Here is a 115,343-nt window from a genome sequence, read left to right on the forward strand (position 1 = left end):
GACCTGCTTTCGCTGAACAATGTCGTCAACTACACCCATCACGAGCTGTACAATCGCCTCCGCATGCAGGACCTCCGCATGATGGACGATTACCTGCAGTCCGTACGCCGCCAGGAAAAGGTAAAAGCCTCTAAAAAGGAAACCCCTGATACAGAAGGCTATACCCCTAACTACCGCATGGTTAGCAAAATTTTGGTAGAAGATATCGTATTTGATGAGCATGCCAATCCAAGCCTGATCGGCAAACTGAAAGCTGGCAGCCGGTTTACCAAGATCACCATTAGCATGGAAATGGCTGCCCTGCACATGGTACTGGTCAGTGCCGGCGAAAAAGGGGCTCAGATCAGCGGTCTGCTGAAAAAGAGTAAACAACACCCCCCTGTAATCGATCTTCGGACAGAACTGGGCGATGTACTCACACTGGACAATTGCTACCTGGAAGTCTATAAACCCCAGCACAAGCGTGGACAGCAATGGGTAGAACCAAGAGATAGTGTGTTCTACCTGCACAAAATCCTCTCAAAAAAGGAATTTGAAAAGAAGAGTAAAGAAGAAGAAGTAAAACAAAAGATCCAGGAATGCCTTGATCTGATTGGAGGCTCCTATGGCTATTACCAGCGGATGCGTAAACTCGGTATTACCGATGAAGAAGCAAAGCTGAGAGCCGGTCTGCAGGATGAGCTGCTGTTTAAACTCAGCACCTTCCTTCATAAATTAAAGGATTAATCTGCATTGAAAGGTAACCTGCATTGAAGGGTAACCTGCATTGAAAGGGAACCTACATTGAAGGGTCACCTGCATTGAAAGGTAATCTGCATTGAAAGGGAACCTACATTGAAAGGGAACCTGCATTGAAGGGCTAACTTAAATTAAAGAACTAACCTTCGCACCATACAGATCAAAAAGGGGCTACCAGCAGGCAGTCCCTTTTTTAGTTGGTTTTTGATTCCGGATAACATGAATCCCGATGTGTTCCCCCTATATAATAATACAATAAGTTAATTCACATGACAATCTTAACCCCTAACCCCCAAGTCCTGCTACCCTGCGCATGGTAGCAGGAACATGGAAGTAAAGGACAACGTGCTTTTGCTTTTATCGACACAAACATACCGCTTAAAAACATCGAACCTGGTTAATCCGAAGTTAAGTGCTTAGTTAATTCCGTGTTAAGCGGTTTGATTTGATTCTGTACGGTTTAATATGATCATTTCAGGTAGTCTGCTTCCAGCAAATAGCGGTACGGATCGTAAGCATGATGTACAAAAATGTTCTTGCCATCGAAGGGGAATTGCGTGTCGTAATCCGCTGTGGGAGCGAGTATGATCGGTACGCCGGCAGGGGCGTAATTATGGCTGCCTACAAAAGGCGGCATCTTATATTGAGGCAATGTTTTTTTCACCATACCATATAGCCGTTTGCCCAAAACTTTTTGCATGCGCCGGCTAGCCTTTTTACTGCTGTTATCCAGTCTGCCATACATATAACTCAGCACAATTCTTACAGGCAGCGATTGTTTTCGCAGCGACTTTTTTACATACTGGAAAGGATTCGGGCTATTGAAATCACGGGTGGTCTGTAGCGAAAATGGGGCTTCCGGCACCCAGTCACGGGCATTGATAATTCTGAATCCCCAGCCATTACGTGTCACGAAGTCATAGTCGTACGCGTAGTATAAATTCCCTGGTTTTGGAGCAGCACTGCTATAGGTTTTGATGGTAATATCTTTTGGGAAAGCCGGATCGTCTATGTATTCAAGATAGGAACGGAGCAGGAAGGTGATCGCACCACCCTGGCTATGTCCTGTGAGGATGAAATCATGTATTCCTTGCCGGTAGCAGTCTTTGATCTTTGCCACGATATCGTCTGCCATTGAGGCCAGGGCCAGTGTCCAACCCGCATGTACATATGCATTACTGTCTTTGGCAAAGCGGTATTTGAAGTGAGTGCTATCGTTCAGCTGAAAGGAACCAATGGCGGGGATCATGCCGGCATGGAAGTTTTCCATCCAGGATTCTTTGTTGCCCACCGTGCCCCGGATGCTGATCACGGCCACATTGCCATGGTAGGTCCAGAGGTCCCAGCGATTGTGTAAACCTGTTTCTTTGGAGCGGTAAATGAGTTTGGAGTCCTCCGGGGGTGGTATCTTTTTGGTCCACGGGGTATCTGCGTTAAGGAAGCAGATAGCGAGCATGTCTGCATATTCTTTGGGGTCAAATCCCGCTTTGAGGTGCTGTCCATAGCTTGTATTCCAATAGAGGCCCAGGATGGGCAGTAACAATAATAGTCCCTTTCTGATCATCAGATAATAATTAGCTGTTTATGTGATATCCTGTTACAGGAATGATGCCGGTCAGAGTAATTTCGAGGCCGCGTCTTCCCAGTTTAATATACGGTTATACCCTTCGATATGGATATTATGAGGTCCTGTAAAGAGCAGGGGGGTGCCTTTGAAGAACTGGAAGTTCCTGATCAGGTCATCGATCATGTAATCCGTTTGTACCAGGCTTTTGTCGCCACACAGGCAGTACTGCCGCCAGGTGAGGAAGGGGAAGTGGTCCTGCAGCCAGCTGATCTTGTCCATCAGGGAATTCGGAAATTCCATGGCGGCAGAGACGATGTATACTTTGTATTTTTTGTTCAGTTCTTCGATCACCCTTTGAGCATCCGGGTATACGGGGAGGTCACGGAAGAAACCAGGGGTATTGAGATATTGGTGGATGATGCCTTTGTGTTCAGGTGGTACGGCTTCAGAGATAGATTTACCCCTGAGCTGGTCTTCTGTAAAGATGGTGCCGTAGTCCCGGTAATACCAGGAGCGGGCTTTTGTAATGGGATCCGCGATGGTTTCGTCCATATCTATGGCGATAGATGGCATGTGTTGCATTCCGGGAAGATTGTATTTACGAAACGATACGCAATAAATATAACAAAATTCCCTGCAGGCAGCTACAAAAAAGGAGTTGTATCCTGGTTAAAACCTCTTGGAATCAACCAAATAGAAACGCGGACCCATTAGGTATCTGAATAAAACATTCATGAAAGAGAGAAAAGTGCTTAGGTATAGTTCAGTCATCAAATTATAATTTGTTTTTAGCCTTCCTTATCTGGATGAGAGGTGATTTTCCAGTGAATTCCAAATCTATCGGTAAGTACCCCATAATAAGGACTCCAGAAGGTTTGGGCGATAGGCACTTTTATTTCTCCACCGACTGATAGCTCATTAAATATCCGAATAGCCTCTTCGGAATTATCTGTATTGAGGTAAAGATAGAAATCTCTTGAAAACGAAGCCGCCGATTGCTCAGATATATCTGCACTATCATTCCCCATCAGAACTGTCCTTTCACCGATTTGCAGTGTGGCATGCATAACATTTTCATCATGTGCGTTTGGGAAAAATTTCCTGGCCTCCTCCGGCACATCCTTGTAACGGCCTATGTAGAGGCTTTCACTACCAAACACTGTTTTGTAGAAACTGAACGCTTCTTCACAATTCCCTCTATAAACTAAATATGGATTGACTGAAATCATGGCCTTTTATCTTAGTAGATCAAATTACATGAAATATTTGTACGCACAACCACAATAAATATTGCAAGTTAGCGAAAAGAAATTCAGCGATGAGGAAGCCCCACGATATGCATAACAGAATAATACGCAAAGTAAGAGCGTCTAAACTCTCTTAATCAGCCAAATTTTCCTATAATTTAATTCATATATTATTATGGCTTTTAGTTTTGCCTGGGCAATATTGCCCAGGCAAAACTAAAAGCCATAATAATGCCGTATACTATTTATTAATACAATTGTTCCACACGACCCAGTGTTCCATCTTCAGCCATACCTTCTACCACAACTCTGAACCTTCTTGTAAAGTCATTATTGTAGAAAGAAATACGTGCTGTATGTGTCAGGGTATCTGCTACCAGGTTTGGATTCCAGTACAGTGTCAGTCGCTTATCCTGCAAAATATGGATCTCTTTACGTACAGTATAATCAGGTGCATAGAATTCTTTTACGATATCATAACCAGCCTTGCGGTATTTTTCAAATCCATGTGTATCCACATCAGACTTGCTATCACCACCACGTCTCAGGTACACCGCAATCGCACCACTGCTACCACCAAAACCACCTACGAAAGTCGGACGCAATACCTTGATGAACGCCACATCCTGGATGTTGATGTTATTCAGCATGGCCACATTGGTCGGCATTTCATTCAGGAACAGTACCGGTGCACCACCACGCCATTGCATAGCCGGGGTAGTAGGATCTGTTGTATTGATCGTCAGACCTGGTACTTTGGACTGCAGGTACTGGAAGATGTTGATGGAACCGTTTTCAGACTTGGTCAGGTCAAATGAATAACCATCACCCGCGTTAAACATACCGGTAGCATAACGTTGTTCTACTACATCGGTTCTGCTCAGACGTTTATCCTTTACGTTATATTCCTGCAGGAAGATTGGTTTCTGCTGTATAGAACGTGTTACTGCATTGTTTTCATTTACTGTATTCAGGAAGCTGTTCAGCACAGTGTTTTCAATAGGCTGTGGCTCTCTGAAAGGATAAGGCATGTTAGCAGAAGACTGCGTCTCGAAGAAATGATTCTCAAACTTCACGTTCACGTCTTTCCAGGCTTTATTCGGATCGTTTGCACGATAGAATACGTTGATGGTATCTACGAACTGCAGACGGTCTATGGCAAATTCACCTTTATCATTCGTAGTAACAGAAGAGAATGCGGTAGAAGTATCAACAGGCTGTTTCAGGATGAAATCCACTTTACCATTTGACAGCGGAGCAGTACCCTTGTTGATGGTTGCGATACCTTTCAGCAGCAGCCCCTGTTCATAAGGATACTTGATCTCTGGCAGGTAGTTGTGCAGAATTTTTTCCCATGTAAACCTTCTCCATCCATTCGTCATCATCACCAGGTCCAGGCCCTGCATGGTAGCTGGATCCATATCCCTGAAGTACTGAGCCGGATTAGCGATATACCCTTTCAGGTCAGAAGTCATCAGCAGGTTAGAGAGGATGTTGTTCTGATCATCGCTGATCACCACATTGTCAGCATCAGTGATAGATACAGACAGGCTGGTCAGCATGGTATCAGGCACTTTTACTTCCAGTACATTCTTCTGTCTTGGCTGATTGTTGATCTTTAAATTCTGTAAAGTCAGTTGCAGCTGATCAGGTTTACGTACAAATGCCAGTCGCTCTGCGATTGGCATACCATCCGCAGTGAAGATGGTGAACTGTACGATACCTGAAGGCAGGTTGGCAGTAGGAATGAAACCGCTCAACTGTCCCTCAGCTGCATTCAGCTTGGCTTTATATATCACGTGTTGTTGCATCTGTGCTACAACCAACATATTGTTATATATAGGATTATCTTTCGTAGCCGGCAAAGTCTGATAGAAGATACGTGTACCTTTATTGAATATTTTAAGTCCCACACCCGCTGTCTTTAATTGTGGCAGCAGTACCGTTTTTTGTTGTCCTTTGCTGGTTTGAACGATTGCCTTGTAAGTTTCACCGGCTACAGGGGTCAGGTCAAACATGCCCATACCGTCGCGCGTTGTTTTCAGTAATGTAACTGTTTCCCCTTTCAGGTTCTGTACGATACCATTTACTTCGATAGGGTAACCCTGATCATTAATCGCCTTGAATGCAATACGACCGCCCACACCTACGATCGCATTACCGCCTTCAGGGAAAAATTGAACAGAAAAGTCATTGCCAACTGGTTTAGCCGGCAATTGGCCAGGGTGAGCCGGATCAAAGATTTCGATGTCCTTGTAAAACAAGAACTCCGCATCAAAGTTCAGCATCCAGGCAGTATAAGCACGGATCTGGTATTGACCCGGCGGCATTGTTTCCGGAACTACAAACGCACCTGAACCAGTAGCCCCCCCCACAGAAATAAGTTTCTTTTGAACAATCTTCCCACTCTTATCGATTAATTCTACGTACAGGTTCGTTGCAGAGAGAGAAGGTTGGCCTTGTAGCAGTACATATGCCTTAAACCAGATGGTTTCACCCGCACCGTAGTAATCTTTGTCTACCTGCAGATAAACTTTTTCCTGGGGAAAGCGTTTGCTGTACTGTTCAAGGGCTTGCGTAATTTTATCCTGCCATTCATCGGCGGGATAAAATGCAAGGGCTGCTGTAATACCCATCAGACATAATGGGAGCAACCACTTTAAGCGATTAGTTTTAGATTTCACAGATTGCATGTGGAAACTTATTTGCGACAATATAGTATACAAAAATATAATATGCAAAATAATATGAAAAAATAACATATACAAAAAATACGGCTAGTGTTTTATAAACTAAATTGTTATAAACTTTCTTAGGATATTGCAGGCCGAAAATGGTTAAGAAAATATCAGTTTAACGATCAGGTATAAATAAATGAAAGACAATAGATTAGTAGTTATTGGGGGTGGGGCAGCTGGTTTCTTCTGTGCGGTAAATGCCGCCAGAATGGCAAAATCACTGGAAGTCATCCTGTTAGAGAAGACTGGCAAGCTGCTTTCCAAAGTAAAAGTATCCGGCGGCGGCAGGTGCAATGTCACGCATAATGCCCCTGATATATTATATATGTCAAAGCGTTATCCAAGGGGACAGCATTTTGTGAAGAAGTCTTTTGGGCATTTTTTCGTGCCTGACACCATCCAGTGGTTCCAGGAAAGAGGGGTTTCGCTCAAGGCTGAACCCGATGGACGTATGTTTCCGGTTACGGATAGTTCCCAGACCATCATCGATTGTCTCCTGAAGGAAGCAGATAAACACAGGGTGCAGATCAGAACCAACACGGCCGTAAGCGGGCTGGAACAAACCTCCGATGGCTGGAAAGTGTTGTTGCAGGACGAAGCGCCTATCGAAACTAAGTTTGTATTTGTAGCGGCCGGAGGGTATCCGCAGGCTGATAAGTTCGGATGGTTGCAGAACACCGGTCATGAAATCGTACCTCCTTTGCCGTCGCTCTTTACTTTCAATATGCCGGGCAATCCCATTATCTCTCTCATGGGTGTCAGCGCTATCGCCGCTGTGAAGATTGCAGGCACCAAGCTACAGGAACAGGGCCCGGTGCTCATCACCCACTGGGGGTTGAGTGGCCCCGCTATTTTGCGGACCTCTGCCTGGGGGGCAAGAGAACTGGCAGATCTGAACTACCAGTTTACCGCTGTTATCAACTGGCTGCCGGATCACAATGAAAACAGCCTGCGGGAAGATCTCCAAAGCCTGCGATTCGAACTGGGTGGACAAAAGATCTACAACAAAAATCCTTTTGGCCTGCCACAGCGCTTATGGCTATTTATGCTGGAACAGTCAGGCATTGCCGAAGACGCCCGCTGGGCCGATGTGCCTTCAAAGGAACAGAATAAACTCATCAAACAACTGGTGGCTATGGAATGCCCCGTGAAAGGGAAGACCACCTTCAAAGAAGAATTTGTCACCTGTGGGGGCATCAAATTATCAGAGATCGATCCGAATACGATGGAAAGTAAATTATTGCCGCAATTGTTCTTTGGCGGTGAAGTCATGGATGTAGATGGTATCACAGGTGGGTTCAACTTCCAGCATGCATGGAGTAGTGGCTATATTGCTGCAAAGACTATTGCACAAAAAATGGGCTGACTAGACAGTCAGCCCGTAGTAAACAAAACTAAATTAATCATCAAATTAGCGTAAATATAACCGCCTTAGATATATAGAGCAAAGCAATATTATTTATTACGTAATAGAGAAGCTCTATATCTTTGGTTGCGGAGTAATTGATTATTATTATGGAGTAATTAATTATTATTGGAGTAATTAATTCTATATCTATTTTTTCAGGACCGCTGCAAGCGATCCTGAAAAAATACCCCCCCAAAAAATAAAAACGCTTTTGCCGTAGGCAAAAGCGTTTTTATTTGGCTTATAGCAAATTCTTTTAAAAGTAATTTATTCCCGGCGGATAATCTTGCTCCAATGCTTTTAACAATCTCTCAAACTCTTCAGGATTCCTGAGAAAATCAACCTTTGTCGTATCCACCATCAATGTCTTCACCGGGTGCTGCTTGATATACTGCATATACACATCCTGCAAATTCCCCAGATAACTATCAGGTATCGATTGCTCATAAGACCTGTTCCTGTTCTTTATATTCTGCTGCAACTTTGTAATCGGTGCATTCAGAAATATCAGCAAATCCGGTTGTAACAACTGCGGATTAATAATATCAAACAGCTTCTGGTACAGGTTATATTCCTCATCTTTCAATGTCACCTTTGCAAACAGCAAACTCTTTATAAACAGGTAATCCGATATAAAAAAGTTGTTAAACATATCCTGCGTCTGCAACATATCTTTCAGCTGCTTATACCGTTCTGCCATGAAAAACAGCTCCAACGGAAAAGCATACTGCTGTGGCTTCTCGTAAAACTTAGGCAAAAATGGATTATCCGCAAACTCTTCCAATATCAGTTGCGCACCAAAGTGCTTCGCCAGTCTTGTAGCCAGCGTCGTTTTACCAGCCCCTATATTTCCTTCAATTGTAATGTATTTATAATTCATCTGGCTTGCTCCTGTAACTGAAATTTTTGGGCAGGTAATGTATCCGTACACTCCGCCAGCAGAGCGCTGACATCTTTATGTAGTACCGGATGTATCCAATCGGGACGAATCTCCGCCAGCGGCACCAGTACAAACTGTCTGTTCGCCATCTGCGGATGTGGCACTTTCAGCGCCGGCAAATCGATCACCGCATCATTATAAAAGATGATATCTATATCTATGACCCGTGCCCCCCATTTTTGTTGGCGTACCCTTCCCAACTGCCGTTCTATATCCAGTACGGTATCCAACAGCTCTTCAGCACTCAGGGTCGTATCTATCTGCAAAGCCTGATTCAGGTAGTCTGGCTGCTGCACATGGCCCCACGCAGCGGTTTCGTACAATCCCGACTTTTTTTCAACGGTTCCCGCCCGCTTATCTATTTGCATCACAGCCTGTTGCAGGTTCTCTGTACGGTTGCCCAGATTACCACCTATAAGTAATATTGCTTTATTCATGTATCTTCAACGGCCCAAAAGTAGACATAATCTTTATTTTTGGGAAAAGCAGTTTTCCTTAATCTCAAAATATGCGTAGTTTCTTTAAAATCTTTTTTGCCACCCTACTAGCACTCATTGTCGTAGGTGTTTTGGGAATCGTTATCCTCCTGGGATTGATCGGAAGTGCTTTATCGCCCGATAAAGTTGTCATTTCCCCTAATGGCGTACTGGTACTGGAAACAAACCAGGAACTCAGTGAACAGAAAGTCGCCAACCCACTCAGCATGCTCACTAAAAAAGGAGATGGTGGCACTCCTGGATTGTTCGACGTCATCAGGCTGGTTGACAATGCCACCGGCGATGATAATATCAAAGGTATTTACCTGAAAGTAGAAGGCAATGCCAACGGCTTTGCCACCAATCAGGAATTCAGAAACGCACTTGAGCGCTTCAAAGCCAGTGGCAAGTGGATCTATGCCTATGGCGAGAATATGAGCCAGCAGAGCTACTTTGTCGCCTCTGTGGCCAACAAGGTATACCTCCATCCAAAAGGCGGTCTTGACTTCAATGGCTTCTATTCACAGGTCACCTTCCTGAAAGGGCTGCTGGAAAAGTTGGAGATCCAGCCGCAGATCTTCTACGATGGCCGTTTCAAAAGCGCCACCGAACCACTGCGCGAAACGGAAATGACCCCTGCAAACCGCATCCAGACCAATGCTTACCTGGGTGAACTGTATAGCAATTTCTTATATAATATAGGCCAGAGCCGTAAAATCGATACGGCTACCCTGCACAAATACGCCAATGACGGCGCTATCCAGCATGCAGAAGATGCCGCCCGCCTGAAACTGGTGGATGGCCTGCGCTACGACGATCAGGTGATGGACGAAATCAAATCCCGCCTGAGCCTGAGCGGAACTGACAAAGTGAACTTCGTGACCCTGAGCAACTACGAAAATGCCAACGAGCACCGTTTCAGGGACAACGACGCCAAGATCGCCCTCATCTATGCACAGGGTAGCATTGTAGGTGGCGATAGCGAAAAAGAAACTGTCATCAGCAGTGACCGATATATCAAACTGATCAGGGAAGCCCGTCAGGACAAGGATATCAAAGCTATCGTATTCAGGGTGAACTCCCCGGGAGGTAGCGCACTTGCTTCAGAAAGCATCTGGCGCGAACTGACCCTGGCTAAGAAAGATAAACCAGTGATCGTATCTATGGGTGATTATGCCGCTTCCGGTGGTTATTACATCTCCTGTATGGCCGATTCTATCTTTGCAGAACCCAATACCCTCACAGGTTCTATTGGTGTATTTGCCGTGATCCCGAACCTGGGTAATTTCTTTAAGAATAAACTGGGTGTCACTTTCGACGGTGTGAAAACCGCACAGTATGCTGATCTTGGTACTGCCAGCCGTGCTATGACAGACGATGAAAAACGTTTCATCCAGAATGGCGTTGATACGACTTACATGGTATTCAAAACCCGGGTAGTCAATGGCCGTAAACTGAGTGGTGCAGTGGTAGACAGCATTGCACAGGGACGTGTATGGAGTGGTGTACAGGCAAAAGAATTGGGTCTGGTAGACCGTATCGGTGGTATTCAGGACGCGATTGCATGTGCAGCGAAGATGGTGCATGCCGGTTCTTTCAATGTAAAAGAATATCCTGAACCACAGGGTGGCCTTGAAAAGGTAGTGAGAAGTCTGGGTGGCGATATGCAATCCCGGATGGTGAAGAAAGAACTGGGTGAAAACTACAACCTGTACGAGCAGGTGAAGAGGATCAAAGAAATGAGTGGTCAGGTACAGGCCAGAATTCCCTTTGATATTGAGATCAAATAGCATCGTCACTTAAAATTTACTTAAAACCTGCCCACAGTGGCAGGTTTTTTTATACAACTTAGGTAAAACAATAGTAGTTTTACGCGATTTTCTAGCAACTAAATAGGCGTATGGCGGTGAAATACAGTCAAGGGACAGCTCTGCTGGCCATGGCAAAAGCAAGTTTGAAAGCAATATTGAGAAGCCCTTCGGCTGTAGTATTCAGTTTAGGTTTTCCCTTGGTGATCTTACTTTGTTTTGGCTTTATCGGGGATAGCACTGTATCTGTAAAAGTAGGTGTGGACAGTGCGACGGATACCCATAGTTACCTGTACCAGCAGTTATTGAAGGAGAAGAGCCTGAAACTGGTGACAGACAAAACGAATGCAGAATTGCAGGCAGAGCTGAAAAAGGGGCATATCACCGCTATTCTGAAAGTAAAGGAACTCCCTGCTGTAGACAATGCTCCTTCCAACTCCATCCAGGTCTATACCTCTACCGCTGCTGTTGAAAAGATCGGCGTATTCAATGCCATCCTGAATGGTGTGATCCGGAATGCAGATGCCAAATATTACAGCCATGCTTCTGTGGCCAGGATCGAACCCATGATCACGCTGCCTGGCCGCCGGTATACTACCATCGATTTTATATTGCCTGGTTTGCTGAGCTTTTCCCTGCTCAGTGCAGCCGTATTCAGCACTGCTTTCCTGTTTTTCGGTTTAAGACAGACGCTGGTATTAAAACGTTTCTTCGCTACGCCAATCCGGCGCTTACATATCGTATTGGGTGAATCCCTGGCCCGCCTGGTATTCCAGATCTCCGGCGCGATCCTGATCATTGCGATCGGTTATTTCTTCTTTGGTTTCACGCTGGTAAACGGGTGGAGTACCTTTTTTGAAATGCTGATACTGACTGCGCTGGGTGTTGTGGTGTTCATGGGCTTTGGCTTTGTAGTGAGCGGTCTCGCCAATAGCGAGAGCACGATTCCGCTATTTGCCAATATCATTACCCTGCCTCAATTTCTCCTGGCAGGTACCTTTGTTTCTGTCGATGTATTTCCTACCTGGTTGCAGGTCATCTGCCGCATTATGCCACTAACTTACCTGAACGATGCTTTCCGGAAGGTAGCCTTTGAAGGACAGCACCTCTGGAACCTGGGCCTCGAGCTGGGTGTGATTACAATATGGGGTGTGGTCATTTACGCTGTGGCGGTGAGAGTTTTCCGGTGGGAATAGTCATTTTTTTTTGGTAACTTTTAGGGATGCAAACCTTTTTTATTCTCCTGGGCGCTCTGGCTGTGATCATCCCTGGGTGTTTCATAGTTAGCCTGTTTTTACCGGCTACTGTGAAGGTTGTGCGTGTCAGGGTCATTTCCGCCACTCCTGCTGCTGTATTTCAACAGATCAATACTGTTCGTAACTGGGAAAACTGGTCTCCCTGGCACCAGGCAGATCCTCATATGAAACTCCTGTACACCGATACTGAGAGTGGGATAGGAGCTGCCTACAGCTGGGAAAGCCAAAACCGGCAGATCGGCAAAGGGGCCATGATGATCACCAGCTCCCGGTTGAATGAGTTCATTGCCACAGATATGCACTTTATGGAGCAGGGACTGGCCAAAGCGACCTTTAAACTGGAACCGGTACCCGGTGGCACCAGTGTGACCTGGACCATGACAGCAGAACTGGGGCGTAACCCTTTCAAAAAGTTCATGGGCCTCCTGATGGACAAATGGGTAGGAAAGGATTTTGAAAAAGGACTGGCCAAACTCGAATCGGTATTAAGATAATTCTCCTCCTTTTGCCAAAATAGACCGAGATTTGCAACCTTAACAGTCTGGAATTGTTCATATGCGATTAATTAAACTAGCCGTGATTAGCGCAGTTTGCTTCGGCGTACTGCTTTTCCTTCTATCCTTATTATTACCTTCTAAAGCGATTGTAGAACGTTCTGGTGTCATAGATGCACCAATGCCTACTGTGTATGCGCAATTGAATGACCTGAGTAAATGGTCGGCCTGGAATCCATGGGCTGCCGATGAAATTGCACAGGATAAGCAATATTCAAACCCTCCTGCAGGAAAGGGGGCCTACTTTACTTTTAGTGGTATGCAACATGAAGATCGTATAACCGGAAAGGTAAGTATTGAAGAAAGTCGTCCTGACAGTGGTATCAAATACCTGATGACATTCAATGCCATGCGCCCGGTAAATGCATATTTCGAAATCAAGCCTGCAGCTGATGGAAAAGCGACTGCTATCATGTGGCGCTTAGAAACACACCTGGGTTACTGGCCATGGTGGAAACTGCGTGGTTTCCTGGCGGACAGGCTCACCGGGCCACAGCTGGAATCGGGGTTGACACAGTTGAAAACAATTTGCGAAAGCGGTAAATAATACACAGACGGTAACAACCGCTCCCGCATTATACATTAATTTTCCATAAATTTTTTACTATTTATGAAACAATTCCTCTTATTCTTTGCATTGCTGGCCGGTACTGGCAGCCTTGTATCTGCACAGGAAAAAAAGGCAGTTGCAAGCCCTCGGGTAACTGCAGAAGGGAAAAATGTAAAAGTTGCTTATGGCCAGCCTTCTAAAAAAGGTAGAGTGATCTTTGGAGACCTGGTTCCTTATGATAAAGTATGGCGCCTGGGTGCTAACGAAGCAACTGAAATCACTTTTGCTAAAGATGGTAGCTTCGGTGGCAAAGCCGTAAAAGCAGGTACTTACACCCTGTTCGCTATCCCAACTCAATCAGAGTGGACATTTGTACTGAACAGCGAACTGAAACAATGGGGTGCTTACAAGTATGATTCTATCAAAGTACACAACGTACTGGAAGCGAAAGCTAAGGTGACTAAAACAGCTGCACCGGTTGAAAAACTGACTATCACTTTGCCTGCTGGTAAGATGATCGTAGAGTGGGATGAAACCCATGTGGAAGTACCAGTAAAGTAATGAGCAATGTATTTTATTGTAAAAGGCCGTTTCACCAGTGAGACGGCCTTTTATTTTTTACAGGTTCCATTTAACAGATACATTTATTTGCCGGCCATCTACAGGTCCCCACAGCGGTACAAAAGTAGGATCATTGACTGTTCCGGTATATAATGGCGAATGTTTACCCTGTCTTACATCAAAGAGGTTTTCTCCGTTCAACACCATTGTGACATGATCACCTATTTGTCTTGATACCATGGCTGCCCAGAACCAGTAATTAGGCGCCTTCTCATTGTTGTATAAATACTGATGCCCGTTCCAGCTATTCTCTATCCCCACGCGCCATTTATCTTCGATCTCATAAGCGAGTGTAGCCGCAAATTTATCCTGTGGTGCAAATGGCACGTATGTCGTGCTTATTTTTGAAATGGTATGATTATACCCCAGGTATAATTCCACATGATCCATTTCCAATCTCACATAAGTATCTGTGCCTGCACTATGTAGCGGGTCGTTTTGGGTTTGCAGTTCATATAAATTATCACTTCTGAATACAGGTAGTATTGGATGTTTCACATGAGAATAATAAAAGGCCTGGTTCAATGTCAGGTCAAGTTCACCGAGGGTGGTATGATAGTTTGCATCGAAGTTCAGTCCTTTGCTTCTCTCTGCTTTCAACCCATCCGGCATAGCGGCGAGCGTCTTATACCCCAGCAATTGTGTTTGTGTTGTAAAGATGGCTGCGGTCTTATACCCTGTACCTGCACTCAGGCGAACAGAGAGATCGTGAATGGGTTTGTACACCATGGCGAGTCTGGGCAACAGGAACCAGCCATATATATTGTGATGATCTGCGCGTAGCCCACCTTCTATCATCAGCTGCTTTGTGAGTTGAATGCCATCCTGTGCAAAGAAGCCGACAGTATTGTAGGTATAACTACCAATACGGCTGCTGTCGTGATGATCCCTGGTATATGCTTCGCTGGTATTGTTCATGCCAAGCACGATACCATGCCATTTATAACTGGCTTCTGTATGGGTGTTCAATTGTTTGCCCAGCAGGAGGAAATTCCCTTCTGTATGCAGCAGATGATAGAGACTGGCGTTACTTTTAATGGTGAACGCCTTGTGGGTCAGTTGTAGGTCTAAGCTATTGCGATTACTATTATTCTTTTCTGTGTAATAGGTACCACCACCGGTACGTTGTTCAAATGTTCCCTGGTACCCGGCAGTAAATGTCGTATTTGGATGGATATACCAGAAGAATTTCGGATGCACCAGGTACTGTCTTAACTGCGGCACATCGCTGAATCCATCCTTGTTCACATCTGTTGCATTCTGGTGGGTAACACCGCCAAAAAATGTCAAACCGGTTTTACGCCATTTCTGTGAATAATATAAATTGGCATTGTTCTCTTTGAGCGTACTGCGATTCAATAAAATATCCAATGATGGTTTGTCGCCCGGTGTTTTGGAAATAAAATTGATCATCCCCGCAATCGCGCCACCACCATACAGCGTAGACACAGATCCTTTAATAATCTCAATCTGTTTCAGATCCAGCGGGGGGATGGCCAGTACGCCAAAATTGCCGCTTAACCCTTCGTACAGGGGAAGGCCATCCCGCAAAAGCTGGGTATATTTTCCATCCATCCCCTGCATACGGATGGCATTATTCCCACTGATAGCTGATGTGTTTTGTATATGGATCACTGATAGATCGCCCAGCAAACTGGCTACGTTTGCCGGCTTAATACCGCCTTCTTCCTGCATATCCTCAGGTCCTAATACTTCCACTTTCATAGGCAGGTCCTCAATACGGCTATTGGTACGGGTAGAGTGCACGACTATCTCGTGAATCTGTACAACTTTAGTCGTGTCCTGTGCGAATAGCGGACCCGTGGCCAGTAATAAAATGAACCCTGTAAACTTCATGAAACAAAGAAAAGGAGCGATCCTGTGGAAAATCTGGATTAATGATGATGCCTGTCCCGGCGCAGAATGAAATGGTGTTCCTGCTCTTTATGCTTGTAATATATCTTCAGGTTATTGGTATCCGCGATCTTTTTCACAATAGCCAATCCCAATCCGTTACTGTTTTCCAGGTTGGATGCATTCTTCTTAAATCGTTGAAATAATTGAGAGGCGGGAATAGGTGGGTATTCACTGGTATTGCAGATGCTGAACTGTTGTTCATTCAGCTGTATGGTGATCTGGCCTTTGGGGTAATTATATTTAATGGCATTGCCCAGTAAATTACTGATGAGGGTATCTGCCAGTATAGGATGTAGGGATAGTAAAAGATCGCTTGAAATATCTGTACTCACCAGCAATTTTTTATCCCGTATCAGTTCGTCAAATAAGCGCAGGTGTTTCTCCAACACTGTTCTGATGCTGATCTCGCCGGAGGCCACAAATTGTTGGTTCCCGATCTTGGCCATGAATAACATGCCATGATTCAGGTGCGACAACCGTTGCAAAGCCTCATGCGTTTGTGCGATAGATTTTAGCTGTGCTGGTTGTAAGTTTTCATCCTGTAATAGCAGTTCCAGCTTATTTTGCGCAATTGCCAGTGGTGTCTGCATTTCATGCGCAGCATCTTCAGTCAGTTCTTTCATGATCACAAAATCATGGTAGATGCGGGAGGTGGCATTTTGCAACACTTCATTTAACCTGTTGAATTCAGTCACAGAAGTATCCGGAAAAGAAAGGTGATGCATCTGTTCCAATTGCAGCTTTTCCATCTTATCCAATGACAGGTAAAATGGCCGCCAGATGCTGCGGCTGATCAACCTGTTCACCAATATGGTAAACAGTAGTAATCCAATAAAAGCCAGTGCCATCACCAGCGCGATGTTTTTTATCAGGTCGTCTTTTTCAATCAGTGATTTTCTGATCGTGAGCAGGTAAAATTTATCCCGTATACTGATCACCTGTTCCAACTGGCGGTACGGTACCTCTTTATGCTCGATCTCCTGGTACTGCATAATCGATTGGAGTACCGGTTGTGCATTTGCAGGGCCATTTGCAGGATGAATACTGAACTCCGGTGTTGTGATACCAAACACAGGACTGTTATCAGGAATCGACTCAAAATAGACTTCCCATTGAATCTTATCATTTACCAGTTCTTCATCCATCTCTTTCTCCAGTTCCTTATCAAACTGATGATAGAGATAAATGCCGCCAGCCGCCAGCAGGGGCAGCATGATCAGTAAAAACCAGATGGTATTTTTGGTAAGTAATTTCATATTATTCGAACCGGTACCCTGTGCCATACACCGTCTTGATATAATCCGGTGCACCGGCATCCATCAGTTTGCGGCGCAGGTTTTTGATATGTGAATATATGAAATCATAAGAACCTGCCATGTCATATTCATCGCCCCACAGGTGAGCTGCAAGGGCCGACTTGGTAATGACGCGTTTTTGGTTGGCAATAAAGTATACGAGTAGCTGGTATTCCTTTGCAGTCATGTCCACCGGTTTCTGGTGCACCAGCACCGTTTTGGAAGCAGGAATTACCTGTATATCATGGAAGATAATACTGGTATTGCCGCCAAAATGTTTGCGGCGCAGCAGGGCATTGACCCGTGCACTTAGTTCTGATAAATGAAAAGGTTTGGTGAGATAGTCGTCGGCGCCAAGGCCCAGACCATTGAGTTTATCTTCAAGTGAATCTTTGGCGGAGATAATGATGATACCCGCATCGGAGCGGATCTGTTTTAGTTCCTTTACGATATCTAATCCACTGCCATAGGGAAGACCGATATCGGCAATAATACATTCGTATTCGGCATCGTTGACCTTTTGAATGCCTTCTCTGAAGTTTGTAGCTACTTCACAAATGTAGCCCTGTTTGCCTAAGTATTGTGTGATTGATTCTTGTAGCGCCTGCTCGTCTTCGATGATAAGAATGTTCATAATTAAAAGGTACGAAAAAAAATGGGGCCCTGCTTATAGCGCAGGAAGCCCCGTTTTAATATTCGCTTTGAGATCGCTTAGAATAGAATACAAGCCGAAGTAGGTTCTGTTCACATACAGGCTATGCCTTGACCCTCGCGCAACTTTCGACTCTTTCACCTCTTTTAAATTAGCTACATAATCCATGTAAGCATATATCTCCCCGAAATAACGTTCATCGCCAAAATCAAATTCAGGTAAGGTAAATGGCAGTGTGAGCATGTCGATCATCTTCTGGAACAGGGTGGAGAAAAATGTAATCTCCTTTTCCGAATCCGAAGGATGAATCATTTCAAGGCTGGTATATATCTGGTTACGTCGCTCATCATCTTTCAACACTTCTTTATCTGTCAATAAGAAGTAGTTGACATAAAAATCTTCCGGTATTTCCTTAATACAACCAAAGTCGAAGATGCCGATCGTACCGTCTTCCCTCATGAGGAAATTGCCCGGATGTGGATCAGCATGCACCTTTTTCAGCTTATGTACCTGGAATTGGTAGAAGTCCCATAGTGCCTGACCGATGCTATTTCTGACTTCCTGAGATGGGTTCTTTAACAGGAACTCTTTCAGGTGGTAGCCGCCTAGCCAGTCCATAGTAATGATCTTATCGCTGGAGAGTTCCGGGTAATACTTCGGGAATACCAGGTTCGGAATATGCGCGCACAAGGTAGATACTTCTACAGAGCGGTGCAGTTCCAGTTTATAATCCGTTTCTTCCAGCAATTTTGTCTCGATCTCTTCAAAGTACTTGTCCATATCCACCTCGTTCATGCCTACGATGCGCATGGCAAAAGGCTTTACGATGCGGAGGTCAGACTTCACACTATTCGCTACCCCGGGGTACTGAATTTTGATGGCCAGTTCCCTGCCCCATTTGGTGGCTTTATGTACCTGCCCGATACTGGCGGCATTAGCTGCCTTGATATCGAAGGTATCGTACAACTGTGCGGGTGTTTTACCTAAGGTCTTGACGAAGGTATTGATCACCAGCGGACCAGAAAGGGGAGGAGCGCTGTACTGTGACATGGCGAACTTCTCGGTATAGGCTTTGGGCAGCATGCCCTTGTCCATACTTAACATCTGCGCTACTTTCAGTGCACTGCCTTTCAGGTTGCTGAGGGTATCGTAAATGTCTTCTGCATTGTCTGCATGCAGTTCTTCCCTGCTGATATTGGGATCAATGAGTTTTTTTGTATAGTGCTTCAGGTAATTGGTTCCAACTTTCAATCCTGTGGTCACAAAACGACTCGCTCTTTCCACTTTTCCCGTAGGAATATTAGTTTGCTCTTTCATTACCTATTATCTCCTCTACTTCCTGGTGAACATAAATTTGCCGAAATCCAGCAGGCTATCAATTGTGCCTGAGCTGATAATCTGGAAGCTGAGATTTACGGCTTTTTCAATCGCAGCATCTGTGAGCTCAAACTTTTCTGAATCATCCTTGATCCAGTAGTTGAGCACGAAGAGTGCCTGCACCCAGAAACCATGTACGTATTGACTGGAAATGAATTTTCTTTCTTTTACTTCGCCTGACTGATAGCCATCTTTGATCAGGTCTGTCGCGTATTCATAAAACGCGTCTTTGAACTTTTCCAGCCTGTTTTCATGATAGCCAGGGATATGGAATTGTTCTTTCTGCTGCAAAATGTAGCTTCTGTCTTCTTTCAGCTTCTGTACCCAGAGGAAGTAGAAGGTGAGCAGTTTTTCGCGGGCAGAATAACCGAGATAGGTATCGTCTGCTTTCAGTTTTTCGAGTGTATCTGTAAAGAAGGATAACCAGATATCTTTTTCAACGGCATCGAAGGATGCATAGCTGTCGTAAAAAATGCTTTCGGAAAGACCTAATTGCTGGCAGAACAGGTATACAGATACCGGTTTTTTCCCGTTTTCCAGCCAGTAGTTTTTATAGGCTTCGCGAATGAGTTTATTTTCCATGTTTCAGGGTTTAAATTGTCCAAAAATGCCTCCAAAGCAGGTATTTCAAATTTACGATAGAAAGCTAATATGAATTGTTAATATCTTATAGTTTGTTTACGTCCATGACACTCAGCACCTTATTTTTCCCCAACAGGATAAATTCACCTCTTACACTGCCCTCAATTACAGATTCCGGTTCTTCTTCCAGCGTTACTTCGTGCTCCAGTGTCAACAGGGCGTCCTCCACTTTGAACACACTCGCCAGCAGATCACCTACTGCCACCAGGTGTCCTCCCGGGATAAACGCCATCGCCACCACCCTGTGAGATACGGGTACCGGAGCACCTGCGATGGACATTTGCTGTTTATTGACCTGGATGGTCACAATCCCCATTTTAGTCAGTCCGAACAGTATGGTCGATACCATCGGCACCGCAGCCAGCAGGTTTACGGGTGGTGCTGAGTGTAGCCTGGTACAGTTACCAAGGTCATCCGAGCAGTACAATACCCCCTCCAGCAGGAAATAATAGAGATCATTCCGCTGATACACCGGGGTAGGGTAAGGTCTGTCATCGCACAGGATGGTTGCATCATCCAAGGTACAGGTATACTGCCTGTCCAGTTCCCCGTCTCCCGAAAAATGCCAGATGCTCAAGACCCGTTCATTCAGGCCAAACTGCGTCACCGCCCCTGCTATTTTGGCCACAAACCCCACTACATGTTGCTGCAGGAAGTTCGGGAAGCTCACACTCATACCATATTTGAAATGCAGGTTCGCTGGTAATATTTTCGGCTGATCTTCGAAGTCATTTTCTGTGCTCAGGTAGATCATCAGGCGGTTTGTTTCCGGAAATCCACTCACGATATAATCAAACATGGGGAGCATCTGCATGGTGGCCCATGAATATTGCTCTATTTCAAAGTCAGGACTGATCCTGAGCAGGTAAAACGAATGTGCATTGATGCCGACGATGAACAGTTGCAGGTTATGCCGTATCATCCCTGCCCAGGTCATCCCTGTGGGCAGGTTGATCCGTCTGCTGTTCACCTTTTTCTTTGGGTGTGCAGCCACCGTACTCTTGTATCGGAACAGGTCCGCAGGTAGCTGCTTATCCTCCGGTAAGAATTGTTTCAGCAAAAAAAGGTGCCGGGTATTACCTTGTTTCACCTGGTCACTGATGATGTGCATGCTCAGGTCGGTGGCAGTTTGTTTTACAGCAGGGTTGGTGTGTTTGTTATTTACAATGAGCATTACCTGCAGGAACAAGGTCAGTTGCTCCGGGTTACTCTTCTGATACACTTTTCTGATGTGCAAAGGCAATTGCTCCGGCGTATGCCTGCTCACCACCTCAAAGTATTGCTCCAGGTGGTCACCAGCACGGTTAAAGCCATTCCAGCCCCTGTACAATAAACGCAAGGCCTCATCAGGCGCATTCAGTTTATCTTCCAGTATCACAGCCGCTTTCAGCAATTCATTTTGTTGCTGGGCCACCTGTACACTCTTCCTGTAATAGGTCCTGGCCAGGTCCATTTGTTCGAGTTTTATATACAGATCTCCCACCATTTCAAACATCTCCAGTTCTTTGTAAATTTCGATAGCTTCCAGCAGCAATCCTCCCTGTACCAGGCATTCTGCTGCGGGCAAATGTCTGTTCAGGTAGTCTCTGAACAAGGCGGCGGCTTCTCTGAAAAATCCGCCCTGTACCAATGCCTTTGCAGCCAGATTGTAATCCTGCAGGAGGTGTGCATAGATGTAAGCTGCCTGTTTGTAGTCTTTATTTTCTAATGCCTGCAGTGCTGCCCGCATGTATTTTTTATGCAGCTGTTCATAGTACCTGTTTACATTCCATGCATCTACCGGTCCACCGCCACCAGCCAGGTTGCCCAGGCTGAAATGCGTATTCCTTTTAGAAAGGGAGGCTGATGGTGGCGCTACCCCTCTGCTGGCATGTTGTGAGCCTAATGGTATTGCGTATTGCAACGCTTCGCCCAGGTTCTCGTCGAACATATTGAGCAGGCGTTCCACTTCTTTGTCTCTCTTTTCCTGCAGGTGTTCCAGCTGGTTTTGCATCCACTGGTACATGCTGTTTTGCTTCTTATTACCCCGCTTACCTAACAGCGACATGAACGCTTTGAGCAGGAATGCTTTTATTTTTTTGAAACCTTTCAGCGGTGGTTCCGCCATGGGTATTTCATTCAGGGGCTTGCTATCTACACTGCTTTTCAGCATATCTATCAGGGGGGTATCATCTTCTTTTCTCCTTACATGGATCATGCGCAGAGACGCCATGGCAGGCATACCCGGATGTGCCATATCCCATGAATGGTCAATGACAGCCGGCATTTGCAGCAGATCGCTGAGTGATACGAGGTCTGCCGTCGTAAAGCCATAGAAACCAAGATTCGGGTGCATCACCTGCCATTCCCACACCAGTAGATCTGCCATCTCACTAAGGCTGAGGGCGGGCAATAACTTAGCATGAACAGGTATCAGCAGTTTCTTTCCGATAATCGTATAAGGATGTGCGATTTGACTAAGATGCGGAATATGTTTGGGATGAAATACGACCATCATACCCACAGGTTCCATGCTGGATTTGGTTTCCGGCAGTAGCATGCAGGTCAGTGAGCCGGGGGGTACATCCCATCGCTGAATTTCCCCAAACCACTCCGCAGGGGTATTCCCCCTGATGTAAGCTCCTAGTACAGGAAGACAAACGGATGGATCATATGTTAGCTGCAAAATCATTTCAGATGATCTATGTAAGGTTGTATGTATGATTCGTAAAAGGTATGTGCGGGCACCTGCCGGTCGTGGTTGTCACCAATAAAATACCGGTATCCGCAATAAGCGCCATCAGCCGCCCAGCAGGCGGTCGGTTTATTTTGTATGACTACCAGCGTGATCTCACGCACATTTGGATCCTGACTACGGAGGTGTAATAATCCCCTTGAATCCATCCATGCTTCTATACCCGTATTTAACACATACCTGGTAATGCGGATCTGCGTGCCGGGAATGGTACTCTCCTGACCGTTGAGGTTGGGAATAACATTGTTCACCGTCGTCCAGCTTTCCAGCGACAGTTTATTTGCATTGTGACGCAGCTCCATGTGGTTGATGGCCAGTCTGCCCGAAGGACTTACTTTGATACTCTTCACCTGTCTGTACATATTGTACCCGCAGTTGATGATCTTCTTCAAAGCACGTAAATGGTCTGCCCTGGCAGAGAGCACCATGTTGCCATCCCAACTGCCTATGGTTTTAATAGACAGCGTATCTACAGAGAGTGCATGCGTGTCATTTGCATCTGTGATGTAGAAGGTTTTATCTTTATAAGCGATCACGATAGTACCAGTGAGTCGCTGACTGATAATATGATGTGAGCCGGCCTGGATGTTTGTATTCAGGTAGTATAAATACAGCGCTTCGTTGTGATAGAGCAATACATAAATAGTACCCTGCTCACTATGCCCGAAAGCATAAGTGCTGGCTTTCGGAAGATCCCTGTATATTTCATTCGCCCCGAATGCAATAGATTTCCAGTAGAGTAACCGCTGGTCTTCTGTAACTACAACACCGCCAAACTGCATAGCATTGTAGTAATAATAATGCAGCTGCATGGTGCTGAATGGAAAATACAAAGGCGCTTCGTGCTGATGTAAAAATGCCGGCAGACTATGGCTGGCAGGCAACATATCTGTCGCCGTGAAGATCGATTCCAGGTCGTACACAGCATGGTTCAGCAAATGCCGGTGCCCTTTATTGTAATGAAAGAGTTGTACCCTGCCTTCACGGTTTACCAGTATCAGGTAACCATTGAATTTACGGATCGCAGCAAAGGCTTCCTGGAAAGGCGCTGCGTGAAACAGCGTTTCATCAGTAATCAGGAAAAACTCCTGTTGTTGTTTTTGCAATACATTTTTTGCAAAAGCCGTTAACCCTGTAGCGCTGTGCAGTTCAGGCGATAACAATTCCAGTGCACTGGCTACACCTGCTTTGGTACCCAGTTGTAAAGGGGTATAGTCATATCCTGTCAATGCATAAGCGGGCAGTTCTCCTTTTTTATTTTGAAACGAACACGCCAATGCTGCAGCCATGGCCAGCAGGCGGGGCGTACCCCACATGCGGATACAGGTATCTACCAGTAAGAAACGTTCCGGCTGATAGTCGGCAGGTAGTTGTTCCCTGCGTAAATACAAGGCTTCATTATTCGCGAGTCGCACCATCAGCGACAACTCATCATGGGCTAGTTCGCTGATCAATAACCTGTCAAAATTCCCTCTGTTACTGATGTCAGACACACCACCAAACAACTGGTCACTGCTACCCTGTACATGCATGGGAATATGTAGTGCGGCAATCATTTGCCTGGTGAGTTTTGTAAAACCTGCAGTAGCCGGATCATTGGCTAATTCAGACAGGAGGTCTGTCTGCGGTGGCTCAGGAATCACTACCGGCAATGGTTTGGGCAGTTCACTCACACTTGTCTGCAACTTCAGGAGCAATTCTTCCCTGTTGCCGATTGCTTTGTAGATAGCTGCCAGGTATTGCAGGTCTACTTCAACAATAAACTTGCTGAGTGGCACAGGGATCAGGATATTTTTATCCAGGTTGCCACTGTTGAAATTATCCAGGATATTCCCTGCTACGTCATTGCTTACAGTGGGTGGAACAGCAGCACATAATGTTTGTAATAAGTGGATTTTTTTGTTTCCAAGCCAGTTACGGTCGGGTAGGCTGCCCAGTATATCCAGCAGATTATAAGCATCATTTATCCAGGTATATTCATCCTTGACGTTGAGGTGTATTTTTTGATAAATGTTATGTAATGTTTGCCATAGACGGGCTTTATCTTCTTTGCCTGCATTCAGCAAGAGCAACAAAGCCCCAAGTGGAGGGAAACAATCTTTCAACTCCGCCAGTATTTCTGTCAGCGATGATCTGTAAATCAGTGTACGTCCATCCTGCCATTCAATCACTTCCCCCTCATCTGCCCAATGCCAGAAGTAATCGTCGGCCGATTTGAAGTAGGCGGTGGTTTCAAGGGTTTGTTTATAATACATGGGTCAGGGTTTCGGCAGTGAGCCTTACGGCGCTGCGGGTGACGTGAACAAAGGATGTATCCGGGATCATTTCATATTGTCCGTTCACATGAAAGAGCAAAAAGTGCGTCCTTGATCCTTCCAGTTTCTCCGCCACCAATGATCGGATAACAGGTGGATTGAAATCGTAACCTGCCGGCATCAGTATCCTGTCTTTCAGTGTATATGAAGTACCGGGAACAGAAGGCAACGGCACACCGGCTACCAGCACCTGTCCGCGTGCAGAAGCTGCAAAGCGCAGGTGTCGTAGTCTGATCTGGGGTGCTGTGGCTACATATGTTTCCAGGGTACGCATCTCTGTCAGTATAGCGAAGCTTTCATCTGTAGTGGTACAGGGAGCTAAATTTACAAGCTGTTTGGTAGTCGCAAAAGCCGGCAACCCGGAAGTAGGCAGACTCACGGGAATAAAATCGGTCAGGGGGTGCCATTCCAATACAGGCAAAGTCTCATCCGGCGTCAATGCCCCGGGGGCAAAGAGGCGGTTGACAGCATCCAGTTTCCAGGTGCGTAATGCGGGCAGCTGGCGAAAAGCATTGTCAGCCACGCCTTTTACCCAAATCTGGTCCTTGTGCCATGCTGCGACCAGATCAACTCTGGTGCGCAGTTGGGCCAATACCTTCACGTCTGCTGGTGCTAATGTAATTACACTTTCAGTCATCAGTTAGTCTGCATGATCTTTTCCCACAAATGATCTATCGGTGCTAAAACAAAGTTTTTCTGCGTATCGTTGTTGATCCATTCACAGCGATCATTCAGATAGCGGAGTCTGTCTTTGATCAGTGCTCTTTCGGCAGGAGATGTGTCGGCAGCTTCCCATTGCATGGTCATTTGCTGCACTTCCCTGTAAATGGCATCTGCATCGGGAGTACTGTTGATAGTGGCTCTTGGGTGAGCGGAGGTTTGTTGTTCATCCGCAACTACCAGAGCTGCATTGACGATGGCAGAAATGATTTCCTGTTGTTCTTCCGTATCCCAGATATAGCGCAGCACCCACATATCCGAAAGGATAGCGGTGTCTCTTTTGCAGAGCACAGCGCTGGCAGCAATGAGGCGTTGTAGTTTCACCGCTCTTCTGTCAGAGATCTGGATGCCTGCATTGCGCAATTGTTGTATCAATGTAATATAGTACCCTCTGATGGCAGACAGGTCTATTGCAATCGTCATATTTTGCAGTTCCCTTACTTCCTCCGCACTGATTTTTGCCGGGGTTGTAAAGTCTGCCTGTTCCAGCTGCCAGCCGGCCTGCAATACTTTTTCCAGGTCAGCAGGATCTACGTTGTCACAATGTACCCGCAGCAGGAAGCGGTCAAACAGGGCCTGTAGTGCTTCGTCTTCGGGCAGGTGGTTGCTGGCGCCGATAAAGAGCAGGGCAGGGAGGGCTCTGGTTTCCTTGCCTCTTCTAAAGATCTTTTCGTTGAGCGCCATGAGCAGGCTGTTGAGAATAGCGCTGTTGGCGTTCAGGAGTTCGTCCAGGAATATGAGGTTCGCTTCGGGGAGCATACCTTCAGTGTTAGTCACGAGATCCCCTTCTCTCAGTTTGCGGATGTCAAAAGGACCAAAGAGCTCATTGGGTTCGGTGAAACGGGTGAGCAGGTATTCAAAAGTTTTACCTTCCAGTAAGTTGGCGAGGGCGCGCACCATGGCACTTTTGGCAGTACCCGGAGGGCCTAATAAAAATAAATTCTCCCTGCCGGTGAGACAGATGCCCATCAGATCGATGATGTCGTCTTTTCCAACAAAAGTCTTCTTCAGGTGCTGTAGGACATCGTTGAGCTTATCTACCAGCGGGGTTGTGGGTAAGGTCATAATATAATTTCGTTAATAACTGTATCGAACTGAGGCCAGAGTAGGGCAGCATGTGATCCCAGGGCTGCTTGTACAAATGGCAGGTTTTCAGGAAGGCGGCATTGTGACAGGTTTCTTGCCTGGATGATCCTGTCAGTATATGCCTGCCTTAAGGATGGATGGTCATTAATGGCAGACAGGTCTACCTGTTCATTTAATGGAATGGCGGCTGCTGAAAATGGCCATTGATGAGCGGTTTGGTAAAACCGGGTGATCAATGGGTCAGTAGGCGAAAGACCTTTAGCCAGCAGAAACAGATCTGGCAGATAGCGAAGGGTCAGGTCTGCCGAATAAATAGCTGCGGGTGTTCTTTCACCCGTATATGCAGGTAAATGGGTTTCCAGGAGAGCGGCATCGAGGTTGCGCAATAGAATGAACTGTACGATTGTGTACAAGTAGCCTGCCGCCCAGAGTGCTGCATCCATATCCAGGTCGGGTGCGGTATGAGGCATCTCGCGGCAGTCGTCTTCATAATATTGTTGCAGGTGAATAGCAGCTGTGCGCAGGTCGGCTTCCTCGAAAGTCAGCAGATCAGCGGACACAGTTACATTACCTTCGTTGATTAGGCCCGATATGAATTCAGTTAATTCCATGTCGACATTGTACCCTATTCATATAATATTTAATGAAGATACTAAGGAGATAGCTACTTTACAAGAAATATGATAGCCGGATTGTAATTTGTCGATAGCTTTTTTAATTTAGAGAATTAAATTTTAGTGATCATGTATAAGAAAACGCTTGCAACAGTAGCGGCTGTTGCGCTTTCAGCCACGTTATTTGCGCAGACCAAACCCGAAGACACAGAAGTGTGGGAACCAGTCCCTGCTGTAGTAACCCCCGGTAAGATTAACACAGACGCACCTTCCGATGCAATTATTTTGTTTGATGGCAAAACCCTGGACCAGTGGGTTTCTGTCAAAGATCCTTCCCAGCCTGCAGCCTGGAAGGTATCCGGAGGTATCCTGACTGTGGAAAAGAATACTGGAAATATACAAACGAAAAGGTCTTTTACGAATTACCAACTGCATATTGAATGGCGGGTACCAAAGAATATAACCGGTACCGGACAGGGTAGGGGAAACAGCGGGTTGTTTTTAGCCTCCACCGGCCCTGGTGATGATGGATATGAGTTGCAGATCCTGGATAACTACAACAATAAGACCTATGTAAATGGTCAGGCAGGTAGTATCTACAAGCAAACACCTCCACTGGCAAATGCGAACAAAAAGCCCGGTGAATGGCAGACCTACGATGTGATCTGGACAGCGCCTAAGTTCAATGCTGACGGCTCTGTTCAAAGTCCTGCCCGTGTGACCGTGTTCTTCAACGGTATACTGGTACAAAATAATACAGTGTTGCAGGGCCCTACCAAATACATTGGCAAGGCTTCTTATGAAAAACCACATGGTGCTTGTCCGATCAAATTACAGGCACATGGGGATAAGAGCGAGCCTTTGAGCTTTAGAAACATCTGGATCAGAGAATTGTAATTTTATAAGCGCCTTTGCCACCAGGCAAAGGCGCTTTTTTTAGTCCACCCCTCAATTTTGCAGCTTCACCTTTATTTCTATAATTTTAGCAGGGCGATACTGCAATTTTGCCATCAATGAGAAGACAACTCTACATATATAGCTCGCTATTCATCACACTGGCACTCAACATACCTAAACTCTTCACACTAAGAGAAAACACACCTATATCCCGCTTTGTTCCATTCAACTTATCTGAAGTTATATTCCAAACTGGTTTTAACCTTATCTTTTGTCTCGTTATTTTTTACATCAGTGATACTTTTAAGATCAACAAAGTCATCACACACTTATTAAATCTATTAGCATTACTCTTCTTTTTTACCATCGGTCTCACCATTCAAAAGCACCTTTACGGCGCCGGTTTTTTCCTGCCCGGTCGTGGCTTAGGCATTAAATTGACACTTACACTTATTTTAGTGTTGATAGAGGTCCGTGTAGTCAACATCCTTCGTCAATCCCGTTTCAAAGAACTTGAAAACGACCGGCTCCGCAACGCTTACCTCAAAGCAGAACTGAGTTTACTCAAGGGGCAACTCCAACCGCATTTCTTTTTCAACGCCCTTAGCAGTCTTTCCGGAGTCGTTCGTGAAGACCCTGTCAAGGCACAATATTACATCAACCAGCTATCCCGTTTTTTTCGCTATTCATTGCAAAAAGAAGATACTGGTTTAGTGCCTTTAAAAGAAGAGATCAGCGCCGTCAACTCGTACGCTGCATTGCTGAAAATGCGTCATGAAGAAGGTTTTCAACTCAATATAAATATACCGGAAGAACAGCTGCACCGCCTACTTCCTCACATGTCACTCCAGCCATTGGTAGAAAATGCCCTCAAGCATAATAAGATACCGTTACTGCTGGAAATTACATTGAAAGAAAACGAACTGATAGTAAAAAATAACCTGCAGCCGGTTCATTTTCCAGAACCCGGTACAGGCATAGGTTTATCGAATTTAAACGAACGATATAAGATCCTTCTTCAGCAGGAAATCAATATCGAAAAAACAGCCACGGCATTCATCGTAACACTTCCTTTGCAATAAAAATATGGCATTACGCGTAGCGATCATAGAAGACGAACCAGCCACTGCCCGCAATCTGCGGCACATGCTTCAGGACATTGCACCGGAAATAGAAGTATTGACTATACTGCCGGGTGTAGCTGAATCCGTGGCCTGGTTGAATGACAACATGCAGCAATGCGAACTCCTGTTTATGGACGTTCGTCTCAGCGATGGCCTGTCCTTCGACATCTTTAGCCAGGTGAACGTAACGCTCCCAGTGATCTTTGTGACCGCTTACGATGACTATGCCTTACAGGCCTTCAAAGCAAATGGGATTGATTACATTCTCAAACCATTTGATGAAAGTGAGTTAAAGCAAAGCTTACAGAAATATAATCGCCTGCGTGATAATAGTAAGATGCAGCAACTGGTGGCGCAATTCAAATCCTATAAACAATCCTTTTTGGTACACAACAGGGATAAGCTCATTCCCCTGTCTGCGGGTAACATTGCCTGGTTTTACACGGCAAATGAACTGGTGTATGCCGGTACCGTCGATAATAAACAATACATCATCGACTTTACAATGGAACAGTTGCAACAACAGTTGGATCCTGCGGTATTTTTCCGGGCCAACAGGCAGTTCATTGTACAACGTGGTGCTATTCAGGAAGTTGATTTTTATTTCAATGGCAGATTGGCCCTAAAGGTCCATCCAGCGCCCAAAGAACAGATCTTAATCAGCAAGGCGCGGGTGCCTGAATTTAAAAATTGGATGAACGTGTGATTCTCAATCATTTGCAAAATAGAAGCTAACATATAATAAAATAAGCCCAATTTAAATTGCGGGAATGCTTTTATATTAAGAAAATAATGACTATCTAGCAGTACCTATTTATTATTCCCTATAAAATGTGATTCTATGAAAACACGACGCGTGCGTAAAACGGTCCTTTCCCTTTTAATGCTCTCGGGTTTGGCCATGATGGTTTTTTCCTGTAAGAAGGATGAAGATGATGGCGTCATCACTTCCGATGAAATGGCAGAAGCGATCAGCCAGTCTTTCAGCAGTTCAGGTGGCGGTCTGGTTGTGCAGACGAATGCAGCCATGAGTGTTGTATCCGCAGCAAACGGTGAGCGCAAGGCCGGCAAACTGTCAGACCAGTGTGGTATTCCGATTTCAAAAACGCTGACCAGCGCTAACTCAGATACGGCTACCTATTATACATGGAGTTATGGAATTACCTGGAACTGGGAATTGGCCTGTACCGAAAATGTACCTACACAATATGAATTCAACGCTTCTGGTAGAGCACTGTATGATTTCCCACGCATGTCTTCTGATGATAGTGTGACCAACAAAATTGTAGTAACCGGTCTGTCAGACGACAGTACCTTCTACAAGGCGAGTCAGACATATATCCGTACAGGTACACAGCAATCCAAAATTGGGAAGATGCACAAGTTCACCAGCACAGTGACAGTTACATCTACCAATATGTATATCAATAAATCAACACTGAGAATCGTATCTGGTACGGCTACCGTAAATATCAAAGGTGAAAGCTCTAGTGGTAAATCATTCGCCTTGTCAGGAACACTGACATTCTCAGGCAATGATGCGGCATCACTGGTACTGAACGATACAAAGTACACCGTGTCCTGGATCAAAGAATAAACATTTGTGACAAAAGTATACAATCAGCCTCCGCCTTCTGGTGGAGGCTTTTTTATGCTTACTACCTGGTAAGCAGTTCTTTATTTCTTCATATACACAATAAAGGATCAATACCAGTCGTTTATATTATTATTTTACTATATATTAGCATGCGAAAAGGGGGACATAAAAAATAGCCTACTCCTTTTTACTATATTCTAAACTAAACAAAATTCATCTATGAAAAGAATGAGCAACCCCTTGTTGCGCAGTAAAGCTGCCCTGTTATTCATGTGTGTAGCAGCCGGCATGTCTGTAGTAATGCCATCTTGTAAAAAGGACGACAAAGAAAGCAGTCAGCCAGCGGTAAGCCAGGCAGAAGTAGCAACTGTAGTAAATTCCGCAGTAACCAATGGTGGTGTAGCCGCTCAGACTTCAGCAGCAGCTACAACAGCATCTCTCTACCTGGGTGCACGTAAAAGTGCAAAGACAACTGGTGATGATTGCGGTTATACCGACGAAGATTCTTTCCAATTCTCTTCTGATGCAAATGCGTCTACCACTTTCAGCATTGATTACACTTACAAATTTGTGATCACCTGTGCTGCTGATCAGTACCAGTCATTCAACTTTACATTTGCAGCAAAGACATCACTGGGTACTTCCAAGATCTCTGTGGCTGATACTTCAGCTGCTACTTTTGCTATCACCGGTCTGGATGATGCAAGTAAAAACCTGGTATTCAATCAGGCGTTTGACAACAAGGCTTCCCTGATCTCAAAAGATGGTAGCGGTAACTCTTTCTATAGTACACTGAAATATACTGCTACTGATGTAACAGTTAGCAAAACCACCCTGCAGATCATTTCTGGTACTGCTGCGGTTAAGATCACTGGTACAACTACTACCGGTAAATCTTTCAGCTATGAAGGTACAATTGTGTACAAGGGTAGCAATAAAGCTGTATTTACTATCACAGGTGGTAGCAGCTTTGACCTGACATGGTAATACACATGATTGAATAAAAAAAGCTCACACCATCGGTGTGAGCTTTTTTGTTTTTGGACGCTCTTTTAATTCCTTATTTTAGCTTACCGGATGCAACCCCCGTTATTATATATGCACACAGTAAAGGCGAAGAATAACGTACATGTTAGTGGTAAAGCAGATGCCGCACAAACTATCATCTTTGGTCATGGTTTTGGTTCTGACCAGACCGCATTTGCGCCACTGGTCAAGGCATTTGAAGCTGATTATAAGATCGTGCTCTTCGACAATGTAGGTGGTGGTCAGGCAGATATCAATGCCTTCAGCCCTTCCCGCTACAGTTCTATTCAGGGGTATGTAACTGATATGGGAGACCTGCTCCGGGAGTTAAAACTGGAAAACGTGATCTATGTAGGCCACTCTGTCAACGGTATGATAGGCCTGCTCTCCGCTATAAAATATCCATCTTACTTTAATAAACTGGTGCTGCTGGGTAGCAGCTCCCGTTACCTGAATGAGCCTGAAACCGGCTATGTAGGCGGGTTCAACATGGAAGCACTGGAACAATTGTACCACGCTATGAGTACCAATTACTACGCCTGGGCCAGCGGTTTTGCTCAACTCGTGTTGCAAAACCATGACAGACCAGAGCTGGCGGCTAATTTTGCCAAAACTTTATCCTCCATTCGTGCAGATATTGCATTGTCTGTAGCAAAAGTTATCTTTGAGATGGATCACAGGAGTGACCTGGGTAAATCCAGCATACCTGCCCTGATCGTACAGACCTCAGACGATCCGGCTGTACCCAGTGAAGTAGGAGACTATATGTTAAAGCATATCCCTAACAGCCAGCTGGCTATTGTGCATACCAAAGGGCATTTTCCCCATGTGAGTGCACCGGAAGAGGTGATCAGTATTATTAAGTCCTTTATATAAACAGCTTTTTATAGTGACACGCTGGGAAAGAACTACGCTTACGTTTATTAGTCAGACGAGTGATTGGGACAGGAACCGGGATACGACTTCATTCATTCCTTTCAGCATATCATTGCTACGGGAGCTGTTTGGCGCCTATATCTCCCTGCAACTTGATTTCGAGGATACCTATACAGCCAAAGTAAAGGCAGCGAGCCCGTCTTATCTGAATGATCTGATACTGAACCCAGGTCCGCTCACAGCATTGCTGGAACAACATCATTATAAGACAATATACTGGTCACAGATCCCTGAAAAAAATGCCTTTGATGATTTATTACAGGCGCTCTCTTCTGCCGTTATATTGCCTGTAACAGAGCCGGGTGTGAATGCGATTATCCTCTTTGGGTGGAGTGAGCCGCAAACATTTGATGCCAGTGCACGGGAATGCCTGGAAATTATTCGGTGCCGGTTTAAGGAAATTCTTCAGCAATCGCATACCCAGCGCATAGTTAATATAACGGTGTCCCGCTTCACTGCTATTATGCATACCATCCCACAAGCCCTGGTATTTATTAGTAACGATGGGCATTCCGGTTGGGTGAATACAGCAGCTGCAAGTCTGCTCGATCTGGATCGTTCCGGTGAACAACCACCCCATGTATTATCGTTAGTGATGGGCAAGTTGATAAATAGTGCGGAGAATAAGGAGGTGATCAATAAAGAAGCTTTACTGCTATTTACATCTCCGGATAGTAAAATGAAGGATATGAGGTGGGAGATACCGGGAAATACATTGTCAGTATCCTGTATGCCGGTAGATGGGATAGGAAAATTATGGGAATTTAAGAGAATTATATAGCCGGCCGCAGGCCCTTGCGGTAAAAAAAGGATGAATCAAAAATAAATGAACCTCCTTAGAACTGCATAAATGTAAACCTGGATCCATCAGGTATCCGAATGAAAAGAGCGTGTATCTTACTTTTGATACACGCTCTTTTTTACTGAAAATAGTTTTCATTCCCCGTTGGAGAATTCCCTCTATCATGAATGTTTTATTTAGTTTATAATCTCATCTTTCACACTCAACTTCCACTCATTATCATAGAACCCAGCCGTCTTCACTTCTGTCTCTTTTCCCTTCAACAACTCCGCAGAGAAGATCATATAATCCGGAAACCCACTTCCTCCCGCAAAATACTGATTCGCTTCCGCCGCTCTCATGCCCTTCAGTCCAGTACCGCCAATCACCGCCACAGCAGCCACCTTACTATCCATTCTGGGATACATAAAATACCCTGCCAATGCATCGCCTGTATAACTCTTCTCACCCACAGTCACTTTACCTCTGCTCATCTGCACCGGAGAATTTTTCAACAGCAATCCATATGCTTTATTCGTAGTCGCATTCCCATATATGATAACCCCTCTATCAGCATAATCCGCAGCCTTGAAATCCTTATCCGCCACAATATCTATCGCACCATTTCCCCTGTAATACCACGTCTCTGCATCATACCTTGCTTTATTTAAAGACCATGCATTTTCCTCAGGCGTACCTGCCGTGCCATACACAAATACCATCCTGTGATTAAATGCTTCTTTCAGTGTACCATTTCTTACAATACCTTTATCTGTTTCTGCTGGTGCCTTTCCGATGGTCCACTGAGGTCCATGCTGCAAATACAATATCTCTCCATGAGCAGCATATTTTATTGTCTGTCCATCCAATACAATTTCACCATCAAATCCTTTCAGATCCAATGCCAGCACTTCCACATTACTTGTGGTTCCACTGATATTGTTTCCTGCACGACGCAATTGTACCCTGCTATACTCCAACGCATGTTGCTGCTGTAATACCTGCACCCAATGATACTTAGAAGAGATCGCGGTACTTGCCGTAGTAAAATCTACCACCTTCACACTGCTATCTGCCGGAATCGTATGCCATTTAAAATAAGAAAACAACGGCCCCCAGTCTACACAAGTATCGCCATACCAATGCTCACCACCCGGATATTCATAATAACTAAAATCAGGATGAAAATCTGCCAGTATCTTCTTCATTTGTCTGGCATAATCTACAGACACTACACGATCACTATCCCCATGCAAAATATACACACCACCTGCCTTATAGTTATTCGCTAACTTAAAAGTATTACTTGGATTGCTCGCTCTCAGCAAGATCTGCTCGGTGTTATTCTTAGGTGAATCAGGAATCAATCCATCAGCAGAACCATATCCCATCAAAGTCGGATACCCTGAACAGGGTGCAATTGCCGCCCACTTTCCAGGGAAAGTAGCCCCTAAAATCCATGTACCATGACCACCCATAGAGTGCCCTGTCAGATAGATCCTTTCAGGATCCGGCTTGAACGTTGCGGTTGCAATATTCAACACTTCCAGTGCATCCAGTCTGCCCCAGTCTTCCCAGTTAAAACCACGTGGACGTCTGTTTGTAGGCGCAGCCAACACACCCCAGTCTTTATATTTATATGCACTCGCCTGGTTGATCGCCTGCACTTCTGCACCATGTACAGAAAGGAACAAAGCCGGTGCTTTCCCCGTTGGATTCAGTTGAGGAGATACTGCATAATATTGTACGCTACCATCAATTCCACTTACGAATGTGCTGCTATAATGCTCGCTTGCACTCACCGTCTTCAATGCCATACTTTTACTGTCAATCACTTTATTCTGATGGCTCAGCGTCAGTGCCACACTGTTATTATCGTTACCCGCAGCAGAAGCATCCATCATAAATCCTACTTTACGTGTGGCCAGTGGTGCGATTTCAGGCAGGGTAGTGGTAAGGGGCTTGCCCTGTACCGTCGCCTTTATCTGTAGGCCTTTCAGTGGTTTGTCCGAAGTGTTGATCACAACAACAGCACCCCATAAACCACTGTTATCTTTACCCTTCACAACAAACGGCATCGTAGAATCGGCCACACTGATATACACAGGTTGTTTTGGGAAAGTGAGCTGCGCACGCATTCCCTGACGCCCCCATCCACGGCTGGTACGGATGTAAAACTCATTCACACCCTGCTTTAACTGCACGGGTGTAAACATCCATCCATAGCGGTACATATCACCAGCATGTGGCACACCATTCACATATACCATCTGGTGACCGGTGATGTTTAAAATCGCTGTCTGTGCTTTCGGAGAATTGTACGTTACATAGATATATCCATTCGTCAAGGCCTTTCCAGAAAAGGTGCCATCCTCACCAGCAGTTACTGTCTGCCATTTCTCTCCATCAAATGACTCACTGCCATTCGCCGGTGCCTGCAGGGGGCCATTGCTCATGGCGTATGCCAGTTGATCCGTAAACAAAGCCGTTCTGCCATACTGATGACAGGCGCCACTCCTTAATCCCTCCTTAAATACATAACCATCCTGTGCAAAGAGAGAGTTCCCCGCCAATATTGCCAGGGCAAATAATAATCGCCGCATAAAATTGATTTATGTGAACAAAATAGAAAGTGGAGGGAAGAAATGCACGTAGTATTTTGCCCGATATGGGTGTAATTTGAAGAGCGGTAATAATGGGGAGTTATGTGGGGGCTACAGAGGGTATAATGCGGCGTCATAAAGGTATTATGCAGGTGCTACAAAGGTATTCTGCGGTCCTGCAATGGTTTTATCCTGGCGCCACAAAGTATTATGCTGGTGTTACAAAGGTATTCTGTGGCACTACAATGGTATTATGCGGCACTATAAATGGTATTATTTTGGCACCACAAGGGTATTATGCTGGCACACAAAGTATTATGCAGGTGCAACAAAGGGTATGCTGCGGCACTGCAAATGTATTATGCTGGTACCAACACCTGCAATGCTTTCGCCATTATCTCCGCTTTCACTGAACTGATCTTCCCTAAATATTCCCCATCCACCTGAAAATGCGCTTTTCTACGCGTCATAATCGTCACCTGGTCTGCCTGTATCACCTCCGTCTTTCTCGGATCAAAAGGCTTAAATCTTCTGATCATCTTTAATAACTCCCACAAAGAAAGTCTCCTGATGATCACCACCTCAAACAACCCATCGCTGAGATTGCCATCCGGGTTAATATTCACCCCTGTACCATACCTTCGCGCATTCGCCAGCACAATCATAAATGCCACTCTCGACAGGTGTACCTCTGCATTCCTGATTTGTACCTGCAAAGACTGCTTTTGCCACAAGGTCTTGATCGAAGACAGCGCATAGCCCAGTTTGCCCCGAATACCTCTCTGTTCAAAGTTTTTTACCAGGAGTGCATTGAGTCCTAAATCTCCCAGGTGTATACAGATCTCCTGTTGATTGATACGGATCGCATCAATGACCTGTACCTTTCCTTCCAATATGATCCCCATCGCCTTTTCGAACTCCGTGGGTATAGACAGTTCTGCAGCCATGCCATTGGCAGAGCCGGCAGGGATGATACCCATAGGGATCTGAGTATGTAATAAATGCGACGCTACTGCTTTCACTGTACCATCTCCACCCACAGCCACCACACGATCCGGGTGCCAGTGTTGGATTGTTTTTTTCAGCTCCTGCGCTGATGCAGGGCCGTCAAATATGCATATTTCAATCTTTTCTGCCCGTTCTTTAAAAAAATTCCTTATCAATGTAGCATGATCGGCCTTCTTTTTGCCGCCCGAAACAGGATTGATCACAAAGAGTAGCCGCATAGGTTGCCATTTTTATGCTCTTATTACAAAATCAGCGCCTGAATGACAGCATGGAATAAAATTCTACAATGGCTCGGTATGGAGACACGTCCTCATATCAGGGTATACAATGGCTTTGGAGGGGCAGAATACCTCGAAATATTCGGTCATGTACTTGCCCTTGGCCCGAGGCCTGTTACCCGCTACAGCCGGTTCTTTCTCGTCAATATGTTCGCATTGTTGCGCCTCTTCTGGGTAAGACCGATGGCAGGCATCAAAGTGATGCTGGAATGGGACGGGATAGCAGTCACGGCCATAACGGAAAAAGACGGGTTCTTCCATTTACAATGGCAGCCCGCCCGCATGGTGGAAGCAGGCATATACAATGTAGAGGTAAGGATGGTTGGTGTGGTGGATTCCCCTGTTTCGGAGACCACCGGTGTAGTTATTATTCCACATCACACACAGTTTGGCTGCATCTCAGATATCGACGATACCTTCCTCGTTTCTCACTCTGCAAAGATTGTGAAGCGCCTGCAGGTATTGTTTACCCGCAATGCCCGTACCCGCAAACCTTTTGAAGGAGTGGTGCGGCATTATCAGTTACTCAGTCATTCCAACAATCCTTTCTTTTATGTATCCAGTAGTGAATGGAACCTGTATGCATATATAAAAGAATTTATCCGCTTTAATGGTTTACCGGATGGTGTGTTTTTATTAAATCAGTTAAAACCACTCCGGCAATTATTAAAGAGCGGACAAAACAAACACAAAACAAAGTTCACCCGCATCACCCGTATCCTCAAGCATTACCCTGATATGCGCTTCATTTTACTCGGCGACGATACGCAGGAAGATCCAAATATTTACAAAGCACTGGTAGATCACTTTGGTACACAGATCATCGCTGTATACCTGCGTAAGGTGCGAAACAGCAAAGCCATTGCTACCCGCGAAGTCGTGCAGGCCATGCAGGACAAGGGGATCGCTGTATGTTATTTCGAACACAGTGAAGAAGGTATAGACCATTCCAGGCGCATTGGATTAATATAAGGTATTGATTTTAGGCATATTAATTGTGCGTAAGGCATCGTTTTATGAAAAGGATAATCATCACAATATTCACCATATTTTTATGCGGAACTGCTTTTGCACAGTTCAGCGATTCGGTACACTACTACGGGAAGTTCGCATCCACAGGCTCTATCAACAAGACCAACGAAGGCAATTCTTACCTGTTGAGCAACATGTTCAAGGTAGGGGTGAGCAGGAAAAAGATTGTAATGAACGGTTTTGGCAGCTGGGTGTATGGAGAGTCGAACGGTGAACTCACGAACAATGATTTTTCTACATCGCTTGACGTCAGTCTGTTTCGTGCGGTGAAACAAATTTATTACTGGGGACTAGCGAACTATGATAAAAGTTTCTCGTTGAAAATAAACGATCGTTTCCAGTCAGGTGCGGGAATAGCCTATAATTTCCTTGACAGGAAAACTGCTTATCTCTCATTAAGTGATGGATTCATATGGGAAAAGGGGGATCTCTTTATAGACGATACATTGCATGATGTGTACGATGCCGTACGCAATTCAGTTCGTATATCTTACAAATTTGTTTTTGCGAATATAGTCACGATAGATGGGACACAGTTTTTCCAGCCAGATATTACTGATATCAGTGATTATAACCTGAAATCAGTGAATAATATAGCCTTTGCCTTGCGAAAGTGGATAGCGATCACAGCGTCTATGACATATAATAAGGTAACGCGAACGGGGAGGGAGAACTTAATATTTACATATGGGTTAACGCTGGAAAAATATTTCTGAGGTATCAGCTGGTAGAAAGATATTTCAGAGGTTCGCCATGGCGAACCTCTGAAAATAGTATTATCTCGCAGCCTGAGGCTTTGGTCTATGTTTCTTTGGAGCATTTACACTACCCTGTCTGTTTCTGTGGAAACCGCCGCCACCACCTTGTGGCATTTTCCTGGGTCTGTTTTGCTGCATGGGTGCTTTTACCGCCTGCATACCTACTAACGGATCATGGAAAGGTTGATCCGTTACTAACGGGATCTCTCTGTTGATCAGTTTCAGGATATCTTTCAGGAATGGTTTTTCTTCTTCTTCACAGAATGAAATCGCGATACCGTTGGCACCTGCACGACCGGTACGGCCAATGCGGTGTACATAGGTTTCAGGTACATTCGGTAATTCAAAGTTTACCACATGCGTGAGGTCGTCGATATCGATCCCTCTTGCAGCGATGTCGGTAGCAACCAGTACACGGGTCTGACGGTTCTTGAAATTACTCAAGGCACGTTGTCTCGCATTCTGTGATTTATTACCATGGATTGCTTCGGCAGTCACACCTAATCTAACGAGGTCTTTCACCACTCTGTCCGCGCCGTGTTTGGTACGGGCAAATACGAGTAATGTTTTGATCGCATCATCTTTCAGGATGTGTTGGAGCAGGTGGCGTTTATCCTGTTTCTTTACATAATATAAAGATTGTGTAATAGTTTCAGCAGTAGAGGATACGGGTGTAACTTCTACTTTCGCAGGATTTTTCAGGATCATGGCAGCCAGTTTCTGAATTTCCGGCGGCATGGTTGCAGAGAAGAACAAAGTCTGTCTGTTCTCAGGCAATTTGATGATCACGCGTTGTACATCATGTACAAATCCCATATCGAGCATACGGTCAGCTTCATCCAGCACGAAGAACTTAACATCTCTGAGTGTGACAATATTCTGACTAATCAGGTCAAGCAGACGACCTGGGGTCGCTACTAAAATATCTATGCCTCTGCGTAGTGCTTCTACCTGTGGTACCTGTGATACGCCACCAAAGATCACCTGATGTTTCAGGGGAAGGTATTTACCATAAGCCTGCAGGCTTTCCTGGATCTGAATCGCGAGTTCGCGGGTAGGAGTGAGGATTAAAGCGCGGATGGGTCTTGGGCCTTTTTGTACAGCGGGTGTTGTTTCTGACAGCAGCTGTAACAATGGAATGGCAAAAGCGGCAGTTTTACCGGTACCGGTCTGGGCACAACCCAACAGGTCTCTTTTGTCCAATACATAAGGAATGGATTGTTGCTGTATAGGAGTTGGCTCAGAGTATCCTTCTTCTTTCAACGCCTTCAGCACTGGCTCTATGAGCCTTAATTGTTCGAATGACAAAATCTTATATTTTTAATGATAAATGTTTTGGTAAGGCTATCAATGCAGTTGATACGTTACCCGCCTTACTCGCAAACCTATAGAGGAAGAGAATAAAAGTAACGCAAAGGTACGGTAAATAATTTAAATGCTTGTCAGGTCTTAATTAAATGTTCCTTAGCGCAACTATTTTATGATTTCATTTGGTTTTCCAGGGCAGCATTTCTATTGAAACATGCGCTTCTTAGATGAGTTTTTACATGATTTTTCTACTGATTCTTTCTCTTCTTATCCCAGTTTTTCCATCATTCTCTCCGGGTTTTCTACCACTACAAATCCTGCCTTTTCATACAAGCTGTGTGCATCTTTCGTCACCAATCCCCATCTTTTTAGTGTCTGCAATTCAGGGTGAGACATAACAGCTTGCAGCAACATTTTGCCGAGACCGTGTCCTCTGTGTGTTTCTGTGATAAACACATCCATCAGCCAGCCGAAAATAGTATAATCAGTTACGACCCTGCCAAAACCCACTTGTTTGCCGGAACCGGTGTATACACCAAAGCAAAGAGAATTGTCAATAGATCGTTGTACGGCATCAATGGTACGATCTTTGGCCCAATAGGAACGTTTACTTAAAAATTCATGGATCATAGGGAGATCCAGTTGCGATTTGTCAGTAGATACAAAGAAAGGGTTATCCATACGACAAATGTAACATGTTTGGAGATAAGTATATATCTTGCAATTATGAATAAGGAACCTCAGGTATTGATAGAACAACCGAATGGAAGGCATACCATGTATGCATCGGTAGAGCAGGATGATCGTACAGCTTATTTGTACCTGTTCCCTGCGGAATTACAGAGTAAAAAGTATAAGATGCGTGCCTGCTGGCTACGCAATTTATTGCCTGCGCCGGAAGTAAAGGACGTGGCAGCGATGCATAATGGTACAGCGCCGATGTTACAGAGCAAGTTCTGTAACCATCCGGATGGTAAGGAGCCGTTGAAAGCAGAATTGTTAGAGATTGTATGGCTGCCTGAAGATGACGGTGCGGCAGTATTATATGATGGTGAAATACTCGGCGTGATTCCCGGATGGAGCCTGTATGTAGATGAAGCGGTATCTTATGCTGCGGATTGTATAGGTGTGGAAGGTGATGATTTCCTGGTATTGCCGTTGGGTGATCCGGGTACGAATCAGCAGTTTGCCCGAGTAGGTGAGGCGGTGGCGTTCCGTAATCAGTGGAGTAGTGTGGAGGCACCTGCATGGCCGGTGATACAGGAGAATTTTATCAATAGCTATGAGCAGCGGTTTGGAAAGATGCTGCAATACTTTGCGATAGATAACAATGAATGGCCGCCAATGGCGATGGGGAAATTTGAAAAGGATAATATTGTATACTTTTTAACCATGGGTGCGAGTATTCGTCCTATGCCATGGGTGTCTTATCTGTACAATGATACTTCAGAAGCTTACCGCAGAATGGAGTTGGCCCTGGCAGTAGACAAGAATGAATTCTCTGAAGACGAGATCATGAAGATGGCGGAGAGTATTGCTACCATGGCCGATATTCCATGGAGGCATATCAGCTGGCTGGGAGAGGGACATACGATTGGTTCTTCCAAATTGCCGGAGCCTTACGAGAGTATGGTGTTGTCATCAGCATTGTATAATGGCGAAGCAATAGAACTGCCGGAGATGTATGGAGATAAGGTGAATCTGTTCTGGGCGAGTCCGGTAACGCAGAAGGAGCGGGAGTTTGCGCATAGGAAGGCGAATGGCGGGTATGAGTTGTTGGAGTTGATGATACAGAAGGATGCGACGCATGTGGTGAAGAAAAGGAAAGCGGTATTGTAAAATTATAAAAAGCCGGCTCTCTCAAAAGAGCCGGCTTTTTATTTATGGATAGCGTGTTACTGCTGGAAGTAGCGTGTTATTGCTGGAAGAATCAAAAAAATGCACTCATCTTTTATTGAGCTGACACGGTAATCATCACCCCAAAATCTCCTCCCACATCCTCCTTTCTATTCCTCTTTAAATACATCTTAGAAATCGCCCCATCTAAATACAACGCATTCTTACACCCAAACTTCTCTTTAAAGATGCTGGCAAACTCATAAAAATTCGTCTGGTTACTTTTCGAAATAATAAACACCACCTTTCCATCTGGCATAATCCCCACACCACTTCTCAGGTTTACATTCTCAGAACCTTGCTTGAACATAGGATGAATATTTCCATCAATCACCAGCATCGGTCCTGACTGTGTAGCATAGCTGATATCCTTGTTTTTAAAGGAAGAAGTAGTCGATACATGCGCACCTTCTTTATCCATATAAAACACCCCATTGGGTAGCAGGTAAAAATTACCCGGTTTGTTCTGTGACGTATCCAATGGCCGGATCGTCTTCCCATTTTCTATATACAAACCTACGGGTACATTCCCGGGTTGGAACATCCCTCCGTTGGTGATCATTAAAATGTCTTTTCCTGATGCCTGCTTCACGGCGGCAATATTTTTATAAGGGATCCCCTTATCATCCAGCCAATGCATGCGAATCACCTCCTTTGTAGGATCCACAATAATCGCATCATATTCCTGCTGGTGCCAGGTAAAACTCAACTCCTGGGAGAATAAAAGGAAAAAAGCGGTTAACAATATTTTCATAGATATAAAGTTATACTTTTAAACAAAGCAAAACCGACTTCAAAGAGGACTATAAAAAAAATATGAAATGGTTTTTATCCAGTATAAATTGGATAACCTGAAGATGAAAATTAGATGTCTGCTTGGATAAATTTTATGCCATAAATCCCGTAAATTCAAAGTGGTTCTTCAACCTGAAAAAATATGTCTGAACAACCCTCCATATTTGACGACTCTTTCGAAACGGGTTTAAAACAACGCCGCCGTGCGCTGATGCCACTGTTCCTCAAGATCTATCTTGTCATTTTCGCACTATTCTGTATTTATCAGGTTGTCGCCAGGTGCTACTTTATTTATAAGTATTCCTATTTCTACACTCAAACCGGGCTGCTGGGGCTCAGTGGAATAAGTTTTTACCTGATGATCCTGCGAAGCGTGCTGGGTGTTATTGTCATGATAGCCACCATCCTGTCCTTATGGATGGAGTGGAAATGGGCGATCCGGTTCAACTGGGCGGTATTGGTCTACTGGACCCTCATGGGAGTCGTTGATTATGTAACCGGCAACGGATATGGAATATACCTGGGCGTCATGGCATTGGTACTGGCGCCATATTTTTCCATGCTATATCATATCCAGCAAAGATGGGAGGATGAAGCCGTCTCCGGGCGTGAATTAAAACAAACAAAATGAAAATAGGTGGTACTGTTAACTTTAAAAAGGAATCCCTGAATATTCCCGGTTACCTTGAATTTTTTCACACATTCGTTCCTTTCTCCCCCGAAAGATTATCAACCGATGAAGGAGGAGAGCGCACTCTTACAGGCGAAGCCATCGAAAGCCTGATCCCGGATGTATGGAATCAATACTTTATCCTCTCCGGTAAAGATCACTCTATTCCCATGAATTTCACATATTTTGATACCCCGAATCATTATATTGCATCTTATCCCTATAAGATCAGCAGAACATAATGAAACAACTCTTTATCCTTTGTCTATATTTTCACAGTGTTTTTAATGTATGTGCTCAGCAAAAGAAAATTAACCTTTGTGCATCAACCAGGTTCTATGTTGTAGCGAAAGAATTTCGAATTCCCAATGCGGTGTGTACTGTAAATAATAAAAATTTAAATGCGCTGAAAGAGCAGATCCGAAAGAAATTTGAAATCAACGGGACATTTGTCAGCATGAATTCATTTTTGATAGAAGGGAATACGTATGCAGAAGCGCTTTATAAAAGTAAGAAATGTGATACGCTGGCAATATTGTATCTTTTTGACAAGAAGAAAAGAGTCTTTTACTCAGATCCTTACAGGTTACAAGATGGTGTGTTCGATTTCCGATGGGAAAAATCCCAGGGTAATATTTCCCTGTATCGAAGAATAAAAAAGGACAATAAGGTTCGTGTTACAGCAAAGTTCCAGTATGATGAGCATCAGAAAATGATTCATCGGTCTGTAGAAGATGGTCATAGCAAATGGGGAAGTCTTGTATATTCCGGCCGGATAAAGAAAACCATCGCTCTTTGTGATATAATGGGGCTGTCAGGAACAACAAAACGTGTTGATATTCCCAAAACAAAGTCCACCATTCAGAATAAAAATGTAAGTACGATAAAAGCAGATATTACGGCTGGATTTAGCATTGATGGTACGATGATCAGGATAAATGCCTTTTCAGCATACGATCATACTTTTGCGGAAGTCTCGTATAAAACTAAAAAATGTGATGCAGTCGCGTTATTATTTCACTGGGGAAAAGGAGAGGGGTGCATAGCATCTAAGCCGTACAAGATAATGGAAGGGGTGGCTGATTTTAGAATGAGTAAGAGTAATGGGCGAATTAATTTATATAGAAAGGTGGGAGTAAAGGGGAAAAATTATACAGCAAGCTTTGTTTATGATATGAAAAAGGATAAAATTGATAGCTATTTATATAATGGGGTCAGTAAATGGTAAAACTCAATGCCGTATTTAATAAATGGAAAGTCAATTACCTGAATAGCTAATGGACAGTACATTTACGCTGATTGTTGGCTTTTTATGCGCAAGCGAACTATCTTTGATCCATTCCCTAAGAAATGAAATATAGTAGCCTCCACCATCCTAAAAGAGATTCGGCTTCAATAATCATAGACCCGGCGATAGCAAACAAAATCTAAACCCAGACCTTTGCCTTATCAAAATCGCCCATCATGAAACATGTATTGATCACCGGCGCCAACAAAGGCATCGGCTATGAAGTAGCAAAGAAAATGGCTCAACTCGGCTATCACGTCTACCTCGGTTGCCGTGACGAGCAGAACGGTACCACCGCCATCAATCAATTAAAAGCCGAAGGCTTAACAAATATCGAATTCCTTAAAATCGATGTCTCCGACCTGCACGCTGTCAAACAGGCGGCTGCCAGCATCGCCTCTCTGGATATATTAATCAACAACGCCGGTATCCCAGGCGCACAACCACAAAATATCTCCGCCTGCGATATCGAAGAAATAAAAAGGATCTTCAACACTAACTATTTCGGCGTAATCCAAACTACCCAGGCATTCCTGCCCCTACTTAAAAAGGCCCCCCTGCCTGTCATCGTCAACGTATCCAGTGAACTCGGTTCCCTGGCCATGCAAACAGCCAAAGACCGCTTCGCCAACTGGGACAACTACCATGCCTATGGTGCCACCAAAACGGCCCTGAACACATTCACCATCAACCTTTCCCAGGAATTACGTAATTTCAAAATTAATAGCGTAACACCTGGCTACACCGCCACCGATCTCAATAACTTCGCTGGCTTCAAAACCGCCGCCCAGGGTGCCGAACCAATTGTTCGCCTGGCCACTATAGGAGAAGATGGTCCAACGGGTCAATTCTTCCGTCAGGAAGGCGAGTTACCCTGGTAAATTAACACAGACATGAGAGAACTACGTAGATTAACATCCATCCAGGAATTTCACCGTTTAAGAGGCTTACAGCCTCCTGCGCATCCGTTAATCAGCGTAGTCAATTATGCGGAGGTAGTACTTTCTTCCGAAAGTAATCATATCAACTGGGTACTTGATTTCTATTCCATCTCCTTAAAAAGAGACGTCGTTGTTAAATTCAGGTATGGTCAGCAACAATATGACTTTGACGAAGGCATCATGTATTTCATCGCTCCCGGTCAGGTCTTCAATGTCGAAGTCCCAACCGAAGCGCAACCTAATAAATCCGGATGGATGCTACTCATTCACCCGGATTTCTTCTGGAATACAGCTCTGGCAAAGAATATCAAACAATACGAATATTTCGGTTATGCTGCGCACGAAGCGCTCTTCTTATCTGATAAAGAAGAAACGACCATCATAAATATCATTCATAATATCCGGCAGGAATATCATTCCAACATCGATAAATTCACCCAGCAAATCATTGTCTCTCACATTGAGACACTCCTGAATTATGCGGATAGGTTCTACAATCGTCAGTTCATCACGAGAAAAATCACCAGCCACCAGATCCTCGATAAATTGGAGCAATTGCTCAATACCTGTTTCCAAAGCGATAGCCTCTTAGCCAATGGTATCCCCACTGTGCAATTGATTTCCGAAAATCTGAATATCTCTCCTAACTACCTGAGTAGCCTGCTTAAAAATCTCACTGGCCAAAGCACCCAGCAGCATATACAAAACAAACTGATAGAAGTAGCCAAACAAAAGCTCTCTACCACCAGTTTATCAGTAAATGAAGTCGCTTATGAATTAGGATTTGAACATCCTCAATCCTTCAGAAAGTTTTTTAAATCCAAGACGAATATGTCTCCATTGGAATTTAGGGAGTCGTTTAATTAGTAATCTGAAATCCCGGTAAAAAATTTTGTAATCTGGTTTTATTATCTAATTTTGCCTTCAGCATTCTGTTTAACCTATCTGTCAGCGAACAACCCATAGCATTTTTTTAATTCAAACAATTACCTATGTCATGATGTTGCCATCGAGAAAGCATTAACACCCGTTTATATTTAAATATCCCAAAATATTCGCATTCACAATCCAATGCGCTGCTTTGGTATGCTTATCAACGTTTATGTTAGGAACTCCACCTATTGCCCAACCATAAGCAATATGGCCCACCTGAAAAATAAATATGTTGGCCTGGACTACCAGATATTCCGATAACCAGCAGGCTCCCTGTTGTTTTTTAAGCATTATCGACTGAATCGTGAATTTGAAAATACAGCAAGTTTGAGCTGTAGAAAAGCTTTGGGACTATAGGCTTAATTGATGTTCTCCTCTATTGTAATAAACAAATCTAAAGGCTCATTTAACCTGGGACAATAATATCTTCATTTTTAATCCAAATTACATGCGATCACTATTATTAATTTTATCCCTTTGTCTTGTTAATGTATTTGCGAAAGCGCAAATGTATGACTGTTTGAATTATTCGGCAGTTGCAATTCCCAGAAATGGAGTAAAAATAATGACTAATCTACCGAGTGCTGGTGCCAATATGATGCCTACTTTATTCATTCAGGGATTTGGGTTCGGCAATGCAGCTACTATTAATATTCAGCTGACCTTTTATTTCAACAGCAACACTTTTACAAACCCTAAAGCTTCTAACAGTGGTACCTATAGCCCGCCTATCACATTGGCACAGGAGAATGGTAAGGTGGTTATTTTTATTGATTCAAAAATTAACTACCAACGTTTCCATGTCAGTGCCTGGGGGTCTGGACTAGCATCTGAAACTGCTGCTAACTTCGCTGGCTGGACATGGGCAGATACAACATTATTTAGTGAGGCAACCAGTATTAAAACCGTTCCTTATATTAATAAATTCGATGGAACAGTCTATCTCCCGGACAGTGTAACAGTTCTTCCTGAAGGAAGATTTGGGATCAGTACATTAACTCCCCGGGCCCCATTGGATGTCAGCACCACAATAGCTGATACTATTACAGCGGTTCTTTCCAGGTTACCTGAAGGACATTACTACGGCCGGGGGACAATGTTAGGTGTGCATGCTGTAAACTCTACGCCTCATTATAGTCCATCTTTTGCGATTGAACATTATTTTTATGGGTATAAAAACAGCGCTATTAACTTTTGCAGAGGAAATTCCGTACAGGGTGGTTTTATGACATTCAGTACGAACGACGGAACAGAAAAAATGCGGTTGGATGCAAGTGGTAATCTGGGAATTGGTACAGGCACTACTACTTTAGGTAAATACAAATTGACAGTAGAAGGTGCGATTGGCGCCAGAAAATTACAAGTTACACAAGGAGCATGGGCTGACTTCGTATTTGCGCCTAATTATCAGTTACCCAATTTGTATGAAGTAGACAGGTACATAAAAGAGAATCGCCATTTACCGGAGATCCCTACTGAAAAAGAGGTAAAGGAAAATGGAGTTGATGTGGGTGAAATGAACATGCGGCTATTACAGAAGGTGGAAGAGCTGACCTTGTATCTGATAGAACAGCAAAAGACAATAGATGAGTTGAAAAAAATAATTCAAAGGTAATGGTGTTATTACAATAGAATTTTATAATAGTGTGTATGCTTTGTACGCAAAGCATACACACTATTATAATTATAGGAAGGAAATAACTCTCCACCTCCGCACCCCCTCCATCAATCATTAATAAAATTCCTCCCAATAAATTTTGTATTCTCCATTTATTCTCTAATTTTGTCCCACAGCATTCCATTTTAACCTTTATCTGTCAGTGAATTACTTAACCCGTTTTTTAATCCAAAAATGTACCTATGTCATAATTTTTACCCAATCGAGAACGCATTAATACCCATTCTGATTTAAGGATACCTATATGTTCGTATTCCCAATCACAACTGTTTAAACAACAAGTTGAAATCACTATACTTTATATTATTCTTCCTCACGGCAGGGAGCCTGGTAACCTATGCTCAATTACAACGTAGTACCAGTCTGCCCGGAGCCCCAGGTAAAGGACCCATAGTTGCTTTCCCCGTGGTATTAAACAATCTTCCGGCGAAGTGTCTTATATAATGGCATCTGACACCGGCGGTTATGTTAACCTGGTACCCCTATACGGTAATCAACACTATGACACCACCACCCGGCCGCTACCACCCCGCAAGCCTTTCCTGAAGGTGCATGGGAATGTTATGTATGACTATTACTACCAATCCGGCGTTGATACCCCATATCAGCAAAAAGATATTTACCAGCATACAGTACAGACCTATCTCGACATCACAGTAAGGGATCAATACCCTGTGCGTGTTGCATTCACCACTGCCAGAGGCAATTCAACCCTGTTCCGCAATATCACAGGCGTGAATATGCAGTACACGAATCGTGACTTCAAAAACCTGTTGTATGATAAACTGCAAAAATGGGATGCTTCTCAAATAGGCCAGTTGCAACAATTACAATTAGAAAAGCAGCAGTTGAATGCAAAATCTTTAGAATTATACCAGTTAAAGGACTGGCTATCTTCTCCTGCCCAGTTACAACGATTAGTAGAAGCACGCGAGCGGAAGTTATACGGAAGAAGAGATACCCTGCCCACACCTGGGTTGGATTCTCTTCCCAAAGTGCCGTCAATGCCGGAAGTGCCTTCCTGGGATGTGCTGCTTCGTTATAAAGGCCGTCTGAATACGAAAGACAGCACCACAAACCGTCTGCCTTCCGACTCAAGCTTTGAAAACTACTACGCTGCCCGTCAGCATCAGCTGGACTCTTTGCAGGATCGCCTGCGCATTATGGACAGCACCTATCATGCTCACGAAGCACAGGTAGGTAACCTGAAAGGAGATGTCATTGAAAAGCTGATGAGCAGTAAAAACAATGCGGAGCTTTCTCAGCGTCTGAAAGAAATGAACCTGCCAGACACTGTACTGCCTAAAGGCTACAAGACTTTATTGGCGATTCGCTCAATAGGTCTCGGCCGTACCATGGCTGACTACTCTGAACTAACTGCCAAAGGCATCAGTATCACCGGTGTACAGGCAGAGTTCAACCCTTCTTATTACGTGGCAGTTGCTGCTGGTACGATCGATTATCGTTTCAGAAATTACGTTGTAAATAGCGATGCTCCCCGTCAATACCTGGCTTTGATAAGAGCCGGATATGGCATGAAAGAAGGCAATCACCTGTTCTTTACCTATTACATGGGTAAAAAGCAACTCTACAACCTGAATACCAGTGCAGATAGTACGAGCACTCCAAACTATCATATCATGGGTGTTGCTGTAGAAGGCCGCTGGCAGATCACGAAGCACACCTATATGACGGGAGAAGTGGCGAAGTCTTCTTTACCCTACTATCAGAAATCCGAACATAGTATGTTCAGTGATCATACCAATGAAGCTTATTCCCTGAGTGCGAATTCACTGATAGCAAAGACAGGTACTAAACTCACCGGTGTATACAAGGTAATGGGAGCGGGCTTTCAATCCTTCAGCCTTTATACAACAGGCTCCAAACAGATTGCATGGACTGTGCGTGTAGATCAGCCTTTCTTTAAACAGCAATTGTTAGTCACCGCCTCTGTACGCAGAAATGATTATACGAGTCAGTACCAGCAGGCCGATTATAAAAGCAATACCATTTTCAAAAGCATACAGGCAACATTAAGGATCAAACACTACCCTGTAGTGAGTGTGGGATATTATCCCACCTCTCAGCTGACAAAACTCAGCGACGGTACTTATATAGAAAGTACTTTCTACACGATGGTAGGAACAGTGAGCCATTTCTACAAGGTACATAGTGTCATGATGAATACAATGCTCTCCTACACCCGCTTCTACAACAAGCAGGATGATAGCAGCTTTGTATACTACAACACAAAGAACCTGTTGCTGAATCATACTATGTTCATGGGCAAATTTACCGTACAGGGCACTGGTTCAGCGGCTATGAATGGCGACTATGACCTGTATGGTGCGGATGGTACAGTGTTGTATAAAGTCAAAAGCTGGCTGGACATTGGCGCAGGCTTGAAATATAGTTATCAAACAACCTATGAAATCAGGAATGTGGGCTATACCGGTACGGCTCGTGTGGCTATCCCATATTTCGGACAGATAGAGGTCATGGCAGATAAAGGATTTATCCCAGGAGCTGAAAAGCGATTGGTTTCAAATAATACAGGTCGAATCACCTATACTAAAACATTTTAAATGAGACATTTTATCCTGATAGCCCTGGTGTTGCTATCTCTTCAGGCAACCGCCCAGGTAAACATGACAGTGCAGTTACCCCCAACCGGTGTGATGCAAAAAGCACAGTTATGGAATATCTTACTGGTATCTGCTTCTACTTCATCCATTTGGGTGCGTGTTGAATTACGTGTCACAGACGCCCAGTCCAACCAACCGGTATTGACAGGTGTAAGCCGTAATATAATGTTAAACAAAGGTGCCAAACAATTACAGGTAGCGGATGTAACGCCTGTTACCTACGAATACCTGTCACCTACTGCTGACAGAAATGCGAATGGTCTGCTCATGGCAGGCACTTACACCGCATGTTACAGTGTATTCCTTGTATCAGGTGATGCATATTCCCTGATTGCAGAAGATTGCCTGCCATTCGCAGTAGAACCGGTAAGTCCGCCGCTGTTAAATAATCCGGCAGACCAAAGTGTAGTTGAAGGAAATTTACCTCAGTTCACCTGGATACCTCCTGCTCCAATCACGATCTTCAGTGATCTGAACTACGATTTCACGATCGTAGAATTAAGGAATGGTCAATCTCCTGCCGAGGCGATCCAATCAAATATTCCGGTGTACCACACCACTCATTTGAAAGATCAGTTCTTAAACTACCCCGCTTCCGCAGTAGCACTGGATACAGCGAAGAACTATGCCTGGACAGTGGTTGCAAAGAACAACACGCAGTTCGCCGCACAAACGGACATCTGGACATTTAAGATCAGGGGTGTACCCTCTGAAAAAATAGTAGTGACGCAGGATGCCTATGTACAACTGAAAAAAGAACTGGATGGTTCATCTGTGGCGTGCTCCGGCGCATTACAGTTCGGCTATAGCAACGATGCCGGCGATACTACCGTGACATATGAAATCATTTCCTTAGATGCAGGTCAAAGTGTTGTGAAGACCGCCACTCTCTCATTGGAGCGAGGTATGAACAACTTAAAAGTAGACCTGAAAAAAGTAAGTCTCACCACTGGTCAGTCCTACCTGTTCCGTTTAAAGAACGGCAGACGTGAATACTGGCAGATAAAATTTGTTTACAAATGAGGTACTTCCTTACACTAATTATTAGTATAGCTGCTGCTTTGTCTGTACAGGCACAGGATACTGCAGCTATTGCAAAAGCGATCAATATCTTCCGTCGGGTGCAGGCCAAAAGCCAGCAACAACCGGTAAGTTTTGAAGTGAATTATACTTATTCCAATGAGTCTACACCCGGAACATTGCTGGATAGTCTGAAGGGAAAGATAGAGATAAGCGGAGAGAACTATCGTAGTACGCTGGATAATACTGAGACGATTCGGAATGCTAAATATAGCATTGTACTATTTAAAGAGGATAAGCTCATGTACCTGGCAGCGAACAGTAAATCAGCTTCTCCTGCTGATCCGCTGGAGACATTGAATACATTACTGAAAGGTGCGACTAATAGTACATTCAGAACCGAAAAACGAAACACAATTATCAATGTTTCGTTTCCTGCCGGAGGCAATTGCAAACAGCTATCTATAACAATAGATACCGTCTCACAAAGATTGATATCCATGCAGTATATCCTGAAAACAACCTTGTTGATGGGTGACGAGATGAAGAATGAAGTGCCTGAAGGATATGAGGAATATGCACAGGTGAAAGCGAGCTTCTATAATTACAAAGACATACCAGTGAATAGCAGCCGTTTTGATGAGAAGGCATTCTTTTATAAAGATGGGGATGCATTTAAAGTGACGCCTGAATATGAAGACTATAACATTTTCGTCGGCACACCTGGACTGTAAATTTAAAAATATTATACCTAAGAAATAATTATCAATCATGATTCTGGAAGTAGCTGCAAGGGGGAAAAAGACATTTGCTGCAGTCATGCTGGCCCTGCTGTACATTGAGACAGTACTGCCAATGAACGCACTGGCGGCGGTGAGAAGTGGGTTCCCTGTCAGAGCCATTGTCCCTGTTCCCGACAAGGCAAATAAGAAGTTAATGCCGGTGGTCGTAAATAATGGCCCACACCACCCGGCGATCATTCAGACAAATTCAAAAGTCCTTCAACCGCAGGCAGAAGGTATGCAACCACGTTCAGCAGGTTTGCATCCTAAACCCGAAGATATCGGCGGTCCCGGACAACCTGAAACCCAGGCATTCACCTCTGTGAATGGAGACAATTTAGTAGATCTCTTTTCCGGCGATTTCTCCTACAAGGTTCCTTTGATGGATGTAGGCGGTTACCCGATAGCACTGGGATATAACAGTGGCATCTCCATGGACCAGGAACCAAGTTGGGTAGGATTGGGCTGGAACGTCAATCCAGGTACTATCACACGTAACATGCGTGGATTACCGGATGAATTTAACGGTGCCGATAGTGTCCGAAAAGTACAATATATGAAGGAAACAGAATCCTGGGGTGTAAACCTGGGAGCAGGGTATGAATTATTTGGAACACCTAGTGATCAAGCCAGGTCAGCCAGTGACGCTTCATCTATTGGAACTTTGGATTTCGGCATAGCCTTTACTTATAACAACTATAGAGGATATGGAATAGAATCTTCTATCTCCCCCGGATTGAACGCTGGTTCAAAGACATTCCCCGGACTGTCAGGTGGATTATCCCTGACGAATAGCTCTACAGATGGTCTTACATCAGGGGTATCTCTGTTCTATCAGCAAGGTGTAAAAGAGGCAAGCCAAACGAATACCGGTGCTGCTGCGACTGCCTCCGTATCTGGTTCTTATAATACCCGTGCAGGGTTAAAAGACCTGCAATTTTCCGTAGGAGACAGATTATACCGCACAACCGGTAAAAACAATCCTACTAAAGGTACCAGTGGCGCTTTTCAGTCAAGTATATCTTTTGCCCGTCAGGCATACACCCCACAAATTACTTTCCCTTATACAAGTACTGCCTTTAGTTTTACCGCAAAGGTGGGTTCTGTAGCAATATCATATCACCCATATATCCGTGCAGCCTATAACCATGCAAAGCAGGAAATTGCAGGTGCAGATACTGCACTCATATTGCCTGCATTCGGTTACCTGAACTATCAGAATGCTAATGGTAAACCCAGTTCACTCCTGGATTATAACATCGAAAAGGAAATGCCTTATCGTGAAAAGCCTGCAATTCCGACCATTGGTATTCCAGCTTACACATATGATGTATTTGCTATTTCCGGGGAAGGCACGGGTGGAATGTTCCGCGCATATAGAGGTGATATCGGTTATGTGTATGATCACCAGATGAAAACAAAGGATGGGTCTATCAGTGGTAGCATCGATCTTGGTTTTGGACAAACATTCCACTGGGGAGCCGATTTTAACCTGACACGTGCCACCTCTGAAAATGGTCCATGGACGGCGTTGAATGCCATGGCAGCCGTTGCCCCATTTAAAAATTCAAACGGATTATACGAAGCTTCTTATTTCAGAAACCCCGGTGAAACTACAGTAAACGATAAGAGCTGGCAGAATGCATTGGGTGGGGATGATGTAGTAGTGACCAGATTATACCAATCCAGCAAAAGTGATCCTGATATCTACGCAAAAAATTTGCTTGATAAATACAGGAACGATTCTCTGAAAGAAACAGTTACTGTAACCAGCCGTACTTCCAGTAGAGCAGTACGTGATAAACGTACACAGGTTATTTCTTACCTGACAGCCGAAGAAGCCAGTACTGCAGGATTATCTAAATATATTGATAACTACGGTGAAAACAAGTTCCCGCTGCAGAGTTGCGATATGACCTATCCTTCTGATCTTGATTCACAGGGATTGAGAGGAGACTACTACAGCGGACAAGGTTTCGAAAGGTTTTTATTCTCTAAAACTGATAAGATTGTCAACTATGGTTCAACCATCGAGTTTCAGGCGTCTGAACCTACAGGAGCACCTAAAGTAAATACTAATTTCTCTGTTCGTTGGACCGGCAGATTGAAAACAGATGTCACAGGTAGATATGTGTTTTCCACCAGAACTGATGATGGGATTCGCTTATACCTCAATGACTCTCTTATAATTAAGAACTGGACAGGTAAACCTGCTGACTATGAAGATACCGCCGTCGTAAACCTGGTAGCAGGGGAAAACTACAAGTTAGTAATGGAATATTTCCAGAAGAAGGAGAAAGCAATCGCCAAATTGCAATGGAGATTTGCTGGCCAGGCTACACAGGCTATTCCAACGCCGAATTTATATCTGGAATCGACGAAGACTGCTTTCCCTACCAGTGATGGTGCCATAGTAAGAGAAAAACGTGTAAATACTTTCCGCAAGAAAAATCATATCTCCGAAATAGATGTGTTAAATGCAGATGGCCGCCGTTATATATATGGTGTACCTGTATACAATTTCCTGCAAAAGGACGTCACTTTCTCTGTAGATGCGAACAAAGGTGATAAGGCATCTGGTTTGGTAGGTTATGTACCTGATGTAGATAATGCAGTCGGCAATCAGAATGGTAATGATAATTACTTCAGTAAGGAAGAAATGCCTGCTTATCCGCATAGCTTCCTGTTGTCAGCGATCCTGTCTGCCGATTATGTAGACCTTACAGGTGATGGCATTACGCCTGATGACCCGGGAGATGCCATTCGCTTTAACTATACAAAAATAGCCGATAAGAATAAACCTGAAAAATGGCGTATACCTTATAATAATAAAGCAAATTATAACCAGGGTTTACAAACAGATAACAGGGATGATAAGGGTAGCTATTTATATGGTGAGAAAGAATTGTGGTATCTCAACTCAATTGAGTCCAAGAATATGATGGCTATTTTTTGGGTGTCTAATCGCGAAGACCTGCCGGGTATGGATGAGAATGGAAATGCGCAGGCAGTTGGTCAGCATAAGAGATTAGATTCTATCAAGTTGTATTCTAAATCAGATTACCTGAGCTATGGCAACAATGCTTTAGCTATCAAAACGGTACACTTCAGGTATAGTTATTCCCTTTGTAAAGGCGTGAACCCCAATAATGCCAATGGGAAACTAACACTTGATAGTTTATGGTTTACCTACAATGGTAATCAACGAAAGGATAAAAATGCTTATGTATTTAAGTATAATTCCAATAATCCGGCTTATCAGACAAACTATTACGATCGCTGGGGGAACTATAAAAATCCTTCCCAGAATCCCGGGGCACTCAATAATGCAGAATATCCGTATGCACTGCAGGACAGTACGCAGGCTGCTACCAATGCTGCTGCGTGGACACTGGATCAGATCAGGCTTCCTTCTGGTGCAACAATGAAAGTTGATTACGAAAGTGACGATTATGCATTTGTTCAGAACAGGCGTGCCGCCCAGTTATTCCGAATTGCAGGTTTCAGTGCTGGTATACCAAGCTCCCAGAGCAGTCTGAAAAATGAATTGTATAGTCTTACCAATGAACCTACATATGTAGGTATCAACGTTCCCAAACCAGTGAGCAGTAATCAGGAACTATACAGCCGCTACCTGGAAGGAATGGATACATTGTTCTTTAAGGTATTCGTAAAAATGCCTACCGATAAATTTGGTAGTGGAAGTGAATACGTAAACTGTTATGCCACGATAGAGCCAGGTAATTATGGCTATTATAATAATGGGTTCTCTATTTGGTTGAAGCTACAAACAGTCAACAAAGCAGGGGAAGTAGTATCTGGTGGTTATAATCCGGTAGCAAAAGCCGCTATGCAGTTCCTTCGTCTGAATCTCCCATCCAAAGCATATCCTGGCTCTCAGACAGGTGATAACCTGACACCATTGGATGGTGCTAAAATGTTACTATCACAGGTGACTAATCTCACAGAGATACTCACCGGTTTTGATACAGATGCAAGAATAAAAGGTTGGGCGAAATCTTTTGATACTTCCAGATCCTTTATTCGCCTGGCTAACCCGTATCTGAAGAAGTATGGTGGTGGCCTGCGTGTAAAGCGAGTCTCCATCTTTGACAACTGGAATGCGATGACCAAACAAAAAGAGGCGGTGTATGGACAGGAATATATCTATACAACTACCCGGTCTGTCAGGGGAGTTGGCGATTCAGTGACTATCAGTAGTGGTGTAGCTTCCTGGGAGCCTACAATTGGAAGTGAGGAAAACCCATGGCGCTTACCTATTCAATACAAGGAACAGGCGGCAGTATTAGCGCCTGTGAGCAGTGGATATGTAGAAAGACCACTGGGCGAATCTTTTTTCCCTGCGCCTTCTATAGGTTATAGTAAAGTAAGAGTACGGTCTATCAATACGAAGAATAAGCGTTCAGCTAATGGATATGCGGAAACCCGTTTCTATACCAGTTACGATTTTCCTACCCTCACAGATAAAACGCCAATAGGAGATAATAAGAAGAGGTTTAAACCGGCATTGGCCAACTTATTGAAAATTGATGCCAAGCACTATATGGGTGTCAGTCAGGGTTTCAAAGTTGAGTTGAATGACATGAATGGTAAGATAAAGTCTCAGGCAGTGTATGGTGAAGCAGACCCTGATCACGAAATTTCATACACTGAGAATTATTATCATGTAGATGATCAGTCAGCAACTTTCAAGCATTTAAATAATACCGTGAAAGTCATCAATGATACAGGTTTTATTGATGCTTCTGCATCTGTAGGTAAAGATGTTGAGCTGATGATGAGTATGCGTCAGCAACGTTCAGTTACCAATGCATACAATTTGAATATTAACTCCGACGGCTGGTTGGTAGGATCTTTCTTTGCTATAATACCGAGCTTACTCAATATCGCTCAGCGGGAAGAAACCATCTTCCGTGTACTCGGTACCACAAAAATTGTGAACCGGCATGGTCTGCTGGATAGTGTGGTTGTAAAAGACAAGGGAAGCCGGGTCGTAAGCCGCAATCTTGTTTATGATGGAGAAACGGGTGATGTGGTATTGACAAGTTCACAAAATGAATTTAACGATCCGATATATCATTTTTCAGTTCCTGCGGGTTGGGCGTATGATGGTATGAGTGGCGCCTATAAGAACATTGGAGCTACCGCCGATAACGTAACTATCCGGGAGGGCAAAATCGTATCGGGGTTACCTGATACAACTATTGTCAAATATTTTGCAGCAGGTGATGAGATCCTGGTGTATACCCGTCAAAAGACAGGTGGTACGGATTGTGATCCGGAAATCGCAACATGGCCGGCTTTAAGCAGACTCTATGCTGTTGATGCAAATGCGATAAGTGGTGGTACTCCGGATCTTTACTTTGTAACGAAGGATGGAGCACCATTTACCGGCAATAAAGTAACGATGAAAGTGACCCGTTCCGGCAGAAGGAATATCGCTGCAGTAGCAGGAGAAATGACGATGCTGAATAATCCAATCGTTGGTGATACTGCATTGGTCATTAATGCTAACTCTGGTGTATTAAATGCAACTGCTACGGAATTCAGTCAGTTCTGGAAAGTGGCAGATAAAAAGAAAAAGGACTCAGTTACAAGTTGTATAACGCAATCTTATGCATTGTATAGTAAGGATTCCTGTGGCGTACATGTATACGGAAATGATAGTACCGGCGCCTGGTACAAGGCACAGTGTGCCACTGATAGGGTGTCCAATTATGTTTACTATCATATCGATCGTGACATGTATTCCTCTACCGTAAGTCAGCAGGCTGCAAATGATTCTGCAAAGAAAGCACTGGATTCACTTGGCCCTGTGTATGCTTCCCGGTTTAGTCCATGTTTATACCCGAATAAAGCGATTAGCAGAAACTATGTGAGGAATAATTGTCCTTCAGGTACTGTTCCTGATACCACCACATATACAGTTGCGTATGATACCTATCGTGAAACTACCCAGGCACAGGCTGATGCAGATGCAGCAGCAGATACAGCCGCGAATGGGCAGGCTTATGCAAATGCACATGGAAACTGCCTGACTTGTAACTTCTTTGTAAATAAGAAGCCGGATTCTGAGGATATGCCATCATTCCAGATGATTGCTAAAAACAATCAAACAGGTGTGTCTTATACTTTAGGAGGTGGTGAACAGGTGACACAGTTCCCAATATGTAAGGCAATTCCTGAGGGATCTTACACCGTGTATATGTCTGCCATGGAGAAATGTTATGCGTTTACGAAGGATTCTGTACAACATACACTTACCAGTGGTACTACCGATTCATCATTTACGACTACGGCGCCAATAAATATAGCAGTGTCAAGGAATGGACGGATATATAATGATGCATTTACGCTTTATGCCTCCAAACAGGGATGTGATTCTGGCTATGTAGGATCAACAGTTTCAAAACAGATAGCTGCAAATCTGGCTTATTCTTATGTGTCTCAGTCAGATGCACAGGATAAAGCAGGTGCCAGTTCTTTGAGCGCTTTGCAAGCCACAGCGAATGCACAGGGTGTCTGTCTGGATGCAACGCATCTGGTCGTTCGTGTGCCGACCGGTAAAAATTCTACAGCAATAGAGATTACCTACTCAACTGAAGGGGGCACGGCAACAACGAAACAGTTATTCACTAAATCAGATGCCCAATACAGCGTAAGCCTTAGTCCGGCGATGTGGACCATTACTTTAAAAACTCAGGGTACAGATCAAACTGCAACTGTTTCAATCAATGGAGGAACAGCTGAAACATTTACCTATACAAAAACATGGCATGTCAACGGCCCACCGCTCACCATTGACGTCTGGAAACAGTAATCCCTTTCTTAACTGTCTGATTAAACATATGAAACGATATATCCTCATACTGATTTATAGTTTTCTGATAATGGCAGGCACCAACCTGTACGGACAATCCTCCTGTACCTGCGAATGCCTGAAGCCAATGTTCGACTATCTGATCGCATCTAACCGTCTCCAAACAAAAGAAACGGACCACATCATTCTTGCATCTCTCCTCAGAGATGCAAGAATGGCTGGTTACGATGTCTCTTATACCAGGTGTGCAATCCTATATAAGAACATTAATAAGTACTTCTACGCCACCTCTACAGCTACTTCCGGCACCACTTATAGTGCCAGGATCGGTGATTGTGAAGTCAATATTAATGCTACCAGCTCCGTAACTTTCAATAATCTGCTAAGTAATGCCTGCACCGGCACTGGCGAAACAGTGACCTACCATCTTTCCGGCAGTACTACCACCATCGCTACATTATCCATTGGCAATTGTTACACCTGCACAACAGCCGCTTCCGCCCTTTGTTACAGTGCTGTCACCGACACCAGTGTGAATGCGTATACTTATGGGCTGGCAGGTAACTGGCGTCCCTCCAAAAGCTATGTCTACTATGGTAATCGTGCTGAAACAAACACAACAACCGAAGTAGTGCTCAGAACCGGGGGAACCATATCAGCCTTTGCCCCATTCTGGAAAGTCGTTAACAAAAAATTGACTGCTCAGCAGGATACTACCCGTTGGGTGTGGAACAGCCAGACAACCCTCTATAACAAAAAAGGGCTGGAACTGGAAACAAGAGATCCTTTAAATAGATATACCGCTGGCCTGTACGGTTACCAGGACGCCATGATCATTGCCGCTACTCAAAATGCGCGCTACAGAGAAGCCACCTACGAAGGCTTTGAAGACTATTATTATGGTGTACCTGCTTGTGATGAAGGCTGTAGCATAGGTCGTAACCTGGACTTTTCGGGGTATAAATCATATATCACGACCGAAGCACCACATACCGGCAAATACAGCATACGTATACCCGAAGACTCAACAGTTGGTATCAGTGCCTCCGTTGTACAGGCCGATAGTACTTCCCTGGGACTGACTTTTAATACAAGTACGAATCTCTGCACCAGTACGAGCGTATTGAAAAGTGTAAAAGCTACGGAGGATGCCTTGCTACCTATCTTCTCTCCAATTGCAGGCAAACAGATCGTAGTAAGTTGCTGGGTAAAAGAAGCACAACCATGTACTGGCGAAACCTATGTGAACAATCGCCTTTCCATTGTAGTAAAACGTGCCGGCAATAGTGACACCACTTATACTGCTATTCCTAAAGGCGCTATCATCGAAGGTTGGCAGCGTTATGAACAGGTCGTATCCCTGCCTGCCGGAAGTACCACCTTATCCATCTATTTGAAATCGTTGAATAGTACAGTCGTATACCTGGATGACCTCCGCATTCACCCATACAATGCGAACATGAAATCCTTTGCATACGATCCGGGTAATTTAAGGCTGATGGCCGAACTGGACGAAAATAACTATGCAACCTTCTTTGAGTATGATGATGATGGTACACTGATCCGTCAAAAGAAAGAAACGGAAAGAGGAATAAAAACAATTTCAGAAAGCAGAAACGCCCTGTTAAAAGAATAGCCCTATGCGACAATTATTGCAAAAATATACCGGCATCTTTAGCGTGCTACTATTATTGCTGACCACAGCAATGGATAGCCATGCCCAGTCAGTCACCGTGCTCCGGCAGACACTGGATAGCAACAAGATCGCTGTAAATGATAGCATTGTGGTGACAGATGCCACATATTTCGACGTAACTAAACTACCAAAGCTCGATACGCCTTATAGCGTAAAAAACGTCGTTACCTTAAAGATCAATGAATACTCAAAATTGTACCTTCCTTCGGAGTTTACAGCTTCTGTGAAGGTGAGGATTACATATACCAAACCAGACTTTAAAACCGATACCCTTTCACAGACGCTGACCATTAACTACAAATCTACCGATGCTTATACCAGCAGGTCCAGCTTTGTATTCAGCAATGCGCATAAGGTAAAGGTCGAGGTATTGAGTGTAACCATTACAGCTGAGAAGGATATCCTTCCTGCATTGACACTGGAAAATGAGATGTATGTTCGCCCCGTATATAAACTGGCTTGTACGGATGCGGTCACTAGTGTATCAAATAATGGTGCCCAGTTGGTGGATACCAGTGATGAGCTGACGGTGCAATGGTCAGCAGTGGAAGGAGCAGATGCTTATGACCTGGAATGGACCCATATTGATTCTACCGCATTGTTCAGATATGGTACACCACTGGATACAGAGGCGGTATTCCGTAACAACGCTACCCGTGTGACCATTACAGGTACCAGCTATAATATACCACTCATGTTCGACGAGCCGGGTATTATATTTTATAGGGTAAGGTCTGTGCAGGAAAGGTCCAATAACGTGAGAATGGAGACTGTATGGAGCTCCAAATACAGTGCTGGATTCGGAAAATATGGTTATAGCGGACACGAACGCTCTCTCAACTGGCAATCTGCCATCAGTTTTGCAGAAGAAGGAAAGCGTAAGGTAGTAGTCAATTATTATGATGGTAGCTTACACAGTCGTCAGACGGTTACCAAAGATAATAGTACGAATACGGCTATCGTAGCAGAGACAATGTATGATTACCAGGGGCGTCCTGCCATACAGGTAATGCCTGCACCTACATTAAGCAATGCAGTAAAATATTTCAGGAGTTTTAATAACGCTGCAAATGGAGCTGAATATGACAAGAACCAATATGATACCCTGGTTAGCACCAGTGACTATCTGACTGGCGGTGCAGCAGCGATGTCTTCTTTATCAGGAGCCAACCAGTATTATTCTGCAAATAATCCTGAGAGCAATCAGGGCATGAATCGTTACCTGCCAAACTCCAATGGGTATGCATTTACCCAGACAGAATATACACAGGATAATACCGGTAGAATCAGCAGGCAGAGCGGGGTAGGCGACGTATTTAAATTGGGTAGCAATCACGAGACCCGTTATCAGTACGGCAGCCCAAGTCAGGAGGAGCTGGATTTATTATTTGGTACGGATGTAGGAGATAAAACACACTATTTTAAAAATTCCGTAAAGGATGCAAATGGCCAGGTTGCAATAACGTATGTTGACATGCATGGGCGTACAATTGCTACCGCGCTGGCAGGAAGTCCGGATAGTGCAAATCTTTCCGCATTGCCGGGTGTTACACCGCTGACTTACCTGGATACATTGTCACGTCAGGGGAGTAATCAACTCAAAGACCTGACACTTGAAACAGTTGAGAGTAAGATCGTATCTGTTGATGCTACATATACGTTCCGCTACAAGTTGAATACACCTTCTGTAAAGATGCCGGATTGCAATGGTGTCATCGTTGACTATCCTGTACGATACGATCTGTATATTACTATCACGGATGACGCAAATAACCAGCGTTTACCTGGTAAAAAAGCCTATGAAAGGGTATTCCGTAACTATACAGCAGGTACCGATCCAACTGCAAATTCAACAGTACAAAATATCGATGTAACTGATTCATTGGCGTTGACTTCAGGATCTTACCTGATCACGAAACGTCTTGTAGTGAACAGTGATGCACTTGCTTATTACCGGGACAATATTTACATGGCCAAATCCCTGTGTAAGACGCTGGATGACTTTATCAATGATCAAAGAGCATTGCAGCCTACAACGGACTGTTTACCATCCTGCCAGGCATGTTTTGTAAGTATTGGTAGCTGGGATAACTTCCGGGCCAACTATATGAGCGTAGGCCAGATCCAGGATACTGCTGCCAGCCGGGGTGCAGCATGGACTGCCTATGAAGCAGCCATCGATGCCTGTAACGCGCTGTGCGATAGTACTGCTCAGACTACAAATGTATTGAAGCAAATGTTGCTGGATGTGACAGCTCCGTCAGGACAATATGCAGTGCCGGAAGATAGTGCGAATATTTTCTCTATCTTTTATAGTGATTCTGATGTTAAACTGCCTCCATACCAGGATACTCTAATTGTGTATCTGGATGAGAATGGTAAAAAGGATACAGTATATGATGAACAGACAGGAGCATGGGTGATTCCGCAAAAACTGACAGCCACCCAGTTTGGGAGTAAGTTTAAGTCTTCCTGGGCAAATGCGTTATTGAAATATCATCCGGAATATTGTAAATACCTGACTTATATTAAGTATAAGTCAAGTTATGACTGGGATGATAAATTTTCAAAAATAGATACCTATGCAGATGCCGTAGCAGCGGGATACCTGAACCCATTGGGAGATTCTACTTACGGTAATTTTACAATTGTAACCGCTAATGTCGATCCGATTAAATACACCAGTATTAAGGATGGTTTGAATAACCGGATAAATAACTACATGAAGAACAATCCATCTAACGTCAGCATGTATACCATGGCGATGGTTCGTGTGAAGTGTCCTTCCAATGGAACGTGTTATCAGACCAGTATTTATCCAACAACCGCTTTTGGTTTGCTGACCTGTACAGCAGATCTGGATATGGCATGGCGTGCTTTCAGGGAGAGCTATAAGACAGAAAAGCATAACCTGATTGATGCAGTGATTGATGCAGCTTCCTGTTCCGGTACCCCAAAGATATCATCTGCTACACTCATTGATTCAGGATTCCAGCCAGTTTTTTATGTAGCTGATAAGGCAGTCAGCGAGCAGGGTCCTTCTTACCTGAATCAAAATCAGGGTTCAGATTCAGTGCGTGTGTCAATGGATTCATCTTATGCCCAGAATTGTAGAGCTTACATTGCAGATTGGTACAGTAAACTGATTGGTTGTATTGATTCAGTTACTCTTACTAACGTGATCTTACCAAGATTAGTAGAGGTATGTAAACAGGGTTCAGATATATCACATCCATTTGGCTCGAGTACAGTAGCACCGGGTAGCACTTATACATACAAAAGTTTCCAGGCAGTATTGGATGCATATTATGCGGGTAAAAACCTACAGGCTTATACCTGCAATGCTTACCAGATTACCTCTCCGGCACCTTACGATCAGCAGCCGGCTTATTACGACATCACGTTATACAGCAAACCAGACGATTGTCAGTGTACTAAGTTGAATGCGCTGAAGAGTGAATACACAGCGAAAGGAACAAGCCTCACATTTGCTGCTTATCTGACGGCTACGAGAGGTATCCATATGACCCAGGCGAACCTGGATTCATTGTTGAGCTCATGTAATGGTAATAGCACGTGTGTCAGCCTTACATCTCCTATTACTATTCCACCGGCATTACAGTGCTATACGGGCGATATCTGTATAGGTTGTAAGGTAATTGATACATTGTATAATAGTTATATTTCCAAATATCCGGGTAATGCACCAGTAAGAGAGACAACAGATAGTGTGCAGATGAAGAAGAACCAGTTGTTCGAAAACTATATGAACGTGAGACTGGGCTTTAATAAGCATTATTGGGAGTATATGGACTTCAGGACTAACCAGTGCCAGATCAGTGATACGACAGGCGGTACTATCATAGCGAGGGTTTCTAATGTCTCTGATCCTGTCGCTGATACCATATTATTATGTGGAAAGTCAGTGACTATCTTCACTACAGTCAAGGATACAATCAACAATTGTTCTGATAGTGCCTTCCTGGTATATAGCAAGGGGTATGACTTATACAATAATTACAAGGATGTCCTGAAGAATAATTTTGATAAGATTTATCGTGATACGGCGATTGCTGGTGGGCTGCGTGAGTTGTTTACATTAGGGTATGGCACCAGTGAGTATCAGTATACTTTGTATTATTATGACCAGGCAGGGAACCTGACAAGGACGATTCCGCCAGCGGGAGTGGTGATAGATCGGAGTGCGGCATGGAAGGCAAATCTGGCAGCGGCGAGAAGAGCGGGTACACGGTTCGTGCCGGCGCATCAGATGGCGACGGAGTATAGGTATAATACGCTGAATCAGATTGCTTCGAAGAAAACACCTGATGATAGTATTACTAATTACTGGTATGATAAATTAGGTAGGGCGGTTGTTTCTCAGAATGTGAAACAATCATTAGCTAAAAACTATAGTTATACAAACTTTGATGCACTGGGCCGGCCGATTGAGGTAGGAGAGATCACTAGTGCTACAGCGATGACTAGTACAATTAGCCGAAGTGAGCAAAGTTTAGCAAGCTGGTTAAATGCAGCAGCGGCTACCCGTACGCAGATTACAAAAACGGTTTATGATATTGCTTATTATGCATCTGATACCGTGCTGGTGCAGGATAATCTTAGAAACCGGGTTTCGTGGATGGCAATGTTTGATGATGCTGCGTCTCTGAATACTACAGATGGATTGGATTATTCGAGTGGTACATTCTATAGTTATGATATCCATGGTAATGTTAAGTCCTTGTTACAGGACTACAAGCATGGAAACATGCTTATAAATGGTAACCGCTTCAAGACTATTAATTATCAATATGATTTAATTAGCGGTAAGGTTAATTTTGTAGCGTATGAGCCAGGGAAGAAAGATGCCTTTTATCATCGTTATAGCTATGATGCGGAAAACCGCCTGACCAACGTTGAAACCAGTCACGATAGTATCTATTGGGAGAATGACGCCTGGTATGAATACTATAAGCATGGTCCGCTGGCTCGTGCAGTGATAGGTCAGCAACAGGTACAGGGTATTGATTATGCATACACATTACAAGGGTGGCTGAAAGGGATAAACAGTACCGCGCTCACGCCAACATTTGATATGGGAGGTGACGGTGCCAGTGGTAGCCTGGTAGCGAAAGATGCATTTGGATTCGGTATCCACTACTTTGGTAGTAGAGAATATACACCTGTTAATACTTCCGTTAAGCCATTTGCTGTGGCAGTTGGCAATAGCCCGTTATTCAATGGTAATATCTCTGCTATCAGCCAAAGCATTTCAACACTTGGCACCCCGCTGGAATATACTTATTCCTACGACGTTCTCAACCGACTTACAGGTATGGTCGCCAATAAGGGGCTGGATAGTTTAACCAACTCCTGGACCAATGCCTTCACAGCGCTTTCAGATTTCAAAGAAGCAGTTACCTATGATGGAAATGGTAATATCCTGACTTATAATCGTAATGGTAATAAAACCTTTGCAGGTTCGCCTTTAGGAATGGATAGCCTGACTTATCATTACTGTCCTGGTACAAATAAGCTTTCCTATGTGACAGACCTGGTAAGAGGCGCTAATTATGGAAATGATATTGATAACCAGTCAATTGGTAATTACAAGTACGATAGTATTGGTAATATGGTTTCTGATGTCCGTGCCGGGGTGGATAGTATTAAGTGGAATGTATATGGTAAAATAGCCAAAATATATAAGCATGATACGACTTCTATAGTCTATGCCTATGATGCAGCTGGAAACCGGATCAGTAAGTCAGTGATCAGCAAAACGCAAGATACTGTTCAGACATTCTATATACGTGACGCTACGGGCAACATACTGAGTACGTATACTTATCGGGATACATCCGTTAATAGTGGCCAGTTAAGTCAGATAGAAGCCAATTTGTATGGTTCCAGCCGTTTAGGGATGACAACCCTGGCAACTAATGTACAGGATGCAACACCAACACCGACAACTAGTATCATAGGGTTAGGTTATGGGAAAAATATTACATTTACAAGAGGAAAGAAGTTCTTTGAGTTAACGAACCATTTGGGAAATGTGCTTGCAACGGTTTCTGACAGGAAAACGGGGGTGTCACTCAATAATTCTAGTATAGATTCTTATAATCCTGTTATTAACTCGGCCCAGGAATACTATCCATTCGGTATGCTGATGCCTGGAAGAGGTGGGCATATAGGGACAGGAAGGAATGTTGCGGGTAGTACTGTTGTAATGAATGGGGATACCATCCCTGCGACACTGACAGTCACTCAGCGTACGAATAATACTCCGGGAACTTATATGGCTACGCAGGTGATAAGTTTTGAAGGGGAGTTTGCAAGTGGGACTGGTGATGAGTTAACTACGCTGTTTGTGGATCAGACGAGTGCCGATCCTGGGACTGAGAGTGGAGTGAGTTATGGTATAACTGCTAAAGGATATCCATATGGGTTTAACGGAAAGGAGAATGATAATGATGTGAAGGGTGAGGGGAATGAGCAGGATTATGGAATGAGGGTATATGATCCACTGGCTGCCCGTTTCCTAAGTGTAGACCCAATAACATTTCAGTATCCAGAATTAACACCTTATCAATTTGCAAGTGATCGTCCGATTGATGGGATAGATCAAGATGGTCTGGAGTGGATGCAAAGTATACCTTATTCAATAAAATGGAAATCTCACATCAAACTCGCATACGCTAAGCAAGTAGCTAATCAAAATGCCCCCACTATAAGAGCTTATATTCCTAATTGGGCGGATACATGGAGGGAGTGGAATGATAGCAAATCGTCAACTCATAGCTGGGCGATTCTTTCGAGATTAGTCTATCAGATAGTTAATGATGGGAAAATTGCATATACTACAGCCACAGAAGGAAAAAATCATGCAAGAGGAATTGATAACGCAGGAATAACGAATTATAAAGAAAGAGTAGGTGCTTCATTATCGACCTTGTCTAATGTTGTTCTTCCTATTGTTGAAAGTGGGGCAGCTAAAGGATTATCTCTTGGTGGGAATATTACTGATAACTCTGAATTAACACTTTTTAGGAAAGGAAATACGGGTGCTTTTTCTGAATTAGAAGTTCCAATGAGGTTAAAAGATGTAAAAAGTGTTGCAGAGAGAGCAGGTGTTGGCTTGAAGGGAATTAAAATAAAGATTGATAGAGATTTTGAAAAGATGGCGTCAAATTTTCCATATGTTGCATCTGCTCAAGATAAGACGATTACATTATTCCCCAAAGCCTTTTCTGATTATGAAACTCTTGTAAAAACGTTAGGGCATGAGAGAACTCACATTATGCAATACTCAATTTGGGGTACCAGTGTAGATATGAAAACAATACAAGGATTTGAAAATGCGGCCTATGGAATAGAAAACACTTTTTGGGAATATTATAAAAAGGAAATTTATAAAGTAAAATGAAGACAAAAAACAACTGGACAGATATTATAAACAGGGTTCTAAAGGGAGAAGAAAATATAGTTTCTCCTTTTGATAAAGAAGGTATTATAGAGTCCATTTTTGTTCTCGTTCAGAAAGATACAGGAATGGGGTGGGGCTTAGTGTGGTGTTCAAAAACTCATAGGGGAGTACGTTTGTCGAGAATGCAGATTCCTGATACAGTTAAGTCTGTTTTTACAAATGACTTGGATAGTTATTTAGATTCTATACCGAAAATTGAATTTGAGAGTATAGATTAATGACACCCTAAGTTGATAAGTCTCAACATACTTAAATACTAATGCCTGGTAATTACCAGGCATTAGTAATAGTGCGATGTTATGGTTTGATTTGACATCTCATGAAGTTGGTCATATTCGTGATTGATATTAAAGAAATTGGAGGTGGAAGAATGAAGTGTTTTTCGACATTTGCTGTCGAATATCTAAAAGCAAGGAGTCATGATGGTTTATGGCGTGAAGAAGGACCGAAAAAGGCACCACAGAATTTAGGGCTTTTGTTGATTCATATTATGGTGCTAACAGGCTGAAGAAGTTGTTCGAAAAAATAAAAAAAATACAGATAGAGATATTATCAGTAGGCTTGACCAATGGTGGAATAAATATCAGAAATACGAAAAAAGCAGGGTATCCAGTGAAATCAATTATCTTAAGAATATGAATCAATTTTGGAATCAAGACCAGTCCATTTACTTAATACCGCTTGTATTAGGATTTTGTCAGGATAGGCACCAGCAATATCATCACTCCACTAAATCAATAACTAGAACCAATTTCATAAATACCTTCTTAGAATAATTTTAATGAAAGCGAGATGGACAAAGGATTCGTAATGTTTAATAGATCTATCGTATCGAGTAATAACTCTCTTAAATTTATTCAACCAGGCAAAGAATCGTTCAATTTTCCATTTTCTTTTATATCTTCTAAGCTGTCGCCCGTCTTGAGTTGCAGGTTTGACTCTATTATTTTTATGTGGCGCAATCAGTTCAACACCTTTCAACGCAAGTTTGTCATCGAGCGGATCACTGTCATAGGCACGATCCCCGATAATTCTTGTGGGCTGTCCCACCGTAAAAGTCTCATTGATGGTAGCTTCGACAAGGGTGACTTCATGTGGGCTAGCAGAAGTCGTGTGCACGGCGAGTGGAAGACCATTAGCGTCAGTAATAACCATGAGCTTCGTACCTTTTCCGCGCTTGGTCTTTCCAACTCCTGGGCCCCCTTTTTTGCCACCGCAAAGGTGCCATCTATAAAACATTCTGATAAATCGATTCCGCCTCTTGTTTCAAGATCCTGGGCCAGGGTTTCAAGGATTTTTCGAAATACACCACTTTTACTCCAGCTACTGAATCGCCTGAAACAAGTTGATCCAGAAGGGAAACGTCCTGGCAGATCAATCCATGAAGCGCCAGTTCTCAGAACCCATAAGATTCCATTAAGAACCTCTCTGTCGCTGTGTATACGAGGACGTCCTTTGCCATGTTCACGTACTGGCACAATTGGAATAAGCGGCTTTATTAGAGCCCATTGATCATCAGTTAAATTTTCCCGTCTTGACATGATATAAAGATCTCAAAAATCTAAATAGCATTTATGAAATTAGTTCTAGAAAAGAGTGTAAGGATCGGATGATGAATGGTAAATTTAGTTAACCGATTTAACCTTTAAAGCGCCTCTCCACCGGGGGGGGCGCTTATTTTTTTGTGTTAGGCATGTCTGTCAGCTCTATGGTGGAAGTCCCAAACACGGTTTACAGTAGGAAGTGTTAGTCCATGGCACGGGTGTCCACCGTGAGGTGGAATCTGAAAGAAGCCGGCGGCAAAAGTTCGAACCTACAAACAGAAACTGGATATAAGGAGGGGTATAGGTATGGGTTTAATGGCATGGAAAGAAACGATGAAATAGGAGGAGAAGGAAATGAATATACTACTCAGTTCAGAGAGTATGATCCTGGAATTGGTCGTTGGTTTTCTTTAGATCCAGCCATTAGTAGGTATCCAGAATGGAGTCCATATGCGTCCATGCTTGATAATCCAATAAGGTATAGTGACAGATTTGGAGATAGTCCAGTAGAAGATCCTCCCGGTTGGAGAAAATCTTTAGCGAGTTTTCTTGGAACATTAAATGGATTAGAGCACTCCATAGGTTTGCCGGGAGTAGATGTAAGCAGTTGGCCGTTTACAGAAGCAGAGGCTCAGTATTACAAAACAGCTATAAAAGCGGGTGAAATTGGTGGTATACTCTTGCCTATGGCTGGTAGCAGGGGGGGAGGACCAATATTGGAACCTATTCCAATAGACGGAGTACCTAGAGGAACAGTTATACCAGTCCCTCTGTCACCGGCTATTCCAATTGCACCTCTGGCGCCAGGAGATGCGCTAAGGGAATCAAATAGTAATAATAATAAGAAGGAAAATGAAAGTTCAAGAGGTTCGAATAATATGAAATCCGACCCCGAAGCAACTGGGAATCACACCACATTCCAAAGAGATAATAACAAAAATATCTTTAAATACCAAGATTGGATATTTGATGCGTTTCGTCCGGCAAACGAACCTTTTAAACCTGGTGATCGGTTTGATGGTGGAAAACCAGATGGTTCTCCTGGCGCACCTCACCCTAATCTGCAGAATGAACCCATTCCAACACCACATATGCAGGTATGGGAGAATATTCCAAGGCCTAACAACCCTGCGAAACTTAAGCAAGTACAGGATGTTCGTCCAGCTACCCCTTCTGAATTGCCAAGGAATATTAGGTTTATTATTCCACAAGTAACTACAAATTAAAATGATGTATTGTATGAATGAAGTAATAAGAAGGTTTTTCTGTAGGGTTGAAGTTATAATAGGTGGAGTGGCAGAAGAGTTTGCAAGGGGTATAAGAAAATTGAAATATAGAGTCAAGTAGCGGAGCGTCGTTTGTATAGACTGCGTTCCCACTACCAGCCTCGTCAAACCTGACGTTCCGAAACTCCCGGTTTGAAAGTTTACTTTAAGGATAGGTTCAGGTATCAGCTAATTTCAGTCAAATTTTGAGTTCCTCCCATAACATAGTCGAAATTTTGCTGGGAATTTGAATTTTTCTGGATAATTGCTCTGCAACACTTTCCTATAATGAGAGGGTACTGTTAACAACTACTAACCTTATCTGATGGATAGATCTATTCATAAACTGACATAAATTCAAAATATTATGGGAAATATTCGTTTGGAATTTCCTACAAATTACAATAAACAAAAGAAAATATTATATTCGAATTTGATCAACTAGATTTGTGCGTCTAGCAACGGTTTCATGATTTTAGTGGATGTAAGTTCCATCTAAACAGAGGAAAATAGACTGGTAGTTATTCAGTCCTTAAAAGCATGGTCAACTACATGCCAGTGGATGCTTATTTCATGGAACAAGGGTTCCTGCTGCCAATATTGAAGGAAGGATTGCTAATTGTAACAAAGATAAAGCAAGACGCCAATTTGCTTTATGTATACAATGGTCCAAGTTTAATGGGGATGGCTCCGCTGAATTCACGGCGATAAAGTTGATGAGGTAGTAATGAAAAATGAAAGATTAAGGAATTGGCAGTAGATAGCGATGCTATTTATTACAGTGGCTATGGTCTACTATTCTTAAACGGGAGGTTAGAGTTGTAAAGGTAGAAAAGAAGTCACTGACAAGCATAAGATAGTTTTTTGCACTGATATCAAACTATTATAACACCAAATTACTATCAACTAAGGTTCCAAATTGAATTTTTGATTCGTGATGCAGAATAGTAAACCGTTTTTAGAAGAATGTCCGGCTAGAGATGAGAATAGTTGCACTTTCATTTTAATATGACTTCCAGGACGATGCGTCTTGTCAAAGTTTTATTTTGGATGAAAAATAATAGAGCACTAGAGAGGTACTTTTTTTATGAGAAATATTATAATGGCGTGGGATAACGAAAAGTGCCTGGATATAGGAAAATTGACCTTTTGAAATAAAAGAAAATGGAATTATTAAATGAGTTAAATAAATACTATCCTGATGATAGGACCATCCTTATAGAGGAAGTTGATTTTAAATCAGAGATACCTTATGTGATCATTAGATTTAAATATGTCAACTACATTAATGAGAAGGATTGGGTAGATCAGAGATGGCAAGTAAATTTGAAAGGATTTAAAGTAGCCAATGTTTCTTCAGAACCTTTTATTAGTGTTGAATTTGAGACGGAACATGCATTATTGTGGGAACATCAGGATCCACTTACAAATTTATATTTTAGTGGAGTGCCGGCAGATATATTTAAGTTGTATTGGGATTTGACACAGGTGCATAATGAATTATTTGAAAATTATGTGGAGGTAGATCGGTTTTTAAATCATCAAGATGTAAACTTCGATGAGTTATTGAAAGCAGGCGCAGGACTTTTTGCGAAAGGGCCTCAACGACTCATGTCAAAATATGCGGAGTTACTAGAAAAGCATAGTGTTAAAACGAATATGTTGTATAACCGGGAACTGAATTTATCTCCTCTTACAGTAATGTTTATAGGGAAAACTTATATTGTGGCAGAAGAATTTGATTCAATAAAATTGATGTGAAATAAGTTCGGAGAATAATAAAAATAATTTTTTTGCATGTACATATACTTTCCGATACAAGTTGAACACACCTTCTGTAAAGATGCCGGATTGTAATGGTGTCATCGTTGACTATCCTGTACGATACGATCTGTATATTACTATCACGGACGATGCAAATAACCAGCGTTTGCCTGGTAAAAAAGCCTATGAAAGGGTATTCCGTAACTATACAGCAGGTACCGATCCAACTGCAAATTCAACAGTACAAAATATCGATGTAACTGATTCATTGGCGTTGACTTCAGGATCTTACCTGATCACGAAACGTCTTGTAGTGAACAGTGATGCACTTGCTTATTACCGGGACAATATTTACATGGCCAAATCCCTGTGTAAGACGCTGGATGACTTTATCAATGATCAAAGAGCATTGCAGCCTACAACGGATTGTTTACCATCCTGCCAGGCATGTTTTGTAAGTATTGGTAGCTGGGATAACTTCCGGGCTAATTATATGAGCATTGGCCAGATCCAGGATACTGCTGCCAGCCGGGGTGTTGCATGGACGGCTTATGAAGCAGCCATCGATGCCTGTAATGCGCTGTGCGATAGTACTGCCCAGACTACAAATGTATTGAAGCAAATGTTGCTGGATGTAACAGCACCGTCAGGACAATATGCAGTGCCGGAAAAGAGTGAAAATATCTACTCCATCTTTTATAGTGATTCTGATGTTAAACTGCCTCCATACCAGGATACATTGATAGTGTATCTGGATGAGAATGGTAAAAAGGATACAGTATATGATGAACAGACAGGAGCATGGGTGATTCCGCAAAAACTGACTGCCACCCAGTTTGGGAGTAAGTTTAAGGCTTCCTGGGCCAATGCGTTATTGAAATATCACCCTGAATATTGTAAATACCTGACTTATATTAAGTATAAGGCAAGTTATGACTGGGATGATAAATTTTCTAAAATAGATACCTATGCGGATGCAGTAGCAGCGGGATACCTGAACCCATTGGGAGATTCTACTTACGGTAATTTTACAATCGTTACCGCTAATGTCGATCCGATTAAATACACCAGTATTAAGGATGGTTTGAATAGCCGGATGCAGAACTACATGAAGAGCAATCCAGCTGGAGTTAGCATGTATACCATGGCGATGGTTCGTGTGAAGTGTCCTTCCAATGGAACGTGTTATCAGACCAGTATTTATCCAACAACCGCTTTCGGTTTGCTGACCTGTACAGCAGATCAGGATATGGCATGGCGTGCTTTCAGGGAGAGCTACAAGACAGAAAAGCATAACCTGATTGATGCAGTGATTGATGCAGCTTCCTGTTCCGGTACCCCAAAGATATCATCTGCTACACTCATTGATTCAGGATTCCAACCAGTTTTTTATGTAGCTGATAAGGCAGTCAGCGAGCAGGGCCCTTCTTACCTGAATCAAAGTCAGGGTTCAGATTCAGTGCGTGTGTCAATGGATTCATCTTATGCCCAGAATTGTAGAGCTTACATTGCAGATTGGTACAGTAAACTGATTGGTTGTATTGATTCAGTTACTCTTACTAACGTGATCTTACCAAGATTAGTAGAGGTATGTAAACAGGGTTCAGATATATCACATCCATTTGGCTCGAGTACAGTAGCACCAGGTAGCACTTATACATACAAAAGTTTCCAGGCAGTATTGGATGCATATTATGCAGGTAAAAACCTCCAGGCTTATACCTGCAATGCTTACCAGATTACCTCTCCGGCACCTTACGATCAGCAGCCGGCTTATTACGACATCACATTATACAGCAAACCAGACGATTGTCAGTGTACTAAGTTGAATGCGCTGAAGAGTGAATACACCGCGAAAGGAACAAGCCTCACATTTGCAGCTTATCTGACGGCTACGAGAGGTATCCATATGACCCAGGCGAACCTGGATTCATTGTTGAGCTCATGTAATGGTAATAGCACGTGTGTCAGCCTTACATCTCCTATTACTATCCCACCGGCATTACAGTGCTATACGGGCGATATCTGTATAGGTTGTAAGGTAATTGATACATTGTATAATAGTTATATTTCCAAATATCCGGGTAATGCACCAGTAAGAGAGACAACAGATAGTGTGCAGATGAAGAAGAACCAGTTGTTCGAAAACTATATGAACGTGAGACTGGGCTTCAATAAGCATTATTGGGAGTATATGGACTTCAGGACTAATCAGTGCCAGATCAGTGATACGACAGGCGGTACTATCATAGCGAGGGTTTCTAATGTCTCTGATCCTGTCGCTGATACTATATTATTATGTGGAAAGTCAGTGACTATCTTTACTACAGTCAAGGATACAATCAACAATTGTTCTGATAGTGCCTTCCTGGTATATAGTCAGGGGTATGATCTATACAATAATTACAAGGATGTCCTGAAGAATAATTTTGATAAGATTTATCGTGATACGGCGATTGCTGGTGGGCTGCGTGAGTTGTTTACATTAGGGTATGGCACCAGTGAGTATCAGTATACTTTGTATTATTATGACCAGGCGGGGAACCTTACGAGGACAATTCCGCCAGCGGGAGTGGTGATAGATCGGAGTGCAACGTGGAAGGCGAATCTGGCAGCTGCGAGAAGAGCAGGTACACGGTTCGTGCCGGCGCATCAGATGGCGACGGAGTATAGGTCTAATACGCTGAATCAGATTGCCTCAAAGAAAACACCTGATGATAGTATTACTAATTACTGGTATGATAAATTAGGTAGATTGGTTGTTTCTCAGAATGTGAAACAATCATTAGCTAAAAACTATAGTTATACAAACTTTGATGTACTGGGCCGGCCTATAGAAGTCGGAGAGCTAACGAGTGCTACAGCGATGACTAGTACAATTAGCCGAAGTGAGCAAAGTTTAGCAAGCTGGTTAAATGCTGCGGCAGCTACACGTACACAGATTACAAGTACTAATTATGATACGGCTTATACATCTCTTGATGGGCTGGCACTCACACAAAATAATCTGAGAAACAGGGTAGCCTGGAGTGGATATTATAACGTTGCTTCAGATATAAGTAGTCGAAAATTTGCGAATGGTACTTTTTACACCTATGATATTCATGGTAGCATAGATACTTTGTTGCAGTACTATAGGGAAGGTCCAATGTATCAATATTACAATAGGTTTAAAAAAGTAGTATATCAATATGACCTCATCAGCGGTAATGTCAACTTTGTAGCATATCAGCCTGGACAGAAGGATGCCTTTTATCATCATTACATTTATGACGCAGAAAATCGTCTAATTAACGTTGAGACAAGTCATGATAGTATTTATTGGGAGAATGACGCTTATTATGAATACTATAAGCATGGTCCACTGGCTCGTGCAGTCATTGGGCAGCAGCAGGTACAGGGTATAGATTATGCTTACACATTACAAGGTTGGCTGAAAGGAGTAAATAGTACCGCCCTCACGCCATTATTCGATATGGGAGGAGACGGTGCCAGTGGTAGTTTGGTAGCGAAAGATGTATTTGGATTCGGCTTACACTACTTTGGTAGTAGAGAATATACAACTATTAATACCTCTGTTAAGCCTTTTGCGATAGCAGTTGGAAACAGCCCACTGTTTAATGGTAATATATCCGCTATCAGCCAAAACATAACAACGATTGGTACGCCGCTGGAATACACTTATTCTTATGACGTCCTCAACCGACTAACGGGAATGATAGCCAATAAGGGGTTGGATAGTTTAAACAATTCTTGGACTAATGCCTTCACTGCGCTTACTGATTTTACAGAGTCGGTTACCTATGATGGAAATGGTAACATCCTCACTTACAATCGTAATGGTAACAAAACCTTTGCTGGTTCACCTTTAGGAATGGATAGTCTGACTTATCATTATCGTCCTGGTACAAACAAGCTTTCTTATGTGACGGACTTAGTAAGAGGCGCTAATTATGGAAATGATGTTGATAATCAGTCTGTTGGTAATTACAAGTACGATAGTATTGGTAATATGGTTTCTGATGTCCGTGCCGGGGTGGATAGTATCAAGTGGAATGTATATGGTAAAATAGCCAAAATATATAAGCATGATACTACTTCTATTGTCTATGCCTATGATGCAGCTGGAAACCGGATCAGCAAGTCAGTGATCAGCGAAACGCAAGATACTGTCCAGACATTTTATGTACGTGACGCTACTGGAAATATACTGAGTACTTATACTTATCGGGATACATCAGTTAATAATGGTCATTTAAGTCAGATAGAAGCCAATTTGTATGGTTCCAACCGTTTAGGGATGACAACATTGACAACTAATGTACAGGATTCAACACCATCAGCGACAACTAGTCTCATTGGGTTAGGTTATGGGAAAAATATTACATTTACAAGAGGCAAGAAGTTCTTTGAGTTAACGAACCATCTGGGTAATGTCCTTGCAACTGTTTCAGACAAGAAAACGGGGGTGTCGCTCGATAATTCTACCATAGATTCTTACAATCCTGTTATTAACTCTGCGCAGGAATACTATCCTTTCGGTATGTTAATGCCTGGTAGAGGAGGTCATTTAGGTGCAGGAAAGAACGTTGCAGGTAGTACCGTTATTATGGGGGGAGATACGATACCTCCAACACTGACAGTAACTCAGCGTACGAATAATACTCCCGGAACTTATATGGCTACGCAGACAATAAGTTTTGAAGGAGAGTTTGCAAGTGGAATAGCAGATGAGTTTACTACGTTGTTTGTAGATCAGACGAATGCCGATCCTGGGACTGAGGCTGGAATAAGTTATGGTATAACTGCTAAGGGATATAGGTATGGATTTAACGGGAAGGAAAATGATAATGAGGTGAAGGGGGAAGGGAATGAACTGGATTATGGGATGCGAGTGTATGATTCGAGAGTAAGTAAATTTTTAAGTGTTGATCCATTGACAATGAAATTCCCGCACTATACACCATATCAGTTTTCTGGGAATACTCCAATTCAAGCTGTTGATTTGGATGGAAGAGAAGATATCCATTATATATTTATCTGGTTAAAGGCAGCGTCAGGAAAAGAAACAGTATTAAAGGTTTTTGGATGGACAGAAGGAGAAGCAACAGGAAAGGTTGATAAACAAGGCAGATTAGAATATGATCGTCCTTATAGGATAATTGGACATTACCCATCAAAAGCTTTTGGGCAAACCATTTTTGTAAATGCGGAGTATAAATCAGAAGCTGATTTTAGCCATGCAAAGGCATCAGATTTTTATTCCTCAGCCATTGTAGAAGGTTCCGGAAAAGCAGCGGAAGTCGCTAATGATTTTGGCTTTGCTTTAAGTATGGGATATTTGGGGGCAGGCCTTGGAAATCTATCTAAACAGCTGATAACAGAATATGTTGAGGCTAAAACAGCACAATATTCTGGCTATCTTGCAGAAAAGGCTTATTTAAATGAACTGGTAGAGGAAAATATTAGAGGAACATCAAAGACTGTCAGTGAAAGATTTAATGTTGCAAAGCTTGCATTTGAGCCGGCTTCAAATACAGTAGGACATACAGTTCCATTTGCACAAATGACAGCAGCGGAGAAAGAAGCTTTTCAACATAGCTATAACAGACATGAGAAAGAATTACTTCTTCCGGTTTGGAAAGGATCTATGCTTAAAGCATCCGAAAACCAGGTATTTTTTAATGATGCAGTTAGCAATATCCGGGCTGCCGGGCTCGAGCAAGGAGGATTTTTTAGATCGAGAGAATTACTAGATAACGTTAAAATTGATGTTAATAGAACGGAACCCGTTATTAATGGGGTAAAATATTTCTATTATGAAACATTAGACGGTGAATTTATTAGTGCGGGTAGAATGCCATAGTTAAATTGAAATTATATTTTATGCCACAATATATAGACTCTTATTATTTAGTTGACAACAGATCTTCCGAGGTGGTTTATGATCTATTTACAAACTATGGTTTTATAAAAGAAGAATTGGCAGGAGAATATATTATTCCTCAATATTCTTCAGAACCAACTATTATATTTTATTCGGATGTTGATTTACTTAATTATTGTGATGAAAACTTGGATTGTGATTATTTGATATATTGGGGGAATGAGGTGGAAAATTCAATAATTAGGCAAATTACATTACGATATACAAATGATGGGAAAATGATTTTTGGAATATCAATTGTTGGGAGAGAGGTTGATTCTGACATAAGCATAGCAATATTTAAGGATGTAAAAAACTATCTAAATGCCCGAATAGGCTGCATTACCGGTGAGGCACCTCCTCCATCAAATTCAATTGAATTCATTGAATTTTGTAATAAAAGATATGTCCCTGCTGGATGATCTCTCTTCAACCGAATTTCAGAAGCGATGATATGATCAGGAATTTAGAAGTCCATCCTCATAGCTCTATAAGAATTCTTATGCTATGATAGGAACAGTACATGTCGATGATAATGGGTCACATAACTATTATAGTAGATACCAGACTATGTTATTATCTGGATTGAAAGAATATAATCTGGATTTGACCGGACGATGGGGTTTAATAGGGCATGGAGTAACTATTATATTAGGAGGCACTGTTGCAGGGTGGTACAAGTGAATCCTTGCTGATTGGTTTGCGTGGCCACCGGATGACAGCAGAAGATATTACCAAACATGTAAAACGTAGTCATGAAGGCGTGTTTGGCAGTCGTATAGTAGATCCGTAAGTGGAGGATATTATATTGGTATGCAATATTCCTGGTCCTCATATCCAAAAAATCAAAAAACTGCTACTGGTTTTGGTTTAGTCTCTCCCGGCGGAGGAGTTGGGGGAAGTAATAATAAATATAAATTTGATACACATTTAAGTTGGTAATCTATGAAAGAATGGTCAATAATTCCCTTAAAATGGAATGATATTTTTATTCTTATCTTATTCGCGACAAGTTGTTTATTGGCTGGCTGGATTTTAACAATGATCCATATTTTAAAGGTAAAACCTGAAAAACTAATTCTTTATAGAAAGATTAGGGTAGTAAGGTATTTTGTTAATTCCGAAATTGCGCGTGCGGCTAGAGATAAAGAATATATAATAAGAGGAAGTGGAGCTGGAATAGTCCTTTTATTTATTGGGATAATTGCGATAATTGCGATAATTGCGATGATTTGCTGTTTAAACAGTTTGCTTGTACATTTAAATGACATCTTTAGATTAAAATAGCTGCTTCTGAAAGTCTAAATAAGTATTTAGAAAAGAGTGTAAGGATCGGATGATGAATGGTAAATTTAGTTAACCGATTTAACCTGTAAAGCGCCTCTCCACCGGGGGGGCGCTTATTTTTTTGTGTTAGGCATGTCTGTCAGCTCTATGGTGGAAGTCCCAAACACGGTTTACAGTAGGAAGTGTTAGTCCATGGCACGGGTGTCCACCGTGAGGTGGAATCTGAAAGAAGCCGGCGGCAAAAGTTCGAACCTACAAACAGAAACTGGATATAAGGAGGGGTATTGAGGTGGCAAATCAAATCCATGAATATATGGGCTTTTTGAAATTTATTGATAAAATAAACCATGGACGTCCGGGAAAAATTTTTCCTGTAGTAGTTATAGTATTATTGGGTGCTATAGCTTATTATTATGTGCAGCAGGACAGAAAACGGTTATTTAATAATAAAATATTTACGACAGGTGAAATTTACGACTACACAATGGTTGCCAGGTCGTCAGCACCAATTTTATTTGTCGCTTTTATGTTGGTGGGGTAAAATATAGTTTTTCACAGGTTGTACGTGAGGTAAAATATTTATTTCTAACTTTTCAAAGTTACCATTTTGATTGCGAAGCCTGGATTGAGTGAAAACCCTCCCCGTTGCTCTTTGGTCAACGGAGGCAGATATAAGCCAATTTATATGGTTCCAGTCGCTAACTCATCCAGAATCAGATCCTACTAAAGGTTCGAATTAAGGGAGAGGTGAGTAAAGATGAGTGTTTACTTCGAAGGTACAGAGGGGGAAATTTTATCGGATAATGGTAATGGCGTGGTTATAATCCAACCAGCATTTTAGCTAGCGCATTATTCAAACATCCTTTCACCGCAGGATTGTGGGTTCAGCACTTCAAACGGATTTGTCAGATAAACCGTTTAAAAATTCGGCGTTCTTCGGCGAAAAGAAATGGATTATAGTCGCATTGGAAACGACTGTTGGTACTGCAATTAATATGGTTGCCGGAGACGGGATAAACAAGCTTAAAGCCCGTTGGGGTGCTGCAGGTGCGACTTTTACAAATTATTACATTGCAAATAACATTTTAGGTACGGCATTAACGATATATAATAATTCACAACAACTACCAGAGAAAAAAGAAGAAAATGGTAGTAATTATTTAGAGCGGGTAGAACAATATGACTTCTGATGTTAGCGCTGGAGTAGGATAATGGTGAAAATATTTTATTGCTGGTCAGGAGACCCTTTTTAAAGTAATCAAAAAATTAATTAATGGAGAATACTTTTTATAAATGGGTTATAGAGTCTAAAACGGCTATAACCCATCTTCAATGCACAAAGCTCAGATTTCTGAAATATGAAGATTTGACTTATGAGAACTATCTCGTGAATGCAATGGAAGGTGTTAGGCATACATATGAACGTAAGCAAATATACGATTGGTACTGTTTTGCTTCAGGTGAACGTGACTTAACAATACAAGATTTTAAAGAACATTTTTTAGCTGGAATTAATCAGGAAGAGCATTTGTTATTGTTTACTGATGAAGGTCATAGTAAGAAGTGGCTCTTTATCATCTTAGTGAAGGAATTTGATATTTTTGCTTCATGGTATGAAGACTATTTTAATCGTGAATTTTATGAGTTCTCTGAATATGTCTTGATTTTCTCCCATTTAGATAAAGTTATATTTAATGACGATGAGGGAGGAATAAATGAATTTGTAGTTTTATAGCTTGGCAAGTATGAATTGTCTGATTTGTATAAATATTAGTGGTGGCCAAATTGGTCGGCCCACTACTATTTATTTAGAGATTAAGTAAAAGAAAATCTTATTACAAATTACTGGTATGACAAGTTAGGTAGGGCGGTTGTGAGTACAACAGCGATGACTAGTACAATTAGCCAAAGTGAGCAAAGTTTAGCAGGTTGGTATGTACAAGGAACAAGAATTAGGGTATTATCATGTAGATCAGGAATGTTATCTAATGGAAGCGCTTATGAATTGTCGAAGTTGGCTAATGCTCAAGTTCTTGCGCAGTCATTTGATGTATTAGTTATGCCGCCAGGAAGTTTTATGGTTAATCATGGACAATTCTACATTTGGCCTAATGATTTTGGGATACGAAAAATGATTTTATTTGGAAAATAAAAGTTATATGGAAGTTCTGGGATTTTTGAAAGAATATGAAAATGGGCCTATAAAGGTGGGTATATCCATTAGGGATATAGAGCCAATAGCTAGTCCATTATTTGAAACGTATCAGTCAGAGACGATATGTTACTTAGAACGTGCTCCAATTTTATTGGCAATGACCAGATGGATATCGGATATTGATGGTAATAGCATAGGACCATTGATAATACATACAGATGGGATTTGGATTTGGCCCAGCTATCTTGTTTATTATTTAAATAAAGGATATCAAACATTAATTTCAGATGATTTTATAAATTATATGCGTGATTTGAGTTTTATACCAAATGAACTTACAAAAGAGAGAAGAAGAAATGTGGAGGAATTTTATATTAGTACATTTGATCCTCCCAAATAAATGCTTTAAAAATTGCCTCTCTTCATTACATAAATGAAAGAGGCAATTTTTGTCACTCGCACTTTTAGAAAATGCTTGTTCTTTCAGATGACCGTGCGCTGATTCAATAAGCAGGAGGATTTTTCCAATAATATGTGAAGCAAATTATAGGCAAATACAGCTGATTAAAAAGTTTAGACGCGCTTACTTTGCAATTTATCTGCTATGCATACGTATACCCAAAGACTCAACAATTGGTATCAGTGCCTTCGTTGTACAGGCCGATAGTACTTCTCTGGGACTAACTTTTAATACAGGTACGAATCTCTGCACCAGTACGAGCGTATTGAAAAGTGAAGGAGTATTTATATTCAAAGGAACCTGCCTGAGGGTATTTCTGAAACTTCCAGGAGTATTGATAAATTGGACAAAATTGCGACTTTTGTTAATACTGGAATTACGGTAAATGATATAGTTAACCAGGGGAAAAGAGTGCAGAAGGAGAATGAAGAAAAGCAGGCTAATGCAAATTAACGGAACGATAATTAAAAATATATGATCATATTTCAAAAAAATGTTTCCTATTTTAATAGGTTATCCACATTGATGAGAGTTGTTGTTATAATAGTCATATCCATGTCATTGCTATTTCGGGCAGTAACTTATAAAGAGCACGGATGGGTGGGTTATTGGTTTTACATTATTCCCATTATCATTTTTCTAAATTCCTATTTTACAATAGTCCGGTAAGTTTTCCACAGCGATGCTGTGGAAAATAGATGTAGATAAATAAAAGAGCTTTCCAGCTGATACCAAAATAAAAAAAAGGCAATGAGGAAGTATGACTAGTACCAATCTCAAAGCCTTTGGCAAGGTGAAACACCTTGTTAGTGCAATTTTAAATGAATTGCCCCTAATAACCAAACCTCAATACAAATTTATGATTTCGCTATTTGAGGTCTGGCTATGTTTGCCTGTTCGATATACCATCTCCAATCTTAGCCGTTTTGGTACTTATTGTGAGAAAAGCATCCGATTGCAAATGGAAAAGGAATTTGATTTCGGAGGCTTTAATAGTTCTTTGATTAAGGATAACAGTGGTAAGCATCTCATTGCTGCTTATGACCCAACTTATTTGCCAAAGTCTGGAAAGCATACTCCTGGTCTGGGTAAATTTTGGAGTGGTAAAGATCAAAAAGCTGTTAAAGGTCTTGAGATAGGATGTCTGGCAATAATAGATGTCGATGCCAGAACTGCTTTCCCATTAAAAGTAGTTCAAACTCCTGATAAGACTACACTTGATGAGAAGGGAATGAGTAGGGTTGATCACTACGTGGATGTTATAAAATCAGAAGTGCTGACCTTAAAAAGTATGGTCGATTATTTAGCAGTCGATTCATATTTCATGAAACAAGAGTTTATTTTACCAATATTGAAGGAAGGATTGCATATTGTAACAAAGATGAGATCCGATGCCAATCTGATTTATGTATACAATGGGCCAAGGTCTACAGGACCTGGACGTCCCAGGATACATGGAGATAAAGTTAGTTGTGGCAGTATTGATAAGCGAAAAATCAGGGAATTTGCTGTAGATAATGACGCTGTTTATTATAGTGGTGTAGTTTGGTCTGCTATTCTTAAATGCAAGGTTAGAATTGTATACATAGAAGAAAAGGTCACGGGTAAATATGAAATACTTCTTTGTACGGATATCGAACTAAAACCAGAGTTGATACTCAACTATTATCAACTGCGCTTCCAGATTGAATTTCTTATCCGTGATGCAAAGCAACATGGGGGCTTGGAGGAATGCCAGGCAAGAAGTGAGAAAAAGTTACACTTCCATTTCAATATGGCATTTGCTACTGTGGGTCTGGCCAAAGTGTTATTTTGGATGAAACTACCAGATCAACATAGAGGTGCTTTTTCTATGAGAAATATTAAAATGGCATGGTACAACAGATTTTTAACTGACCGAATTTTCTCAAACTTGCCACTGGACTTGAATTGTAATAAAATAAAAAAGCTATATCAAAAGTGCCTGGATATAGGAAATTTGGCCGCTTAAAACTACCTAACTATTGATTTTAAATGTTTAAAGTATAGTTTGCATTGGATTAGCTTGATAGAAATTATTGAAGATGGTATTTGCCATATAATAGTTAAAAGAAAGGATGAATTGGAAATTGATATTTCTGTGCCAATCGGGGAACTCAAATTTGAATTGGTACCTATTCCATCCCGTTATACTTACTATAAATTATTAGTTTATCATAAATCTGACCTGTTAGTTTCTCAATGGGAATTAGATGAGTGGCGTAGATACCGAATGCAGAAAATAATCCAATATTTTCATCCGGATAGTAGGATGGCAAAGCAGGAAAAATTATAGGCTGTTATTTTGAGGAAGCTTATACCTTGGCAAGTAATGCGTCCAGAATTAAAGCCACCTGTATAAAATCAGGTTTGCTTTATTTGGTTGGATTTGTAAATAAGTATTTGCTCCGAAAATACGGTGTGTATACGACAGTATTTATCGTTGGGAATTCAAACAATAATAAAGGGAACCTGATTTTTAATTATGAATTCTATGTTGGAGGTAAGAAATATAAAAACATAGCCTCATATTTATACTTGTATAATAATGCAAGATGGGAACTCATAGGGAAATCGTTTCCGGTTGTATATTAGCCTAAAAATCCGGGGACAAATTTAATGCTAATCACTCCCAACGATTTTAAGTACATTGATAAATCTTACCCTGATAGTTTAAATTGGGTGTTAAAATATGTAAATGATTAGAACTCATTTCATAAATGGGTATTTGTAATTGATAGTCAATGCTTGAAGGGTAATTATGAAATGAGTTCTAGAATAATTTGAAATCAGGAATTCATAAAAGAAAGTGAGATAGAAAATAATAAATACCCGGCCAGCACTCTTTTGTTATATATGGTAAGCTCCCCATTCGAGAAGTATTGAGCCCATTCTGATATAAGGATACCTGAATATTCGATATTAAAACGGTAATAACAGGTTGGAATACTATACCTTTTATTATTAATCCTCATACAACAGGGCGATTGTTGCTTATGCAGGAAGGTACAACGTAAGGAATTGCCAAAGTTGTAGATAGGAATACCTACAAACCAACTCCGGTTATTCTTTGAGATCCGGGTAAGAAATAAATTAAGAATGAAAAATATGGAAGCAGTAATTTTAATTTTTCCTGTTGCCATTGTCTTTGTTATATTGTGTTTCAAACATGCATATCATGTAGGCGAAGTAGATGCTGCAACATTGAAAAATGCACGACTGAATGGGAGAATTTTTTGGAAAGGAGCTTATCATAAGGTTAACGCTATTCGGGTTGAGGGATTTGAAAAATATTGTGTAATTTATACTTATTATGATGAGAATGGGCAAAACCTATATAGAACTTCTCATGTAGGAGACTCTATTGCTAAATCAGCAGGTTCGGAGCTTATATCATTATATGATAAAAACGGGGTTTTAGTAGGCGTTTTTGAACGCAAGTAATTCCTTGAAATTAAGGAAAAGCTATTAAGTGCATAGTCAAAATATTTTATAGAATATCACTCTCCCCAATTCCTCCAATCATTAATAAAATACGCACAATAAATTTTGTAATCTCCTTTTATACTCTACGTTTGCTCACGTAGTTCCGCAGAATGTCCTTCATAATTCTCATGCTCTTACATACGAATACATTGTTACAGATGTGAATGATTTGTCTGACACTGATAAGAAAACAGCAGATTGGAGGATCATGGTGGAGTTGGAATTTATCATTAATTAATCAAATTAATTTTTTATGAGGATTTTTATGGGTCAGCTGATTATTATAACTAGCTGGGAATTGTTTACGATATCTAATGATGCATCAATATTAGAACGGACCACTTTTTATCTTGAAGGTAAAGCAATTCCTAATCCATTTAAATATCTTTAATATATGAGTGACTTAATTTTTGAATCAAACAGGTACTTTACTTTATTTGATGTTGTTGTTAGTCATGGGCAGCTTTTATTGCGGGCACAAAAAAATGAAACGTATTCTCATAATATTGATATCGTTTTTTGGGATACAAGTTATATTCAATTGTATACCAGGCTTTATGGAATTTCCATAAGAAAAGTAGAAAAAAATGGAGTCATAAGTTATAATTCAGTCACGGAATACTTAAATTATGATAAAAGCTATTTGTTTGAAGTATCTAGTGGAGAAGAAGTATACTATGTAGCTGCATCCTATTTAAAGGTGTTTGAAAATCAATTAGCGTTTAACGAAACAAGCTTGGGTGTACTGGAATACAGAGGGCGCGATAATGAAATAGCCACCAGCATTAAAGGATAATATAATAATGTTTGTAATATTCCTATGAATGTTAAATAAAGGGTAGGCAGACAAGTACGCTGATTTTATATTTTACTACTTTTTGGCGAAAGCTAATTTAACCAAAAGATCCCGGTCTATTTGATCGGGATCTTTTATGGTCCATCAAATTAATAAATAGAGTGAGCACACCAATTAGTGATTGTTTATGAAGAAGTTGTTTAGTCTTTTAATTTTTTACAAAAGAGGACTAAGATTGCGATCCATTGTAATGCTCTCCAGTTAGCCGCTTTTGTTTCAAATCTAATTATTAATGCTTTGAAGCTATCCATCCAGGCATTTGCTTGGTAAGTATTCGGACCTCGGCATTCCAGAATAATGTTTTACAGCCCTTATCTTTGCTGCTGTAATCATGGTATTGGCTATAAATGAAGTTCTTTGTAATTCGGGGCTAATCTGCTAATTGATGTAATCATGTATTTTTCTTCTTCCAATATGGAGGCAACAGATTAATAAGTTCATGAGCTGGGCAATCATGAAGGCGGTCATAGATATCTTTAAGATAAATATAAGGATCGATGTCGTTAAGTTTACAAGACTCGATCAGGGAGTAAAAAAGTGCTACTCTCTCTGCTCCATGTTCATTTCCGGCAAACAGGCTATTATTGCGGAAGGTAGTAACGGGTCTGATGGCCCTCTCGACGCCATTGTTGTCGGCATCGACGTATCCAAGGGTCGTAAATGCTTTTAGTTTGTGCCATTGCCCCAGGGCATAATTAACTGCTTTAATTATTGGTGTACCTGGCAGATGATCTATCTGCTGTTGTTCCAGCAACCAGATATGTATTTTATCGAGAAAAGGAACGCTATATTTCTGACGCAATGCCAATCGCTGGTCATCGGTCATCTTTTTTCTTTCGGCAAAGGCTTCTATCCTGTAAATGATGTTGAACAATGTCAATGCTTCTGCCGCTAGCTTTTTATCATATTTCTCTGCTTTCTTAAAACCGCGGCGGATATGGGACAGGCATGTCATTAGGTCCACCTCCTCATTATCTTTAAAAGCTGCTACATAGCTACCCAGGCCATCCGCCTGAAGCGTGCCCTTAAAATCTTTTAATATCTGCTGTGGAACCTTATGTCCGCGGGATGGGTTAAATTCAAACAATACTAATTTTTGTTCTTCAGATAAAAATACCCATAGCCAACCCCTGGATGGTTTGCCTTCTCCAATATCATTGAGGTAATCTAATCTTGTCTCATCGACCTTCAGATACCGGGCCTGCACAATTACTTTTTTCATACATCTCAACAGCCTTAGCAGTTTCTTAAAGGCCACCTCTTCCCAACCATTTACCGTTGATGCTGCGAAGCTGATGCCAGTAGTGCTTTTTATATACCGTAACTGACGTGTATATGGATCCCCATATCCAAACCGGCGGCTGTGTAAGTGTGCCAGCAGGCTGTTTCCTACTGTTCCTTTTTCTACCAGACGAGGGGCTACTGGTTGGCAGACAAACTTTTTATCTTCTGTACGATATTGAAGCCGCTCCTGTTGTACTTTAATAATTTTACCCGGCTTGTATTCGTAATAGGTCGTCACTTTTTTGCCCATAGGGATCAGGCCTGTCTTGTCTCCTTCGACGTCAATTGTTTCTGTCACTACTTCTATACAAGATGGTTGTACTCTTCTACCTTTATGAGCGAGATGTTTTTTCTTTTTGCGGTTGCCTTTCCGGATCTGGTCATCCACTTGTTGAATATCGCCTTTTGTGGAGGCTACTCTTATAATCTCTTCCAGTTCGGTCAGATCAAAATCAGGTCCTAAGGTTTGTTGTATGGCCGCATCTACTTTTTCACGTTCAGGTATAAATTTCTCACTCTTTTTACCCTGTAGCATTTCACATAACTCCTGTAACTGCCAGCTCTTCTTTTCTCCCTGAGCAACCTGCTCTTTTAAGAGCGCATTTTCACTTTCCAATGCTTCGATCCTGCTTTGCAATTCAATGACCTGATGTTCTCTATCAAGCATAATCTCATGTGCCTGATTCAGATAACGGTTTAATTTATCACATGCTCCATTCTTTGCTTCCAGCTGGTTATTCAGGTCATATATAATCTTACCAAACGTTATTCTCTCTCTGGTCAGAGATTCCAACAACTCCCCATTGGTCTCCGTTAGCGTGGAGATTTGTTTTAATGCATCTGTTATAGAAGTGAGTAATTCAGGGCGCACTGCTTTGTGTCATGGTATTGGCTATATTAACGCAAAAACAGCATTATTAGTTTGGCTGATCTGTTGATTTTCCTGACTTTCTTTCGTAACGCTTTCTGTACTTAATCTCGATTCCTTCCAGGATGAGCATCACATCTTTGCGTTCAATCATCATCGCCTGGCAACCAGGATCATAAACAGGTTTGCCAAAGGTGCCTCTGGCTAGTCTTTTGTAATAAAGCGCCTGACCATCTCCATCAAATTGCAACATTTTCACCTGGGTGAGACGCCCGTTAAAAAACAAATAGATGATGCCCTTAGCTAATGGATCAAGTGCCATTTGATTACGTACGATGCCTGACAAACCATTTATTCCCATCCGCATATCCGCTGCAGATGTATAGATATAAAAATTATAACCAGCTAATGACAACATTGACTAATGATTTAGCAAGGTGAGTAAATATTCTGCCGGCACAGGTTGATAAATTGCAATACCGCGCACTTCAGCAAATAAGTTTGAATTAACAGGCTCATTTGATGATGCTACAATTTTTACGGGAAGTATTGCTGGTGGTGAGGATGGAACCGGTGAAGTATTGTTTGTTTTCTTTAACCAGTAATAAAAACTGCCTTCACTTATTTGATGAGCCCTGCAGTATTCGCTAATAATCATGCCGGAATCAGGCTGCTGACGAACATGGAATGCCATGTCTACTTTTAAGGGAGAACCAGGGAGAGATCTCTGAATTTGCTTCTTTCGCATCGTTTAAATTTTGATGCAATGATCGCAATATTTAATTTCTATTCGGGAACGCCGAGAACCGAATACTTACTTTGCTTGTTCGATCTTGTAGCGTCTTTTATATAATTGATCATCAAAGTATTGATATGACTCACTGGTTTGCTTGCTATTACGGGAATTGGTAGCGATATTAGCTTCCAATTCCTTTTCCATACAGTATTCTCTGAATTCTCCTCCATCAAATCCTGCATCTGCATTTAAGAACAATCCTTTCGTATTTATTGTAGCCTCTTCGAGGGTGGTTAGCATTTCTTCAAAAGTTGAAACAATATTATAAAGATCATTGTGATTGCCGGATTGTGGCTCGCTTACACTAAGTATCTGGCCTTGATTGTCACTCAAAAACAAACTATTACTCGTTTTGCATGATTTTCGACCCTGATAGCCTACTGCATAGCCTCCTCGCTTCGATGGTGTATGACTTCCATCTAATTGAATCGAAGACAAATCAAGGATTTGGCGATTTTCCTTTAAAAGATTTATCCAGATAAGTTTCCACGATCCATCGCTGCTCCATTTATTAAAGTAGTAATACACGCCTTGCCACGTAATTTCACCATTGGGGAAATATTCTTTAATACTTAATTCTCGCCACTGACAGCCCGTTTTTAACCGTTTTAATATCAAGCTTACTACTTTCACCAAATCCACTTTTGACTTATATCCTCGCTTTCCTATACTTAAATGCGGCAATATCCATTTTCTTATTATACCTTCGCTTATGATTCCCAGGGTAGTATCTTTTGGTTCGCAAAACAAAGATCAACTATTCCTGGGTTTCGTGTTTGTATAAAGACAATTCAATAAAGACTAAACAACTTCGAATTATAATTTATTTATAATCCATTGAATTGTGATATAATTATTGCTATTTGAGGGCCTATGAAAATGAATTTATTCAAGCCGTTACGATTAAAGTTTGAGAAGCCAGATTGGGCGAGAAATCCCGAGTTTGGATTATTAGATACCGTTTTAGATCAGCATCCTGAGTTGATTAAAGTGGCAGCAGATGATGTGTTGCGGGATTGTTTGCAAAGTGGGTTTGGACGTCTTTAGCCCCTATTATGTATTTGAAGACAATCCGATTTGGCATAACGACATAAAGGGTGATTCTGCCGTCCCTGCTCCTGCTCCAGTTAAAGTAGTTACAATGGATTATCGCGTTAAAAGGGCACAGGACTTTATGAAAAGAAATCCTGGCAAAACTGTACCTTGTAAAGGTATTTTTTTGAATGCCGATCCAGGCTTTGATAGTGAGGAGTTTCGGCTGGTATGTGATCAAAAGGATATAGCGTTAAATGTGAAACCCAACAAGCGTAACAGCAAAGTCAGCACTGACCAATATCGTTATTTCGATGATGAATTGTATAAAAGGAGAATAAAAATCGAGCATGCCAATGCCTGGCTCGATGCATTTAAAGCACTATTGGTGTACTAAGAAACAAAGACATTCATATGGTTAGGATTATACTGGTTCGCTTTTATAACCTTGTTCTGTAGAAAATTATAAGTTTAAACAACTTCAATAATTAATAATATGGAATTGATTCCCCAAAATTATATAGACTTTTTATACTGGGTGAAGGCAGAAACTGAATCTTTTTGGAGTCAGGACAGAAATACTCCAGGAAATGTATACAAATGCAGAGAGTGGATGTATGGTGCTAAATGGATAGGAATGACAGAGCAGGAAATTAATGACATACAGACGAAATATTCAATCGTTTTTACTCCTGAGCATAGAAGTTTTCTAAGAATTCTGCATAGTATTGATCGAAAGAGGAGAGTTTATGATGATGTTGAAAAAGATGAGGGAGAATATGTTGAATACCCTTTCTTTTTTAATTGGTTTAGGGATGACGCAGAAATAAATCGCCAATTAAACTGGCCCTATAATACTATTTTAGAAGATATAGAGTCAAATGTTTCTTGGTTTAAAGAATGGGGCGAAAAACCAGCTACGTTCGAAGAAAGGAAAAATGTTTTTACACGGATATTCCGGACAGCCCCTAAATTGATTCCAATAACCGGTACCCGATACCAGGTTGCAGATTTGTCTTTAAAAACGAGACCAATTCTATCTGTTCGCGGAACCGATGTGGTTTTTTTTGGAGCTGATTTCCGTGAATATTTGCTTTTAGAACTAGTTAATGAGTTTAATATATATCATGCCAAATATGATGAAGAAGATGCTATCTGGATATGGGAACTGAATGAAGGATACGACAAAAAAGAATTTGGCCTCTATGGTGAAGAGAGAGCAAGGGAAGTACCTTTCTGGGGGGAGCTTCTGTTTTTTGAATGGTTCGGTAATAACTCAGGCCGCTAAAGCGCCAGTGTTTAAGCATTTTTGATATAGCTGTCTTATTTTTCTACAATTCAGATCCAGCTCTTCTAAATTTGCAAATTCAAGGAAAATATCAGCTACGATGGCAACGGTAATTACAAGTACGATAGTATTGGTAATATAGTTTCTGATGTCCGTGCCGGGGTGGATAGTATCAAGTGGAATGTATATGGTCAAATAGCCCAAATATATAAGCATGATACCACTTCTATAGTCTATGCCTATGATGCAGCTGGAAACCGGATCAGTAAGTCAGTGATCAGCAAGACGCAAGATACTGTTCAGACATTCTATATACGAGATGCTACGGGCAATATACTGAGTACCTATACTTATAGGGATACATCGGTTAATATTGGCCAGTAAAGTCAGATAGAAGCCAATTTGTATGGTTCCAGCCGTTTAGGGATGCCAACATTGGCAACTAATGTACAGGATGCTTGAATCAATTAGTAGAGTCTAATATTCAGCAAACATTAATTAAGGCTACTTCAAATGCTGGTGCTTCGCTGAATAGAACGATAATGTTAAAGAATGCTGGACTTTTGGAGAAAAGTATATTTTCCACCATAGATGAAAAAATTGCTAGTCAATTGGGGCGTAGAGGATGGACTGTTAATTGATAAGACAATATTAAATCCATATACTACAAGACAAGCTATGAATAAAGCAACAGGAGGCGAGGCTACAGCTTATTTTCAAGAAAATGGATCCTGTATAGTAAAAGATAACACTACTAATGCGGTTATTCAAATTAGCGACAGGACTAATCCTAAATGGGTTCCTGATGAAACTATTTTTAACTCATATATTCCTAAAAAATAATCAAGATGAATGAAATTGAAATTTTATTTTTAGAAAAAGCAATAATTCGAGGAGGAACTCTTATATTTTCAAAACAGGACACTTTGGATTTTATTGAACAGTGTAGAATTTTTGAAATTCGTATTCTTGGAATAGACGGATTCTTTATAACAGAGAAAACCACTCAGCCAAGCATGGAGAATAGCGTAAATTATTCAAGTTATCCACCGAATAAGAATATTTATGATAGCGCATTAGAATTTGTTGCTAAAAAGGATGACAATCTTTTTTTTGAAATAGTATGTGGGTGACAACAATAGTCCGCCCAATTTATTGGGCGGTGTTTTATTAATCAATGGTTCGTTAATAAATTAAGCGGCCATGGATCCAATGTTTAGGCACATTGAGTATAATTTTCTTATTTATTGCAATTGAGCTCCAGTCCTAAGTTTGAAAGAATAGTTTCGGTCAGATGCTTGTTATAGAGTAAGCATTCGACGCGGAGCATTCACCAAAGATATTGATTAGCTTCTAACTTTGCCTTCGAAAGAATTGCAAATATGAAACGAAGAAAATCATCCGTGGCAGGCCGCCATCATTTTAGTGACCAGGAGATAATTTCCGCACTGGAACAATTTACCCGGGCAGGTAATATTAGTGTTAAAGAGTTTACAGCAGCCTTCCAAATATCACCTGCTACATTTTACAATTGGAAAAAACGTTTTGGAAATCAACCAGCGGTGACCAATGCACCAGTAGGCTTCATTGATGTAGACTTATCACCGGTCCAGCAGGATTTAACACCAGGAGCCATCTTTGCAGAATATCGCGGTATCATTTTTTATCAGCGTGTAGAACCTTCCTATCTTAAAGCCCTCTTGTAATATGCTATCACTAAATGGTTATCGGCTGGTATTATGGAACGGTGCAACAGATATGCGTTTGAGCTTTAATGGTCTTTCCGGTCTGGTTATAAATGAAATGAAGGAAGATCCTTTTCAGTATGGAACACTCTATGCTTTTTTCAATCACCGTCGCACGCAGGTTAAGATCCTGGGATGGGATATAGATGGACTGGGCATCTTTTATAAGAGACTATCAAGAGGTACTTTTGGCACACCTGTATACAATAGTGAAACAAAGATGATGGTATTGAGCAAGAAGGATCTTTTGCTGATACTGGAGGGTGTAGAAGTTAGATTCCGTAAGCGTTATGAAAGATCTGTCAGACCTAAGAAAAGCTGATAATAAATTCATCAGAATTAATCACAAATGCTTGTGTTTGAAGGTTCATGGTAGTACCTTTGCACTCATTGAAACCTGAGATCATATATAATTTATCTGAAGCACTGGAACAAGTGAATGCACTGCAATTGCAGAAGGCAGATCTCTCCAATGCACTTACTCAGGAAAGACATGTATTCAGCCGCATTATTCAGGAACTCACAACAGAAAATGCTGCACTAAAGGAAGATAAAGAGCAACTGAAACGTTGGTTGTCCAATGAGCAGGAACGGGGAATCGATAAGGAGAGATTGATTGCTTCCCTGGAAAAAACTGTTGCTGAATTACAGGCCGCTCTTGCCAGTAAGACGGACGAAGCAATGCGTAAAGACTGGCAATTGAGAGAGCTGCAGGAGATGTTATTTGGGCAACGCAGTGAAAAATTTATTCCGGATCAGTCAGCTACGCAAGCTGCTATTCAGCAGACCCTTGGGGATGAATTTGATAAAAAAGAAATCGAAGCGATCATTGAACAAGCTGTAGTATCTTCTGCTACTGATACTTCAATAGTTACCAGCTCCAAAACCAGTCGGAGGAGAAAGCATCATAAAGCACATAAAGGGCGAAGACCTGTCGCTGCTCATCTGGAAACAGAGACCATTGTTTATGATATTGCCGCAGACAAAACAGGCATGAAACCCATTGGAAAAAAGGTATCAGTTTATTACGATATTATTCCCGGAAAACTCATCCGTAAAGAAGAACACCACCTTCAATATAAATCAACAGATGGAAAGATACACTGTACTCCTGTCCAACCCAGGATGATAGAACGGGGGATTGTCAGTAACAGGTTACTGGCACATCTTCACAGTGAACGCTTTGTTTACTACATGCCATATTATCGGCAACAACAGCGGTTTGAGCGGCTGACAGGTGTTTGTTTTGCGGCATCGACGATCGACCACTGGGAGGAAGTTTGTTATAAGAAGCTGAAGCGTCTGCTAAAGCTCCTGAAGAAAACAATACAGACTGCCAGTTATATCAAGGCTGACGAGACCAGTTTAAAATATCTTCACGATGAAGGGCAGGGTAAAGCCGCCAATGGTTGGATGTGGGTCTTCCATGCACCTGAACACAAACTTGTACTTTTTGAATTTCATCCAGGCAGAGCTCATGATGTACCTAAGGAAATCCTGAAAGATTTTGCAGGTACATTACAAACTGACGCACTATCCTCTTACACGACTGCTTTTAAGCAAAATGATAAAGTCACGTTGATGAGCTGCCTTGCGCATATCCGCAGAGGATTTAAAAAGGCGCAGAGACAAAATAAAGCACTGGCAGACCAGGTATTGGTATACTTTAATATCATATACCGCATAGAAGCCTATGCTAAACGTAAACAATTTATCTCTGACCAACGGCTTGCCTTAAGACAGAAATACAGTAAACCCTTCTTTGATAAAATACGCAGTTGGTTGGATGAACAAAAAGATGAACATGTACCTGATAGCCTGCTGGCTAAAGCAATTAACTATGCGAATAATCAGTGGGATAAGCTGAATATCCTTTTTTCAGATGGGAAAATAGACGTTGACAATAACTCAACCGAGAATGCTATACGTCCGATCACTTTATTCAGAAAGAACTCCCTTTTTGCAAGTAATGAACATGGCGGGGAAAGAGCTGCATTGTTTTATTCCCTCGTGGAATCCTGCAAGATGAATGGGATTGATCCATTCGAATACTTAACTGATGTGTATAATCGACTCCACGATTGCACAGCTGCTGAACTGATACACTTGTTGCCTTCAAACTGGAAACCAATCAAAGAAAGATAGGCTCCTGTTCGATTAATCCGAAAAATCAAAGAACTTATTGATGCAAATTTAATATCTGTCGTTTGAATCCGGAAGATGCTCCGCATCGAGGTCATATGTATGAGCTGGGCGAATAAGCGAAAAAGAAGTTCCTGATATTAAGTAAATTTAATTACGACATTAACTCACTTAAAAAATCAGGAACCATGCCTAAAGTTAAGCAACTCAACTTTGAAGGACAAACAATCTTTTGCGGAATCGATGTCCACAAAAAGACCTGGAGGGTCAATATCAGAAATGATGAATTTGAACTGGAAGATTACAGCCAGGAAGCTTCAGTAGAACAACTAGTGAATCACTTACAGAAAAAATATCCTGGCGCCAGTTACCAGGTAGCCTATGAAGCTGGTTTTTGTGGCTTTAGTATACATCGTTTTTTGTCAAAATTAGGGGTAAATTGTATTGTTGCTAATCCGGCAGATGTGCCTAGTACAGATAAAGAGAAAAGGCGTAAAAATGATAAGATTGATGCACGCAAAATAAGTCGTCATTTATCTAAGACAGAATTACCTCCTATTTACGTGCCCGACCTGGAAGCCGAACATGCGCGTACATTGGTGCGGCAGCGTGGCCGATTAGTTCAAGATCAGACGAGGTGCAAAAACAGGATATGGCACCTTCTCATGTTCAGTGGCTTAAAATTGGATGTAGATAAGCCACAACAATACTGGAGTCGCAAATTCATAGCTACACTTCAATCTTTATCTTGTCAGACGGAATCACTTAAGATGGCTCTAAATATAGCCTTGGAGGAATATTTACTAGTCCGGAAATTATTGAGTGTAGCTACCAAACAAATACGAACATTATCTATACACCCTAATTATACTGCGGTACAAAAATTGTTGCAAAGTATACCTGGAATAGGTATTGTGAATGCGATGATAATTATGGCTGAATTACAGGATATGAATCGATTTAAGACGCTTGATAAATTGTGTTCTTATGTCGGGATTGTACCTGACACAGGAAGTTCCGGTGAGAATGATGTAATAAAAGGAATCACGCAACGAGGGAATCACTATCTACGGCCAGCAATTGTAGAAAGTAGTTGGGTAATAATAAGAAAAGATCCTGCCATGTTGATGTTATACAAGAAATATTGCTCTACAATGATACCTAATAAGGCAATCATCAAGATCGCCAGACATTTGCTAAGTCGAATAAGACATGTGTGGAGGAACCAGGTAGAGTATGAAATAGGCATAGTTGGCTAATGCGTGCGTTTTGAAGGCATGGAGCATCAAGAAAAGATAAAGGCAGCCCATATGGGGAGCCTTTACCAATTATCGGATTTTTCCGTCAGCATCAGGCTATCCCTTGCTGGGTTGCTCGCCAGCATTGCCCAGCTCCGTTTGATCTGATTTAACAAAATTAATAATTTAAGCAGATACACTCTTCAAAGTTATTGAGGCATCCACCGTTGAGTAAGCATTGCAGCACTTCGTAATATATTCGAAATGACTGCTTATCGAGAATACAGATGCCTTTATTAAAGAAGTTAATAAGACCTTGCAGCTCTTTGTTTTTGCTCATAAAGCTGAGTTCTAAATAAAGAAGACTGTTTATTGAAGTGTACTTGAATTGATGTATGCTTAATAAAAATAGAATCGTTATGTAGAAATGTAACACATACTATAGTATCAGGAATACTCGTTGTATATTTATGCAGCGAAAAACTCATCATTGAAATGCTTACGTTATAGAACCATGTTTTGATACTGCGCATGGAGAAAGGAGTATGCTCCTTATCCGGCAAACTGGCCCAACTGTCGTATCAGTAAATATTGGCCAGTAAAGTCAGATAGAAGCCAATTTGTGTGGTTCTAGCCGTTTAGCGATGCCAACATTGGCAACTAATGTACAGGATACAACACCAACACCTACAACTAGTATCATTAGGTTAGGTTATGGAGAAAATATTACATTTACAAGAGGTAAGAAGTTCTTTGAATTAACGAACCACTTGGGTAATGTTCTTGCTACTGTTTCTGACAGGAAGATTGGAGTGTCACTCGATAGTTCCAGTATAAGTAGTTATAATCCTGTTATTACTTCTGCCCAGGAATACTATCCTTTCGGTATGCTGATGCCAGGTAGAGGAGGTCATATAGGAACAGGAAGGAATGTTTCGGGTAGTACTGTTGTAATGAATGGAGATACCATCCCTGCGACACTGCCAGTCACTCAGCGTACGAATAATACTCCGGGAACCTATATGGCTACGCAGGTGATAAGTTTTGAAGGAGTGTTTACTAGTGGAACTGCAGATGAGTTAACTAAGCTGTTTGTAGATCAGACGAGTGCCGATCCTGGGACTTAAAGTGGAATAAGTTATGGTATAGCTGTTAAGGGATATAGGTATTATACAGCTTACATTATATTCAAAGTATTCTTTGACGCTTAGTTCCCGCCATTGACAGCCTGTTTTCATCCGCTTTAAGATTAACTGAACCACTTTTATTAAACATATTCTGGGTGCAAAGCCTCGTTTTCCCTTACTTAAATGCGGTATTATCCAATCTCTTATTTTATTTTCGTCTATGAGTCCCAGATTTATTCGTTTTTTTTCGCAAAACAAAAATCTATAATCTCTGGCACTCTTCCTTTTTATATATAAGTTTAAACAACTTCGATAATTAAATGAAAAAGAATATACTAATTCTATTAGGTTCCTTGTTAGTTTGCGTTATCATTTCTTGTAATTATTTGGATACTAAACAATGTAAGTGTGATAAATTGAAAACCTTATTTACGATACCAGGTATTTATGAGGGCAAGACTATAGGATATGCGCATTATGTTTTGTCAGAAAATCTCTCAAAAAACTGTATTGATAGTGCTATGATGGTTGACCTGGCAATAAAATATAGTGATACGGTTAAGGTAGGTTATCCGGCGAATATAATAATGTTTTTTTCCTCTGATAAGGATTTTATACCAAATGAAACCTCTCAAGTAATGGAAGAAATTAATAAAAGCTGTTTAGTGGTAATTAATCTTGATGTAATTACTAAAAAGCCGAATGATTTTTTATTTTATAATGAACAGGGTAATAGAATCTATTGGGGGAAGAAGTGGTTGCCAAAAAGAAAATGAGAAATTGATTTCGAATGGAGATGCTATTATGGACCATTGCTCTGTTAGGTATGGGTATATGGACATTATGATATCCAAGGCTTGCGTTTGTTTTAATTTGGATTTATTATCTGGCGACAGCTATCTACCGATTTTTTATTATAATCCAGTTATTACTTCTGCCCAGGAATACTATCCTTTCGGGATGTTGATGTCTGTTAGAGGTGGGCATATAGGGACATGAAGGAGCGTTGCAGGTAGTACTGCTGTAATGAATGGAGATACCATCCCTGCGACACTGACAGTCACTCAGTAAGCCTCTGTTTCAGTAGCAAGTTCCGCAGGAGGGAAGAGCGCTCCTATGAGTATTGAGTGAATTGCCGACGCTACAGCTTTAACAGAATTCGGCCAAACTAGACAATATGTTTATCATGGAGGAGAAATAAGTGTCGTAAGACCAAAATAGAATAATGAAGAATGAGTATATTGATCCCGGGCACAACTAGGTGTTCTATTTGTAATCTTGAAATAGAAAACGAAAATGAGGCTTATTCATTTCCAGCTTTTGTAATTAATGTAAATGACCCACTTTATTGTTTTAGTGATGCGAGTTTTCATCTACGATGTTTGGAGAATACTAAGGGGGGAGAGATTGCTGTAAAATATGCAAATTTGTTTATGGAAAGCATTAAGCCATTAAACAGAGTTTGTATAATAGGAGGTAATCTTATCACTAAGTATGATAATCATATTTTTATCGATTATTTGACTTCAGATATAAATGAATACTTACACAAAATGAACTTTGCTCATATTGATAAAATGAATTTACCCTATTGGAAAAATAGAGAGGAATTTATATTAAAATTGGTGAATCTTATAGAGCGTGGTGAATGGAAAGAGGTAGGCATAATTAAGTACCTGGATAAATTGATTTGTCAGTTGTCTTAGAATGCTATTTAATAGCTTGTGATTTCTTCAAAGTTAAGTGTAATGCATTACAGTGGTAAAAGGAATAATTACTTTAACAATTGGAGTTTCTATGTTGTCAGCTTGTTGGGATGCTTCCGGTACGCTGTTAGGCTCGGATTACAGGTTGTTTAAGGATACACCTTCCTGGGAATTAGCCAGGGCAGTAAAGCGTGAGGATACCCCCGCTATCAGGAGCATTGCCAGCGGCAATAAAATGCTTATTGATTATCAGGAGCCGGTTTATGGCAAAACCTTACTGATGCTTGCTGTTACTAATCATGATTACTTATCTGCTACAGCATTACTGAACGTAGGAGCTGATCCCAATAAACATGATTCTTATGATGGGGCCTCATCAATGATCAAGGCAGCAGCTATAGTTAATGATCAGGGTGATAATACCAGGTTTTTAAAGTTGCTTTTATCTCACGGCGGTAATCCCAATGATGAAGAAACCGGACCAAGACAGGAAGGCAATACCACACGAATGACACCGTTATTGGCAGCTTGTTTTGATTTAATTGATTTTGGTTCTCCAATTGAAAAAGTAAAACTACTGGTAAAAACTGGTGCTGATGTGAATCATAAAAATGAGTAATTATATTTATTGGTTGTTTATCGTATGGTCAATATTTTTCCTGATATTAGCCATTTCTGGATATTTAGTTTTCGGCCATGGGCTTGGAGGCGTTTTATATTATTTAGCAATTTTCGGTTTTCTAATTTTTGTTTCTATCCTTAGAACTATTTTATCAAAGAGATGGAATGACAAGTATATGTTTATACCAACAATATTAATTGCTTTATTTGTCGCCTTTATAATTTTCAAAGCTACATTATTTCGAGGGCCAGAATATCCATGGAATGGTAGAATATTTAATTTATATACTGCATACAGCTATATTTTAACCCGGATTTTTAGATACTCCCCATTTATTAGACAGCAATAGGTGGGTTATTAATTAAAGAATCAAATCTATTACTACTATTATAAACTTTCTCTTTTTTTGTTACTTTTTTTCTCTTTGTGAATTGCTGTGAATATGTGGATAACTTATCAGCAGCGCCATAAACATCAGCAGGAGTAACATATCCAAGGCTTTGATGTTTTCGTTCCCAATTATAGAATTCCACATACCTGTGAATTCCTTTGTATAATTCCAGCGTGCTGTCGTAAGCATTGAGATAGATGTTCTCGTATTTGATGCTACGCCAAAACCTTTCAATACAAATATTATCTGTAGCTCTTCCAACACCGTCCATGCTGAATTTGATCTCAGCATTTAATACCGCTGAGGTGAATTCCTCACTGGTAAACTGGCTTCCCTGATCTGTGTTTAGGATCTCAGGAGTGCCATAGATGGAAACGGCCTTTTGAAGGGCTTCCAGGCAGAAATCAACAGTCATGGTATTACTTAGCGTCCAGGATAGCAAATACCGGCTATGCCAGTCTATAATCGCACACAGATACATAAAACCTTTCGCCATCGGAATGTAAGTGATATCCATGCTCCAAACCTGGTTGTTCCTGTCAATATTAAGCCCCTTTAGCAGGTATGGATACTTTTGGTGGTATTTATATGCCTCGCTCGTATTGGGAACCGGATATATGGCCGAAATATCCATTTTTCGCATCAGGCGCCTAATCCGCTTCACATTGACAACCAGATCATCTGTACTCAAATGTTTGGCCATCCGAACAGCCCCGAAATAAGGATGTTCAAGGTGGAGACGATCAATCTGAGCCATCAGCTCCAGATTTTGTTTGCTCTCTCCTTTAGGCTCATGATAATGACTGCTACGGGATACTTCAAGCAATTGACATTGACGTACAATGCTAAGCTCCGTATCATCCTTGCTTACTATAGCCATCCTTCCAGTTCTTCCCATAGACCTGTTCAGATTTTTTTTCAACCAGTCATTCTCTACCTTGAGTTGACCGATTTGCTTATATAGTTCATCCTTTTCTTCCTGGTGATCTGTTGCTTCAGAATCAGCTTTCTTACCCTGATCAAATACCTGTTCAGAGCCTGATAACAGCTGTTTCTTCCACTCCGTTATCTGAGTGGGATGTAAATCATACTTCTCAGCCAGCTCTGCAAGTGTGAGTTGTTCTTTTAAGGCTTCTACTGCTACCTTCGCTTTAAATGCTGCATTGAACTTTCTTCTTCCCTTGTTCATATCGTAAATTTAAGATGTTTTTCCACTTAAACTTACTGTCCGATTTTTGGGGAGTATTATATTTAACCGGATAGTAATCGCAAAGAAAATAAATTGTATGAGACATTTAATCCTGATAGTACTATTGTTTTCCTGTAAACAAATATATAATGATCCTGAAATTTCCGAAAAGAATAATAAATCTATTGGTGCTGATGGAAAATTAATAAACGGAGAGGTCGTGTCACATTTCGAGAATGGTAAGGTCTCGGGGATACATCATTTTCGTGATGGTATACCTGATGGCAAATGGAGGGTTTATGACCATCAAGGCTCATTAGTTCAGAATGGATTTATCGTGGAAGACCTGGAAATAAAGCGTTTACTGGAAGTAAAATATGATATTGATTATGTGTTGAAAGATAGCTGGAAAGAAGGGAATCTGGATATAGGGTCTATTTATGTTGTGTTAAAAACACGGGTCTCACAAATCCCTGATAGTGTTGGAAATAAAATAATAGATCGTCTTAAGGAAAGTGATAGGGAGGTTCTGTTTTTATATGGTGAGGATACGATTAATATTTTTCATAAAGGTATAAACTGACAGCTTGATTTATTAATGAATAGTATTGGAGAAAATAAATGATAGCTAACCTCATTAGTTTGATAAAATTTAATTTTATTATGGTTGTAGATTAATGAAATATATATGTCTTGGGTTTATCAATAAGGCATCTCACTCCTGCGAGGCGCCTTATTTCTTTACTCTAAATCCGAATTTTCCTATTGATCCTTCTGGAAGATTACAATCTGGATTTAATATTATAGGGCAAGGTTGGGACGATGCTGATAAGATACATATGGCTACAGATGCAAAAGGGGCGAAATTTTTTGAGTGAGGAAGCTGCGTACGGGAATTACTTGCCAGCAGAGAAGTTAACAGTAAAGAAAAAAGCAAATAAAATGAGTAATTATTATTATGGTAACTTACACAGTCGTCAGACGGTTACCAAAGATAATAGTACGAATACGGCTATCGTAGCAGAGACAATGTATGATTACCAGGGGGGCTGCTATCCAGGTAATGCCTGCACCTACATTAAGCAATGCAGTAAAATATTTCAGGAGTTTTAATACCGCTGCAAATGGAGCTGAGTGTGACAAGAACCAATATGATACCCCGGTTAGCGCCAGTGACTATCTGACTGGCGGTGCAGCAGCGATGTCTTCTTTTTCTTAAGGCTCAATCATTAAATTTGACGAGTCAAATGAATAATAATCAGAACGTTAAAACAGATAACACAAAAACTACATTAAATGCCAGAAAATAGAGAACCACTTTTTTTCGTTGAATCATCTTTAGATAAATTAAAAACCTTTTTAAACTACACTATAATATTATTGGCAACTATTTATGTCGGCAAAGATTTTAGTGCGAATCCGGTTCTAATAACTATAGTTCTCTTAGTTTTTTTAATTGCTTTTTATGGTAATAGCTATTCTCAAATAAGGATCTATAAAGATAGTATTGAACATACTTTTAAACATCCTGTTGATCTGTTTTCCCATAGGACTTCAATATTGTTTAGTGATATAGATTCTATTGAAATGGATCTTAAAAGAGATGGCGCTAATTTCATGTTGATAGAGATGATTGGTAGCTTGTTGGTAAGGTACACAGTAACGAATACTATTCGATTTAAACTTAAAGATGGGACCGAAAAAATATTAATGACACAAATTTTTAAAAAAGATGTTTTGAAGGCAATAGAAGTATTAAGAAGTGTTACAGAAAATAAGATACAAATTTTTGAGTAGCTTTTTATATGTTAGATTATTGAAAAACTATGTGAATAATTAAAATCGTATTCCGTATTATGGTGAACATACTTATTCGGGTAGCTGCATTTATTTGGATGTTTCGGGAAATTTTTAACAGAATAATGAGAATAATATTTTTAATATCACTTGCATTTTTTCTTAAAAGTTGCGTACGTGATATGACACCAGCTAAGAAGATTTTAAAGTCAATGAAAGTCGGAAAAGCTGAAGTAGAATGGTTTTCTTTTTCTTCAGCTTATGCTGATGTACCTGATTGCATAACAATAAAAAAAGGGAAATGGATAGATACTATTTGTAGATCAAATAACATAGCTGACCTTCAAGATTTAGGAAATAATGAAGTATTAATTGGGTTCTATGGCAGACCTAATAGGTATGGTAAATTAATTGAATTAAACCAAAGTATTTCAGGCATTACCATAGTTGTAGACACTGCTTACGCTAATAGAGCAAAATCTGTTTATTGAATGGGTTTACTACAATTTTTTTGAATTCACAATGGGTACAGCAAACAGGCCGGTCAGGAGCCGTTTTTATGAATGCATCAGTCCCGGTGAGATATATGATAGTTGGGTACTATGAAGGTGTGAAAATTAAAGTAATTGCAACTGCTACAGAAATAATAACTGCGTTTCCAATTTTCCAATTAGATGATATATGAAAAAGAATGAAAGACTACGTCAAATGATTGATTATGCAAAGGAATTGGGATTAAATGAAAAAGACATATTATTTGCTATTGAGACATTGGAGGTAAATGAATATGGTCTCTCTTTTGATCATGTTACAGAGCAATTATATGAATATAATACTCCTATTACATCAGAGTTTTATTATTTAGTTAGTGAAGTCGCATGTGAATTCAAATTTGACGAAACACGATACTCTATTTTAAAGGGATTAATTAAGGAGTGATATAAGGAATTAAAGCGCATGAAATTGGAGTTAGTTGCGGAGAATGTATAATACGGAGTTCCTCCGTTGGGCCTGGACCAGTATTACCGTAATAGACAGAGAAGAAGTCCCACGAATACCCCAATTCCAAAGAACAGGTTCTTTAAAACTTTTGAAGTAAGGAGTAAACTTAGAGAGACCGATTCCGAAGTAAAAATACTTGAGAAAATTGCTGAAACTTTTCAATCAAATATCCAAGTTAATGAATCTTTGAAGATTACTTCAAAAAGGCCTTATTGTGTATCTTGTGAGGAAGTAATTCAGCAATTCCAGGGAATGTTCAAAAATGTAAAACTTGAATTTGTTAACGGAATAAAACCGCAGAATATGAATGTTTATGAGTTAAAGACATTTTTGGAACAGAAGGGGGATGTGTTGACGGGATGTAGTAGTTTTCAGGTAAGAAGTCTTGAGCGTTATTTTAAAATTAAATTGCCTATGGTTTATAAGGATTTCTTATATGCAATGGGTATAGATGCCGGGCGATTCATGAAAGGAAGTGATGCATTTTATAGGCATTTGTACAACCTTAAAGACGGGTTTTTAAGCGAGTTGTTTTATACTGATCTTGAACTGCTTGAAAATTCATTTGTTTTTTGGACACATCAAGGTTATCAATATGCATTTTTCCTCCTTGATGCAGGGGATAATCCTCCTGTATATTATTATTTGGAAGGGGAAACAGAATTTAAAAAAATAGAATCCCTAAGTGCCTTTTGGGAAAGAGAAATGCCTGATAATTAATTAAATGAAATCTTTTGTAGCAAAATTCTTTGCGATATTGGGAGCTCCGATTGTTGGTCATTGAGGTACAAATGATAAGTAAGGTGAGAAAAGGAAAATAATAGTATTGCTAGCTCAGTTTCCAAGAAAAGAATTGACTATATGTGGAAGTGCCAGATAATGCAATAGGTGATTTATTTGAACAGGCTGTGCATGGGGCATAGAAGATACATTTTGGAATTACTATAAAGGGAATAAATAGAATGTGGAAAAAAATTCTTTTCAAGATTTTAGATGGTGAAAAAAACATACCATCTCCTTTTGATAAGGATGGTATAATGAAGTTTGTATTTGTTATTGTTGATAATGATAGCAGGATGGGATTTTTATGGATATGGTGTTCCAAAACCTATAAAGGTATTTGGATATCAAGAATGAAAATCCCGGAGAATACGGAATCTGTATCCTCCGAAGAATTTTCTCATCTTGGCTTGCCTAAAATCGAATTTGTCGATCCATCAAAAGGTGGAGGTGGACTATAATTACAAGAGATAATTGGGACCTTAGATAAAAATACAGTAGATAGTGTCAATGAATTTAACTATCACTTTTATATGTATGTTTCTGATCATTACTCTTACATTTATCGTGCAGACTCTATAAGAGAAGATTATTTAAAAAGGATGAAGTAGTTATTTGATCGCGAGGGATAGGAAAGGAGATGAAACCGCAATGGGAGCATTGGGATTTGAAGCGGCATTGTTGTTTATACCCGGAGGAGATGAATTTAAAGGATTGGCGGTTGAATCTAAGACATTAAAATCTCTTAATGAATCAATTTTGGTTGGTAGTAAAGAGATTTTAAATAGTGAAGGGAAAACAGTTACATGTTTTTTTGTAAGGAACGAAGAAGATTTATTAAAAGTTGCAGAAGATGCTGCTGGTGGGCCTTTAGGTAATTTTACAGAAGAGAAGCCAGGTCGTTATATTGGTTACGTGCAACTTACCTTCCTAGTAAGTTTGAAAGTACATTAGTGTGGGATGCAATGAAAGCGACCCAGCCTGTTTATGAAGGGTCATTAATGCCTCGTTCATTTGAAATATATAATGAAAAAGGTTTTGGAGGTAAGGACCGTAATTTGATGAAGGCTATGGAATCTGCTTTGTCAAAAGGTAGGGCAAGAGCTGAAAATGATTCCGGTATTAAGTTTCTCGGGACTGAAGAGAAAAAAGTTGGAGGAGTTTATTACAATTATGAACTAAAAACAATGCCTGGGAGCCAATATGGTGACTATCGTCTTTATGGAAATTTGGAAACTTATATTGAAAATGGCAAAGAAATACCGATTATTGTGTTTAGAGCGGGTAGAATGACTCATTAGTAACTATGAAAGAAAATCTTGAAATAATTCAAAAAGTTATTAGAGAAAAATTTGAGGTAAATAATTTGAAACGTATGTTGTTTGAATATTTATCGAAGATGGAAGATGGTTATGCAATTTTAAAAGTCGATATGGATTATGAATTGCTAGTTTATAATTTAACTTCTCAGCAAAACGAAATATTCAAAATTTCGTTAGATGATAATTTCACGATTTTTCAGTATAAAGCTCTCTATGAATATGATATCGATTTTTACTACCATATCCATGTCGCTATTGGTCATTTTAAAGAAAATGATTTTGGATTTACCATTGACAAATGCTTAGCACTATTTAAATTTAATGACGATTTAAGTTTGTATGATGTTGTATTTACAATTCATGAATGTTATAAATCTTAATTTCGATACAGTCTAATATCTCAATAACTTAATAATATTTTGTATCAGGATTGTTTTTGCATTCCTGATACTTTTTTAAATAAGGAATTAAATCAATTATTGTTAGTATGCTACAGCATTTTGAAGTAATTCAGCATATTTTGAAAGAGACTTTTGAGATTGATAAAATGAAAAGTGACCTAATTGAATATCTATCATTAAAGGAAGATGGATTAAATTTGATTAAAGTGGGAGCTAAGTATGAGGTTTGGGCTTATAACAATAGTCTGCAGAAAAAGGAGCCTTATATTGTTTCTCCAAATGAAAAACTGACAATATATACTTATAGGGTAGTTGATGATCTGCAAGCTGGATTTCAATGTCACGTATATGTTGCCATAGGTAATTACCAGAAGGTAGATCATCTCTTCACGACTGACAAATGCATAGCAATATTTAAATATGATGGTGAATTAAATTTAGCTGAAATCGAATTTTTTATGGAGGAAATTTATAAGCCATGACAACCTAATCGTTAATAACTAAGAATGGTTTAGTATTGATAGATTTGATTCTTACATTAATACCCCGACTATTACTGTCTAATAAATTGGTACTATTTCAAATTATAACTGTTCCTTATTTATCAAATGCATACTTAGTTGCTGCAGAAAAATTTGACTATAAAATGCTGTAAGAATCTTAATTGTAAAATAAAGCCAATTCTTCCTAAGTTGTCAACGTAGAACTAAAACATTAAATCATAATAGATGGAATATAATAATTGGGTGTTACAAGAAAATGGAAAATTTGTAAAACCAGTCTTTGACAATTATCAATTATATGCTCATTATATGAGAAATAGGAATATTGCTTTCAATCTTGATTTGAGTATTGTAAACAGTTTTATTGACTGGGGGAAATATCCAGATAGTTATTCTTTTTGGTATTACTTTGTTGGCTGTGAAGAAGAAATTACTGCCAGATTAAAACAGACCGAGTTGCTAAAATATGAAAGTTTAATTATGAACATTGATGAAAGAGATCCCATATGTGAAATACCCATTAATATTTTTATAAATAAATGGCTGGATTTTGTTGCAGGAGCTCAGTATGAAACTACAGCAACGACTTCTGATGGCAAGTTGTTTATGGAGTTTAGGAAAGGCGATTTGCTTTATAGCAATTTCAAAATTAAATGAGAAGAAGTCGGTAAGCGGTATGTGGTGTCGATTGTTAGTGATAAGTTCTTGAGGGGGGAATGCACAGATTACAGACCATCCTAAGCCTTTTATTATTTTCCCATCAGTAGAAGCAGCTATGATATATAAAGTTGAATATATTCAACGTTACGATGGCAATTGGGCGCGTTGGGTAGCCCGAGAAAAAGCTCCACAGGAGAGCTAAAGAGCTAATGTGATGAAGAAGAGTACCAAAATTGTCGATTCATTGATTAAGGCAAATACTAATAAAACATCTACTGGTCTTAATTTTAAATTATTATGAGTAAATATTGGTTCTTATTTTTTTGCGCTGGTGTTTGGGCATGTAATGAAACGCCTAAGGATAAAAAAGCTGATGTGGTAAGTGATAGTGTAACTATCGCGCCCAATCAGAATGATTCTGTCATCACAAAGCCTGTTGTCACAGAAAAACAAACAGGATCAAACATCGTTATGGAATGTGATCAGGCGCTAAATTTGATGTTTCAAACAAGTAATTATCATCCGGATGATAAGACTCACCTGTCAGATTATAAAATACACATAAATGAACCAGGTGATGCCGATGACCCCTCAATAGGCATTCGGATTTATTACTCACCTGGCCGAAAAGATAGTTCCTTGGCTGGGGTATTAAATCTTGATTTGCAAACAGGCAAGTTAGTGGATTTATCTCCCCAATTGGATCATCCGGTGGAGCTTACTTACGATTCAAGCTATCTTAATATTATACGGAAGAACTGTGGGAATTTACCGCCAGGATTGTTCTGATATTTTTTACTAAATAGCATTTGATTCTATAATAGCAGGGAAATAAAATTAGATGGAATATTGCTAATTATTTTTGGAAATAAGGAAGGCGTCTCGCACCAGCGAGACGCCTTTCCTATCTACTCCACAGTCACATCATACACCGTCTCATTCGCCGGCAGATCCTTCGCTACCGCTCTCACTCTACACCCTGCTATCGCACCATTCGCCACTGTCGCCGTATACAACCAATCCAACCCATTCGCCTCCAACACCGCATCACCCTGCTCCATCAAATCACCCACAGCAGAATAAATCGCCACTCTCACACTTGCCACCTTAAAATCATCTACCGCACGTACCGTGATAGTAGACCCAATCAAACCTGTATACAGATCGTAAGTATTCGGTTCTCGGCGTTCCCGAATAGAAATTAAATATTGCGATCATTGCATCAAAATTTAAACGATGCGAAAGAAGCAAATTCAGAGATCTCTCCCTGGTTCTCCCTTAAAAGTAGACATGGCATTCCATGTTCGTCAGCAGCCTGATTCCGGCATGATTATTAGCGAATACTGCAGGGCTCATCAAATAAGTGAAGGCAGTTTTTATTACTGGTTAAAGAAAACAAACAATACTTCACCGGTTCCATCCTCACCACCAGCAATACTTCCCGTAAAAATTGTAGCATCATCAAATGAGCCTGTTAATTCAAACTTATTTGCTGAAGTGCGCGGTATTGCAATTTATCAACCTGTGCCGGCAGAATATTTACTCACCTTGCTAAATCATTAGTCAATGTTGTCATTAGCTGGTTATAATTTTTATATCTATACATCTGCAGCGGATATGCGGATGGGAATAAATGGTTTGTCAGGCATCGTACGTAATCAAATGGCACTTGATCCATTAGCTAAGGGCATCATCTATTTGTTTTTTAACGGGCGTCTCACCCAGGTGAAAATGTTGCAATTTGATGGAGATGGTCAGGCGCTTTATTACAAAAGACTAGCCAGAGGCACCTTTGGCAAACCTGTTTATGATCCTGGTTGCCAGGCGATGATGATTGAACGCAAAGATGTGATGCTCATCCTGGAAGGAATCGAGATTAAGTACAGAAAGCGTTACGAAAGAAAGTCAGGAAAATCAACAGATCAGCCAAACTAATAATGCTGTTTTTGCGTTAATATAGCCAATACCATGACACAAAGCAGTGCGCCCTGAATTACTCACTTCTATAACAGATGCATTAAAACAAATCTCCACGCTAACGGAGACCAATGGGGAGTTGTTGGAATCTCTGACCAGAGAGAGAATAACGTTTGGTAAGATTATATATGACCTGAATAACCAGCTGGAAGCAAAGAATGGAGCATGTGATAAATTAAACCGTTATCTGAATCAGGCACATGAGATTATGCTTGATAGAGAACATCAGGTCATTGAATTGCAAAGCAGGATCGAAGCATTGGAAAGTGAAAATGCGCTCTTAAAAGAGCAGGTTGCTCAGGGAGAAAAGAAGAGCTGGCAGTTACAGGAGTTATGTGAAATGCTACAGGGTAAAAAGAGTGAGAAATTTATACCTGAACGTGAAAAAGTAGATGCGGCCATACAACAAACCTTAGGACCTGATTTTGATCTGACCGAACTGGAAGAGATTATAAGAGTAGCCTCCACAAAAGGCGATATTCAACAAGTGGATGACCAGATCCGGAAAGGCAACCGCAAAAAGAAAAAACATCTCGCTCATAAAGGTAGAAGAGTACAACCATCTTGTATAGAAGTAGTGACAGAAACAATTGACGTCGAAGGAGACAAGACAGGCCTGATCCCTATGGGCAAAAAAGTGACGACCTATTACGAATACAAGCCGGGTAAAATTATTAAAGTACAACAGGAGCGGCTTCAATATCGTACAGAAGATAAAAAGTTTGTCTGCCAACCAGTAGCCCCTCGTCTGGTAGAAAAAGGAACAGTAGGAAACAGCCTGCTGGCACACTTACACAGCCGCCGGTTTGGATATGGGGATCCATATACACGTCAGTTACGGTATATAAAAAGCACTACTGGCATCAGCTTCGCAGCATCAACGGTAAATGGTTGGGAAGAGGTGGCCTTTAAGAAACTGCTAAGGCTGTTGAGATGTATGAAAAAAGTAATTGTGCAGGCCCGGTATCTGAAGGTCGATGAGACAAGATTAGATTACCTCAATGATATTGGAGAAGGCAAACCATCCAGGGGTTGGCTATGGGTATTTTTATCTGAAGAACAAAAATTAGTATTGTTTGAATTTAACCCATCCCGCGGACATAAGGTTCCACAGCAGATATTAAAAGATTTTAAGGGCACGCTTCAGGCGGATGGCCTGGGTAGCTATGTAGCAGCTTTTAAAGATAATGAGGAGGTGGACCTAATGACATGCCTGTCCCATATCCGCCGCGGTTTTAAGAAAGCAGAGAAATATGATAAAAAGCTAGCGGCAGAAGCATTGACATTGTTCAACATCATTTACAGGATAGAAGCCTTTGCCGAAAGAAAAAAGATGACCGATGACCAGCGATTGGCATTGCGTCAGAAATATAGCGTTCCTTTTCTCGATAAAATACATATCTGGTTGCTGGAACAACAGCAGATAGATCATCTGCCAGGTACACCAATAATTAAAGCAGTTAATTATGCCCTGGGGCAATGGCACAAACTAAAAGCATTTACGACCCTTGGATACGTCGATGCCGACAACAATGGCGTCGAGAGGGCCATCAGACCCGTTACTACCTTCCGCAATAATAGCCTGTTTGCCGGAAATGAACATGGAGCAGAGAGAGTAGCACTTTTTTACTCCCTGATCGAGTCTTGTAAACTTAACGACATCGATCCTTATATTTATCTTAAAGATATCTATGACCGCCTTCATGATTGCCCAGCTCATGAACTTATTAATCTGTTGCCTCCATATTGGAAGAAGAAAAATACATGATTACATCAATTAGCAGATTAGCCCCGAATTACAAAGAACTTCATTTATAGCCAATACCATGATTACAGCAGCAAAGATAAGGGCTGTAAAACATTATTCTGGAATGCCGAGGTCCGAATACTTACTACAGATCCGTACTAATCTTCGTGATCTCCGGTGCTTTATAAGCATCCCTCACTGCAAGATTATACGCTGACTGATCACCCTTCACCGCTGCCGCATACAGTGCTTTCAAAGCTGGATCCGCCATCACCGCTTTACCGTAGATGATACCTTCCTTAAACTTTGCCTGCACTCCCAGCTGCTTTTCCGAAGGTGGCACAGAGCTGCTCCCTCTGTGTTTCCCAATCAGCATCTTACCTGATTTTTTCTGTGTGATCGTCATAATCTTCCCAATAGATCCGGAAGACTCCTTCAATAAGAGGTTATTAGATACTCCCCATTTATTAGACAGCAATAGGTGGGTTATTAATTAAAGAATCAAATCTATTACTACTATTATAAACTTTCTCTTTTTTTGTTACTTTTTTTCTCTTTGTGAATTGCTGTGAATATGTGGATAACTTATCAGCAGCGCCATAAACATCAGCAGGAGTAACATATCCAAGGCTTTGATGTTTTCGTTCCCAATTATAGAATTCCACATACCTGTGAATTCCTTTGTATAATTCCAGCGTGCTGTCGTAAGCATTGAGATAGATGTTCTCGTATTTGATGCTATGCCAAAACCTTTCAATACAAATATTATCTGTAGCTCTTCCAACACCGTCCATGCTGAATTTGATCTCAGCATTTAATACCGCTGAGGTGAATTCCTCACTGGTAAACTGGCTTCCCTGATCTGTGTTTAGGATCTCAGGAGTGCCATAGATGGAAACGGCCTTTTGAAGGGCTTCCAGGCAGAAATCAACAGTCATGGTATTACTTAGCGTCCAGGATAGCAAATACCGGCTATGCCAGTCTATAATCGCACACAGATACATAAAACCTTTCGCCATCGGAATGTAAGTGATATCCATGCTCCAAACCTGGTTGTTCCTGTCAATATTAAGCCCCTTTAGCAGGTATGGATACTTTTGGTGGTATTTATATGCCTCGCTCGTATTGGGAACCGGATATATGGCCGAAATATCCATTTTTCGCATCAGGCGCCTAATCCGCTTCACATTGACAACCAGATCATCTGTACTCAAATGTTTGGCCATCCGAACAGCCCCGAAATAAGGATGTTCAAGGTGGAGACGATCAATCTGAGCCATCAGCTCCAGATTTTGTTTGCTCTCTCCTTTAGGCTCATGATAATGACTGCTACGGGATACTTCAAGCAATTGACATTGACGTACAATGCTAAGCTCCGTATCATCCTTGCTTACTATAGCCATCCTTCCAGTTCTTCCCATAGACCTGTTCAGATTTTTTTTTCAACCAGTCATTCTCTACCTTGAGTTGACCGATTTGCTTATATAGTTCATCCTTTTCTTCCTGGTGATCTGTTGCTTCAGAATCAGCTTTCTTACCCTGATCAAATACCTGTTCAGAGCCTGATAACAGCTGTTTCTTCCACTCCGTTATCTGAGTGGGATGTAAATCATACTTCTCAGCCAGCTCTGCAAGTGTGAGTTGTTCTTTTAAGGCTTCTACTGCTACCTTCGCTTTAAATGCTGCATTGA

At 41.5% G+C, this 115,343-nt stretch carries 102 protein-coding genes and 1 pseudogene (2 of these 103 only partly in view); 72 read left to right on the top strand and 31 right to left on the bottom strand.

From position 1 onward, the window contains the following. On the top strand, nucleotides 1–726 hold the 3' portion of the coding sequence (locus QQL36_RS18685) for a hypothetical protein (protein ID WP_321566371.1). It extends 462 nt beyond the left edge of the window; only the last 726 of its 1,188 coding nucleotides appear in the window; its start codon lies beyond the left edge, outside the window; the stop codon is at nucleotides 724–726. Nucleotides 727–1,207: 481 nt separating this feature from the next. Here QQL36_RS18685 and QQL36_RS18690 read toward each other — a convergent pair whose 3' ends face one another. From QQL36_RS18690 to QQL36_RS18705, 4 genes are all read right to left on the bottom strand, one after another. Further along, nucleotides 1,208–2,302 carry a lipase family protein gene (locus QQL36_RS18690; protein WP_321566372.1) on the bottom strand — a complete coding sequence of 365 codons (1,095 nt, stop codon included), beginning with the start codon at nucleotides 2,300–2,302 and terminating at the stop codon, nucleotides 1,208–1,210. Nucleotides 2,303–2,353: 51 nt separating this feature from the next. Beyond that, the gene (locus QQL36_RS18695; RefSeq protein ID WP_321566373.1) at nucleotides 2,354–2,887 is read right to left on the bottom strand and encodes a 5' nucleotidase, NT5C type; all 534 of its coding nucleotides are present in this window, start codon (nucleotides 2,885–2,887) and stop codon (nucleotides 2,354–2,356) included. A 206-nt stretch (nucleotides 2,888–3,093) separates the two neighbouring features. Next, nucleotides 3,094–3,534, bottom strand: coding sequence for a VOC family protein (locus QQL36_RS18700; protein WP_321566374.1), 441 nt, complete (start codon nucleotides 3,532–3,534; stop codon nucleotides 3,094–3,096). A 266-nt stretch (nucleotides 3,535–3,800) separates the two neighbouring features. Next, nucleotides 3,801–6,245, bottom strand: coding sequence for an MG2 domain-containing protein (locus tag QQL36_RS18705; RefSeq protein WP_321566375.1), 2,445 nt, complete (start codon nucleotides 6,243–6,245; stop codon nucleotides 3,801–3,803). A 181-nt stretch (nucleotides 6,246–6,426) separates the two neighbouring features. Between QQL36_RS18705 and QQL36_RS18710 the strand changes: the two genes are divergently transcribed. Continuing rightward, a complete protein-coding gene (locus QQL36_RS18710) occupies nucleotides 6,427–7,656 on the top strand; it encodes an NAD(P)/FAD-dependent oxidoreductase (protein ID WP_083726619.1) in 1,230 nt (409 codons plus the stop codon). 298 nt (nucleotides 7,657–7,954) lie between these two features. Here QQL36_RS18710 and QQL36_RS18715 read toward each other — a convergent pair whose 3' ends face one another. Further along, nucleotides 7,955–8,578 carry a deoxynucleoside kinase gene (locus QQL36_RS18715; protein ID WP_083726621.1) on the bottom strand — a complete coding sequence of 208 codons (624 nt, stop codon included), beginning with the start codon at nucleotides 8,576–8,578 and terminating at the stop codon, nucleotides 7,955–7,957. Next, nucleotides 8,575–9,075: a 2-amino-4-hydroxy-6-hydroxymethyldihydropteridine diphosphokinase gene (folK, locus tag QQL36_RS18720; RefSeq protein WP_321566376.1), complete on the bottom strand. Its 501-nt coding sequence runs from the start codon at nucleotides 9,073–9,075 to the stop codon at nucleotides 8,575–8,577. Before folK ends, QQL36_RS18715 begins: the two co-directional genes overlap by 4 nt. A 71-nt stretch (nucleotides 9,076–9,146) precedes the next feature. Here folK and sppA point away from each other — a divergent pair, with 71 nt between their 5' ends. From sppA to QQL36_RS18745, 5 genes are all read left to right on the top strand, one after another. Further along, a complete protein-coding gene (gene sppA, locus QQL36_RS18725; protein ID WP_321566377.1) occupies nucleotides 9,147–10,904 on the top strand; it encodes a signal peptide peptidase SppA in 1,758 nt (585 codons plus the stop codon). A 110-nt stretch (nucleotides 10,905–11,014) separates the two neighbouring features. Next, the gene (locus tag QQL36_RS18730; protein WP_321566378.1) at nucleotides 11,015–12,118 is read left to right on the top strand and encodes an ABC transporter permease; all 1,104 of its coding nucleotides are present in this window, start codon (nucleotides 11,015–11,017) and stop codon (nucleotides 12,116–12,118) included. 26 nt (nucleotides 12,119–12,144) lie between these two features. Beyond that, a complete protein-coding gene (locus tag QQL36_RS18735; RefSeq protein WP_321566379.1) occupies nucleotides 12,145–12,672 on the top strand; it encodes an SRPBCC family protein in 528 nt (175 codons plus the stop codon). Between the two features lie 61 nt (nucleotides 12,673–12,733). Beyond that, nucleotides 12,734–13,279 carry an SRPBCC family protein gene (locus QQL36_RS18740; RefSeq protein WP_321566380.1) on the top strand — a complete coding sequence of 182 codons (546 nt, stop codon included), beginning with the start codon at nucleotides 12,734–12,736 and terminating at the stop codon, nucleotides 13,277–13,279. Nucleotides 13,280–13,342: 63 nt separating this feature from the next. Further along, complete coding sequence (locus QQL36_RS18745; protein WP_083726633.1) at nucleotides 13,343–13,843, top strand: DUF2911 domain-containing protein; 501 nt, start codon at nucleotides 13,343–13,345, stop codon at nucleotides 13,841–13,843. 57 nt (nucleotides 13,844–13,900) lie between these two features. On the opposite strand, the gene QQL36_RS18750 is transcribed toward QQL36_RS18745, so the two are convergent. From QQL36_RS18750 to QQL36_RS18795, 10 genes are all read right to left on the bottom strand, one after another. Continuing rightward, nucleotides 13,901–15,760 carry a TonB-dependent receptor plug domain-containing protein gene (locus QQL36_RS18750; protein ID WP_321566381.1) on the bottom strand — a complete coding sequence of 620 codons (1,860 nt, stop codon included), beginning with the start codon at nucleotides 15,758–15,760 and terminating at the stop codon, nucleotides 13,901–13,903. 38 nt (nucleotides 15,761–15,798) lie between these two features. Continuing rightward, nucleotides 15,799–17,076, bottom strand: a complete 1,278-nt coding sequence (locus QQL36_RS18755; RefSeq protein ID WP_321566382.1) for a HAMP domain-containing sensor histidine kinase — start codon at nucleotides 17,074–17,076, stop codon at nucleotides 15,799–15,801. A 1-nt stretch (nucleotide 17,077) separates the two neighbouring features. Then, entirely contained in the window at nucleotides 17,078–17,749 is a 672-nt protein-coding gene (locus QQL36_RS18760) for a response regulator transcription factor (RefSeq protein ID WP_083726639.1), read from the bottom strand. Between the two features lie 33 nt (nucleotides 17,750–17,782). Then, entirely contained in the window at nucleotides 17,783–19,084 is a 1,302-nt protein-coding gene (locus tag QQL36_RS18765; RefSeq protein WP_083726641.1) for an ABC1 kinase family protein, read from the bottom strand. 15 nt (nucleotides 19,085–19,099) lie between these two features. Then, a complete protein-coding gene (locus QQL36_RS18770; RefSeq protein ID WP_321566383.1) occupies nucleotides 19,100–19,726 on the bottom strand; it encodes a TetR family transcriptional regulator C-terminal domain-containing protein in 627 nt (208 codons plus the stop codon). Between the two features lie 85 nt (nucleotides 19,727–19,811). Beyond that, a complete protein-coding gene (locus tag QQL36_RS18775) occupies nucleotides 19,812–22,457 on the bottom strand; it encodes a hypothetical protein (protein WP_321566384.1) in 2,646 nt (881 codons plus the stop codon). After that, entirely contained in the window at nucleotides 22,454–24,775 is a 2,322-nt protein-coding gene (locus tag QQL36_RS18780; RefSeq protein WP_321566385.1) for a hypothetical protein, read from the bottom strand. The genes QQL36_RS18775 and QQL36_RS18780 overlap by 4 nt, the downstream gene beginning before the upstream one ends. Then, nucleotides 24,765–25,472, bottom strand: coding sequence for a hypothetical protein (locus tag QQL36_RS18785; RefSeq protein ID WP_321566386.1), 708 nt, complete (start codon nucleotides 25,470–25,472; stop codon nucleotides 24,765–24,767). Before QQL36_RS18785 ends, QQL36_RS18780 begins: the two co-directional genes overlap by 11 nt. Beyond that, entirely contained in the window at nucleotides 25,472–26,620 is a 1,149-nt protein-coding gene (locus QQL36_RS18790; RefSeq protein ID WP_083726651.1) for an AAA family ATPase, read from the bottom strand. Before QQL36_RS18790 ends, QQL36_RS18785 begins: the two co-directional genes overlap by 1 nt. Further along, a complete protein-coding gene (locus QQL36_RS18795) occupies nucleotides 26,617–27,252 on the bottom strand; it encodes a hypothetical protein (RefSeq protein WP_083726653.1) in 636 nt (211 codons plus the stop codon). The genes QQL36_RS18790 and QQL36_RS18795 overlap by 4 nt, the downstream gene beginning before the upstream one ends. A 132-nt stretch (nucleotides 27,253–27,384) precedes the next feature. Between QQL36_RS18795 and QQL36_RS18800 the strand changes: the two genes are divergently transcribed. The 7 genes from QQL36_RS18800 to QQL36_RS18830 all read left to right on the top strand — a co-directional run bounded on the left by QQL36_RS18800 (nucleotide 27,385) and on the right by QQL36_RS18830 (nucleotide 33,616). After that, nucleotides 27,385–28,152 (top strand): DUF1080 domain-containing protein, encoded by a 768-nt coding sequence (locus tag QQL36_RS18800; RefSeq protein WP_083726655.1) that lies wholly within the window; start codon nucleotides 27,385–27,387, stop codon nucleotides 28,150–28,152. 116 nt (nucleotides 28,153–28,268) lie between these two features. Next, complete coding sequence (locus tag QQL36_RS18805) at nucleotides 28,269–29,234, top strand: sensor histidine kinase (RefSeq protein WP_083726657.1); 966 nt, start codon at nucleotides 28,269–28,271, stop codon at nucleotides 29,232–29,234. Between the two features lie 4 nt (nucleotides 29,235–29,238). Beyond that, nucleotides 29,239–29,982: a LytR/AlgR family response regulator transcription factor gene (locus tag QQL36_RS18810; protein ID WP_083726659.1), complete on the top strand. Its 744-nt coding sequence runs from the start codon at nucleotides 29,239–29,241 to the stop codon at nucleotides 29,980–29,982. Between the two features lie 135 nt (nucleotides 29,983–30,117). Beyond that, complete coding sequence (locus tag QQL36_RS18815; RefSeq protein WP_143708993.1) at nucleotides 30,118–30,873, top strand: hypothetical protein; 756 nt, start codon at nucleotides 30,118–30,120, stop codon at nucleotides 30,871–30,873. A 219-nt stretch (nucleotides 30,874–31,092) separates the two neighbouring features. Further along, a complete protein-coding gene (locus QQL36_RS18820) occupies nucleotides 31,093–31,860 on the top strand; it encodes a hypothetical protein (RefSeq protein ID WP_083726663.1) in 768 nt (255 codons plus the stop codon). 111 nt (nucleotides 31,861–31,971) lie between these two features. Next, on the top strand, nucleotides 31,972–32,775 hold the full coding sequence (locus QQL36_RS18825; protein ID WP_083726665.1) for an alpha/beta fold hydrolase: 804 nt from the start codon (nucleotides 31,972–31,974) through the stop codon (nucleotides 32,773–32,775). 13 nt (nucleotides 32,776–32,788) lie between these two features. Further along, the gene (locus QQL36_RS18830) at nucleotides 32,789–33,616 is read left to right on the top strand and encodes a hypothetical protein (RefSeq protein WP_321566387.1); all 828 of its coding nucleotides are present in this window, start codon (nucleotides 32,789–32,791) and stop codon (nucleotides 33,614–33,616) included. A gap of 197 nt (nucleotides 33,617–33,813) precedes the next feature. On the opposite strand, the gene QQL36_RS18835 is transcribed toward QQL36_RS18830, so the two are convergent. Both QQL36_RS18835 and QQL36_RS18840 read right to left on the bottom strand, forming a co-directional pair. After that, on the bottom strand, nucleotides 33,814–36,219 hold the full coding sequence (locus QQL36_RS18835) for an alpha/beta hydrolase-fold protein (RefSeq protein ID WP_321566388.1): 2,406 nt from the start codon (nucleotides 36,217–36,219) through the stop codon (nucleotides 33,814–33,816). 359 nt (nucleotides 36,220–36,578) lie between these two features. Further along, entirely contained in the window at nucleotides 36,579–37,445 is an 867-nt protein-coding gene (locus tag QQL36_RS18840) for a diacylglycerol/lipid kinase family protein (RefSeq protein ID WP_083726671.1), read from the bottom strand. 42 nt (nucleotides 37,446–37,487) lie between these two features. Here QQL36_RS18840 and QQL36_RS18845 point away from each other — a divergent pair, with 42 nt between their 5' ends. Together QQL36_RS18845 and QQL36_RS18850 are read left to right on the top strand one after the other, a co-directional pair. Further along, nucleotides 37,488–38,477, top strand: a complete 990-nt coding sequence (locus QQL36_RS18845; RefSeq protein WP_321566389.1) for an App1 family protein — start codon at nucleotides 37,488–37,490, stop codon at nucleotides 38,475–38,477. A 44-nt stretch (nucleotides 38,478–38,521) separates the two neighbouring features. Next, on the top strand, nucleotides 38,522–39,253 hold the full coding sequence (locus QQL36_RS18850; RefSeq protein WP_083726675.1) for a DUF481 domain-containing protein: 732 nt from the start codon (nucleotides 38,522–38,524) through the stop codon (nucleotides 39,251–39,253). A 60-nt stretch (nucleotides 39,254–39,313) separates the two neighbouring features. Here QQL36_RS18850 and QQL36_RS18855 read toward each other — a convergent pair whose 3' ends face one another. Then, the gene (locus QQL36_RS18855) at nucleotides 39,314–40,603 is read right to left on the bottom strand and encodes a DEAD/DEAH box helicase (protein ID WP_083726677.1); all 1,290 of its coding nucleotides are present in this window, start codon (nucleotides 40,601–40,603) and stop codon (nucleotides 39,314–39,316) included. Between the two features lie 267 nt (nucleotides 40,604–40,870). Beyond that, nucleotides 40,871–41,284 (bottom strand): GNAT family N-acetyltransferase, encoded by a 414-nt coding sequence (locus tag QQL36_RS18860; RefSeq protein WP_321566390.1) that lies wholly within the window; start codon nucleotides 41,282–41,284, stop codon nucleotides 40,871–40,873. A 45-nt stretch (nucleotides 41,285–41,329) separates the two neighbouring features. On the opposite strand from QQL36_RS18860, the gene QQL36_RS18865 reads away from it, so the two are divergent. Beyond that, nucleotides 41,330–42,442 (top strand): suppressor of fused domain protein, encoded by a 1,113-nt coding sequence (locus QQL36_RS18865; RefSeq protein WP_179091241.1) that lies wholly within the window; start codon nucleotides 41,330–41,332, stop codon nucleotides 42,440–42,442. A gap of 112 nt (nucleotides 42,443–42,554) precedes the next feature. On the opposite strand, the gene QQL36_RS18870 is transcribed toward QQL36_RS18865, so the two are convergent. Further along, on the bottom strand, nucleotides 42,555–43,253 hold the full coding sequence (locus QQL36_RS18870; RefSeq protein WP_321566391.1) for a phosphodiester glycosidase family protein: 699 nt from the start codon (nucleotides 43,251–43,253) through the stop codon (nucleotides 42,555–42,557). A 183-nt stretch (nucleotides 43,254–43,436) separates the two neighbouring features. On the opposite strand from QQL36_RS18870, the gene QQL36_RS18875 reads away from it, so the two are divergent. The 13 genes from QQL36_RS18875 (at nucleotide 43,437) to QQL36_RS18935 (ending at nucleotide 69,492) form a co-directional block, all read left to right on the top strand. Beyond that, a complete protein-coding gene (locus QQL36_RS18875) occupies nucleotides 43,437–43,925 on the top strand; it encodes a hypothetical protein (RefSeq protein WP_321566392.1) in 489 nt (162 codons plus the stop codon). Continuing rightward, nucleotides 43,922–44,206, top strand: coding sequence for a hypothetical protein (locus QQL36_RS18880; protein WP_321566393.1), 285 nt, complete (start codon nucleotides 43,922–43,924; stop codon nucleotides 44,204–44,206). The genes QQL36_RS18875 and QQL36_RS18880 overlap by 4 nt, the downstream gene beginning before the upstream one ends. Beyond that, a complete protein-coding gene (locus QQL36_RS18885; RefSeq protein ID WP_321566394.1) occupies nucleotides 44,206–45,192 on the top strand; it encodes a hypothetical protein in 987 nt (328 codons plus the stop codon). Before QQL36_RS18880 ends, QQL36_RS18885 begins: the two co-directional genes overlap by 1 nt. A gap of 236 nt (nucleotides 45,193–45,428) precedes the next feature. Continuing rightward, nucleotides 45,429–46,133, top strand: a complete 705-nt coding sequence (locus QQL36_RS18890; protein WP_321566395.1) for an SDR family NAD(P)-dependent oxidoreductase — start codon at nucleotides 45,429–45,431, stop codon at nucleotides 46,131–46,133. 12 nt (nucleotides 46,134–46,145) lie between these two features. After that, nucleotides 46,146–47,060, top strand: coding sequence for a helix-turn-helix transcriptional regulator (locus QQL36_RS18895; protein ID WP_321566396.1), 915 nt, complete (start codon nucleotides 46,146–46,148; stop codon nucleotides 47,058–47,060). Between the two features lie 631 nt (nucleotides 47,061–47,691). Further along, entirely contained in the window at nucleotides 47,692–48,741 is a 1,050-nt protein-coding gene (locus QQL36_RS18900; RefSeq protein ID WP_321566397.1) for a hypothetical protein, read from the top strand. Nucleotides 48,742–49,247: 506 nt separating this feature from the next. Further along, nucleotides 49,248–51,389: a hypothetical protein gene (locus tag QQL36_RS18905; protein WP_321566398.1), complete on the top strand. Its 2,142-nt coding sequence runs from the start codon at nucleotides 49,248–49,250 to the stop codon at nucleotides 51,387–51,389. Continuing rightward, nucleotides 51,390–52,472 carry a hypothetical protein gene (locus tag QQL36_RS18910; protein WP_321566399.1) on the top strand — a complete coding sequence of 361 codons (1,083 nt, stop codon included), beginning with the start codon at nucleotides 51,390–51,392 and terminating at the stop codon, nucleotides 52,470–52,472. Beyond that, the gene (locus tag QQL36_RS18915) at nucleotides 52,469–53,203 is read left to right on the top strand and encodes a hypothetical protein (protein WP_321566400.1); all 735 of its coding nucleotides are present in this window, start codon (nucleotides 52,469–52,471) and stop codon (nucleotides 53,201–53,203) included. Before QQL36_RS18910 ends, QQL36_RS18915 begins: the two co-directional genes overlap by 4 nt. A gap of 37 nt (nucleotides 53,204–53,240) precedes the next feature. Continuing rightward, nucleotides 53,241–60,092 carry a DUF5977 domain-containing protein gene (locus tag QQL36_RS18920; RefSeq protein WP_321566401.1) on the top strand — a complete coding sequence of 2,284 codons (6,852 nt, stop codon included), beginning with the start codon at nucleotides 53,241–53,243 and terminating at the stop codon, nucleotides 60,090–60,092. Nucleotides 60,093–60,120: 28 nt separating this feature from the next. Continuing rightward, on the top strand, nucleotides 60,121–61,728 hold the full coding sequence (locus QQL36_RS18925) for a hypothetical protein (protein ID WP_321566402.1): 1,608 nt from the start codon (nucleotides 60,121–60,123) through the stop codon (nucleotides 61,726–61,728). A gap of 4 nt (nucleotides 61,729–61,732) precedes the next feature. Beyond that, on the top strand, nucleotides 61,733–69,214 hold the full coding sequence (locus tag QQL36_RS18930) for an RHS repeat-associated core domain-containing protein (RefSeq protein ID WP_321566403.1): 7,482 nt from the start codon (nucleotides 61,733–61,735) through the stop codon (nucleotides 69,212–69,214). Next, the gene (locus tag QQL36_RS18935) at nucleotides 69,211–69,492 is read left to right on the top strand and encodes a hypothetical protein (RefSeq protein ID WP_083730029.1); all 282 of its coding nucleotides are present in this window, start codon (nucleotides 69,211–69,213) and stop codon (nucleotides 69,490–69,492) included. Before QQL36_RS18930 ends, QQL36_RS18935 begins: the two co-directional genes overlap by 4 nt. 535 nt (nucleotides 69,493–70,027) lie before the next feature. Here QQL36_RS18935 and QQL36_RS18940 read toward each other — a convergent pair. After that, a protein-coding gene (locus QQL36_RS18940) for an IS5 family transposase (protein WP_220388874.1) occupies nucleotides 70,028–70,815 on the bottom strand; the annotation gives its coding sequence in 2 pieces (ribosomal slippage) (nucleotides 70,028–70,464 and nucleotides 70,464–70,815; 789 coding nt in all). Nucleotides 70,816–71,027: 212 nt separating this feature from the next. On the opposite strand from QQL36_RS18940, the gene QQL36_RS18945 reads away from it, so the two are divergent. From QQL36_RS18945 to QQL36_RS19005, 13 genes are all read left to right on the top strand, one after another. Then, complete coding sequence (locus tag QQL36_RS18945; RefSeq protein WP_083730031.1) at nucleotides 71,028–72,044, top strand: RHS repeat domain-containing protein; 1,017 nt, start codon at nucleotides 71,028–71,030, stop codon at nucleotides 72,042–72,044. A gap of 1,203 nt (nucleotides 72,045–73,247) precedes the next feature. Then, nucleotides 73,248–73,844, top strand: coding sequence for a hypothetical protein (locus tag QQL36_RS18950; protein ID WP_083730032.1), 597 nt, complete (start codon nucleotides 73,248–73,250; stop codon nucleotides 73,842–73,844). A gap of 61 nt (nucleotides 73,845–73,905) precedes the next feature. Then, the gene (locus QQL36_RS18955; protein WP_321566404.1) at nucleotides 73,906–79,713 is read left to right on the top strand and encodes an RHS repeat-associated core domain-containing protein; all 5,808 of its coding nucleotides are present in this window, start codon (nucleotides 73,906–73,908) and stop codon (nucleotides 79,711–79,713) included. A gap of 20 nt (nucleotides 79,714–79,733) precedes the next feature. Continuing rightward, on the top strand, nucleotides 79,734–80,195 hold the full coding sequence (locus tag QQL36_RS18960; protein ID WP_083730034.1) for a hypothetical protein: 462 nt from the start codon (nucleotides 79,734–79,736) through the stop codon (nucleotides 80,193–80,195). A gap of 523 nt (nucleotides 80,196–80,718) precedes the next feature. Next, nucleotides 80,719–81,060: a hypothetical protein gene (locus tag QQL36_RS18965; RefSeq protein ID WP_321566405.1), complete on the top strand. Its 342-nt coding sequence runs from the start codon at nucleotides 80,719–80,721 to the stop codon at nucleotides 81,058–81,060. Between the two features lie 313 nt (nucleotides 81,061–81,373). After that, nucleotides 81,374–81,601, top strand: a complete 228-nt coding sequence (locus tag QQL36_RS18970) for a hypothetical protein (RefSeq protein WP_083730036.1) — start codon at nucleotides 81,374–81,376, stop codon at nucleotides 81,599–81,601. Between the two features lie 337 nt (nucleotides 81,602–81,938). Next, entirely contained in the window at nucleotides 81,939–82,250 is a 312-nt protein-coding gene (locus tag QQL36_RS18975; RefSeq protein WP_321566406.1) for a hypothetical protein, read from the top strand. Between the two features lie 83 nt (nucleotides 82,251–82,333). Continuing rightward, on the top strand, nucleotides 82,334–82,795 hold the full coding sequence (locus QQL36_RS18980) for a hypothetical protein (protein ID WP_321566407.1): 462 nt from the start codon (nucleotides 82,334–82,336) through the stop codon (nucleotides 82,793–82,795). A gap of 138 nt (nucleotides 82,796–82,933) precedes the next feature. Further along, entirely contained in the window at nucleotides 82,934–83,212 is a 279-nt protein-coding gene (locus QQL36_RS18985; protein ID WP_321566408.1) for a hypothetical protein, read from the top strand. Beyond that, complete coding sequence (locus QQL36_RS18990; RefSeq protein WP_321566409.1) at nucleotides 83,202–83,615, top strand: hypothetical protein; 414 nt, start codon at nucleotides 83,202–83,204, stop codon at nucleotides 83,613–83,615. The genes QQL36_RS18985 and QQL36_RS18990 overlap by 11 nt, the downstream gene beginning before the upstream one ends. A gap of 820 nt (nucleotides 83,616–84,435) precedes the next feature. Beyond that, complete coding sequence (locus QQL36_RS18995) at nucleotides 84,436–85,665, top strand: transposase (protein WP_321566410.1); 1,230 nt, start codon at nucleotides 84,436–84,438, stop codon at nucleotides 85,663–85,665. A gap of 1,136 nt (nucleotides 85,666–86,801) precedes the next feature. Then, entirely contained in the window at nucleotides 86,802–87,137 is a 336-nt protein-coding gene (locus tag QQL36_RS19000) for a hypothetical protein (RefSeq protein ID WP_321566411.1), read from the top strand. 436 nt (nucleotides 87,138–87,573) lie between these two features. After that, complete coding sequence (locus tag QQL36_RS19005) at nucleotides 87,574–87,975, top strand: hypothetical protein (protein ID WP_321566412.1); 402 nt, start codon at nucleotides 87,574–87,576, stop codon at nucleotides 87,973–87,975. A gap of 451 nt (nucleotides 87,976–88,426) precedes the next feature. Here the strand turns inward: QQL36_RS19005 and tnpC (QQL36_RS19010) are convergent, their stop codons facing one another. The 4 genes from tnpC (QQL36_RS19010) to QQL36_RS19025 all read right to left on the bottom strand — a co-directional run bounded on the left by tnpC (QQL36_RS19010) (nucleotide 88,427) and on the right by QQL36_RS19025 (nucleotide 91,733). Then, nucleotides 88,427–90,190, bottom strand: coding sequence for an IS66 family transposase (tnpC, locus tag QQL36_RS19010; protein ID WP_083730637.1), 1,764 nt, complete (start codon nucleotides 90,188–90,190; stop codon nucleotides 88,427–88,429). 46 nt (nucleotides 90,191–90,236) lie between these two features. Beyond that, nucleotides 90,237–90,605 carry an IS66 family insertion sequence element accessory protein TnpB gene (tnpB, locus tag QQL36_RS19015; protein ID WP_083730638.1) on the bottom strand — a complete coding sequence of 123 codons (369 nt, stop codon included), beginning with the start codon at nucleotides 90,603–90,605 and terminating at the stop codon, nucleotides 90,237–90,239. 3 nt (nucleotides 90,606–90,608) lie between these two features. Further along, nucleotides 90,609–90,935: an IS66 family insertion sequence element accessory protein TnpA gene (gene tnpA / locus QQL36_RS19020; protein ID WP_072362417.1), complete on the bottom strand. Its 327-nt coding sequence runs from the start codon at nucleotides 90,933–90,935 to the stop codon at nucleotides 90,609–90,611. Between the two features lie 66 nt (nucleotides 90,936–91,001). Then, nucleotides 91,002–91,733, bottom strand: a complete 732-nt coding sequence (locus tag QQL36_RS19025; RefSeq protein WP_321566413.1) for a transposase — start codon at nucleotides 91,731–91,733, stop codon at nucleotides 91,002–91,004. Between the two features lie 123 nt (nucleotides 91,734–91,856). Between QQL36_RS19025 and QQL36_RS19030 the strand changes: the two are divergent. The 13 genes and pseudogenes from QQL36_RS19030 to QQL36_RS19090 form a co-directional block, all read left to right on the top strand. Further along, nucleotides 91,857–92,024: pseudogene (locus tag QQL36_RS19030) on the top strand (ISNCY family transposase); the annotation flags it as partial. A gap of 133 nt (nucleotides 92,025–92,157) precedes the next feature. Then, entirely contained in the window at nucleotides 92,158–92,412 is a 255-nt protein-coding gene (locus tag QQL36_RS19035; protein ID WP_321566414.1) for a hypothetical protein, read from the top strand. A 99-nt stretch (nucleotides 92,413–92,511) separates the two neighbouring features. After that, nucleotides 92,512–93,303 carry a hypothetical protein gene (locus tag QQL36_RS19040; protein WP_321566415.1) on the top strand — a complete coding sequence of 264 codons (792 nt, stop codon included), beginning with the start codon at nucleotides 92,512–92,514 and terminating at the stop codon, nucleotides 93,301–93,303. 591 nt (nucleotides 93,304–93,894) lie between these two features. After that, entirely contained in the window at nucleotides 93,895–94,146 is a 252-nt protein-coding gene (locus QQL36_RS19045) for a colicin E5-related ribonuclease (RefSeq protein ID WP_321566416.1), read from the top strand. 5 nt (nucleotides 94,147–94,151) lie between these two features. Beyond that, nucleotides 94,152–94,436 (top strand): hypothetical protein, encoded by a 285-nt coding sequence (locus QQL36_RS19050; protein ID WP_321566417.1) that lies wholly within the window; start codon nucleotides 94,152–94,154, stop codon nucleotides 94,434–94,436. Nucleotides 94,437–94,685: 249 nt separating this feature from the next. Then, nucleotides 94,686–95,009: an IS66 family insertion sequence element accessory protein TnpA gene (gene tnpA / locus QQL36_RS19055; protein WP_321566418.1), complete on the top strand. Its 324-nt coding sequence runs from the start codon at nucleotides 94,686–94,688 to the stop codon at nucleotides 95,007–95,009. 1 nt (nucleotide 95,010) lies between these two features. Then, complete coding sequence (tnpB, locus tag QQL36_RS19060) at nucleotides 95,011–95,370, top strand: IS66 family insertion sequence element accessory protein TnpB (protein WP_321566419.1); 360 nt, start codon at nucleotides 95,011–95,013, stop codon at nucleotides 95,368–95,370. 68 nt (nucleotides 95,371–95,438) lie between these two features. Continuing rightward, nucleotides 95,439–97,193: an IS66 family transposase gene (gene tnpC / locus QQL36_RS19065; protein WP_321566420.1), complete on the top strand. Its 1,755-nt coding sequence runs from the start codon at nucleotides 95,439–95,441 to the stop codon at nucleotides 97,191–97,193. A 185-nt stretch (nucleotides 97,194–97,378) separates the two neighbouring features. Further along, entirely contained in the window at nucleotides 97,379–98,449 is a 1,071-nt protein-coding gene (locus tag QQL36_RS19070; RefSeq protein WP_321566421.1) for an IS110 family transposase, read from the top strand. A gap of 623 nt (nucleotides 98,450–99,072) precedes the next feature. Continuing rightward, complete coding sequence (locus QQL36_RS19075; RefSeq protein WP_321566422.1) at nucleotides 99,073–99,555, top strand: hypothetical protein; 483 nt, start codon at nucleotides 99,073–99,075, stop codon at nucleotides 99,553–99,555. A 320-nt stretch (nucleotides 99,556–99,875) separates the two neighbouring features. Then, the gene (locus QQL36_RS19080; RefSeq protein WP_321566423.1) at nucleotides 99,876–100,331 is read left to right on the top strand and encodes a hypothetical protein; all 456 of its coding nucleotides are present in this window, start codon (nucleotides 99,876–99,878) and stop codon (nucleotides 100,329–100,331) included. A gap of 456 nt (nucleotides 100,332–100,787) precedes the next feature. Beyond that, complete coding sequence (locus tag QQL36_RS19085; RefSeq protein WP_321566424.1) at nucleotides 100,788–101,261, top strand: hypothetical protein; 474 nt, start codon at nucleotides 100,788–100,790, stop codon at nucleotides 101,259–101,261. Nucleotides 101,262–101,352: 91 nt separating this feature from the next. Next, nucleotides 101,353–101,880, top strand: coding sequence for an ankyrin repeat domain-containing protein (locus tag QQL36_RS19090; RefSeq protein WP_321566425.1), 528 nt, complete (start codon nucleotides 101,353–101,355; stop codon nucleotides 101,878–101,880). 338 nt (nucleotides 101,881–102,218) lie between these two features. On the opposite strand, the gene QQL36_RS19095 is transcribed toward QQL36_RS19090, so the two are convergent. Then, nucleotides 102,219–103,463, bottom strand: a complete 1,245-nt coding sequence (locus QQL36_RS19095; protein ID WP_321566426.1) for an IS3 family transposase — start codon at nucleotides 103,461–103,463, stop codon at nucleotides 102,219–102,221. Between the two features lie 97 nt (nucleotides 103,464–103,560). Between QQL36_RS19095 and QQL36_RS19100 the strand changes: the two genes are divergently transcribed. The 13 genes from QQL36_RS19100 to QQL36_RS19160 all read left to right on the top strand — a co-directional run bounded on the left by QQL36_RS19100 (nucleotide 103,561) and on the right by QQL36_RS19160 (nucleotide 110,717). After that, nucleotides 103,561–104,046, top strand: coding sequence for a hypothetical protein (locus QQL36_RS19100; protein WP_321566427.1), 486 nt, complete (start codon nucleotides 103,561–103,563; stop codon nucleotides 104,044–104,046). A 450-nt stretch (nucleotides 104,047–104,496) separates the two neighbouring features. Next, nucleotides 104,497–104,682: a hypothetical protein gene (locus tag QQL36_RS19105; RefSeq protein ID WP_321566428.1), complete on the top strand. Its 186-nt coding sequence runs from the start codon at nucleotides 104,497–104,499 to the stop codon at nucleotides 104,680–104,682. Nucleotides 104,683–104,759: 77 nt separating this feature from the next. Continuing rightward, nucleotides 104,760–105,260 (top strand): hypothetical protein, encoded by a 501-nt coding sequence (locus QQL36_RS19110; protein WP_321566429.1) that lies wholly within the window; start codon nucleotides 104,760–104,762, stop codon nucleotides 105,258–105,260. 59 nt (nucleotides 105,261–105,319) lie between these two features. Beyond that, a complete protein-coding gene (locus QQL36_RS19115) occupies nucleotides 105,320–105,751 on the top strand; it encodes a hypothetical protein (RefSeq protein WP_321566430.1) in 432 nt (143 codons plus the stop codon). Nucleotides 105,752–105,941: 190 nt separating this feature from the next. After that, the gene (locus QQL36_RS19120; RefSeq protein ID WP_321566431.1) at nucleotides 105,942–106,199 is read left to right on the top strand and encodes a MafI family immunity protein; all 258 of its coding nucleotides are present in this window, start codon (nucleotides 105,942–105,944) and stop codon (nucleotides 106,197–106,199) included. 66 nt (nucleotides 106,200–106,265) lie between these two features. After that, on the top strand, nucleotides 106,266–106,982 hold the full coding sequence (locus QQL36_RS19125) for a deaminase domain-containing protein (protein WP_321566432.1): 717 nt from the start codon (nucleotides 106,266–106,268) through the stop codon (nucleotides 106,980–106,982). A gap of 242 nt (nucleotides 106,983–107,224) precedes the next feature. Next, nucleotides 107,225–107,503: a hypothetical protein gene (locus QQL36_RS19130; protein ID WP_321566433.1), complete on the top strand. Its 279-nt coding sequence runs from the start codon at nucleotides 107,225–107,227 to the stop codon at nucleotides 107,501–107,503. A gap of 154 nt (nucleotides 107,504–107,657) precedes the next feature. Next, nucleotides 107,658–107,996 carry a hypothetical protein gene (locus tag QQL36_RS19135; RefSeq protein ID WP_321566434.1) on the top strand — a complete coding sequence of 113 codons (339 nt, stop codon included), beginning with the start codon at nucleotides 107,658–107,660 and terminating at the stop codon, nucleotides 107,994–107,996. Nucleotides 107,997–108,007: 11 nt separating this feature from the next. Next, nucleotides 108,008–108,343, top strand: coding sequence for a hypothetical protein (locus QQL36_RS19140; RefSeq protein ID WP_321566435.1), 336 nt, complete (start codon nucleotides 108,008–108,010; stop codon nucleotides 108,341–108,343). 5 nt (nucleotides 108,344–108,348) lie between these two features. Beyond that, on the top strand, nucleotides 108,349–108,744 hold the full coding sequence (locus QQL36_RS19145) for a hypothetical protein (RefSeq protein ID WP_321566436.1): 396 nt from the start codon (nucleotides 108,349–108,351) through the stop codon (nucleotides 108,742–108,744). Between the two features lie 107 nt (nucleotides 108,745–108,851). Continuing rightward, nucleotides 108,852–109,247: a hypothetical protein gene (locus QQL36_RS19150; RefSeq protein ID WP_321566437.1), complete on the top strand. Its 396-nt coding sequence runs from the start codon at nucleotides 108,852–108,854 to the stop codon at nucleotides 109,245–109,247. A 246-nt stretch (nucleotides 109,248–109,493) separates the two neighbouring features. Next, nucleotides 109,494–109,925 carry a hypothetical protein gene (locus QQL36_RS19155; protein ID WP_321566438.1) on the top strand — a complete coding sequence of 144 codons (432 nt, stop codon included), beginning with the start codon at nucleotides 109,494–109,496 and terminating at the stop codon, nucleotides 109,923–109,925. A 300-nt stretch (nucleotides 109,926–110,225) separates the two neighbouring features. Then, on the top strand, nucleotides 110,226–110,717 hold the full coding sequence (locus QQL36_RS19160) for a hypothetical protein (protein ID WP_321566439.1): 492 nt from the start codon (nucleotides 110,226–110,228) through the stop codon (nucleotides 110,715–110,717). Nucleotides 110,718–110,836: 119 nt separating this feature from the next. On the opposite strand, the gene QQL36_RS19165 is transcribed toward QQL36_RS19160, so the two are convergent. Beyond that, on the bottom strand, nucleotides 110,837–111,079 hold the full coding sequence (locus QQL36_RS19165; RefSeq protein WP_321566440.1) for a hypothetical protein: 243 nt from the start codon (nucleotides 111,077–111,079) through the stop codon (nucleotides 110,837–110,839). A gap of 85 nt (nucleotides 111,080–111,164) precedes the next feature. On the opposite strand from QQL36_RS19165, the gene tnpA (QQL36_RS19170) reads away from it, so the two are divergent. Genes tnpA (QQL36_RS19170) through tnpC (QQL36_RS19180) form a run of 3 tightly spaced genes read left to right on the top strand, consistent with a single transcriptional unit; the run spans nucleotide 111,165 to nucleotide 113,673 of the window. After that, complete coding sequence (gene tnpA / locus QQL36_RS19170; protein ID WP_072362417.1) at nucleotides 111,165–111,491, top strand: IS66 family insertion sequence element accessory protein TnpA; 327 nt, start codon at nucleotides 111,165–111,167, stop codon at nucleotides 111,489–111,491. A 3-nt stretch (nucleotides 111,492–111,494) separates the two neighbouring features. After that, a complete protein-coding gene (gene tnpB / locus QQL36_RS19175) occupies nucleotides 111,495–111,863 on the top strand; it encodes an IS66 family insertion sequence element accessory protein TnpB (RefSeq protein ID WP_083730638.1) in 369 nt (122 codons plus the stop codon). A gap of 46 nt (nucleotides 111,864–111,909) precedes the next feature. Then, nucleotides 111,910–113,673 (top strand): IS66 family transposase, encoded by a 1,764-nt coding sequence (tnpC, locus tag QQL36_RS19180; protein WP_083730637.1) that lies wholly within the window; start codon nucleotides 111,910–111,912, stop codon nucleotides 113,671–113,673. A 124-nt stretch (nucleotides 113,674–113,797) separates the two neighbouring features. Here tnpC (QQL36_RS19180) and QQL36_RS19185 read toward each other — a convergent pair whose 3' ends face one another. The 3 genes in view from QQL36_RS19185 to QQL36_RS19195 are tightly spaced (each overlapping or abutting the next) and all read right to left on the bottom strand, a layout consistent with a single transcriptional unit that may run on beyond the window. Then, on the bottom strand, nucleotides 113,798–114,130 hold the full coding sequence (locus QQL36_RS19185; protein ID WP_321566441.1) for a hypothetical protein: 333 nt from the start codon (nucleotides 114,128–114,130) through the stop codon (nucleotides 113,798–113,800). Next, nucleotides 114,120–115,073, bottom strand: a complete 954-nt coding sequence (locus QQL36_RS19190; protein WP_321566442.1) for an IS3 family transposase — start codon at nucleotides 115,071–115,073, stop codon at nucleotides 114,120–114,122. Before QQL36_RS19190 ends, QQL36_RS19185 begins: the two co-directional genes overlap by 11 nt. Further along, nucleotides 115,033–115,343, bottom strand: partial view of a transposase gene (locus QQL36_RS19195; protein WP_321566443.1) — the 3' portion only. Its footprint extends 22 nt past the window's final position; 311 of the gene's 333 nt are visible here — the last part of the coding sequence; its start codon lies beyond the right edge, outside the window; the stop codon is at nucleotides 115,033–115,035. Before QQL36_RS19195 ends, QQL36_RS19190 begins: the two co-directional genes overlap by 41 nt.

It is taken from the genome of Chitinophaga sp. LS1 (assembly GCF_034274695.1).
GTDB lineage: Bacteria > Bacteroidota > Bacteroidia > Chitinophagales > Chitinophagaceae > Chitinophaga.

What these genes read in the sequence shown, in the direction of transcription:
- QQL36_RS18690 (WP_321566372.1), bottom strand. Translation starts at nt 2,302, where the DNA reads ATGATCAGAAAGGGACTATTATTGTTACTGCCCATCCTGGGCCTCTAT.
- QQL36_RS18695 (WP_321566373.1), bottom strand. Translation starts at nt 2,887, where the DNA reads ATGCAACACATGCCATCTATCGCCATAGATATGGACGAAACCATCGCG.
- QQL36_RS18700 (WP_321566374.1), bottom strand. Translation starts at nt 3,534, where the DNA reads ATGATTTCAGTCAATCCATATTTAGTTTATAGAGGGAATTGTGAAGAA.
- QQL36_RS18705 (WP_321566375.1), bottom strand. Translation starts at nt 6,245, where the DNA reads ATGCAATCTGTGAAATCTAAAACTAATCGCTTAAAGTGGTTGCTCCCA.
- QQL36_RS18710 (WP_083726619.1), top strand. Translation starts at nt 6,427, where the DNA reads ATGAAAGACAATAGATTAGTAGTTATTGGGGGTGGGGCAGCTGGTTTC.
- QQL36_RS18715 (WP_083726621.1), bottom strand. Translation starts at nt 8,578, where the DNA reads ATGAATTATAAATACATTACAATTGAAGGAAATATAGGGGCTGGTAAA.
- folK (WP_321566376.1), bottom strand. Translation starts at nt 9,075, where the DNA reads ATGAATAAAGCAATATTACTTATAGGTGGTAATCTGGGCAACCGTACA.
- sppA (WP_321566377.1), top strand. Translation starts at nt 9,147, where the DNA reads ATGCGTAGTTTCTTTAAAATCTTTTTTGCCACCCTACTAGCACTCATT.
- QQL36_RS18730 (WP_321566378.1), top strand. Translation starts at nt 11,015, where the DNA reads ATGGCGGTGAAATACAGTCAAGGGACAGCTCTGCTGGCCATGGCAAAA.
- QQL36_RS18735 (WP_321566379.1), top strand. Translation starts at nt 12,145, where the DNA reads ATGCAAACCTTTTTTATTCTCCTGGGCGCTCTGGCTGTGATCATCCCT.
- QQL36_RS18740 (WP_321566380.1), top strand. Translation starts at nt 12,734, where the DNA reads ATGCGATTAATTAAACTAGCCGTGATTAGCGCAGTTTGCTTCGGCGTA.
- QQL36_RS18745 (WP_083726633.1), top strand. Translation starts at nt 13,343, where the DNA reads ATGAAACAATTCCTCTTATTCTTTGCATTGCTGGCCGGTACTGGCAGC.
- QQL36_RS18750 (WP_321566381.1), bottom strand. Translation starts at nt 15,760, where the DNA reads ATGAAGTTTACAGGGTTCATTTTATTACTGGCCACGGGTCCGCTATTC.
- QQL36_RS18755 (WP_321566382.1), bottom strand. Translation starts at nt 17,076, where the DNA reads ATGAAATTACTTACCAAAAATACCATCTGGTTTTTACTGATCATGCTG.
- QQL36_RS18760 (WP_083726639.1), bottom strand. Translation starts at nt 17,749, where the DNA reads ATGAACATTCTTATCATCGAAGACGAGCAGGCGCTACAAGAATCAATC.
- QQL36_RS18765 (WP_083726641.1), bottom strand. Translation starts at nt 19,084, where the DNA reads ATGAAAGAGCAAACTAATATTCCTACGGGAAAAGTGGAAAGAGCGAGT.
- QQL36_RS18770 (WP_321566383.1), bottom strand. Translation starts at nt 19,726, where the DNA reads ATGGAAAATAAACTCATTCGCGAAGCCTATAAAAACTACTGGCTGGAA.
- QQL36_RS18775 (WP_321566384.1), bottom strand. Translation starts at nt 22,457, where the DNA reads ATGATTTTGCAGCTAACATATGATCCATCCGTTTGTCTTCCTGTACTA.
- QQL36_RS18780 (WP_321566385.1), bottom strand. Translation starts at nt 24,775, where the DNA reads ATGTATTATAAACAAACCCTTGAAACCACCGCCTACTTCAAATCGGCC.
- QQL36_RS18785 (WP_321566386.1), bottom strand. Translation starts at nt 25,472, where the DNA reads ATGACTGAAAGTGTAATTACATTAGCACCAGCAGACGTGAAGGTATTG.
- QQL36_RS18790 (WP_083726651.1), bottom strand. Translation starts at nt 26,620, where the DNA reads ATGACCTTACCCACAACCCCGCTGGTAGATAAGCTCAACGATGTCCTA.
- QQL36_RS18795 (WP_083726653.1), bottom strand. Translation starts at nt 27,252, where the DNA reads ATGGAATTAACTGAATTCATATCGGGCCTAATCAACGAAGGTAATGTA.
- QQL36_RS18800 (WP_083726655.1), top strand. Translation starts at nt 27,385, where the DNA reads ATGTATAAGAAAACGCTTGCAACAGTAGCGGCTGTTGCGCTTTCAGCC.
- QQL36_RS18805 (WP_083726657.1), top strand. Translation starts at nt 28,269, where the DNA reads ATGAGAAGACAACTCTACATATATAGCTCGCTATTCATCACACTGGCA.
- QQL36_RS18810 (WP_083726659.1), top strand. Translation starts at nt 29,239, where the DNA reads ATGGCATTACGCGTAGCGATCATAGAAGACGAACCAGCCACTGCCCGC.
- QQL36_RS18815 (WP_143708993.1), top strand. Translation starts at nt 30,118, where the DNA reads ATGAAAACACGACGCGTGCGTAAAACGGTCCTTTCCCTTTTAATGCTC.
- QQL36_RS18820 (WP_083726663.1), top strand. Translation starts at nt 31,093, where the DNA reads ATGAAAAGAATGAGCAACCCCTTGTTGCGCAGTAAAGCTGCCCTGTTA.
- QQL36_RS18825 (WP_083726665.1), top strand. Translation starts at nt 31,972, where the DNA reads ATGCACACAGTAAAGGCGAAGAATAACGTACATGTTAGTGGTAAAGCA.
- QQL36_RS18835 (WP_321566388.1), bottom strand. Translation starts at nt 36,219, where the DNA reads ATGCGGCGATTATTATTTGCCCTGGCAATATTGGCGGGGAACTCTCTC.
- QQL36_RS18840 (WP_083726671.1), bottom strand. Translation starts at nt 37,445, where the DNA reads ATGCGGCTACTCTTTGTGATCAATCCTGTTTCGGGCGGCAAAAAGAAG.
- QQL36_RS18845 (WP_321566389.1), top strand. Translation starts at nt 37,488, where the DNA reads ATGACAGCATGGAATAAAATTCTACAATGGCTCGGTATGGAGACACGT.
- QQL36_RS18850 (WP_083726675.1), top strand. Translation starts at nt 38,522, where the DNA reads ATGAAAAGGATAATCATCACAATATTCACCATATTTTTATGCGGAACT.
- QQL36_RS18860 (WP_321566390.1), bottom strand. Translation starts at nt 41,284, where the DNA reads ATGGATAACCCTTTCTTTGTATCTACTGACAAATCGCAACTGGATCTC.
- QQL36_RS18865 (WP_179091241.1), top strand. Translation starts at nt 41,330, where the DNA reads ATGAATAAGGAACCTCAGGTATTGATAGAACAACCGAATGGAAGGCAT.
- QQL36_RS18870 (WP_321566391.1), bottom strand. Translation starts at nt 43,253, where the DNA reads ATGAAAATATTGTTAACCGCTTTTTTCCTTTTATTCTCCCAGGAGTTG.
- QQL36_RS18875 (WP_321566392.1), top strand. Translation starts at nt 43,437, where the DNA reads ATGTCTGAACAACCCTCCATATTTGACGACTCTTTCGAAACGGGTTTA.
- QQL36_RS18880 (WP_321566393.1), top strand. Translation starts at nt 43,922, where the DNA reads ATGAAAATAGGTGGTACTGTTAACTTTAAAAAGGAATCCCTGAATATT.
- QQL36_RS18885 (WP_321566394.1), top strand. Translation starts at nt 44,206, where the DNA reads ATGAAACAACTCTTTATCCTTTGTCTATATTTTCACAGTGTTTTTAAT.
- QQL36_RS18890 (WP_321566395.1), top strand. Translation starts at nt 45,429, where the DNA reads ATGAAACATGTATTGATCACCGGCGCCAACAAAGGCATCGGCTATGAA.
- QQL36_RS18895 (WP_321566396.1), top strand. Translation starts at nt 46,146, where the DNA reads ATGAGAGAACTACGTAGATTAACATCCATCCAGGAATTTCACCGTTTA.
- QQL36_RS18900 (WP_321566397.1), top strand. Translation starts at nt 47,692, where the DNA reads ATGACTAATCTACCGAGTGCTGGTGCCAATATGATGCCTACTTTATTC.
- QQL36_RS18905 (WP_321566398.1), top strand. Translation starts at nt 49,248, where the DNA reads ATGGCATCTGACACCGGCGGTTATGTTAACCTGGTACCCCTATACGGT.
- QQL36_RS18910 (WP_321566399.1), top strand. Translation starts at nt 51,390, where the DNA reads ATGAGACATTTTATCCTGATAGCCCTGGTGTTGCTATCTCTTCAGGCA.
- QQL36_RS18915 (WP_321566400.1), top strand. Translation starts at nt 52,469, where the DNA reads ATGAGGTACTTCCTTACACTAATTATTAGTATAGCTGCTGCTTTGTCT.
- QQL36_RS18920 (WP_321566401.1), top strand. Translation starts at nt 53,241, where the DNA reads ATGATTCTGGAAGTAGCTGCAAGGGGGAAAAAGACATTTGCTGCAGTC.
- QQL36_RS18925 (WP_321566402.1), top strand. Translation starts at nt 60,121, where the DNA reads ATGAAACGATATATCCTCATACTGATTTATAGTTTTCTGATAATGGCA.
- QQL36_RS18930 (WP_321566403.1), top strand. Translation starts at nt 61,733, where the DNA reads ATGCGACAATTATTGCAAAAATATACCGGCATCTTTAGCGTGCTACTA.
- QQL36_RS18935 (WP_083730029.1), top strand. Translation starts at nt 69,211, where the DNA reads ATGAAGACAAAAAACAACTGGACAGATATTATAAACAGGGTTCTAAAG.
- QQL36_RS18945 (WP_083730031.1), top strand. Translation starts at nt 71,028, where the DNA reads ATGGCACGGGTGTCCACCGTGAGGTGGAATCTGAAAGAAGCCGGCGGC.
- QQL36_RS18950 (WP_083730032.1), top strand. Translation starts at nt 73,248, where the DNA reads ATGGAATTATTAAATGAGTTAAATAAATACTATCCTGATGATAGGACC.
- QQL36_RS18960 (WP_083730034.1), top strand. Translation starts at nt 79,734, where the DNA reads ATGCCACAATATATAGACTCTTATTATTTAGTTGACAACAGATCTTCC.
- QQL36_RS18965 (WP_321566405.1), top strand. Translation starts at nt 80,719, where the DNA reads ATGAAAGAATGGTCAATAATTCCCTTAAAATGGAATGATATTTTTATT.
- QQL36_RS18970 (WP_083730036.1), top strand. Translation starts at nt 81,374, where the DNA reads ATGGGCTTTTTGAAATTTATTGATAAAATAAACCATGGACGTCCGGGA.
- QQL36_RS18980 (WP_321566407.1), top strand. Translation starts at nt 82,334, where the DNA reads ATGGAGAATACTTTTTATAAATGGGTTATAGAGTCTAAAACGGCTATA.
- QQL36_RS18995 (WP_321566410.1), top strand. Translation starts at nt 84,436, where the DNA reads ATGACTAGTACCAATCTCAAAGCCTTTGGCAAGGTGAAACACCTTGTT.
- QQL36_RS19000 (WP_321566411.1), top strand. Translation starts at nt 86,802, where the DNA reads ATGGAAGCAGTAATTTTAATTTTTCCTGTTGCCATTGTCTTTGTTATA.
- QQL36_RS19005 (WP_321566412.1), top strand. Translation starts at nt 87,574, where the DNA reads ATGAGTGACTTAATTTTTGAATCAAACAGGTACTTTACTTTATTTGAT.
- tnpB (WP_083730638.1), bottom strand. Translation starts at nt 90,605, where the DNA reads ATGTTGTCATTAGCTGGTTATAATTTTTATATCTATACATCTGCAGCG.
- tnpA (WP_072362417.1), bottom strand. Translation starts at nt 90,935, where the DNA reads ATGCGAAAGAAGCAAATTCAGAGATCTCTCCCTGGTTCTCCCTTAAAA.
- QQL36_RS19035 (WP_321566414.1), top strand. Translation starts at nt 92,158, where the DNA reads ATGAAAAGAAATCCTGGCAAAACTGTACCTTGTAAAGGTATTTTTTTG.
- QQL36_RS19040 (WP_321566415.1), top strand. Translation starts at nt 92,512, where the DNA reads ATGGAATTGATTCCCCAAAATTATATAGACTTTTTATACTGGGTGAAG.
- QQL36_RS19045 (WP_321566416.1), top strand. Translation starts at nt 93,895, where the DNA reads ATGAAAAAATTGCTAGTCAATTGGGGCGTAGAGGATGGACTGTTAATT.
- QQL36_RS19050 (WP_321566417.1), top strand. Translation starts at nt 94,152, where the DNA reads ATGAATGAAATTGAAATTTTATTTTTAGAAAAAGCAATAATTCGAGGA.
- tnpA (WP_321566418.1), top strand. Translation starts at nt 94,686, where the DNA reads ATGAAACGAAGAAAATCATCCGTGGCAGGCCGCCATCATTTTAGTGAC.
- tnpB (WP_321566419.1), top strand. Translation starts at nt 95,011, where the DNA reads ATGCTATCACTAAATGGTTATCGGCTGGTATTATGGAACGGTGCAACA.
- QQL36_RS19070 (WP_321566421.1), top strand. Translation starts at nt 97,379, where the DNA reads ATGCCTAAAGTTAAGCAACTCAACTTTGAAGGACAAACAATCTTTTGC.
- QQL36_RS19075 (WP_321566422.1), top strand. Translation starts at nt 99,073, where the DNA reads ATGCCAACATTGGCAACTAATGTACAGGATACAACACCAACACCTACA.
- QQL36_RS19080 (WP_321566423.1), top strand. Translation starts at nt 99,876, where the DNA reads ATGAAAAAGAATATACTAATTCTATTAGGTTCCTTGTTAGTTTGCGTT.
- QQL36_RS19085 (WP_321566424.1), top strand. Translation starts at nt 100,788, where the DNA reads ATGAGTATATTGATCCCGGGCACAACTAGGTGTTCTATTTGTAATCTT.
- QQL36_RS19090 (WP_321566425.1), top strand. Translation starts at nt 101,353, where the DNA reads ATGTTGTCAGCTTGTTGGGATGCTTCCGGTACGCTGTTAGGCTCGGAT.
- QQL36_RS19095 (WP_321566426.1), bottom strand. Translation starts at nt 103,463, where the DNA reads ATGAACAAGGGAAGAAGAAAGTTCAATGCAGCATTTAAAGCGAAGGTA.
- QQL36_RS19100 (WP_321566427.1), top strand. Translation starts at nt 103,561, where the DNA reads ATGAGACATTTAATCCTGATAGTACTATTGTTTTCCTGTAAACAAATA.
- QQL36_RS19105 (WP_321566428.1), top strand. Translation starts at nt 104,497, where the DNA reads ATGATTACCAGGGGGGCTGCTATCCAGGTAATGCCTGCACCTACATTA.
- QQL36_RS19110 (WP_321566429.1), top strand. Translation starts at nt 104,760, where the DNA reads ATGCCAGAAAATAGAGAACCACTTTTTTTCGTTGAATCATCTTTAGAT.
- QQL36_RS19115 (WP_321566430.1), top strand. Translation starts at nt 105,320, where the DNA reads ATGGTGAACATACTTATTCGGGTAGCTGCATTTATTTGGATGTTTCGG.
- QQL36_RS19120 (WP_321566431.1), top strand. Translation starts at nt 105,942, where the DNA reads ATGAAAAAGAATGAAAGACTACGTCAAATGATTGATTATGCAAAGGAA.
- QQL36_RS19130 (WP_321566433.1), top strand. Translation starts at nt 107,225, where the DNA reads ATGTGGAAAAAAATTCTTTTCAAGATTTTAGATGGTGAAAAAAACATA.
- QQL36_RS19140 (WP_321566435.1), top strand. Translation starts at nt 108,008, where the DNA reads ATGAAAGCGACCCAGCCTGTTTATGAAGGGTCATTAATGCCTCGTTCA.
- QQL36_RS19145 (WP_321566436.1), top strand. Translation starts at nt 108,349, where the DNA reads ATGAAAGAAAATCTTGAAATAATTCAAAAAGTTATTAGAGAAAAATTT.
- QQL36_RS19150 (WP_321566437.1), top strand. Translation starts at nt 108,852, where the DNA reads ATGCTACAGCATTTTGAAGTAATTCAGCATATTTTGAAAGAGACTTTT.
- QQL36_RS19155 (WP_321566438.1), top strand. Translation starts at nt 109,494, where the DNA reads ATGGAATATAATAATTGGGTGTTACAAGAAAATGGAAAATTTGTAAAA.
- QQL36_RS19160 (WP_321566439.1), top strand. Translation starts at nt 110,226, where the DNA reads ATGAGTAAATATTGGTTCTTATTTTTTTGCGCTGGTGTTTGGGCATGT.
- tnpA (WP_072362417.1), top strand. Translation starts at nt 111,165, where the DNA reads ATGCGAAAGAAGCAAATTCAGAGATCTCTCCCTGGTTCTCCCTTAAAA.
- tnpB (WP_083730638.1), top strand. Translation starts at nt 111,495, where the DNA reads ATGTTGTCATTAGCTGGTTATAATTTTTATATCTATACATCTGCAGCG.
- QQL36_RS19190 (WP_321566442.1), bottom strand. Translation starts at nt 115,073, where the DNA reads ATGGGAAGAACTGGAAGGATGGCTATAGTAAGCAAGGATGATACGGAG.